Raw genomic sequence first — 115,343 nt, 5'->3', positions numbered from 1 at the left:
GCCGGCTGAGCAGTTCCGCGATGCGCTGCTGCATCCGCCGGTCTGGCAGGACGGGGGCAGCTGGAACTTTATTCTGGGCACCGATGATGTGGGCCGCGATGTGCTGTCGCGCCTGATGTACGGCGCGCGCCTGTCGCTGCTGGTGGGCTGCCTGGTGGTGGTGCTGTCGCTGATTTTCGGCGTGATATTCGGCCTGCTGGCCGGTTATCTTGGCGGCCTGGTCGACGTCATCATCATGCGTGTCGTTGATATCATGCTGGCGCTGCCCAGCCTGCTGCTGGCGCTGGTGCTGGTCGCCATCTTTGGCCCCTCGATCGTCAACGCCTCTATCGCGCTGACCTTTGTCGCCCTGCCGCACTACATCCGTCTCACCCGTGCGGCGGTGCTGGTGGAGGTGAACCGCGACTATGTCACCGCCTCCGGCGTGGCCGGTGCCGGTATGCTGCGTCAGATGTTCGTCAATATTCTGCCTAACTGTCTTGCCCCGCTGATCGTGCAGGCGTCATTAGGCTTCTCCAACGCCATCCTGGATATGGCGGCGTTGGGCTTTCTCGGTATGGGTGCGCAACCGCCAACGCCGGAGTGGGGCACCATGCTCTCCGACGTGCTGCAGTATGCGCAAAGTGCCTGGTGGGTGGTGACCTTCCCTGGATTGGTCATCCTGCTTACCGTGCTGGCATTTAACCTGATGGGCGATGGTTTGCGTGATGCACTCGACCCGAAACTCAAGCAGTAAAGAGGCACCGAGATGGCGTTATTAAATGTAGACAAACTGTCGGTGCATTTCGGCGACGACAAAGCACCGTTTCGTGCGGTTGACCGCATCAGTTATCAGGTTGAACAGGGTCAGGTGGTCGGCATTGTCGGCGAGTCCGGCTCCGGCAAGTCGGTAAGTTCACTGGCGATCATGGGGCTGATCGATTTCCCCGGCAAAGTGATGGCGGAAAAGCTGGAGTTTAACCAGCGCGATCTGAAGCGCATCTCCGAAAAAGAGGGCCGCCAGCTGGTCGGCGCAGAAGTGGCGATGATCTTTCAGGACCCGATGACCAGCCTTAACCCCTGCTTCACCGTAGGTTTCCAGATTATGGAAGCGATCAAGGTGCATCAGGGCGGCAACAAACGCACCCGGCGTCAGCGGGCAATCGACCTGCTGACCCAGGTGGGAATTCCCGATCCCGCATCGCGGCTTGATGTCTATCCTCACCAGCTGTCGGGCGGCATGAGCCAGCGTGTGATGATCGCGATGGCGATCGCCTGCCGGCCTAAGCTGCTGATTGCGGATGAGCCGACCACGGCGCTCGACGTGACCATTCAGGCTCAAATCATCGAACTGCTGCTGGAGTTACAGCGTCAGGAGAACATGGCGCTGATCCTGATTACGCACGATCTGGCGTTAGTGGCGGAAGCCGCACACCACATCATCGTGATGTATGCCGGTCAGGTGGTGGAGAGCGGTAAAGCGAGCGATATCTTTAAAGCGCCGCGTCATCCTTACACGCAGGCGCTGCTGCGTGCGCTGCCGGAGTTTGCGGCGGATAAAGCGCGTCTGGCCTCGCTGCCTGGCGTGGTGCCGGGCAAATATGACCGCCCGACGGGCTGTCTGCTTAACCCACGCTGCCCCTATGCGACCGATCATTGTCGTCAGGTGGAACCTGAATTGCGCACCATTCCAGGACGCCAGTCCAAGTGTCACTATCCGCTGGACGATGCCGGGAGACCAACGTATGAGTCATGAAACAACCAGAGATCAGTTCCTGTTGCAGGCGATTGATCTGAAGAAGCACTACCCGGTGAAAAAGGGTCTGTTTGGTCAGGAGCGTCTGGTTAAGGCGCTGGATGGCGTCTCCTTTAATCTGGAGCGGGGCAAGACCCTGGCGGTCGTGGGCGAGTCAGGCTGTGGTAAATCCACCCTTGGCCGTCTGCTGACGATGATTGAAACCCCGACCGAAGGGCAGCTCTACTGGCACGGTCAGGATCTGCTGAAACACGATCCCCAGGCGCAGAAGCTGCGCCGTCAGAAAATCCAGATAGTGTTCCAGAACCCCTATGGCTCGCTCAACCCGCGTAAAAAGGTGAGTCAGATTCTGGAAGAGCCGCTGGTGATCAATACTCAGCTGACTAAAGCGGAACGCCGTGAGAAGACGCTGGAGATGATGGCGAAAGTCGGCCTGAAAACCGAGCACTACGATCGCTATCCGCATATGTTCTCTGGCGGACAGCGTCAGCGTATTGCGATTGCGCGCGGGCTGATGCTCGATCCGGACGTCCTGATCGCCGATGAGCCGGTTTCGGCCCTCGACGTCTCGGTGCGCGCCCAGGTGCTTAACCTGATGATGGATCTGCAGCAGGATATGGGGCTCTCCTACGTCTTTATCTCGCACGATCTGTCGGTGGTGGAGCACATCGCCGATGAGGTGATGGTGATGTACCTCGGCCGTTGCGTTGAGAAGGGCAGCAAAGAGGCGATTTTCAGTAATCCGCGTCACCCTTACACCCAGGCGCTGCTCTCCGCGACACCGCGACTGAATCCTGACGATCGGCGTGAGCGGATTAAGCTGACTGGCGAGCTGCCCAGCCCGCTCAATCCGCCGCCGGGCTGCGCCTTTAATGCGCGCTGTCACCGTCGTTTTGGCACCTGTGTGCAGCTGCAACCGAAGCTGAAAAACTACGGCGGACAGGAGATTGCCTGTTTTGCGGTGGATCAGGATGAGAATCAGCCGGTCGGTGTGGCAGAAAAGGTCAGTTAAGGATCGGCAGGCCCCGTCGGGGGCCTGCGTTTCCTGATATCGCACGGGCTCAGCCCTCTTCAGCCTGAAACGGCAGAGTCATGGCCTGACGATCGGTCCCCCCGCTTTATTTTCCCCCTCCCTTATCACAGCCCGTCGCTGTTATTCGCCAGCAGCGCTGCATTATCCCTCAGCGGTGCCATCCTGATATGAGTGCGGCTGGCTGTACCAGGCAATGTCTGAGCCCTATCTGCTGAAACATTATTCAGACAGGAATAGTCAGTTTAACTTAAGTTTAATTTATTAATTTTAAGTGCCGGTTGGCTATGGAAGGCGTCTTTTGAAGATTAGCGATTCTGTATGATTAAAATCGTTAATTAAATATGCTTTTTTTATAATCAGGTTTTCCTGACTGCGAATAAAAGGATGTGGTATATTCCAGGAAAATTCCCCCCTTGTGGCAGGCCACCTCAAATGAAGAATTATGATGATTTGCAGCGTTTTAAAGAAAAAACACAAACGCTCGACATCGCCTTTAAAGATATGTCTGGCCAGACGCAGGAACCGGCGGAACAGAGTAAATGGGCACTGCTTCGTCAGCTGGCGAAGGAGGAGCATCACACGCCGTTCGGTGGTGGTCAGCGAATAGACCTGCCACAACCGCAGCCGCTGCGCGGTGATGAGTTTACGGCACCTGCGCCAGAGCCACCGCGCCCCGCAACGCTCTCTGCGTTGCCGGCAGAGGCACAGCCCCGTTACGCCGCGCTCAGTGCGCAACCGGCGGCGGCCCGCAGTTCGATTCTCGACAGCCTGGCAGGCAGCAGCGTCCCTGCGGCCACGCCAGCGTCTGAGCGGGGCCCGTCGTCCTTATTTCCGCCACCCCCGCCGCCACAAAAAGCCATCGTCGCGGAACCTGTCGCCGCGCCGGTCCGGCCCGCCAGCGTGGCCGAACTTCAGCCCGCGGTGGCACCGTCCGCGCCTCATGCTGAGCCGGGACGGTTTGGCGCGCTGTTCCGCTCACGCGAAGTCAGCCTGCCGAAAGAAACCTTACTGAAACCGTTACTGGAGAAGATTGCGCTATGCCGTTAGTTTGTGTGTGCTCGCCGAAGGGGGGCGTGGGGAAAACCACGCTGGCGGCGAATCTGGCCTGGAGCCTGGCGCGATCCGGTAGCAAAGTTCTGGCCATCGATTTTGATGTGCAGAACGCATTACGTCTGCATTTTGGCGTGCCGCTCCACGACGGCCGCGGATTTGTGGCGCGTTCAGAAGAGCAGGCGGACTGGAGTCAGTCGATTCTCACCACCGGCGGCAATATCTTTGTTCTGCCTTATGGCGACGTCACAGAGCCGCAGCGCGAACGGTTCGAAGAGAACCTGATGAAAGATCCCCACTTTATTCAGCGCGGTCTCGACACGGTGCTCAATTATCCCGGCCTGGTGATTGTGGCTGATTTTCCGCCCGGCCCCGGTCCGGCCCTTAAAGCCATGACGGCGCTGGCCGATATGCATTTAGTGGTGATGTTAGCGGATACCGCATCGGTCTCATTATTACCGCAGATAGAAGAGAACCGGATGATCGGTAAACCGCTTAATAATAAACAGGGGCACTATTTTATCCTGAACCAGTGCGATAACCGCCGCAATATTAATCGCGATGTGACGGCCTTTATGCAGCAGCGGCTGGGGGATAATTTACTGGGCGTGGTTCACCGTGATGAAAGTGTTGGCGAAGCCAACGCGTCTCAGCAGTCTGTTTACGATTTCAGCCCCGCTTCCGCCGCGGCATTTGATATTGAACTGATCGCGAAACGCGTCAGCAGCATTCTCAATATCACCGTGGGCAATGGCGAAGTTCAGGCACCTATCCGTACTCACCATTTTTAACCGGCTGGTTTCGCCAGACAGCTGATTTACACAGCGCTTCTCAGGGTGAATCATGAGTAAAATCGGGTTTTACCTGCTGCTGCTGGTGCTTGCACCCGTTGCGGCGGTGATCATCACTACGCCGATGGACAGCCAGAAACAGTATATTTTTGGTCTGATCAGCATCGGCATGATGTTTTTATTGGGTTTCAGCAAGAGCCGCAAAATTACCGTGGTGATGGTGATCCTCTCGGCATTAATGTCCAGCCGTTATATCTGGTGGCGGACGACAGAGACGCTGCATTTTAATTCCGAAGTCGAGGCTATCTTAGGGATTGGCTTATATCTGGCGGAGCTTTACGTCTGGCTGATTTTAATTCTGGGCTTCCTGCAAACCACCTGGCCTTTAAAGCGCACCATCGTTCCGATGCCGGACGATACCCGGTTGTGGCCGACGGTGGATATTTATATCCCCTCCTACAATGAAAGCCTGGAAGTGGTGCGCGACACCGTGCTGGCGGCGCAGTGTATTGATTACCCGCGCGACAAACTCAGGGTCTACCTGCTGGATGATGGCAAGCGCAGCGAATTTGCCCGTTTCGCGGCCGACGTGGGGGTAGGCTATATCACCCGCGACGACAACAGACACGCCAAGGCCGGTAACCTTAACCATGCGATGAAAATCACCAAAGGTGAGCTGATCTGCATTTTCGACTGCGACCACGTCGCAACCCGCACCTTCCTGCAGGCGACGGTCGGCCCTTTTCTGAACGATCCAAAACTGGCGCTGCTTCAGACGCCGCACTACTTCTACTCACCCGATCCCTTCGAGCGTAACCTGCGCGCCGCGCGCAGCATGCCAAACGAAGGGTCGCTGTTTTATGGCCCGGTGCAGCAGGGCAATGACAACTGGAACGCCACCTTCTTCTGCGGCTCCTGTGCGGTGATCCGCCGTTCCGCGCTGGAAGAGATTGGCGGCTTTGCCGTTGAAACCGTGACGGAAGATGCGCATACCGCCCTGAAAATGCAGCGGCTGGGCTGGGGTTCGGCCTTTCTGTCGATCCCGCTGGCGGCCGGTCTGGCCACGGAACGTCTGGGGCTGCACATCATTCAGCGCACCCGCTGGGCGCGCGGCATGACACAGATTTTCCGCGTCGATAACCCGCTGTTTGGCCGGGGTCTGAAGTGGCAGCAGCGTCTCTGCTATCTCAACGCCATGCTGCATTTTCAGTTTGGTCTGCCGCGCGTCGCCTTCCTGACCGCGCCGCTGGCTTACCTGCTGTTTAACCTCAACATTATTCACTCCTCGGCGTCGCTGATTTTCGCCTACGTGCTGCCGCATCTGGTGATGTCACTCTACGTCAACTCCCGCATGAATGGCCGTTTCCGCTACACCTTCTGGGGCGAGATTTATGAGACGGTGATGTGCTTCCACCTGGTGATCCCGACCATCCTGACCCTGCTGTCGCCTAAACATGGCAAATTTAACGTGACCGATAAAGGCGGCGTGCTGGATCAGGGCTTCTTCGACTTCCATATTGTGCGTCCGCACGTGATCGTGGCGCTGCTGCTGAGCATCGGCATTGTGGCTGGCGTGGTGCGGGCGGTGATGCATGACTACTTTGGCGTCGATCCCTACGTGATTGCCCTGAACGTCGGCTGGGCGATTTTCAGCCTGATCATTCTGATGGCCGCAATTGCCGTGGCGCGCGAAACCAAACAGGTGCGTAAAACCATCCGTATTGAGGTGCAGATCCCGACGATTATTCACTACGCCAGCGGCATTTCATCGCGCACGCTGACCAGTAACCTCTCCATGGGGGGCGCGCAACTCGACGCGCCCGACGGGCGTCACGAGTCTGATGAAATCGAAGAGATCGATCTGCTGCTGAAGTCAGGGGCGATTACGCTTCCGGTCACGAAGATTTCCGGCGATGCGGAGAGCATTCGTCTGCGCTTTGAAGCGATGCCGCTGGCGCGCCGTCGCGAACTGGTGCGCGTGGTGCTGGCGCGTGCCGATGCGTGGATTCAGCCGGAGTATAAACAGGACAACCCATTGATCTCGCTGGGCACCATTATCCGTACCGTGTTTGAGCTGTTCTGGCTGACCTGGAAGGGCCGCCACGATAAACGTAAAAATGTCGACCCGGTTGCCGCGGCGGCAAAAGAGGATGGCGCGGCATGAAGATCCTGACGCAGACATTGCTGGCCAGTTCACTGACGGCGGCATTGTGGCTGACGCCTGCCGGCGCGGAAACGCCAGCGGCGGTGGACAATAGCGGCGCGACCCCGTTAAACAGTTCAGCCCCGACGCCGCCCGGGGCGGCTCCGGTCACGCCGTCTGTCACAGAGGGTACGGCGTCTGCCACGCCGGGAACCGATTCGGCGCAGGCTCCGGCCAGTGAGACGCCGTCAGCCGCGCCAGCTGCGGCAGCCGGGAACAGCGCAGCCTCTGCCACGCCGGGAACCGATTCCGCGCAGGCTCCGGCCCGCGAAACGCCGTCAGCCGTGCCAGCTGCGGCAGCCGGGAACAGCGCAGCGTCTGCCACGCCGGAAACTGATTCCGCGCAGGTTCCGGCCAGCGAAACGCCATCAGCCGCGCCAGCTGCGGCAGCCGGGAACAGCGCAGCCTCTGCCACGCCGGGAACCGATTCTGCGCAGGCTCCGGTCAGCGAAACGCCGTCAGCCACGCCCTCTGTGGCACCAGCGACCGGCGCGGCCCAGCCATCCGCCAGCGATGCGCCCTCTGCCGCACCGGTGAACAGTGCGGCCCCGGCCAGCGGAGCGGTTTCCTCCGCGACGCCACCATCCGCCTCACCCGGTGACACGTCAGGTGAGGCGACAGCCGCTCCGCAGAATCCTGTCGCGACGGGCGACGCTGCGGCCCCGACGACGCACAGCGGAGCCGTCACGCAGGACAGCAGTGCGCTGTCAGCGGTGCCGTTGCCGCAGGGGCTGAGCAGTGCGGACCCGGCGCTGGAAGCGGCCGCCAGCGCGCTGCCCTATGCGCCAGGCCAGGCGACAGCACCGGCGGCAGACGCGCCGTTACCGGTCATGGCGGCCATCAATCAGCCGATCAGCAGCACCCTCTCCGTGGCGCAGATGGGCCAGACGCGCGGCATCACGCTGACCGGCGGCCAGTTGCAGTCAGGCATTACCTTTACCCTGCCCAGCGATGAGGTGATTACCAACGCGCGGCTCAATCTGTCGCTGCGCGTCTCAGCCGCACTGGCAGCGCGGAATACGTCGCTGCAGCTGATGCTGAACGGTCAGCCGCTCGGCACACTGCCGCTGGGCGCGACCGACAGCGATGTCAGCGACTATGAGCTGGAGATCCCGGCGGCGATGGTGGTCTCTGAAAACAACCTGAGTTTTAAAATCAACGATGCGGACAAATTGCTGTGTGAGAAAGAGAGCGCCCAGCAGTATCAGGTCACCATCCTGCCGCAGACCTCCCTGCACCTTGAGGGGCAGCAGCTGAATATCGGCACCCGCCTGCGCAATTTCCCGCGACCGTTCCTCGATCCTCAGCGGATGACCGCCGCCACCGTGACCATCGGCTTCGCCAGCAACCTCTCTCCCGATGCGGTGAGTGCGGCGGCGCTGGTGGCATCCTGGCTCGGCATCCAGAGTGATTATCGCGGGATTCGTTTCCCGGTGGTGCGCGGTGAGCTGCCGGAGAACAATGGCATCCTGTTTGGTCATCCCGGAGAGCGCATCGGCACGCTGACCTTCCCGGCCAGCAACGGCCCGATGCTGCAGCTGGTGGATAACCCCATCAATCCGGTCTACAAACTGCTGCTGGTTAGTGGCAACAACGCGGATCAGCTGCGTCAGGCGGCAAACCGGCTGACGCAGCCCCTGGCAACCGATGAGAGCCAGCTGCCGGTCTCTTCGCCGCTCCCTGACAGCCGTAAGCCTTACGATGCCCCGCGCTGGATCAACACGGACCGCCCGGTGCGCCTGAGCGAACTGCTGCGCAAAGATCAGAGCCTGACCAGCAGCGGCATCTGGCACGACGCCCTGCGCGTGAACTTCCGCGCCGCGCCTGACCTTTTCCTGTGGGATGGCGACACGGTGCCGGTCAATCTGCACTACCGCTTCCCGTCGGAAACCTGGATTGATGAGGAGAATTCGTTCCTTAACGTCATGCTTAACGGCACCTTCCTGCGCAACCTGACGGTGAACAAAGTCGGTCTGCTGGAGAATGCCTGGCACCGTTTAGGCGGGGATGCGCGGCAGGAGCAGTATCGGCTTAATCTCGAACCCTATCTGATCTACGGCGATAATCAGCTGGCGCTCTACTTCAATATTAAACCGCGCGCCGACGCGCCCTGCGGCGTGCTGCTGAATAACAACATCAAGAGCCGGATTGAAGAGGACTCGTGGATCGATCTGAGCCATACCCGCCACTTCAGTATGCTGCCGAACCTCTCTTACTTTGTCGGGGCCTCATTCCCGTTCTCGCGTCTGGCCGACTTCGGTCAGACCACGCTGCTGCTGCCGGAAACCCCCAGCAACGCCGAGCTGTCGACGCTGCTGGATCTGGCGGCGCGCGCCGGGAATGCTACCGGCGTGGCGCTGACGCAGAATCAGGTGATGTTTGGTCTGCCCGCTGGTGGCACCCATCTGGCACGTTTACAGCAGAGCGATCTGCTGGCGGTCAGCACCACCGGCAACAGCGCCTTTAATCAGGCGATGCTGGCGGCGTCACCGTACGACGCCAGCGGCAACACCTTTGGCGTGAAAGAGCCGGATACGCTGGAACAATTACGCGGCTGGCTGACCGGCGACTGGAGTCGGCAGCAGCTGGATGCCGATCGCTACTTCTCCTCCAACGAGGCGTGGCGCGGCTTCCTCAGCTATCGCTCGCCGTGGAACCCCGATCGACTGGTGGTGATGACGGTCGCAACCAGCGACGACCAGCTGCTGCGACTGCACAACGATTTAAGTTCGGCGCAGATCAACGCCGCCGTGCGCGGCGATACCGCGATCATTACCGATGAAAACGGCATTCGCAGTTTCCGCGTCGGCGCACAGTTCCCCAGCGGCGAGATGCCCTGGTACATGATGGTGGTGTGGTACGCCAACCAGCACTCGGTGCTGCTGGCACTGGCGGCGCTGCTGGTCTCTGCGCTGGTGGGCAGTGCGGCCTGGGTGATGCTGAAGCGCCATGCCTGGCGGCGTCTGCATCCAAAGCAGGACCGTGATTCCGGCAGGAAGTAAGGATAAAAAGAATGAAAACGACTCTGATAAGTGCCGGAATCCGCCATGCGCTGCTGCTGGGCAGCACGCTGATCTTCTCTTCGCCGCTGCTGGCGGCGGAAAGCAGCAACCCGGCGTTGCAGGCGCTGTTCGACCAGGCTTCTTACTGGCACCAGAAGGCGCATGACGATCTGGCGAAGGCTTCGCTGCAGAAGGTGCTGATGGTGGAACCCGGCAACACCCAGGCGCTCTACCTGCTGGCGCTCTATTCCCAGCAGGGCGGCGACACGGCGGCGGCGGCGCAGTATCGCGCCCGCCTGAGTCAGGTTGCCCCTGGCGATCCCCATCTGAGCGAGCTGGATAATGCGCGCCAGATGCAGACCATTCCGCAGGCGCAGCTTTCGCTGGCGCGTCAGCAGGCGCGCAGCGGCAATATACCGGCGGCGTTACAGACCTGGCGCAACACCTTCAGCGGCAATGAGCCGCCCGCCAGCGTGGCGGCGGAATATTATCTCACCATGGCCGGCGACCGTACGCTGCTGCCGCAGGCGGTCGAGGCGCTGCGGCAGTTTGCGGCGCAGCATCCGCAGGACACGGGTGCGCAGCTGGCGCTGGGAAAAGCGCTGACCTATCAGGAGTCGACCCGCCGTGAAGGCATTGAAGTGCTGAGCGCGCTGGCGAGCGGCAATCAGGATGCTGACCGTTCACTGCGTCAGGCGCTGCTGTGGCTCGGCCCGCAGCCCGCCGATGCGGCGCGTTATCAGACCTGGCAGCAGCGTCATCCGCAGGATACAGCGGTCATGGACTACTACCGTAAGAATGTGGGTGGCGCAGAAAAAGGGGCGGGCTTCAGCGCGCTCAACAGCGGGGATGTCGGCGGGGCGCAGGCCAGCTTTGAAAAAGTGCTGGGTGCCAATCCTCAGGATGCGGATGCGCTGGCGGGCATGGGCTACGTGGCCCAGCGTGACGGACGTTATCAGGAAGCGGCCGATTATCTGCAGCGGGCGGCGCAGCTTGGCGGCGATCAGAGTGCGTCGCGTCAGCAGCAGGCCGACGATGCCCGCTTCTATGCGCAGCTGGCCAGCGCGCAGCAGGCGCTGAAAAACGGCGACAGCGCACAGGCGCTGACATTAAGCGAACCGCTGATGCAGGCGCAGGGCGAAAAAGGGCTGGCCGCCAGGCTGTTCCGCGCCGACGTGCTGCGCCGCACGAATCAGCCCGTCCAGGCAGAGCAGATCTACCGCGAAATCCTGCAAAGCGATGCGGATAACCGCAGCGCCAAAGAGGGGCTGTTCTACGTGCTGCGCCAGCAGAATCGCACGGCTGAAGCTGGCAGTCTGCTGGGCTCCCTGCCGGAGAGCGTACGCCAGAGCGTCGCACCGCGGGCGAATGAAGCCGATGCGCTGCGCCAGCAGGCGAAGCGTCAGCTGGCCGCCGGTAACAGCGCCGCGGCGATGGCGACGCTGCAACAGGCTATTCAGCGCTATCCCACGGAGGGGTGGCTGCGGCTCGATCTGGCCCGGCTCTACCGCCAGCAGGGGGATACGCTGCTGGCCGCTAACGTGATGCAGCCGGTCATGCGCAGCGGTGCCAGCAGCAGCGAGCTGTATGCCGGCGCACTCAACGCCAGCGAAAGCGGCGGCTGGCAGCAGGCCAGCACCTTACTGTCACGCATTCCCGCCAGCGCACAGACCGCAGCGATGCGTGAACTGGCGCAGCGGGTCAATTTCAACCTGCAGATGAGCACCGCCGATCGCTATCTGGCGCAGGGGGCCACGGCCGCCGCTGCCAATACCCTGAAAGCGCTCACGGTCAATCCGCCCGCGAATCCGGTTGATGCCGGTAACCTGGCGCAGAAGCTGGCGCAGGCGGGCGATCTCCCCAGCGCCGTCTCGCTGGTGCGGGCGAACCTGCAGCGCGGCGTGCAGGGGAATGCGGGCGACTATGCAGCGCAGATGGCGGTGCTGAATCAGGCGGGCCTTGGCAGTGAGGCACAGCGCTTCCTCAGCAACCCTGAGCTGCAGGCGCGCAGTACCCCGACCCAGCTGGCCGGCATTCGCAACGGCTATCTGATTAATGAAGTGGATCGCCTGCGGCAGCAGCGGCAGTATGCGGTGGCCTATGACAAGCTGATTGGTGCCCTGCAACAGGATCCACAGAACCGCGATCTGATGTTCGCGATGGCCCGTCTTTACCAGGACGGTAAGATGAACCGGGATGCCGGTGTGGTGTATGACTACCTGATGACCCAGGATACCCCGACTCAGGATGCCCGTGTCGGGGCCATCAACGTGGCGCTGGCGCAGAACGATGTGCAGCGCGCCAGTGCGCTGAGTCGCGGCCTTAACCGCACCGCGCCGTCGGCCGATCGCCTGCTGCTGCTGGCGCGCGTCGCGGAAGCCAATGGCGACCATACGCAGGCGATGGGCTATCTGCGTTCCGCGCGTGGTCAGCTGATCGGCCTGCAGGGTGCGCAACCCGGCAGCGTGCCGACGATAGGCGGGCTGGCCATGGCGGATAACCCCTTTATCAATCGCCACACTTCGCCGGTAGGACGCACCGCGTCCAGCTACGGCACCGTGCTGCCGTGGCAGGCAGCGCCTGCCGGGGTGGCGGCACAGGGCGAACCGGCTGCGGGCAGCGAAACCGCGTCCCGACAGGCGCAGACGCTGCACGAGATCGACACCATGATGGATTCGCTGCAGGAGAAAACCGGCACCTGGAGTCAGAGTATGGTGCAGGTGCGCGGGCGTGATGGCGAGTCAGGCCTGAGCAAACTCACCGAAGCCAAAGCGCCGCTGACGTTCTCTACCGTGCCGTTTGAAAAGGCGCGCTTTGACTTTACCGCCACGCCGGTCTCGCTCACGGCGGGCAGCGGCGCGGCCGATGCGTGGCGTCGTTTCGGCACCAATGCGCTGAGCCAGGGCAATGTGGTCGCCGCAGGCGGTGCTACGGTCAATGATCTGCCGAACGCCACCACCGATTCGCAAACGGCGTCGGGCGTGGAGCTGAATCTGGCGCTGAAGGGCGACCGTTACAAGGTCGATCTCGGCAGTACGCCGCTGGGGCAGGATCTCAGTACCCTGGTGGGCGGCGTTCAGTGGTCACCGAAGCTGACCGACTTCCTGACGCTGATCCTGACCGGCGAGCGCCGCGCCATTACCGACAGCCTGCTCTCATACGTGGGCGCAGAGGATAAGGCCAGCGGCAAACGCTGGGGCCGCGTCACGAAGAACGGGGCTAACGCCCTGTTAAGCTATGACAATGGCGATGCGGGCTTCTATGCCGGGGCAGGCGCTTACAGCTATCTGGGCGAAAATGTTGCCAGCAACAACAGTCTCCAGGCGACGGCAGGCGCTTACGTTCGTCCGTTCCACAGCGATGACCGCGAGCTGAAAGTGGGGATGAGCCTGTCGTGGATGGACTTCTCGAAAAACCTCAGCTATTTCAGCTACGGGCAGGGCGGCTACTTCAGCCCGCAGAACTATGCGGCGGTCTCTTTCCCGGTTGAGTTCTCTCGCCGGTTTAACGATCTGAAAGTGAACATCGGCGGTTCCGCCGGTTATCAGAGCTACAGCCAGGATAAGAGTGCGTACTTCCCGGCCGATGCCCGGCTGCAGTCGCAGCTGGAGGCGCTTGCCGCCGGTGGCAGCGTGAAAGAGGCGTACTACTCGGGTGGCAGTAAAAATGGCGTCGGCTACAACCTGCACGCGGGGGCTGACTATAAACTCAATAAAGATGTGACGATCGGCGGCCAGCTGGGCTATGACACCTTTGGTGACTACAACGAAAGCAGTGCGCAGCTCTATGTCCGCTATCTGTTCGGAGAGAAGTAATGAGTGAGCATTCGGGCGGTTCGCATCCCTGGCAGCCGGGCTGGTTTGACCTGGTCAGCGTGCTGATTGAGGGGATGATCGCCAACGCCGGTCAGCAGGAGGCGGAAGCCTTCCTCTACCGCATGGGGGAGTCGCTGGCGACCCGCTATCCGTTGCCAGCGGCACGCACCGTGCAGGATCTGGAGCGCGAGTGTAATCTGCAGCTGGCGCGCTTTAACTGGGGATTTGTGCAGCTTCAGCCGGAAGAGGCGGCGCTGCGGATTACCTGTCACGCTATACCGGCAGGCGACAACATCCTTTCACCGGCTGAGTGGCAGTCGGCGTTTGGTGCGGTGCTGGCCGGTCTTTTTTCGGGCTGGCTGCAGGGGCAGGGCGGCAGCAACCGGGTGCCGGTGACGGCTGAACGCAGTGAAGGCAGTACGCTGTACTATCGATATCAATAGGATCAATTATGAAACGTAAGCCATTCTGGCTGGGCTGGATCTGCTCAGTGTTACTGCTGGCCTGCAGCGCGCAGGCCAGTGCCAGCGGCTGGGACACTTTTAAAAGCCGTTTTGTCACCGCTGAAGGGCGGATCATCGACACCGCCAATAACAATGTCAGTCACACCGAAGGTCAGGGATATGGCATGTTGCTGGCGGTCGCTAACGATGACCGCGCCACTTTTGATCGGCTGTGGCAGTGGACGCGCACCCAGTTGCGTAATCCGCAGACCGAGCTGTTCTACTGGCGCTATGTGCCGGGCAGTGACAACCCGGTTGCCGACAAAAACAACGCCTCGGATGGTGATGTGTTGCTCGCCTGGGCGCTGCAGCGTGCCGCGCAGAAGTGGCAGGCAGAGAGTTATCAGCAGGCCTCTGACCGTATCCAGCGTGCCATCATCCGGCTGGATGTGGCGAATTTTGGCGGGCACACCGTGCTGTTGCCGGGGGCGCAGGGCTTTAACAAAGGCAGCTTTGTAGTGCTGAACCCCTCCTACTTCCTGTTTCAGGCCTGGCATGAGTTTGGCGAGCGCAGCCATCTCCAGGTCTGGGATAAGCTGATCAATGACGGTTTCGATCTGCTGGGTAAGCTGAGCTTTGGGAAAACCGGCCTGCCGCTGGACTGGGTGGCGCTGAATGCTGACGGTACGGTTGCCCCGGCCGTCGGCTATTCCAGCCGCTTCAGCTACGACGCCATTCGCGTGCCGCTGAACATCTGGTGGTATGACCCGCACAGTCTGGCGCTGGTGCCGTTTCAGCGCGTCTGGCAGGGTTACAGCCGGATGCTGACGCCAGCCTGGTTTGACGTGCTGGCGAATACCCCGGCCCCTTACCATCTTGAGGGCGGTCTGCTGGCAGTTCGTGACCTGACGCTGAATGAGACGGGCTATCTGAGCGATACGCTGGCGGCGGATCAGAACTACTTTTCGGCCAGCCTGCAGTTACTGACCTGGCAGGCCTTTCAGGAGAAGCGCTGATTGCTCAGCGCCCTGTTGCGGATAGCAGCGGGTTCATTCCGGTTCAGGCGCGCCGACGCGCCTGAACCCCCTTCATCGCTGCGCTACTGCGGGTAGGCGACCCAGTCGCCGCCGTTAAGCCGGATCCAGGGTTTGCCCTGATACATCATCACCACCGCACCATCATTCTCCGACACGACAGGCGTCTGAGGCAGCTTATCCGTCAGCACTGACATGTTCACATTCGGCGCATTAAACACCTGACCATCGACCACGCGCGAGACAAGCTCTGAGACAGCCAGCAGGCTGGTTGGCGCATCGATATTCAGGGGCTGCCCCTGATGCGGTGCCTTCATGCCGACAAACTTAATTCCCACCGGCACGTGCGTGATGTCGGGGCTGGGGATATCGCGCAGGCCGGACATCTGCATTTTATCGCCCTGCAGCGCGGCACCATGCTCCGGCACCACCAGAACCATCACCCGGCGGCCCGATTTCTCCAGCTGCGTCAGGAAGGCGTCGATCTGGTCAAACAGCAGCTGAGCGCGCGGCTTCCACGGGGCCGTTTTCGTGCTGCCCAGGTCGCGCGTGCCGTCGTGCAGCGGGATCAGATTGTAGAAGGTGGCGCTGCGGGCATCGCTGCTCTTGCTGCGGTCATCCAGCCAGCGCTGCATCACCTGGGCATCGTTAAGCACCGGCGAGCCGTCGAATGAGGTCAGTTCCGGCGCAATACCCGCCTGGGACATCAATGGAGCCTGAATATCGCCCGACTCGCGTAACTCCTTGAGATAGTTACCGAACACACCGGTATGATCCATCATCAGCTGTTCTTTAAAGCCCAGTTTCGCCAGATTATCGAACAGATAGCAGCGTGAATCGGTGGGCTTATAGAGGTCACTGTGCGAGGTCTGACCGCAGCTGGCGCGCAGCAGGCGAATCCCCGCCGGGCCGCTGTAGCTGGTGGCCGAGTTGAAGTTGGTCAGCATGATGTCGAAATGCTGCCACAGCGGGTGATTACGCAGCTGGGACGCATCCATATCAGACCAGGCGAGCGAACAGATATTGATCACCAGAATGTCGAACGGCTGCGAATCGGCTGGCAGGCTGTCAGGGAAGTGGGTGACGCGCTTGCGTTCACTCTCATAAAAGCGGCTGAGCCAGGCGGTCAGGCTGGCGCTGGTGGGGGCAGCCGACTGATCGAGCCCCTCCGGTGCCGCCGCGGGCTGGCTGGCGGCGGCTGGCGTCTGGTTCAGAACCACCTGCGGCGTGGCGGCGCGCGTGGGCAGCAGCGACATCGCCGGGCCGGCGATAGTCAGCACGTTGAGCCAGATCATCATCAGCGACACCAGCACGGTGATGCGGATCCAGGGCGAAACAAACAGGTAGATCACCAGCAGCACAAACAGCGCACCTAACATCTGCCAGTTAATAAAACGGTCAGCCAGATCGAGCAGGTAAGCGGCGGAGAAGCCCGCCAGCTGGTCGCCCTGGCTGAGCAGGCTGCTGAGCCCGGGCAGCCAGGTGTCATGCCAGAACAGCCCGATCCCGATGGGGAGGGAGATCCAGTGACGGAGGCGATGCAGGCGCAGCGACGGCAGCGGGAAGAGGAGCCAGGCGAGAAACACCAGATTGCTCAGGGCGTGAAAATTAAGATAGCCGTACCACAGCAGGGCAAACTTCACTAAGAAATAGAAATTCCAGCCGCCCAGGCCGCGCCAGCAGGACCACAAACGGGAAGCGTGGGCCGCAGCGGGTTGATCATTTTTCATTAATGTTGGCATCCGTTTTTGAAGATTGACGCTGCCAGTGCCCCTCAGACTTCAGCGCACGTGCAGGTAACAGGCGATTCAGCAGACCGTTCCAGCGGCGCGGCAGCCACTGCTGCCACACGGGTCTGGCGATCAGCAGAATGAACAGCAGCAGCAGCGCAATCTGCACCCAATCCATCAGGTTCATCAGGACTCTCTCTCCGGCAGTAATGTAATGGGCTGCGGAACCGGGCGCTCCGGCGCGGCCACTGGCGGGGTCTCCGCGGTGCGCACCGAATCGGAAACCGGCGTCAGCACCTGCAGCGCCATCGGCGTCATTTTTTTAATGTTGCCGATCTCGGCGAGGATCTGGTTGTCCTCAAACCAGATAATCCGGTTGGCAAACAGCTCATCGTGCGGCAGTGAAAAGATAAATTTCAGCGCTTTATCCAGGTCGTTGTAGCGGCAGGAGGAGAGGAACAGAATCACCCGATCCTCCAGCACCGTGACCAGATCGCCAAAGCGGCGCGGTTTGCAAAGCGTCAGAACCTGCTGAGGGGTGAGCTGCGGCACCGGGCGCAGGGCGACCAGCAGGCCTTTGTCATTTTCCGGCAGCAGGGTGTTGCTGATTAACTGGCTGACCGCCTCACAGAACGCATCCAGGCGCAGATAGCCCTTTTCATGCAGCGGCTGCAGGGAGGCGATCAGCGCATCCAGGCTGGCGGGCACGCGACGACTGAACCGCTGCCCCTGAATCCCTTCAAGCATGGTGAGAAAGCGCGACATCGCCGCCGTGGTAGGCACAATGGTGTTCACGCCGCAGGCCTGCAGCAGGCGCTCATCGCTGTAACGCAGGCTGACGCCCATCTCACGCACCACAATTTTCAGCCCGTTGCCGCGCGCGCGGCGCAGGCTGTGCACCATTTTTGCCAGTTCACCGATCTGTTCACTGTGATTCAGGCTGAAGATCACGGTGGCCGCATGGGCCTGCTGCGCCTGTAACCAGACCTGCTGATTATCATCAAACAGCTGCCACTGGCGGGAAAGCGGCGGCGCGCCTTCAAGCACGCTTTTATCGGCCAGATAGTGTTGCTCATCATTCAGGCTCAGCGGTTCCTGCGTTTCTTTTAACGCAAAGAAATGCGCATCTTCATAGCCCAGACGAAGCGTGCGATCGGCAAACAGTCTTTCGCCGGTATACCACCAGCTTATTTGATACAGCCAGCTATCCTGCTCAACGGTTAAATAAGCCAGTCCGTCTATCTGACGATAATAACGCTGAAGCGAGCTGGTCTGATTAAAAAGAGTAATACCGGTGGTGACGATGAGAAGTGTAATATTTCGTTTGCGCAACATTCTGCGCATGCGTGTTATCCAGTCACGCAACTCCGCTTCGTTTAATTTATCCCATTGCGCCGTACTGCTGCTGAAGATCACCAGCCCACTTTTATGACTGAGCGTGCGGGATAAATCCCTTTCCAGCTGCAGCAGACTTTTTTTATTTGCCGGCAGAGAAAAGAGCGGGATACGGCCGGGGCCGCCCGTCAGGTCGGGCGTCAGCAGCTCGCGGGGCGGCAGCCCGGCGCTGATGAGCGTGGCGGCATGCTGCTGGGAAATAACCTGTCGAATAAAGGCACGCATATCCTGCTGGCGTGCGCAGGTGACCCAATAAAAACCGGGATTTTGCAACGTTATGACTTCAGGCTGAACCTGTCGCAGCCCCAGTGAAAAAGAATTTTTCATAATGAATTCGATATTGTTCCAGCCCAGGCTAGTTTATTATAGTCAGCACAGGTTGTAACCTGACGAATTAAAAATTACTGCGACAGGCCAATTACGCTTTTCTGATAGCGTCCTTATTCTGGAAACCCCTTTTCAGAAAAAAGGCGAAGAGGCCACTGTCCTCAATCCGACACTGTTTATTCGTGGCGAAAAATAATGACAAACCCGAATGTTTATACGCCGGTCGCCGTTGAGGGTGGACCTCAGGATGATATCAGCGCACTGCGTGACGCCTTTTCTCTGCACGCGTTCCGTTATATCGATATTGCCCGCGAAGAACGGCTGGCAGAGATCGTATCGCGCTGGCCATTATTAACCGAAACCGTTGCCGCACAGCCGGAGCCGCATCGCTGATGGCGCTGATGGCACTTCAGGGCATCCGGGGCGGTGTCGGCACCTCCTCTCTCTGCGCGGGCCTCGGCTGGGCGCTGTCGGCACTGGGTGAACAGGTTCTGCTGATTGACGGCTCGCCGGTCAGCCAGCTCGGCATGCATTTTAATCTGCCGGTGCAGGCGGAGCAGGGCTGGATGCAGGCGCTGTGTCACGGCGGCGACTGGCTGCAGAGCGCCCAACGCTATCCGCAGGGGCCGGATCTGCTCCCCTACGGTCAGCTCTCCGCTTCCGCTTCCGCTGCGGTTCAGGACAGCACGATTGCTGCCCCGCTGCTGGCGGCGCTACCGGCGCTGCGGGCGCGCTACGGCTGGATAATTTTTGATCTGCCCGCCGAAAGCGCGCCGTGGCATACGGCGCTCTATGCGCAGCTGGATGGCCTGCTCGGCGTCATTACGCCCGATGCGAACTGCCATTTGCGCCTGAGTCAGCAACGCTTTCCTGCGGCGACCCGTTTTCTGATCAACCAGTTCAACGCCAACAGCCGCCTGCAGCAGGATCTGCATCAGCTCTGGATGGCGTCGCTGAATCCGCTGATCCCGCTGCTGATCCACCGGGATGAAGCGCTGTCAGAAGCGCTGATGATGAAGCAGCCGGTCGGAGAATACCGGCCCCACGCGCTGGTCAGCGAAGAGCTCACCACCCTGGCGAACTGGCTGCTGCTTCATCTGAAAGGCGATCGCGTATGAACCCGCTGCGCTGGCTGCTGACCCGACCCGCCTGGCTGGCGTTGCAGCGTCGCTACAGCACCGCCCGGAACAACGGAGCATCCCGCTTCGCCAGCGCGCTGCATCTCTTCTGGTGCGGGCTGGCGGTGACGCTGTTGCGCCTGGAGGCACCGGGCTGGCAGCAGATTATTCAGCAGCGCCGCCGCCTCTATCCGCATATTTCGCCCGAACGCCCGCAGCCGCTTGATCCTGTGCGCTATCTGATCCAGACGCTCTGGCTGGTGTTTATCCTGCCGGGTGATGGCCGCCGCCGCGTGAACGGCTTCGCCACGCTGGCTGGCTGGCGGCAGCGGGTCTATCGCTGGCTTGACAGGCGTGGCAGGCAGGCAGAGGCGCAGGGGCTGGGCGCGCGGGCGGAAAGACGGCTGAAGAGACTGCCGCCCCTGCTGCGTTACACCCTCCTGGCCGGGATGGGCGTGATCGCGTCGGTACTGGCGCTGCTCTGTATCAGCCAGCCCTTTGACCTGCTGACGCAGTTTATCTTTGTGCTGCTGCTCTGGAGTCTGGCGATGGTGGTGCGGCGCGTGCCGGGCCGCTTACCGACCATGATGCTGATCGTCCTGTCGCTGACCGTATCCTGCCGCTATCTCTGGTGGCGTTACACCTCGACACTCAACTGGGATGACCCGCTCAGCCTGGTGCTGGGTCTGCTGCTGATCGCCGCCGAAACCTATGCCTGGGTGGTGCTGGTGCTGGGCTATTTCCAGACGCTATGGCCGCTCAACCGTCAGCCGGTTTCGATGCCTGCCGATCGTGCGCTGTGGCCGTCGGTGGATCTGCTGGTTCCGACCTATAACGAACCGCTCAGTGTGGTCAGGCCGACGCTTTACGCCGCGCTGGGTATCGACTGGCCGAAAGATCGGCTTAACATCTATCTGCTGGACGATGGCAACCGGCCCGAATTTCGCGCGTTCGCCGCCAGCATTGGCGTTAACTATGTGGTGCGTCCCTCGAATGAACACGCCAAAGCGGGCAACATCAACCATGCGCTGAAAAAGCACTGCCGCAGCGACTTCGTGTCGATCTTTGACTGCGACCATGTGCCGACGCGCGCCTTTTTGCAGATGACCATGGGCTGGTTTATCAAAGATCCCCGGCTGGCCATGCTGCAGACGCCGCACCACTTCTTTTCGCCCGATCCGTTTGAGCGCAATCTGGGCCGTTTTCGCCGCACGCCGAATGAGGGATCACTCTTTTACGGCCTGGTTCAGGATGGCAACGATACCTGGGATGCGACCTTCTTCTGCGGCTCGTGCGCCATTCTGCGCCGCACCGCGCTGGAGGAGATTGGCGGCATCGCGGTCGAAACCGTAACGGAAGATGCGCATACCTCGCTGCGCCTGCACCGGCTGGGTTACACCTCGGCCTATATCCGTATTCCTCAGGCCGCCGGACTGGCGACCGAGAGCCTGTCAGCGCATATCGGACAGCGAATCCGCTGGGCACGCGGCATGGTGCAGATCTTCCGTCTGGATAACCCCCTGTTCGGTAAAGGGCTTAAGTGGGTGCAGCGACTCTGTTATGCCAACGCCATGCTGCACTTTCTCTCCGGCATTCCGCGGCTGATCTTCCTGCTGGCTCCGCTGGCGTTTCTGCTCTGCCACGCCTACATCATCTACGCGCCCGCGCTGGCCATCGCGGTCTATGTACTGCCCCACATGCTGCACACCAGCCTGACCAACTCGCGTATTCAGGGGCGCTGGCGACACTCGTTCTGGAGTGAAGTCTACGAAACGGTGCTGGCATGGTATATCGCCCTGCCCACGACCGTTGCGCTGATCAATCCCCACAAAGGCAAGTTTAACGTCACCGCCAAAGGCGGGCTGGTTGAGAAGCGGCATCTGGACTGGGTCATCACCCGGCCTTATATGCTGCTGGTGTTGCTTAACCTGGCGGGGGTAGGGATGGCGTTCTGGCGCATGCAGCACGGCCCGGCCAACGAAGTGTTAACGGTGTGGGTCAGCCTGGTGTGGGTCATCTATAACATGGTGATTCTGGGGGGCGCGGTGGCGGTCTCGGTTGAAGCCCGGCAGATCCGCGAGGCCCATCGCGTGGAGATTGCGATGCCTGCCGCCATTGCGCGCGAAAACGGCCACATGCTGCCCTGTACGCTGCGGGACTACTCCGATGGCGGGGTGGGTCTGGAGCTGCGCGAGCCGGATGCGTTGCGGGAGGATGAAAAGGTCTGGCTGCTGCTGCGTCGCGGTCAGCAGGAGTTCAGCTTCCCCTGCACGGTGCAGCGCGTCTTTGGCCGTCGGGCGGGCGTTCGCCTTGAGTCCCTGACCACCCGGCAGCACATCGATTTTATCCAGTGTACCTTCGCCCGAGCCGATACCTGGGCGTTGTGGCAGGACGGTTTCCCGGAAGATAAACCGGTGCAGAGCCTCACCGATATCATGATCCTCGGCTTCAAAGGTTATCTGCGCCTGGCGGAATATGGTCCGCCGCAGTTACGTCGGTTGTTTAACCTGCTTACCGCTGGGGTAAGCTGGCTGGCTTCGCTGTTGCCGCAAGGCATCGGACGCGTGCCCGCCTCAAAAAATCTGCATTGAGTTGATGATATGACGACAACGAGAATAAACAGGTGGGTCGCTGCGCTGTTGCTGGGTTCCGCAACGTTAAGCTGCGCTGCAGCAGAGGAAAATGCACCGGTCAGCGCGGCCGGAGAGACGGCGCAGCAGGCCGTGCCGCAGCCGTCGGCTGCGCCGCTGCGAAACAGCCAGCTGAGCTTTGCTAAGCTGGCACCGCCGCCAGGCAGCATGACGCTGCGCGGAACGCGCACCACCGGGCAGATTGAGTTTGGGGTGCGCAGCGACGAAGTCGTCACGAGTGCTATGCTGAACCTCAGCTATCGGCCATCGCCTGCGCTGCTGCCGACCCTGTCGCAGCTGAAGATCTATCTCAACGATGAACTGGTGAGCCTGATTACCCTGACGCCGGAGCAGATCGGCAAAGAAAATCAGACGCAGCTGGCGCTGGACCCCCGGTTTATCGCCGATTTTAACCGCGTCCGCTTTGAGCTGGTCGGTCACTACGCCAACATCTGTGAAAACCCGGCCAACAGCACCATCTGGCTCGATATCGGTAAAGCCAGCAGCCTGGATCTGACGCTGCAAAAGCTGCCGCTGAAAAATGACCTGTCACACTTCCCGGAGCCTTTCTTTGATGCGCGCGACACGCGGCCGCTGACCCTGCCGATGGTGTTTGCCGCCCAGCCCGATGTCGCGCAGCAGCGGGCCGCCGCCATCCTCGCCTCCTGGTTTGGCAGCAAAGCCGCCTGGCGCGGCCAGCGCTTCCCTGTCCTCTACAACCAGCTGCCGCAGCAACAGCACGCGGTGGTGTTTGCCACCAACGATGCGCGCCCGGCATTCCTGAAAGATCTGCCGCCGGTGAGCAAACCGACCGTAGAGATCGTCAGTCAGCCTGACAATCCCTATGAGAAAATGCTGCTGATTCTGGGCCGCAACGACGACGACCTGCTGACGGCCGTGCAGGGCATTGCGCAGGGCGAGTTACTGCTGCGGGGCGATACCTCCACCATTGATCGCGTCACGCTGCTGGCCCCGCGCCAGCCTTATGATGCGCCAAACTGGGTACGCACCGATCGCCGCACGACCTTTGCCGAGCTGACGCAATATGAAAATCAGTTACAGTCTGACGGTCTGCAGCCTAATCCGATCAGCCTGACGCTGAATCTGCCACCCGATCTCTTCCTGGTGCGGGCGCGCGGTATCGATATGGATCTGAACTATCGTTACACCTCGCCCACCCAGCCGGACGGCTCCAGGCTGGCGGTCAACCTGAACAATCAGTTCATTCAGGACTACCCGCTGCAGCCGAAAAACACGGCCGGACAGCAGCTGCTGCACCTTCCCCTGCTGCAGGGAACGACAGACAAGAGTCATGAGCTGAAAATCCCGGCGCTCCGTCTGGGCGTGATGAATCAGCTGCGTTTCGATTTCGACTATGCCACGACCTTTATGGGCGGCACGGCGGACGGACGCTGCGAAACCGTCACCCCGGTGAGCAATCATGTGGTGGTGGACGACAACTCCAGCATCGACTTCTCCGGTTATCGCCACTACATCGAAATGCCGTCGCTGCAGACCTGGGCGAATGCCGGCTTCCCGTTCAGCCGCTACGCCGATCTCTCCCAGACGCTGGTGCTGGTTCAGCCGGATCCGGATGCGCAGCAGGTCGCTACCCTGCTGAATGCGGTGGGCAATATCGGCGCGCAGACCGGGTATCCGGCGCTGCGCGTGCAGCTTACCGACGACTGGCGCTCGGCGCAGAAGCAGGACGCGGATCTGCTGCTGATCGGCGACATCCCCAAAGATCTTCAGGACGACCGCCGGATCAGCGCGCTGGTTGACGCCACCGCCAGCTGGCTGAAAACCCCGGCGCGACGGGCATCTTTGCCGGCTCAGACTCTCAGCGAGGCGGAACGCAGCGCAGAAAGCACCACCGCCATCGGCTCCCGGGGTCCGCTGGCCACCGTGATTGGTTTCCAGTCGCCGTTCTACGATCAGCGCAGTGTGGTTGCGCTGCTCGCCGATGGCAGTCCGCGCAGCTGGCAGCTGCTTGATGAGGCGCTGGCTGACAGCGGCAAACGTGCGGCCATCTCAGGCTCTACGGCAATTGTCCGTGAGTCGGGTGTGAACAGTCTGCGTGTCGGCGAGACCTACTATGTGGGCCACCTCCCCTGGTGGGAGCGGCTCTGGGCCGCGCTGGCTACCCATCCTTTCTGGCTGGCGCTCTGCTCGGTGGGTGTCGTGGTGCTGTTTGCCATGCTGGTCTGGCGTCTGATGCGCCTTATCTCGCGCCGCCGTCTGCTTGATGATGAAGATGAATAAGTCGCTTCTGCTGCGGGCAGGTGTACTGCTCGGCCTGCTGGGTGCGCTGCCGGGGCAGGCTGCGCCTGTCGCCGGTCCGCAGGTTTCACCGGTTGACTGGCTGCTGACCCAGGTGCGCATCGGCGAATCGACCAACAAGTATGAGCTGGTGCAGCAGTCGCTCTACCGGCTGGAGAAGATTGACCCGGAGAATCCCCAGGTGCTGGCGGCGCGTCTGCGACTGGCGCTGCATCAGGGCGATCTCACCACCGCACAGACCCTGCTGGATCAGCTCAACCGGCTGGCGCCTGACTCCGCTGCGGCGCGGGAATCTGCCGCCGGCCTGCGCATGATGTCGTCTGACGGACGGCAGCAACTGCAGCAGGCGCGGCTGCTTGCCACCTCAGGACGACTGGCGGAGGCGAAAAGCGCCTACGATGCCCTGTTTAACGGCGTCTTCCCCGATCCCAATATTGCCCTGGAGTACTGGCGGCTGGTGGCGCGCCTTCCCGGCCAGGAGGATCTGGCCTGGCAACAGCTTCAGGTGCTGGAGCAGCGCTATCCTGGCAACGTCGGGGTCGGATTACAGATCGCCCGCATGGCCTTTGCGCGTCAGCAGCCGGAGCAGGCAATTACACAGCTGAAGCGGCTGGCGGAGCGCGGCGGCGGGCGTGAGGCCGCCGCTGACCTCTGGCTGCAGCAGATCACTGACCAGCCGGTCAGCGACAGCAGCGTGGCGCAGCTGAAAGCCTATCTGGCGGTATTTACCGACGGCGAGCCTCATCAGCAGGGTGTGGACGCGTTATCGAAGCAGCAGAGTCAGCTGGCCGATCCCGCCTATCGTGACCGGATGCAGGCGCTGGCGCGGGTCGATGCCGGTAACGCTGACAGCGCCATGCGCGCCCTCGAACGGGCGCTGAAGAGCAATCCCGGGGATGCCGAACTGATGGGCGCAATGGGGCAGATTCAGGCCCGCGCGGGCCATCGTGAGGTGGCCATTCGCTGGCTGGAGCGCGCGATTCAGGCGGGTCAGCAGAGCACGCTGATAGGCAAATGGCAGTCGCTGCTGCAGACCAGTCATTACTGGCTGGCGATAGAGCAGGGCGATAAAGCGCTGGCGCAGCACGATATCGACGGGGCTGAAAAGGCCTACCGCGCGGCGCAAGCCTATGACAGCAGTGACAGCTACGCCCTGATTGGTCTGGGTGATGTGGCGATGGCGCGCAACGATGCCCCCGGCGCTGAACGGTTCTGGCAAAAAGCGCGCCGGCTGGATGGCACCAATATCACCGCGGTGCGGCGGCTGGCAGGGCTTTACCGGACGGTATCGCCCGCCCGCGAGATGGCGTTTATCGATACGCTGCCCGCCGACCAGCAGCGCGCACTGGCCGACACGATTCGCACGCTGCGCAGCGACAGCCTGCGTGCGGAGGCCGATGCGCTGGCGCAGCAGGCGCGCTGGCCCCAGGCCGCCGATCGCTATCGCCAGGCACTGGCGCTGACGCCGGATGACGTCTGGCTCAGCTACCGGCTGGCGGGAGCGCTGCGTAACAGCGGTCGTGCGCAGCAGGCGGAGGCGGTGATGCGCGGCGTAGCGCAGCAGCACCCGCAGGATAGCACCGCGCTCTACGCCGCCGCCCTCTGGTTCTCGGGCAACGATAACGCCGCTGAGGCCAGCGCCACGCTGCATCGTCTGCCGGAAGCACAATGGAGCAGCGATATGCGTCAGCTGGCTGACCGCCTGACGCAGGATCAGCGCTTTGCCGAGGCCGATGCCCTGCGCGAGGCGGGCGATGAGCCTGCCGCAATCGCGCTGCTTCGGCAGCAGCCGGATTCCAGCCGCCGCGATCTGACCCTGGCGGACTGGGCGCTGGCGCGGGGGGACGCGCAGCAGGCGCTGCAGGGGTATCAGCAGGTGCTGTCGCGCCAGGCGGACAACCGCGATGCGGCGCTGGGACGGATTGAGGCGCTGGTTGCGCTGCAGCGCAACGGCGAAGCCCGTCAGTCGCTGGAGACGCTGCCGCCGCAGCAGAGCACGCTGAATGCGGATCGCCGCGCGGCGCTGGCGTGGCAGGCGGTCGGTGAAACCACGCGGGCCGCGGCGCTGTTGACCGATCTGAAACAGCGTGCCGCCTCGCTGCCCCCTTCGCAGGATAAAGCGCTGGTCTATCGTGATGCGGCACGGCTGGAAGGGGCGCAGCAGCAGCCTGAACAGGCACTGGCAGACTATCGTCAGGCGATGACGGCCAGCGGCATCGCGAGCAGTGGCAATATCAGCCGCGCAACCCGCAACGATCCCCAGGATGACTGGCTGAAGCGCAGCCTGCGCAGCGACACGGCCGATCTCTACCGTCAGCAGCAGACCACGCTCACGGTGCAGCAGGACTATTCACGCAACAGCGGCACCGGCGGCATCTCCGATTTTACGGCGCACACCACCATGCTGCAGGCGGAACATCCGTTTGCCGCTGGCCGGGGCTTTTTCCGTCTTGATCGGGTCGATGTCTCCGCAGGCACCTTTGCAACCCGGAACGGCAGCATCGACGCCCTGTTTGGCAGCTGCGACGATGCCAATTCTGGCGGCTGTAATCGTGACAACCGCCAGCGCGATAGCGGGACGGCGCTGGCCGCGGGCTGGCATAACGCGACCTGGTCCGCTGACCTCGGAACCACGCCGCTGGGTTTTGAAGTCACGAACTGGACCGGCGGCCTGAGCTGGAAAACTGATGTGAAACAGCTCGGCGTCACACTGACGGCCTCACGCAGGCCGATCGCCAGTTCGCTGCTCTCCTATGCCGGGACGCGCGATCCGGCAGCCAGCGGCGGCAAAAGCTGGGGCGGCGTGGTGGCCACCGGCGGCAGCATCGGGCTGAGTTACGATCAGGGCGGCGCGCATGGCGTCTGGGGCGACATCAGTGCGCATCAGATCACCGGCAAAAATGTCGCCGATAACAGCCGCGAGCGCCTGATGGGCGGCTATTACTATAAGCTCATCAACAGTGACAACCGCCGGGCGACCGTCGGGCTGAACAGCATGCTCTGGCACTATCAGAAGGATCTCAGCGATTACACCTTCGGCCAGGGCGGCTACTACAGCCCGCAGCAGTATCTCTCTTTTTCCGTGCCGGTCACCTGGCGGCAGCGGACAGAGAACTGGTCGTTTGATCTGGGCGGCTCTGTCTCCTGGTCCCATTCACAAACCCATGCCCAGCAGCGCTATCCGGTTAATCCGGGCTATACCCTTGCCAGTAACCCCTCTTCTGCCAGCAGTTCCGGCGGCGGTACCGGCTATACGCTGCAGGCAGTGATTGAGCGACGGCTGACGTCGAACTGGTTTATCGGTGCCGGTGTGGATATCCAGCAGGCGAAGGATTACACCCCGAGTCATGGTCTGCTTTATGTGCGCTATGCTGCCGGTGGCTGGGAAGGGGACCTGGATATGCCGCCACAGCCGCTGACCCCTTACGCGGATTTTAAATAATCCTGACCGGGAAAAAGCCGGACTTTTCAGACGGTAAAAAAGTCAGTTTATGGGATATACTGGCTGGCATTGTACTGTCTGCTATCTGGGCTTTTTTCATCGTCAGGAGAGAATTTTTTGCGCGTAAGCCGGTCACTTACGATAAAGCAGATGGCGACGGTTTCGCTGGTTGCGGTTATCACCATCAGTATTTTTATCGTCATCCAACTGTTTCATTTTGTGCAGCAGCGCAGGATTGACTACGCCCAGCAGATGGAGAATATCGCCCACACCGTTCGTCAGCCGCTGTCGGAAGCGGTGTTGCGGGCCGATATCCCCCGGGCCGAACACATTCTTCACTCTCTGAAACCGGCCGGTATTCTGTCGCGCGCCGATGTGGTGCTGCCCAATGCGTTTCAGGCGCTGCATGCTGACTTTGAGACGGAAAAACCGGTGCCGCGTCTGGTGGCCCGCCTGTTTGAGCTGCCGGTGCAGATTACGCTGCCGCTCTACTCGATAGAAAATACCAGAATGCCAAAACCGCTGGCCTATCTGGTGCTGCAGGCGAACTCAACGCGCGTCTACCAGTTTATCCTCAGCACGCTCTCGACCATGATCATCACCTATCTGCTGCTGGCGCTGATCCTCTCCGTGGCGATCAGCTGGTGCATCAACCGGCTGGTGGTGCATCCGCTGCGTCATCTCTCGCGCGAGCTGCAGGAGCTGCCGCCGCAGGCGATTCTGACCCATAAACTCTCCCTGCCGCACAGCCATCATGATGACGAGATCGGCATGCTGGTGCGCAGCTACAACCGCAATCAGCAGGTGCTGGAGTCGATTCATGATGAGATGAGCCGGCTGACCACCCACTTCCCGGTCACCGACCTGCCCAACCGCACCCTGTTCCTGGCGCTGGTCGAACAGTTTATGTGCAATCCTGACCGGTCGCTGGGTCTGATGGTGATCCGCATTGAAACCCTGCAGGAAGCCAACGGCATACTCAGCGATGAGCAGCGCGACACGCTGATGCTGACGCTGGTGGAGAAGATCCGCCATACGCTGGATGACCACACCCTGCTGGCGCAGACCGGCGTCAGCGATTTTGTCCTGCTGATGAAGCGCGCCAGTAATCCGTTCCGCGCCCTGCGTCTGGCGCGCAATCTGATGATTCGCCTTAATCAGCCGGTCAGCCTGCACCAGCTTCAGCTGCGCCCTAACGTCAGCATCGGTCTGGCGCTGCGCGACGATCAGCCGCTGAGCGCCAGTGAACTGCTGGACAGGGCGATCTCGGCGATGATGTCGGCCCGTCATCAGGGCAAAAATCAGATCCTCTTCTTTGACGCCGCGCTGACCGAGCGCGCACAGAAACGCCTGACCCAGGAGCATGACATTCTGCAGGGTCTGCACGATGAGCAGTTTGCTCTCTACCTCCAACCGCAGGTTGATATGCGCACCGGGGCACTGGCGGGCGCGGAAGCGCTGCTGCGTATGCGCCAGCCGGATGGCAGTTACGGCCTGACAGAAGAGTTTATCGCCAGCGCCGAAGAGATAGGCGTGATTAGCGCAGTGGGACGCTGGGTGTTTGAAGAGGCGTGCCGCATTCTGGCTGGCTGGCAGCGGCAGGGCATGATGCTGCCGCTGAGCGTGAATATTTCTGCGGTACAGTTGCGCGATACGGGCGTGGTCTCCCATCTGCAGTCTCTGCTGACCCGTCACCGCATCGCCCCTGGCACTTTTGTGCTGGAAGTGACCGAGACGGCGCATCTGGATGATGCAGAACAGGCGATAGCGATGCTGCGACTGTTGCAGCAGGCCGGGGTGGCGGTGGCGCTGGATGATTTCGGCATGGGCTACTCCAATCTCAACTATCTGCATCAGCTGAAAGCGTTGCCGGTCAACAAGCTGAAGATGGACCGCAGCTTTGTGGCGGCGCTGCCGGATGACGACACCATGGTCTGCATCGTGGCGGCGATCGCCGAGATTATCCACCTTGAGGTGATTGCCGAGGGCGTGGAAACCGCGGAGCAGCGTGACTGGCTGCTGGCGCGCGGCATTCACATCGGGCAGGGCTACCTCTACGCGGAAGCGCTGCCTCTGACCCGATTCAATCAGGCCTGGATAGAAAATTCCTCACTGCCGCAATAATTGCCTGATTCATTGATTTTGCGAGAATTTTAGTTACAAAACCCCTTGCTGAAGCGTTTCAGTTCAGAATTACGATCCTGACATTTCCTGGGGGTTTGTCGCCCTGTATTAATCACGTAAACACAGTGTTATTTTCGGGTTACTGTCAGGCGCCACCTCTGTTGCCCGCCAGTCACAATAACGAATCCGACAACATCACCTCACGGCGTTAGTGGACACCTGTTTATGAAAACCTCACTTTTTAAAAGCCTTTATTTCCAGGTGCTGATGGCGATTGGCATCGGCGTTTTGTTAGGCCATTTTTACCCGGAGCTGGGGACCCAGATGAAGCCGCTGGGCGATGGCTTTGTTAAGTTAATCAAGATGATTATCGCCCCGGTCATCTTCTGTACCGTGGTGACCGGCATCGCCGGTATGGAAAGCATGAAAGCCGTCGGGCGCACCGGCGCTGTCGCGCTGCTCTATTTTGAAATTGTCAGTACCATCGCGCTGATCATTGGTCTGATCGTGGTTAACGTGGTGCAGCCAGGCGCAGGAATGAACGTTGATCCCGCCACCCTGGATGCCAAAGCGGTGGCGGTCTATGCGCAGCAGGCGGAACAGCAGGGCATTGTCGCCTTCCTGCTGGATGTCATTCCTAACAGCGTGATTGGCGCCTTTGCCAGCGGCAACATCCTGCAGGTGCTGCTGTTTGCCATTCTGTTTGGTTTTGCCCTGCATCGTCTGGGTAACACCGGCACGCTGATCTTCAACGTGATTGAGAGCTTCTCGAAAGTCATTTTCGGCATCATCAACATGATCATGCGTCTGGCACCGATAGGCGCCTTCGGCGCGATGGCGTTCACGATCGGTAAATATGGCGTGGGGTCACTGGTGCAGCTCGGCCAGCTGATCGTCTGCTTCTATATCACCTGTGTGCTGTTTGTGGTGATTGTGCTGGGGCTGATTGCGCGTCTGTTTGCCGGATTCAGCATCTTTAAGTTCATCGCCTATATCAAAGAGGAGCTGCTGATTGTGCTGGGCACCTCCTCGTCCGAGTCGGCGCTGCCGCGCATGCTGGATAAGATGGAGAAGCTGGGCTGTAAGAAGTCTGTGGTCGGGCTGGTGATCCCCACCGGTTACTCCTTTAACCTCGACGGCACCTCGATTTATCTGACCATGGCGGCGGTGTTTATCGCCCAGGCGACCAATGCCCATATGGATATTTTCCATCAGATCACGCTGCTGGTGGTACTGCTGCTCTCCTCAAAGGGCGCGGCAGGGGTGACCGGCAGTGGATTTATCGTGCTGGCGGCGACGCTCTCGGCGGTCGGCCATCTGCCGGTGGCGGGTCTGGCGCTGATTCTGGGTATCGACCGCTTTATGTCCGAAGCGCGTGCGCTGACTAACCTGATCGGAAACGGTGTGGCGACCGTGGTAGTGGCGAAATGGGTCGACCAGCTGGATCACAAACAGCTCAATGACACGCTCGCCGGCCGGAATAAAGAGAATAAAGCGTCCGAATCTTCAGTTTAATCATTGAATTTCACTTAAATCCCCTCAAATGCCCGCTGTCGCTTGCCCTGACAGCGGGCATTTGCATAATAAACCCCACTTGTTTTTTTTGACGTTTTTCACTTCGTTGCGCGACATCCTGAACTTCCTGTGGTCAAACACGTTGTTGTTGGATAACAGCGCGATTCGGCGCCAGCCGATTCGTTAATAACAGCGGCACGTCGCGCCAGTGATAACGATATTTGAATTATTTGAGTAGGGGTTCACATGCAGGGCACCAGAATTCGGCTTTTGGTTGGTGGATTAGTGCTGGCAGCAAGCAGCTATGGTCTCCAGGCAGAAACGCTGCAACCGGATCCGGCCTGGCAGGAAGGCAAGCTGGATAACGGATTTAACTGGCAGTTACTGGCCACACCGCAACGCCCCAGTGACCGCATCGAACTGCGGCTGGTGGTCAACACCGGCTCACTGGTGGAGAGTGCGCAACAGACCGGCTTCAGCCATCTGCTGTCGCGCCTGGCCATGGTGCACAATACCGCGCTCGACACCCAGCAGCAGCGCGCGCTATGGCAGCAGGCGATGGATCCTCAGCGCCCCCTGCCGCCCGTCATCGCCTCTTATGATTCCACCCAATATAATCTGAGTCTGCCGAACAACCGCCCTGAGCTGTTGAAAGAAGCGCTGAACTGGCTGGCGGCCACGGCGGGCAATATGGCGATTACCGAACAGGTGGTGAGCACCGCGCTGACGGCCTCCGATCCGGTCGCCACCTGGCCGAAAGATACGCAGGATGTCTGGTGGCGCTACCGCCTGAAAGGCTCGGCGCTGCTGGCGCACGATCCTGCGGCGCAGCCACGCGCCCCGGTTGATTTAACCCAGCTCAACGACTTTTATCATCAGTGGTACACCCCGGATGCGATGACGCTCTACGTGGTCGGCAATGTCGACAGCCGCAACCTCTCTGAGCAGATCAACAAAACCTTCTCGGCACTGACCGGCAAACGTGAAACGCCTGCGCCACTGCCCACCCTCTCCCCGCTGCCGCACGAGCCGGTGAATCTGGTCAGCAGCAACATGACGCAGGATCGCCTGTCACTGGTGTGGGATACGCCGTGGCAGCCGATTCGTGACTCGCAGAATCTGCAGCGTTACTGGCAGGGCGATCTGGCCCGTGAAGCGCTGTTCTGGCACGTTCAGCGCGCGCTCAGTGACAGCAAAGCGCAGGGCATACAGGTGGGATTTGACTGCCGCGTGCTCTATCAGCGTGCGCAGTGCTCGATCAATCTGGATGGACGCAACGACAGTCTGGCGCAGAATATGAATCTGGTGGCTCGCGAGCTGGCTAACGTGCGCGATAAAGGCTTACCGCAGGAGGAGTTTGATGCGCTGATGGCGCAGAAGCTGCTGGAGCTGAATAAGCTGTTCACCACCTATGCCCGCACCGACACCGATGTGCTGATGAGCCAGCGGCTGCGCTCCCAGCAGAACGCCGTGGTCGATATTGCGCCTGAGCAGTATCAGAAGCTGCGGCAGGCCTTCCTGGCGGGTCTGACCCGCGAGCAGTTAAACCAGGAGCTGCGTCAGCAGCTGACCCAGGAACTGATGATGGTTCTGATCCAGCCGGAAGGCGAAGCGGAAACCAACGTGAAAAGCCTGCAAAACAGCTGGGACAAAGTGATGGCACCGTCAGCGGCACCGGCGGCCAGCAATGAAGCCACGCCGCCGGACAGCAACGGCAAAGACGTGCCGCCTGCGGCTTAAGATCAGGTCTTTGCCCTGAGCCACTCGGTCACTAACATCGGCCAGCTGGCGAGGGGCAAATCTGCCACACCGCGGATACCGAATCCGTGCCCGCCTTTCTGATAGAAATGCACCTCTGCCGGGACCTTATGCTCCCGCAACGCACTGAAAAACGCCATGCTGTGATTCACCGAGACGGCTTCGTCGTCGGCGGCGTGGATCAACAGCGTTGGCGGCACCAGCGGGTGAACCCGGGTTTCCAGGGAGTAGGCCTCAATCGTTTTCTGATCGGGCCAGGCACCCAGCAGGCGGGTTCGGGCACCTTCATGGGCAATGCCATCACGCATGCTGATCAGCGGATAGACCAGGATCATCGCATCCGGGCGAGGGGAGAAGTTTTCTGCGCCATCCTGCACCGGATAGAGTTTTTCCGCGAAGCGTGTGCCCAGGCTGGCCGCGACGTGGCCACCCGCCGAAAAGCCCATCATCACAATGTACTTTCCATTCAGGCCGCGCTGCGCCCGTTCACGCAGCACCCGCACGGCGCGCTGTGCATCGGCCAGCGGCGCATCGGGGCCTTCATGATGACCATCATAGGGCAGACGGTAAGTCATGACCGCCAGGGTGTAGCCCATTGAGGTGAAGAAGGTCGCCAGGGCGCTGCCTTCACGGTCGATCATCACACGCTGATAACCTCCGCCTGGCGCGACCAGCAGGGTGATCCCGTTGGATTCGACCGGATGCCAGATCGCCATCTCCGGGCAACGTACGCCGGTGGCGGCGCGATCGTAAGGCTCATACTCTTTTGCCATATCGACGATCTGCGGCTGTGCCCGCGAATCGCTGGCACCTGGCGCATCACCGTGTGGCCAGATGTTAATGATTTCTGTGTGCATAAATAGGTCCTGATGCGGAGAATATTTTAGTTGTTTTGTTCACGGCCGGAGAGCACAGCGTCCTGCTGTTGTTGATTAAAAGATGGTCTTTTTTACGGCGAACGTCCATCCGAAAAGGGCCGAATCGGGCAGATTCGGACTATGCCTGGTGGCGCTCGGGTGGTTATAACTGGCTAATTTTATTCGAAAAATTATAAGTCTGATTGAAGGAGATGGCCGGGTCGCCTGTGCGATTAACCACAATTTTTCAGCATAAGGGAAATGAGCGGCATGGCCCGCTTTACTAGCCGCAATTTACCGGATATCACACTGCGGGCGCTTAAGAGGCGATAATGATTTTATCCCCGCGTGATCCGGGCCTGAAGGCAGGGGAGAAGTACCAGTCTCATTTGAGACTGTTTATGATTCATGGCGAAAGGGCAGTTTCCGGTTGGTTGATACGGTTTAACATATCATCATCCGTTTCTACACAACGGTAAGATGCATGCCATGTCTGAACCCACACTCTCTGCCAGACAGACGTTTACGCGACTGTGGCCCACCATTTCACCCTTCAGGCTGGGCCTGGTAGTCGCCGGGATAGCCCTCATCGTCAACGCCGCCATAGACCCGTTTATGCTGACATTGCTGAAAAGCCTGCTGGACGATGTGATGGGCAGGCGGCATGCGGGGATGCTGCTGTGGATGCCGCTGGTGATTATCGGGCTGATCCTGATCCGCGGCGTCAGCGGCTATATCTCCGGTTACTGTATCTCCTGGGTCTCCGGTAAAGTGGTAATGAGCCTGCGCCGTCGCCTCTTCAGCCACATGATGGGGATGCCGGTGGCGTTCTTTGATCAGCAATCAACCGGCACGCTGCTCTCCCGCATCAGCTACGATTGCGAGCAGGTCGCCTCCGCCTCTTCCGGCTCGCTGGTCACGGTGGTGCGTGAAGGTGCCTCTATCCTTGGCCTGTTTGTCATGATGTTTTACTACAGCTGGCAGCTTTCCCTGATCCTGCTGGTGCTGGCGCCCGTGGTGTCGCTGGCGATCCGCCTCGTCTCCCGGCGCTTTCGCCGCATCAGCAGGAACATGCAGGACACCATGGGGCAGGTCACCTCCCATGCTGAGCAGATGCTGAAAGGGCATAAAGAGGTGCTGATGTTCGGCGGTCAGCGGGTGGAGACAGAGCGGTTTGGGCAGGTCAGCAACAGGATGCGTCGCCAGGGGATGAAAATGGTGTCGGCCACCGCGTTGTCCGATCCGCTTATCCAGCTGATCGCCTCTTTCGCACTGGCTTTTGTGCTCTATGCGGCCAGTTTTCCGTCGGTAATGACGACGCTGACGGCGGGCACCCTCAGCGCGGTTTTTTCCGCCATGCTGATGCTGATGCGTCCGTTAAAGTCCCTGACCAGCGTCAATGCGCAGTTCCAGCGCGGCATGGCCGCCTGCCAGACACTGTTTGCGATTCTGGATACTGAGCAGGAAAAAGATGAGGGCACCCGCGTTATCGGACGCGCCGCCGGTCATGTTGCGTTCCGCAACGTCAGCTTCACCTATCCCGGTTCGGAAACGCCGGCCCTGAACGCAATCAATATTGATATCCCGGCCGGGAAAACGGTCGCCCTGGTAGGCCGTTCCGGCTCAGGTAAATCGACCCTCGCCAGCCTGCTCACGCGTTTTTACGATATCGACAGCGGCGAAATTTTGCTGGATGGGCACGATCTGCGTGACTACACCCTGGCCTCGCTGCGCGAGCAGATGGCGCTGGTCTCTCAGCATGTTCATCTGTTCAATGACACCATCGCCAACAATATCGCCTATGCCCGTCGTGATCTCTTCAGCCGCGCCGCGGTCGAACAGGCGGCGCAGATGGCTCATGCCATGGAATTCATCAATAAGATGGAGAACGGGCTGGATACGATGATTGGGGAGAATGGGGTGCTGCTGTCGGGTGGACAGCGCCAGCGCATTGCCATTGCCCGCGCCCTGTTGCGCGACAGTCCCGTTCTGATCCTCGACGAAGCGACCTCGGCCCTCGATACCGGCTCAGAACGGGCGATTCAGTCTGCGCTGGAGACGCTGCAGCAGAACCGCACCACGCTGATTATTGCGCACCGGCTCTCAACCATTGAGAAAGCCGATGAGATCCTGCTTATCGAAGAGGGCCGGATCGCTGAGCGCGGCTCGCATCAGCAGCTGCTGCAGCAGAACGGCGCTTATGCCCGGCTTTATCAGATGCAGTTCAGTCAGGCATCGCCTCTGCCGGAATAATCGCGCCACGATGCTGAATCACCGTGCTGGCGATCAGATGCCCGCGCTGTGCGGCGGCTTCAGCCGATGCGCCGGTCAGGCGGCGCGCCAGATATCCGGCGCTGAACGAATCGCCCGCGGCCGTCGTATCCACCACCTTCTCCTTCGCCAGCCGGACCGCAGGCACCTCAATCAGCGGCGCATCACCCGTGGCGACCAGGCAGGCCTCCGCACCCCGTTTAATCACAATTTCACTGGCACCTGCTTCGCGGGTTCGCGCGATAACCTCCTCCAGCGGCTGCTCGCCCCACAGCAGATGTTCATCATCCAGGGTGAGAAAGGCGATATCGGTACAGCTGAGCATGGCGCGATACGCGCTCTGCGCACTGGCCCGATCGGCCCATAAACGCGGACGATAGTTATTATCGAAAATCACCCTGCCGCCCTCTGCCCGGCAGCGGGCCAGAAGCTGCATCAGTTTCTCCCGGCTGGCAGCGGGCAGAATCGCCAGACTGATGCCGCTGAGGTAAAGATAGTCATAGTGCGCCAGCTGGTCGGCGATCGCCTCTGACTGCGGGCTGTCGAGCCAGTAGCGGGCCGCGGCGTCGCTGCGCCAGTACCAGAAGGTGCGCTCGCCCTCCGCATCGGTTTCAATCACATACAGGCCTGGCATTTTATTATCGAGACGCTGAATCAGGCCGGTGTTGACCTTCTCCTGCTGCCAGGCGGTTATCATCTGATCGCTGAACGAATCCGTCCCCAGCGCCGTGACGTAATCGACCCGTAACTGCTGCTCATCCACCTGGCGGGCGAGATAAACCGCCGTATTCAGCGTATCGCCGCCAAAACCCCGTTTGATGTTCTCACCCTTTTCCGACAGCTCAATCATGCATTCGCCGATAATGGCAATTTTCTTCTGCGTCATGGTTTGCAACCCGTAGTGAAAGAGTGCTCAGTCTCGCGTCTGGTATGGCAGTCGTCAACTTTTTAAAACGCTGTTTTGATTTAGCTTAAGGTGCAGGAGAGGGCTAATCTGGCGGATAAGAGGCGCTAATTTCGGCTTTTTTTACCGATTATGCGGGCGACGCAGCTGATAGACTTTCCCTTTTTGTGGCCGGGTCGTTCATCTCTTTACCACAGACACTCACGATAATCGCAGCTGCGTCACCCGTTTTGGGGACATATTATCAACCAGGAAAATACCATGGTGATGGAGAGTATTAGTCAATGGCTGCCGTCTTCAATTGACCCTGATTATCAAACGGAAACCCCGCTCTTCTGGCAACAGTGCCAGCGGCGCTATCGGTTCCAGCCTATCTATCGGGTAACCGGTCGGTTACTCGCCATTGAACTGCTGACCGCCGTTTCTCATCCTGCCCAGCCGGAACGGAATCTGTCACCCGAGGCCTGGTTTGCCGGGCTCGATATCGCCCAGCGCCTCAATGTGATCTATGAGCAGCTGGAACTGCTGACGCAGTGGTCCGCCTTCTTCGAGCGCAACGGTGTGGTCGCGTCGGTCAACATCGATGGCCCCTCGCTGCTCTCTATTCAGCACCGGCCCGCCATTCGTCGCCTGATCGCCCGCCTGCCCTGGATCCGCTTTGAGCTGACAGAGCATCATGCGCTGCCACAGGCGGAGAGAGTCGCAAAGATCCCGGAACTGGGCCCGCTGTGGCTGGATGATTTTGGCTCTGGCATGGCCAATTTCTCGGCGCTGACCGAACTGAAATATGACTACATCAAGCTGTCGCGCGACCTGTTTATTCTGCTGGGCAGTTCTGATGAAGGGCGCAGCCTCTTTTCGATGCTGCTGGCGCTCATCAATCGCTACTGCAACGGCGTGATTGTCGAGGGCGTGGAAACGGAAGAGCAGTGGCAGCAGGTCAGGCAATCCCCGGCCATCGCGGCTCAGGGCTACTACTTTTCGCGGCCTGTCCCATTTTCTGAACTGAATCATCTGACTCTCCAGCTTCCCTGATGCCGTTGCCCGCCGTCTCGACTATCTTTAACGCAGGCCGTGAAAGAGCAAGGAGAAAGCGACATGTCGCGTACCGGGAAAATCGTCAGTTGGGTTGCAGGCATTCTGGTGTTGTTGATTGTGGTGATTATTGTGGTGATCGCGACATTTGACTGGAACCGCCTGAAGCCCACCATCAATCAGAAAGTCTCAACCGAACTCAATCGTCCTTTTGCCATCCGCGGGGATCTGGGGATCGACTGGGTTCGCCATCGCGACGAGTCGGGCTGGCGGCGCTGGGTGCCGTGGCCGCAGATACACGCCGAAGATATCATGCTGGGTAACCCGCCCGGCATTCCTGATGTCACCATGGTCCATCTGCAACGGGCCGACGCGACGCTGGCACCGCTGTCGCTGCTGCACAAAGAGCTTTTCATCCCGTGGATTAAGCTGCAGCGACCCGATGCGCGCCTGATTCAGACGGCGGATAAAAAGAATAACTGGACGTTCGATATCGCCGGTAGTGACAAGGATGACAAGGACAGCGCGCCTTCGGCCTGGTCCTTCCGGCTGGATAATATCCTGTTTGATCAGGGGCAAATCCGCTATCGCGATGCGGTTAACCGCGCTGATGTCACGGTACAGGTGAATCCGCTGGGCAAACCGGTGCCCTATGCGCAGATTGCCGGCGGTGACGACCAGCAGAAGGGCGCGGGAGACTTCGTCTTTGGCTGGCAGGCCAGTGGCACCTACAACAATGAAAAGCTCAGCGGTGAAGGCAAGATTGGCGGCATGCTCTCGCTGCGCAGCCAGAACACCCCTTTCCCGGTGCAGGCCGATGTGCGAAACGGCACCACGCGGGTTCAGGTAACCGGGGGCGTGCAGGACCCGATGAACCTGGGCGGACTGAATGTGCGTCTGCGTTTCTCCGGCGATACGCTGGCGAACCTCTATGGCCTGACCGGCGTTCTGCTGCCTGATACCCCGCCTTATGAAACGGACGGCCATCTGATCGCGAAATTCAGCGGCGAAAAGGGCGCGGTCTACCGCTATGAGAAATTTAACGGTCATATCGGCGACAGCGATATTCATGGCTCGCTGATCTACACCCAGGGCAAACCTCGTCCTACTCTCACCGGGGAACTCACCTCTGAGCAACTGCGCATGGCCGATCTGGGGCCGCTGATTGGTGTGAACTCCGGCAAAGGGAGTGAGAAGACCGCCCAGGCCAAAGCCCGGCGCGGTGAGAAATCGAATCAGCCTGCTGACCGTGTACTGCCGCACGACAGGTTTGAAACCAAAAGCTGGGATGTCATGGATGCCGACGTGAAGTTCAGCGGCAAACGTATCGAACACAGCAACTCACTGCCGCTGAGCGATCTCTATACCCACTTACAGCTCAAAAACGGCGATCTGCTGCTGGATCCGCTGCGCTTTGGTATCGCGGGCGGCAATCTCAACAGCACTATCCGGCTGGAGGGCGATCGTTCACCGATGCGTGGCCGGGTTGACCTGCATGCACGCAAGCTGCGTTTGCGTCAGCTGTTCCCGGATGTGCAGGCGATGAAGAACAGCCTGGGTCAGCTCAACGGTGATGCCAGCTTTACCGGCACCGGCAACTCGGTCGCCGACCTGCTGGCGACCAGCAACGGTCAGCTGAAGCTGCTGATGAATGACGGGCTGATCAGCCGCAATCTGATGGAGATCGCCGGACTTAACGTGGGTAACTACGTAGTCGGCAAACTCTTTGGCGACGATCAGGTGCGCATCAACTGCGCGGCCACCGATATCAGACTGCAGAACGGTCTGGCGACGCCGAATCTGTTTGTGTTTGATACCGAGAACGCGATTATCAATGTGTCAGGGAACGCCAACTTCGCCAGTGAACGTCTGGACCTGTCGATCAATCCGGAGAGTAAAGGTGTTCGCATCGTCACGCTGCGCTCCCCGCTCTACGTGCGCGGCACCTTTAAGAATCCGGATGCGGGCGTGAAAGCGGGGCCACTGCTGGCCCGTGGGGCCGCTGCCGTGGCGCTGGGTGCGGTCGTAGGGCCGGCAGCGGCGCTGCTGGCACTGATCTCCCCCAGCGACAACGAAGACAACCAGTGCAGCAACGTTCTGCAGCAGATGAAGCAGAAGAAGTAACTAGTTGCGGTAGAGCACTTTGATAATGTGATAACCAAAGCCGGTCTTTACCGGCCCGTAAGGCGTCAGCAACGGGCAGGTAAAGACCGCTTTATCAAAGGCCGGTACCATCTGTCCCTGCCGAAACTCGCCCAGATCGCCCCCCTTACGGCCGGAAGGACAGGTCGAATGCTTCTTCGCCAGCTGCTGGAAATTGCCGCCCTTCGCCAGTTTCGCCAGAATCTCTTTTGCCAGCGCTTCCTCTTTGACCAGGATGTGTAAAGCCGCCGCGGTTTTCGCCATGTTGGTATCTCGGTTGTGTATAATTGCCGCCCAGTATAAACCCCTTTCTTTTGATTCAATCAGGCGATTTCTTCTATGCGTTTAAACCCCAGCCAACAACGTGCCGTCGAATTTGTTACCGGTCCCTGTCTGGTACTGGCGGGCGCGGGATCGGGCAAAACCCGCGTAATTACCAATAAAATCGCCCATCTGATTCGTGAGTGCGGCTATCAGGCGCGACACATCGCTGCGGTGACCTTCACCAATAAAGCCTCGCGCGAAATGAAAGAGCGTGTGGCGCAGACGCTGGGTCGCAAAGAGGCGCGCGGGCTGCTGATCTCCACCTTCCACACGCTGGGCCTGGAGATCATCAAGCGTGAAACGGCGGCGCTGGGCATGAAGTCTAACTTCTCGCTGTTCGACGATCAGGATCAGCTCGCCCTGCTGAAAGAGCTGACCAGAGAGTGGCTGGAGGAGGATAAGACGCTGTTGCAGCAGCTCATCTCCACCATCTCAAACTGGAAAAATGACCTGATCGATCCGCAGGGCGCGGCCGCGCAGGCGCGTTCACAGCAGGAGAATATTTTTGCCCACTGCTATGGCCTCTACAGTCAGCATCTCAAATCGTGCAACGTCCTCGATTTTGACGATTTGATCCTGCTGCCGACGCTGCTGCTGCAGCGTAATCAGGAGGTGCGCGAACGCTGGCAGCAGCGTATCCGCTATCTGCTGGTGGATGAGTACCAGGATACCAACACCAGCCAGTATGAGCTGGTTAAACTGCTGGTTGGCGCGCGGGCGCGCTTCACGGTGGTGGGTGATGATGACCAGTCGATCTACTCCTGGCGCGGCGCGCGGCCTCAGAATCTGGTGCTGCTGAGTCAGGACTTTCCGGCGCTGGAGGTGGTGAAGCTGGAGCAGAACTACCGCTCCTCGCAACGCATCCTGAAAGCGGCGAACATCCTGATTGCCAACAACCCGCACGTGTTTGAAAAGCGGCTCTTCTCCGAACTGGGGCAGGGCAGCGAACTCAAAGTGGTGACCGCCAACAGCGAAGAGCATGAAGCGGAGCGGGTCACCGGCGAACTGATTGCTCATCACTTTATCAACAAAACGCAGTACAAAGATTACGCGATCCTCTACCGTGGTAACCATCAGTCACGCACCTTTGAAAAGTTTCTGATGCAGAACCGCATTCCCTATCGCATCTCTGGCGGCACCTCGTTCTTCTCACGGCCGGAGATTAAAGATCTGCTCGCCTATCTGCGCGTGCTGACTAACCCTGAGGATGACAGCGCGTTCCTGCGCATCGTCAATACACCACGTCGCGAGATTGGTCCGGCGACGCTGCAGAAGCTCGGTGAATGGGCGAATCTGCGCAGTAAGAGCCTGTTTCATGCCAGTTTTGATGTCGGGCTGGGTCAGACGCTCAACGGACGTGGCCTGGAGCATCTGCAGCGCTTTACTCACTGGCTGAATGAGATCATCCAGCTGACCGAACGCGAGCCGGTCAACGCCGTCCGCGATCTGATTCGCGGCATCGATTACGAAAGCTGGCTGTTCGAAACCTCCGGCAGTCCGAAAGCCGCAGAAATGCGGATGAAGAACGTCAACACGCTGTTTCAGTGGATGACCGAAATGCTGGAGGGCAGCGATATCGACGAGCCGATGACGCTGGCCCAGGTGGTCACGCGCTTTACCCTGCGCGACATGATGGAGCGCGGTGAAAGCGATGAAGAGCTGGATCAGGTGCAGCTGATGACGCTGCACGCCTCCAAAGGGCTGGAGTTCCCCTATGTGTTCCTGGTGGGCATGGAAGAGGGGCTGTTGCCGCACCAGAGCAGCATCGATGAGAACAATATCGAAGAGGAGCGTCGTCTGGCCTACGTCGGCATCACGCGGGCACAGAAAGAGCTGACCTTTACCCTCTGCCGTGAACGGCGGCAATATGGCGAGCTGGTGCGACCGGAGCCGAGCCGTTTTCTGCTGGAGCTGCCGCAGGACGATCTGCAGTGGGAGACGGAGCGCAAAGTGGTCAGTGCCGAGGAGCGGATGAAAACCGGGCAGAGCCGGGTTGCCGGTCTGCGGGCGATGCTGGATAAAGCCAGAAAAGGGTAAGCACGTCAGGCGGAGAGGCGAAGGCGATTCGCCTCAGACGCAGGTATTACGACAGGGTTAACAACCAGTGGACATAGGACTGATAGTGGCTCTCCTGCTCCAGCAGTTCGCTGCGCAGCGGATGCGCCTCCAGCCAGCCAGCGGGCAGGGTCAGATGCAGGGCATCATCGTCCGCCTGGAGCCGCACCGCAGGCAGGGTGTCATCGCGGCGGCGGGTCGAGAAAATAATCGCCAGCCGCAGCAGACGGCACATCCGTTCCGCCAGACGCGGCGGCAGGGCGTTTTGCTGGGTCAGCAGCGCCAGATCGATGCTGCCGCTCTGGTTTTGCAGCAGGCAGGCCAGCAGCTTCTTCTGCGCCGGTGTGAAGCCAGGCAGGTCCAGATGACGCACCAGGTAAGCCGCATGCTGTGGCGCATGCCGGAAGTCGACGCTGAGGCCGATTTCGTGGATCGCACAGGCGCTGAGCAGCAGCTCACGACAGCGCTGATCCAGCTTCCACGAGGTGGAAACCTGACGGAAGAAGCTCTCCGCCAGCTGACGCACACGATCCGCCTGTTCAACATCAATGCTGAACCGGCGCTGGACGTTGTGAAGCGTGCGGGTGCGGATGTCGCGGTCAACGGGCAGATGCAGCATGCCGTAGACCAGCCCTTCACGCAGCGCGCCGCCCGCCAGGGTCATGCTATCGATATTGAGCGTCTGGAAAATGGCGATCAGGATCGACAGGCCGCTGGGAAACACCAGCGCCCGTTCCAGTGTCAGCCCTTCGATTTCAAGCTCTTCCAGTTTGCCGCACTGGATTGCGCGCTGTTTAAGCTGCTGCAGCTTGCTCAGCGTGATGCGCTCATCCATGCCCTGCGCCACCATAATCTCCTGCAGCGCCTGCACCGTGCCGGACGCACCGACACAGGCCTGCCAGCCCTGCTGACGCAGCTGCGCGGCGACAGGCTGGATCATCTCACGGGCAGCCTGCTCCGCCTGGTCAAAATTCTCTTTTGCCAGATGACGATCGCTGAAGAAGCGCTCCAGCCAGGTGACACAGCCCATCGACAGACTGAACAACACCGACGCGTGCGAACCATCGCCGGTTGCCAGCTCGGTACTGCCGCCACCGATATCGACCACCAGACGCTGGTCGGAGCCGCCCGTGGTGTGAGCCACGCCCTGATAAATCAGGCGCGCCTCTTCTTCACCGCTGATGACGTTGATGGTGCAGCCAAGAATCTGCTGGGCGGTATCGAGGAAGGTCTGCGCATTCGCGGCCAGACGCAGCGTGGCGGTCGCCACCACGCGGATCTGATCGGGGGGAATATCCTGCAGTTGCTCAGAGAAGAGCCGGAGGCATTGCCAGCCACGCGCCATGGCTTCGGCTGACAACTGATTACTGGCATCCAGACCGGCGGCAAGGCGAACCTTGCGCTTAATTTTTGCCACGGTCTGAATACTGCCAGAGACCTCGCGCACCACCAACATATGAAAGCTGTTAGACCCTAAATCAATCGCTGCATAAAGTGACGACGCGCTGAGCATGGTGGCCTAACCTGAACGTTTACGGTTGTTGTTGCGTGGCGCACCGCGACGATTAGCGTTATTGCCTCCACGGCGTGGGCCATTGCCGGAACGGCTGCGCTGCAGACGCTTAGGCGGCGGTAAATCGGTTAACAGGGCTTCGCTGCTGTACTTGCTGACCGGGATGCTGTGGCCAATGTACTCTTCAATCGACGGCAGATTCAGCGCGTACTCTTCACAGGCCAGGCTGATAGAGTGTCCGCTGGCACCTGCACGACCGGTACGGCCAATGCGGTGAACGTAATCTTCACAGTCATCAGGCAGATCGTAGTTAAAGACGTGGGTGACCGCCGGGATGTGCAGACCACGGGCAGCAACGTCAGTCGCGACCAGAATATCCACGTCCCCTTTGGTGAAGTCATCAAGAATGCGCAGGCGCTTCTTCTGTGCCACATCGCCGGTCAGCAGGCCAACGCGGTGACCATCAGCGGCCAGGTGGCCCCAGATATCTTCACAGCGGTGCTTGGTGTTTGCGAAGACAATGGCGCGATCCGGCCACTCTTCTTCCAGCAGGGTCTGCAGCAGGCGCATTTTCTCTTCGTTAGACGGATAGAAAAGCTCTTCCTGAATGCGATGGCCGGTTTTCTGTTCCGGTTCCACTTCAACATATTCCGCGCTGTTCATGTGCTCGAACGCCAGTTCACGAACGCGATAAGAGAGCGTTGCTGAGAAGAGCATGCTCAGGCGCTGCGTGGCAGGCGGCATACGGCGGAACAGCCAGCGAATATCTTTAATAAAGCCGAGATCGAACATGCGATCGGCTTCGTCCAGCACCATGACCTGGATGGCACCGAGGTTAACGTGATTCTGCTTCGCGTAGTCGATCAGGCGACCGGTGGTGGCCACCAGAATATCTACGCCCTGCTCCAGCACTTTCAGCTGTTTATCATAACCGTCTCCGCCATAGGCGAGACCCAGTTTCAGGCCGGTTGAGGCGGTAAGGGGTTCGGCATCTGCATGAATCTGCACAGCAAGTTCACGCGTTGGCGCAAGAATAAGTGCCCGTGGCTGATTAACCTGACGACCTTCCGCCGCAGGATAAGAGAGAAGATGATGAAACGTTGACGTCAGAAACGCCATCGTTTTGCCGGTACCGGTTTGCGCCTGGCCTGCAACATCACGCCCTGAAAGCGTAAAAGGCAGAGCTAACGCCTGAATCGGCGTGCAGTATTGAAAGCCTTTACTATCAAGGGCTTCAACCACTTTAGGGTGCAGGGCGAAGTCGGAAAACTTCTGTTCAGTTAAGTGTGTTTTGCTCATAGTGTGGTAGAATATCAGCTTACTATCGCTTTACGAAAGCGTATCCGATGAAATAAAGTCAACCAACATTGGTATATATTACGCCAATTCGCCAGGCATAATCTTGTGGAGTAAAACATGAGCAGCGATAAAATCGTTCATCTGACTGATGACAGTTTCGACACCGACGTGCTGAAAGCCGACGGCGTTACACTGGTAGATTTCTGGGCTGAATGGTGTGGTCCTTGCAAAATGATCGCGCCAATCCTTGATGAAGTTGCAGAAGAGTATGATGGCAAGCTGACCATCGCTAAGCTGAATATTGACGATAACCCAGGCACGGCACCGAAGTATGGCATTCGTGGTATCCCGACGCTGCTGCTGTTCAAAAATGGCGAAGTCGCCGCGACCAAAGTGGGCGCGCTGTCTAAAGGCCAGCTGAAAGAGTTCCTGAACGCCAACCTGGCGTAATGCAGGACTGAATGTCTGGCAGTGGTGAATTTATCTCCTGCTGCTGGACGTTCGCTTTCAGGCGTGCTAATTTACTCACACTGCATTACGAACTTACCTTGTAGTTAGCATCTAAAGTTTTCCCTTGTTGAACCCATTCGCCCTGTACCTTATAAAGATAGAACGGTTCAGCAATCTTACGGTTAGCTCCAACTCTGGCATTACATTCGGACATCTCCCTGCATACCGATCGCCATTCCATTCGATGATCGTCGGGAAGAGCCGAAAAGAGCCATTAACGGCATGGATTAGTTGCCATACCATTCACGACAAACATTCCGAGTATTACCCCGAGTTTAAGAACCCATCACTATGAATCTTACCGAATTAAAGAATACGCCGGTTGCTGAGCTGATTACTCTCGGCGAAAATATGGGGCTGGAAAATCAGGCTCGCATGCGCAAGCAGGACATTATCTTTTCAATCCTGAAGCAGCACGCGAAGAGCGGCGAAGACATCTTCGGTGATGGCGTGCTGGAGATTCTTCAGGATGGATTTGGATTCCTCCGTTCCGGAGACAGCTCCTACCTCGCCGGCCCTGATGATATCTACGTTTCCCCCAGCCAAATCCGCCGCTTCAACCTCCGCACTGGTGACACCATCTCTGGCAAAATCCGTCCACCGAAAGAAGGTGAACGCTATTTTGCGCTGCTGAAAGTTAACGAAGTTAACTACGACAAGCCGGAAAACGCGCGTAATAAGATTCTGTTCGAAAACCTCACGCCGCTGCACGCCAACAAGCGTCTGCGTATGGAACGGGGTAATGGTTCAACGGAAGATTTAACGGCCCGCGTTCTGGATCTGGCGTCACCGATCGGTCGTGGTCAGCGTGGTCTGATCGTTGCACCGCCGAAAGCCGGTAAAACCATGCTGCTGCAGAACATCGCGCAGAGCCTGGCGTATAACTACCCGGACTGCGTGCTGATGGTCCTGCTGATCGATGAGCGTCCGGAAGAAGTGACCGAGATGCAGCGTCTGGTCAAAGGTGAAGTCATTGCCTCAACCTTCGATGAGCCGGCGTCACGCCACGTTCAGGTTGCGGAAATGGTCATCGAGAAAGCCAAGCGCCTGGTTGAGCACAAGAAAGATGTCATCATCCTGCTCGACTCCATCACCCGTCTGGCGCGTGCTTACAACACCGTGGTGCCGGCGTCAGGTAAAGTCCTGACCGGTGGTGTGGATGCCAACGCCCTGCATCGTCCAAAGCGTTTCTTTGGTGCTGCACGTAACGTGGAAGAGGGCGGCAGCCTGACCATCATCGCTACCGCGCTGGTTGATACCGGTTCGAAGATGGACGAAGTGATTTACGAAGAGTTCAAGGGCACCGGTAACATGGAACTGCATCTCGCCCGTAAAATCGCTGAAAAACGTGTCTTCCCGGCGATCGACTACAACCGCTCCGGTACACGTAAAGAAGAGCTGCTTACCTCTCAGGAAGAGCTGCAGAAGATGTGGATCCTGCGTAAGATCATTCACCCGATGGGCGAAATCGACGCCATGGAGTTCCTCATCAACAAACTGGCGATGACGAAAACCAACGATGAATTCTTCGACATGATGAAGCGTTCATAATCTGATACGGCCAGGCCGGACCACTGATTCGGCTTTTTTAATCCAGATTCGCAGAAAATCGCCCTTACGCCACGTCCCGACGTGGCGTTTTTCATTTGTGAGCTATAGGATTGAACACTGGCAGGAGCATTTATAATGACTGTGGTAGTGATGGCGAATTTTTGACCGTTCGTCTGTCTCTTGATGCAGAATTCGGAATCCGACACAGCCATAAACGCGCTTTTTCGCGTATTGTTGTGCGGGATGTTAGCTGAGAGCGTTTAACGTGAATTTACTCACTATGAGTACTGAGCTTGGTTTAATTTTTCTCTTTTCACTGGCTTTCCTCTTTTTTGCTCGAAAAGCAGCTAAAAAAATTGGTTTAGTTGATAAGCCTAACTCACGTAAACGCCATCATGGCGCGATTCCGTTGGTGGGCGGCATTTCCGTGTTCGCAGGGATCTGCTTCACGTTCGCGATTACCAACTACTATCTGCCACACGCGCTGCTCTATCTGGGCTGTGCCGGTGTGCTGGTGCTGGTCGGGGCGCTCGACGATCGCTTTGATATCAGCGTTAAAATCCGCGCCGTGGTGCAGGCGCTGGTCGCTGTCGTCATGATGGTGGGGGCAAAACTCTATCTGCTGAGTCTGGGCTTTATCGTCGGTCCGTTCGAGCTGATCGTGGGACCCTTTGGCTATGTGCTGACGCTGTTCGCCGTCTGGGCCGCGATTAACGCCTTTAATATGGTGGATGGCATCGACGGTCTGCTGGGCGGCCTCTCCTCAGTGACCTTTGCTGCTATGGGCATTATCCTCTACTTCGACGGCCAGACCAGCCTGGCAATGTGGTGCTTTGCGATGATCGCCGCCACGCTGCCCTATATTCTGCTCAACCTGGGCTTTCTTGGCCGCCGCTTTAAAGTCTTTATGGGTGACGCCGGCAGCACCATGATCGGCTTCACCATCATCTGGATTCTGCTGGAAACCACCCAGGGTCTGAGTCACCCCATCACGCCGGTGACCGCCCTCTGGCTCATCGCCATTCCCCTGATGGATATGGTGGCGATCATGTATCGCCGTCTGCGCAAAGGCATGAGCCCGTTCTCGGCTGACCGTCAGCACATCCACCATCTAATTATGCGCGCCGGCTTCAGCTCGCGTCAGGCCTTTGTGCTGATTACCGTGGCGGCCGCGATTCTCGCCGGTATCGGGGTGCTGGGTGAGTATCTGGCGTTTATCCCTGAGTGGGTGATGCTGCTGCTTTTCCTGGGCGCGTTCATGGTTTATGGCTACTGCCTGAAACATGCATGGCGCGTGGCGCGGCGTATCCGTCGCATCAAGCGCCGTCTGAGCCATCATCGCGAAGCAAAAAATAAATGAACCCGATGCTGATTAAAGGATATCTCTGCCATGCCTTCTGACGTTGTAGACAACGAACTGGATCTTCGCGGCTTAGGCTGCCGGTTATGGCGTGGCAAGCGCTGGATTGTGGGGCTGGCCCTGCTGTTTGCCCTGGTCGCCTGGCTGGCGACGCTGCTGCTGAAACAGGTCTGGAGCACCACGGCGATCACCGATCGTCCGACAGTAAATATGCTGGGCTCCTACTATGCACAGCAGCAGTTTCTGACCAACCTGGATGTGCGGAATAACGCGTTAACCCTGGCGGCGCCCTCGCCAACGGTGATGGATGAGGTCTATCAGGAGTTCATCATGCAGCTCGCCTCGTGGGATACGCGTCGCGAGTTCTGGCAGCAAACCGACTACTACAAGAGTCGTAAAACCGGCAACGCGCACAACGATGCCGCGCTGCTTGACGACATGATCGGCAACATTCTCTTCACCCCGGCGGACGCGGCACATAACCTGCCGGACAACGTCAGACTCAAAGCGGAAACCGCAGGCGACGCCAACAACCTGCTGCGTCAGTATATTGCCTACGCCAGCGAGCGTGCCGCACGTCATCTGAATGATGAGTTAAAAGGGGCCTGGCAGGCGCGCACCGATCAGTTGCAGGCGCAGGTAAAACGTCAGGAAGATGTGGCGAACGCCGTATTCCAGCGCCAGCAGCACCGTCTGGAGCAGGCGCTGAAGATCGCCAGTCAGCAGGGTATCAATGAGAAACAGACGCGCGAAGCGGGTGAAAATCTGGCGGACAGCGATCTCTTCCTGCTGGGCCAGCCCGTGCTGCAGGGACAGCTTGAAACCCTGCGTGCCACCGGTCCCAGCTTCGATATCAGCTATGATCAAAACAGAGCTATGCTGGCCACGCTGCAGACCGGACCCAGACTGAACAGCCAGTTCCAGACCTACCGTTATCTGCGTACGCCGGAAGAGCCGGTATCACGTGACAGCCCGCGACGTCTGTTCATGATGATTATGTGGGGTGCCGTTGGGGCATTAACCGGCGCGGGTGTGGCGCTGGCACGTCGTCCGCGTCTGATGTCAGACACGCATGATTGAGAGAAACAGTGTGAAAGTTCTGACCGTATTTGGTACTCGCCCCGAAGCGATAAAAATGGCCCCGCTGGTTCAGGCGCTGGCGCAGGATCCCGCGTTTGAATCACGGCTGTGCGTTACCGCCCAGCATCGCGAAATGCTCGATCAGGTGCTGCGTCTGTTCAGACTGCAGCCGGACTACGATCTCAACATCATGCGGCCTGAGCAGGGGCTGACGGAGATCACCTGTCGCATCCTGGAGGGCATGAAAACCGTTCTGCTCGACTTCCGGCCCGACATCGTGCTGGTGCACGGCGACACGACCACCACGCTGGCGGCGAGTCTGGCCGCCTTTTATCATCAGATTCCGGTTGGCCATGTGGAAGCCGGGCTGCGCACCGGCGATCTCGCGTCGCCGTGGCCGGAAGAGGGCAACCGTAAGCTGACCGGCCATCTCGCCCGCCTGCATTTCACCCCGACCTCGCGCTCGCGACAGAATCTGCTGCAGGAAAATCTCGCCGACTCACGCATTATCGTGACCGGCAATACGGTTATTGACGCGCTGCTGTGGGTACGTGATCGGGTGCTGGATGACACCAATCTGAATGCGCAGCTGGCCGCGCGCTATCCGTTTCTCGATCCGGAGAAGAAACTGGTGCTGGTCACCGGTCATCGTCGCGAAAGCTTTGGCGGCGGGTTTGAACGGATCTGCAGCGCGCTGGCGCAGATTGCCCGCCAGCATCCGGAAGCGCAGATTGTCTATCCGGTGCACCTCAATCCCAATGTCAGCGAACCGGTTAACCGGATACTCAGCGGCATTGAAAATATTATTCTGATCGAACCGCAGGAGTATCTGCCTTTTGTCTGGCTGATGAACCGCGCCTGGTTAATCCTCACCGACTCCGGCGGCATTCAGGAAGAGGCGCCGTCGCTGGGTAAACCGGTGCTGGTGATGCGCGACACCACCGAGCGGCCGGAAGCGGTCGATGCCGGCACCGTGAAACTGGTGGGAACCGATGTCGCCACTATCGTGGCCAGCGTGAGCGAACTGCTGAGCGACGATGAGGCCTGGCAGGCGATGAGCCATGCCCATAATCCTTATGGCGATGGCAAAGCCTGCGGTCGTATTTTACAAGCCTTAAAAGATAACCGAGCCGAATTATGAGTTTTGAAACCATCTCCGTGATTGGACTGGGATACATTGGGCTGCCGACGGCAGCCGTTTTTGCCTCAAAGGGAAAAAAAGTGGTGGGCGTGGATATCAACGCGTGCGCCGTGGAAACCATCAACCGTGGCGCGATCCACATCGTGGAGCCCGATTTAGATCAGGTGGTACATGCTGCCGTCACGCGTGGCGACATGCGTGCCACCACCCAGCCTGAGCCTGCGGACGCCTTTCTTATTGCCGTGCCGACCCCGTTCAAAGATGACCATCAGCCCGACCTGCGCTTTGTGAAAGCCGCCGCAGAGTCGATAGCCCCCGTGCTGAAGAAGGGCGACCTGGTGATTCTGGAGTCGACGTCGCCGGTTGGCAGCACGGAACAGATGGCCGACTGGCTGGCGGCGGCGCGTCCCGATCTGCGTTTCCCGCAGCACGGTGAGACGCCCGATGTCTTCGTCGCCTACTGCCCGGAGCGCGTACTGCCGGGTCAGGTGATGGTCGAACTGATCAATAATGACAGGGTCATCGGCGGCATGACACCCGCCTGTTCCGCCCGCGCCAGCGAGCTTTATCGCATTTTCCTGAAAGGCGAGTGTGTGGAAACCAACGCCCGCACCGCCGAGATGTGCAAGCTGACTGAGAACAGCTTCCGCGATGTGAATATCGCCTTTGCCAATGAGCTGTCGCTGATTTGCGCCGATCAGGGGATCAACGTCTGGGAGTTGATTGCGCTGGCGAATCGCCATCCGCGCGTCAACATTCTGCAGCCGGGGCCGGGCGTCGGGGGACACTGTATCGCCGTCGATCCCTGGTTCATCGTGGCGCAGAATCCCGAACTAGCCCGTCTGATCCGCACCGCGCGCGAGGTCAATGATGCCAAGCCGCAGTGGGTGCTGGACCAGGTAAAAACCGCGCTGGCGGAGTGCCTGACCCAGACCGGCAAGCGCGCCAGCGATATCACCATCGCCTGCTTCGGACTGGCTTTTAAACCCAATATTGACGATCTGCGCGAAAGCCCGGCGGTGGGCGTGGCGCAGAAGATTGCGGAGTGGCACCGCGGCACAACCTGGGTGGTTGAGCCTCACATTGCGCAGATCGCTGACGCGCTGGCAGGCAAAGCTGAGCTGGTCCCGGGCGAGCAGGCGCTGGCCCAGGCCGATATTCTGGTGATGCTGGTGGATCATCGCGCCTTCCGCGCCATCGATGCCGCTCAGGTACAGCAGCAATGGATTGTCGACACCAAAGGTGTGTGGCGATGAGGCGTTTTCTGATCACCGGTGGTGCCGGGTTTATCGGTTCGGCACTGGTGCGCTTTCTGATCGCAGAAACCGATCATCAGGTAGTGGTGGTTGATAAACTCAGTTACGCCGGAAATCTGGCCTCACTCGCCAGTGTTGCCGACTCGCCGCGCTTTCATTTTGAGCAGGTGGATATCTGCGATCGTCCGGCGCTCGATCAGGTTTTTGCCCGTTATCAGCCAGACTGCGTGATGCATCTTGCGGCTGAGAGCCACGTTGATCGTTCAATAGATGGCCCGGTGGCCTTTATCGAAACCAATATTGTCGGGACCTATCAGTTGCTGGAAGCGGCACGTTTCTACTGGCAGAAGCTGGATGATGCGCGCAAAAACGCCTTTCTGTTCCACCATATCTCGACCGATGAAGTCTTTGGCGACCTGCATGACAGCCAGGCTTACTTCACCGAAACCACGCCTTATGCTCCCAGCAGTCCTTACGCCGCCAGTAAAGCCAGCAGCGACCATTTAGTGCGGGCCTGGCTGCGAACCTACGGGTTACCTGCGCTGGTCACGAACTGTTCAAATAATTACGGTCCCTGCCATTTCCCGGAAAAACTGATTCCGCTGACCATCATCAATGCACTGGCCGGAAAACCATTGCCGGTTTACGGCAACGGACAGCAGATTCGTGACTGGCTCTACGTCGAAGATCACGCCCGCGCACTCTATCAGGTGGTGAGTCAGGGCAAACCTGGCGAAACCTACAATATCGGCGGCCATAACGAGCGTCGTAATATTGAGGTCGTTGAGACGATTTGCAGTCTGCTTGAAGAGCTGGCAGCAGAACGAAAACCTGCAGGGCTGGCGCATTTCCGCGATCTGATTACCTATGTCACTGATCGTCCGGGCCACGATCTGCGCTACGCCATTGATGCCAGTAAAATTGCGCATGAACTTGGCTGGAAGCCGCAGGAGACCTTTGAAAGCGGTATGCGTAAGACCGTGGCGTGGTATCTGGCCAATTCCAGCTGGTGGCAGGCTATTCTTGATGGCCGTTATCAGGGTGAACGTCTCGGCTTATCGCAATAAATCCGCGTAAGGAACAGCGATGAAAGGCATCATTTTAGCGGGCGGGTCGGGTACGCGGTTACACCCGATAACGCGTGCAGTCTCGAAGCAACTTCTGCCGGTTTACGACAAACCGATGATCTATTACCCGCTCTCTGTGCTGATGCTGGCGGGGATTCGCGACATCCTGCTCATTACGACACCGGACGATCGGATGCAGTTTGAACGTCTGCTGGGCGATGGCAGCGAATTCGGGATACGCCTCAGCTATGCGGTGCAGCCCAGTCCTGATGGGTTAGCGCAGGCGTTTATTATCGGCGAATCCTTTATCGGTGATGACAGTTGCTGTCTGGTTCTGGGTGATAACCTCTATTTTGGCCAGGGTTTCAGTCCCAAGCTACGGAAAGTCGTGGAACAGAATCAGGGCGCAACGGTGTTCGGGTATCAGGTCATGGACCCGGAGCGTTTCGGTGTGGTGGAGTTTGACGACAACTTCAAGGCGATCTCGATTGAAGAGAAGCCAGAAAAGCCGAAGTCGCGCTGGGCGGTAACCGGACTCTATTTTTACGACAATCAGGTGATTGAGTTTGCGAAACAGGTCAGGCCTTCAGCGCGGGGTGAGCTGGAAATCACCGCCATTAACCAGATGTACCTGGATCGGGGGGAGCTGACAGTCGAACTGCTGGGACGCGGCTTTGCCTGGCTGGACACCGGCACCCATGACAGTCTGGTAGAAGCCAGCATGTTTGTGCAGACCGTGGAGAAACGGCAGGGCTTTAAAATTGCCTGTCTGGAAGAGATCGCCTGGCGTAACGGCTGGCTGAGTGACGAGCAGCTGCGCGCCGCGGGTGACGCGTTGACGAAAACCGGCTACGGCCAATACCTGCTGGATTTATTACATGCCCGTCCACGTCAATATTAACCCCCTCAGCTGGGAGAGCGCATTCTTCGGTGTTGAGACGGTGCGGCTGGAGCTGCAAGGCGACACCCCACTGGAGCAGGCGCTGCGCCATCCCTGTGCACTGATGCAGATGAAAGTCGCTGCGGGTGAAACGGCGCTGATCGATACGCTGCAGCAGCATCAGTTCCAGCTGGTGGAGGGTGAGGCCGATCTGACGCTGGCGATTGACCAGACGGAACGGCAGGCGGGTATTCGCATTGCGCGTGAGGCACAGATCCCCTCTCTGCGTGACGCCGCGTCGCAGCTCTTCAGTCAGAGCCGCTTTCGTGCGCCCTGGTATGCGCCGGACGCCAGCGGTCGCTTTTATGCGCAGTGGATTGAAAATGCGGTGCGCGGGGCGTTTGACGATCAGTGCCTGGTCGCCTGCGATGCCGCGGGTGGAGTGCAGGGCTTTGTTTCGCTGCGTGCGGTGGAGGGCGATGCCCGCATCGGCCTGCTCGGTGTCCTGCCCGACGCACAGGGACAGGGGCTGGGTCAGCGACTGATGCTGGCGGCGGCGGACTGGGCGCGGGTCAGGCAGCTCGCGCAGCTTCGGGTGGCGACTCAGCTCAGCAATCTTACGGCGATGCGCCTCTATTTACGCAGCGGTGCCCGGCTCGACAGCACCGCCTACTGGTTTTACAGGAAAGGTCATGATTCCATTTAATGCGCCGCCCGTTGTGGGCACAGAAATTGAGTATATGCAGTCGGCGATGAGCAGCGGCAAGCTGTGCGGCGACGGCGGCTTTACACGCCGCTGCCAGCAGTGGATGGAGCAGCGTTTCGGCAGTAAAAAAGTGCTGCTGACCCCCTCCTGCACCGCTTCGCTGGAGATGGCGGCGCTGCTTATCGATCTGCAGCCTGGCGATGAAGTGATCATGCCGAGCTACACCTTCGTCTCTACCGCCAATGCCTTTGTGCTGCGCGGCGCGCGTATCGTCTTTGTCGATGTCCGCCCGGACACCATGAATATTGATGAGACCCTGATTGAAGCGGCCATCACAGAAAAAACCCGTGCCATTGTCCCGGTGCACTACGCAGGCGTCGCCTGTGAAATGGACACCATCATGGCGCTGGCGGCAAAACATAAGCTGTTTGTCATCGAAGATGCGGCGCAGGGTGTGATGTCACGCTACAAAGGCCGTGCGCTGGGTACCATCGGCCATATCGGCTGCTTCAGCTTTCATGAAACCAAGAACTACACGGCGGGTGGCGAAGGGGGGGCAACCCTGATTAACGACGCCAGTCTGGTCGAGCGCGCCGAAATCGTGCGGGAAAAGGGCACGAACCGCAGCCAGTTCTTCCGCGGTCAGGTCGATAAATACACCTGGCGCGATATGGGGTCGAGCTTCCTGATGGCCGATCTGCAGGCGGCCTACCTCTGGGCACAGCTGGAAGCGGCGGAACGCATTAACCAGCAGCGTTTACGTATCTGGCAGCGTTATTATGAGGCGCTTCAGCCACTGGCGGCACAGGGACGCATTAACCTGCCCGTGATCCCTGCCAGCTGCGAACATAATGCCCATATGTTTTACATCAAGCTGCGCGATCAGGATGATCGTCAGGCGTTGATTAACTGGATGAAGGAAGCCGAGATACTGACGGTCTTCCACTATATTCCGCTGCACAGTTCGCCCGCCGGTGAGCGCTTCTCGCAGTTTGTCGGGGAGGATCGCTTTACCACAGCGGAAAGCGAACGCCTGCTGCGCCTGCCGCTGTTTTATAACCTGTCAGATAATAATCAGAGCACGGTTATCAGCTCACTGCTGAGCTTCTTTTCCTGATGTCATTAGCCAGAGCCTCAGTGTGGACCGCGTCGTCCACGCTGGTAAAAATTGTGTCTGGTCTGCTGGTGGTGAAACTGCTGGCGGTCAGCTTCGGTCCTGAAGGTGTGGGGCAGGCGGGGAACTTTCGTCAGCTGATTACCGTGCTGGGTGTACTGGCCGGGGCGGGCATCTTCAACGGTGTCACCACGTATGTGGCGCAGTATCAGCAGCAGCCCGGCCAGCTACGGGCGCTGGTGGGCACGGCATCGGCCATGGTGCTGGGCTTTTCCGGCGCGCTGGCGCTGCTTTTTCTGCTGGCGGCGGCCCCGATCAGCACGGCGCTGTTTGGTCATGACCGCTATCAGGGCGTTATCCGCGTGGTCGCTTTCCTTCAGCTCGGCATCGCCTGGGCCAACTTTACGCTGGCGCTGCTGAAGGGGTATCGCGATGCGCGCGGCAATGCGCTGGCGCTGATCGCTGGCAGCCTGATTGGGGTTATGGGCTATCTGGTCTGCTGGTGGCTGGGTGGCTATCAGGGTGCACTGACCGGCCTGGCGCTGGTGCCGGCCCTGCTGCTGCTGCCGGCACTGGTGATGCTGAAACGCCGCGCGCCGCTGCCGCTGAGCTGGCTGCGTCCGCAATGGCATCCTGAGCTGGCGCGCAATCTGGCGAAATATACCCTGATGGCGCTGATCACGGCGGTAACCCTGCCGGTGGCCTGGGTGCTGATGCGTAACCTGCTGGCAGAGCAGCAGGGCTGGGCGCAGGTCGGGTTGTGGCAGGGCGTGACCAGCATTTCCGATGCCTATCTGCAGTTTATTACCGCCACCTTCAGCGTCTGGCTGTTGCCGACCCTGGCACGGCTCGATGACAAGCGCGACATCGCGCGGGAGATTGGCCGGGCACTGCGCTTTGTGCTGCCTGCCGTGGCCGTCGCCAGCCTGGCTGTCTGGGTGCTGCGCGATTTCGCTATCAGCCTGCTCTTCTCCGAAGCCTTTCGCGGGATGCGCGATCTCTTTGTCTGGCAACTGTGTGGCGATGTTTTTAAAGTTGGTGCCTATGTTTTCGGATATCTGGTTATCGCCAAAGCCTCGCTGCGCTTTTATGTTCTGACTGAGATCAGCCAGTTTCTGTTACTGACCCTGTTCTCACGCTGGCTGATCCCGTTACATGGCGCAACGGGGGCCGCACAGGCCTATATGCTGACCTACATGGCTTACTTTGCCCTGTGTTGTGGCGCTTTTATTGTTTACTGTCGGAAAAAATGAGTTTAATTCACGTTCTGGGATCGGATATTCCCCATCACAACCTCACGGTGCTGCGCTTTTTTAACGACGTTCTCAGCGTTGAGCAGCCTGCGGCTTTGCCACGCCATTTTATGGTGGTGACCGGGCAGCCCGAGAGTCTGGCCCCCTTCACAGCGTTACGGATCGAGTGCTTTACCAGCAAGAAAGCGCTGGCGCAGGCGGTAGTGCAGCGGGCAAAAAACCGTCAGCAGCGTTTCTTCTGTCACGGCCAGTTTAACCCGTGGATCTGGCTGGCACTGCTTAGCGGTAAGCTGCGCCGCTCACAGCTGTTCTGGCATGTCTGGGGAGCCGATCTTTATGAAGACTCACGCAGCCTGAAGTTTCGCCTGTTCTATCACATTCGCCGGTTAGCTCAGGGACGGGTGGCACAGGTTTTTGCCACTCGTGGAGACCTGCACCACTTTCAGCAGCGGCATCGCCGGGTGCCGGGTTCACTGCTCTATTTCCCGACCCGAATGCCTGCCGCCGCCATGAAGGCTGATCCGACGGAACCGTTCACGCTGCTGCTGGGCAACTCGGGCGATGCGAGTAACCGCCATATTGAAGGCTTAAAAGCGATTCACGCGCAGTTTGGTGAGCAGGTGCGTATTGAGGTGCCGCTGGGTTATCCGCCGGGCAATGAGGCTTATATCAGCCAGATTCAGGCCGCAGCGGATGCGCTGTTCCCGCAGGGGCAGGTGAACCTGATACGTGAAAATATGGCGTTTGAAGCCTATCTGGCGCTGCTGGCGCGCTGCCACGTCGGCTATTTTATGTTTGAACGTCAGCAGGGGGTGGGCACACTCTGCCTGCTGATTCAGGCGAACGTGCCGTTTGTGCTGACCCGCAAAAATCCATTCTGGCGCGATGTGGCAGAGCAGCAGTTGCCGGTCCTGTTCAGCGAAGATACGCTGTCGCCTGCTGTTATCGCCGAGGCGCGTCGCCAGCTCATGACCTGTGATAAAGAGGCGATCGCCTTTTTCGCTCCCGGTTATCTGGCAGGCTGGCGGGCAGCGTTACAGCTCAGCGAAGGGGAAAAGTCATGAGTCTTATGCAGTTTGGCGGCCTGCTGGTGGTCTATCTGCTGTCGCTGGGTTTCATTCTGACCCTGACCTGGCGGGAGTTTAAGCGTGTCCGTTTTAACTTCCACCTCTTTTTCACGCTGCTGTTTTTACTGACCTTCTACTTCGGCTTTCCGCTGACCTCCCTGCTGGTGTTCCGGTTTCATGTTGAGGTGGTGCCGGTCGAAAACCTGCTGGAGGCGCTGCTCTCGGCCACGGCGTTTTATGCCATCTATTACGTCAGTTATAAGGTGCGGCTGAAGCGGGCCAATGCACCGCCTGCAAAACCCTGGCTGCAGATGAACCGGGTCGAAACCCACCTGACCTGTGTGATTCTGGCGCTGGTGGCGCTGGGCACCGTTACGGTGTTCTTTATTCACAACGGTTTTCTGCTGTTCCGCCTGACGGCCTATAACCAGATCTTTTCCAGCGAAGTGTCGGGCGTGGCGCTGAAGCGCTTCTTCTATTTCTTTATTCCGGCGATGCTGATCCCCTATTTTCTGCGTCCGACGCGTCGCAACTGGCTGCTGTTTCTGGTGGTGACGGTGGCCTTTGGCCTGCTGACCTACGCGCTGGTGGGCGGGACTCGCGCCAATATCATCATTGCGTTTGCGCTGTTCCTGTTTATCGGTATCACGCGCGGCTGGATCACCCTGTGGATGCTGGCAACGGCGGGGGTGATGGCTATCGCGGGAATGTTCTGGCTGGCGCTGCGCCGCTATAACCTGGACGTTATGGGCGATGAAGCGTTTTACACCTTCCTTTATCTGACGCGGGATACGTTCTCGCCGTGGGAGAATCTGGCCCTGCTGCTGGATAACTACGCCAGAATAGAGTTTCAGGGGCTGGCACCGCTGTGGCGCGATTTCTACGTGTTTATTCCCACCTGGCTGTGGCCGGATCGGCCGCTGACCGTGCTGAACAGCGCGAACTACTTCACCTGGGAAGTGCTGGATAACCATTCGGGCCTGGCCATTTCCCCGACGCTGATCGGCTCGCTGGTGGTCATGGGCGGCGTCTGGGCGATTCCGCTCGGTGCCGTGGCGGTGGGGATGATTATTAAAGCCTTCGATGCGATCTACCAGCGTGGCTGCCGTGAGGCCAACCGCTACAGCGGTGCTATCCTGCAAAGCTTCTGTTTTGGTGCGGTCTTTAACATGATCGTGCTGGCACGCGAAGGGCTGGATGCCTTCGGTTCACGCGTAGTGTTTTTCTGCATCATTTTTGCTGCCTGTCTGGGCCTGGCTAAATTACTTTTCTGGTTACTGGATCGCGCAGGTTTAATTCGCGACCGCAGTGGACGGGTGCTACACAGCCCGCTCTGATTAACCTCTGGGATTAACGGAAGATATGACACAGTTAACGGATACGCCGCAGTACCGGATCCGCGGCGTTGACCTGTATGGCTTCGAAAATATGTCGTCGGCGGTGAGCTTTCTGATGCCGCCGCAGAGCGTACGCAGCGGCATTCTGGTGGCGATCAATGCGGAGAAGATCCTGACCGCCGAGCGGGATGAGGGATTGCGCACGCTGCTGGCGCAGGCGGAGTATGCCTATGCCGATGGCATCAGCATTGTGCGCTCGATCCGTAAAAAGTATCCGCAGGCGTCAGTGCAGCGTATTGCGGGCGCAGATTTGTGGGAGGCGCTGATGGAACGCGCCGGGCGGGAAGGGACGCCGGTGTTTCTGGTCGGCGGTCGCCAGCAGGTGCTGGATGAGACCTGTGCGAAGCTGCGTCGTCAGTGGAATGTGAATATTGTCGGGGCGCAGGATGGCTATTTTGCGCCAGCGGATCAGGATGCCCTGTTTGCCCGGATTGCCGCCAGCGGCGCGAAGCTGGTGACCGTGGCGCTGGGGTCGCCGCGTCAGGAGCTGCTGATGCTGGCGTGCCGCGCACACTGGCCGGATGCGCTTTATATGGGGGTAGGGGGAACCTACGACGTCTTCACCGGCCATGTGAAGCGCGCGCCCAGAATCTGGCAGCGGCTGGGGCTGGAGTGGCTCTACCGTCTGATTCGGCAGCCGAGCCGCCTGCGCAGGCAGTTAAAACTGCTTAAATATTTGCGCTATCACTGGCGCGGCGATCTCTGATATCGCTGATAAATGCCGCATTTTTACGCACGGCGAGCGCGGAAATGTACTATTTGTCGACGAAATGCACAAAGCGTAATCAAACGCGCCTTTTTATTTAAAAAGCACTAGACACGATGGGCGCTTATCTCTAGTATGCACATCCGCAACGGCGCTACGCGCCCGTAGCTCAGCTGGATAGAGCGCTGCCCTCCGGAGGCAGAGGTCTCAGGTTCGAATCCTGTCGGGCGCGCCATATCGTTTGTGCGCATGAGCTTCGGTGGTTGATTTACCGCGGTTGGCAGTAAAGATTTACATGCTGCAGGTCTTTGACTTGTAACATTAAGTACAGTGGTGGCTATAGCTCAGTTGGTAGAGCCCTGGATTGTGATTCCAGTTGTCGTGGGTTCGAGTCCCATTAGCCACCCCAGATTTTGCTGGGATACGCGAAGGTGGCGGAATTGGTAGACGCGCTAGCTTCAGGTGTTAGTGTCTTAACGGACGTGAGGGTTCAAGTCCCTCTCTTCGCACCAGGCAAAACAGTTAAAAAAATCGGCGAGTAGCGCAGCTTGGTAGCGCAACTGGTTTGGGACCAGTGGGTCGGAGGTTCGAATCCTCTCTCGCCGACCATTTTTAGAAACCTGTCTGAAAAGACAGGTTTTTTTTCGTCTGAAAAAAAGAGGATGAGAACCTCCGAAGGAGGTTTGAGCCGAGCGTAGCGAGACAACGTTGCTTCAGCAACGGCCCGGAGGGCGCTGCTCGCAGAGCAGTGTAATCCTCTCTCGCCGACCATTTTTAGAAACCTGTCTGAAAAGACAGGTTTTTTTTCGTCTGTAGAAAAGTGGGTGAGGACCTTTGCAGAAGGTTCAGGCAGGTACGGCGAGATAAGTTTGCTGTAAATCTGAGCCTGCGAAGGGAACACGTTCAGATCGGAAAGTCGCTTAAGCCATCCATGGACGCTTTCCTCCTCTGCCCGTGTTACCTGCACGTTGAGCTTCTTCATTGCTGTAAACCCTCTGAAGCTTATGTCAGTACTTAATGCGTCTGCCAGACTTAAAGCGAAGGGAGCATACGCCTGTAGCAAAGCATAGCGGGCCAGGGATGGCCCGCGCTGAGCCTGCCATGGATGGCGTCTTTTGCGTCTTTGCGAAAGGCGTATACTCCCTGAAGCCCGCACTGTGGTGAGAGCGGGCGGTGCGGTGGCAACCAAAGCTACTCTGCTTTTATATGGCCAACAGTCTGAGCAGCGTCGGGAATCGCAGACAAATAAATCATTGTTATTGTTACGTTAACAGAGAGATTGACCTTGTTGTCTCCATTCTGAGACAGAGAAAAGGTCAGCTGTCGCCGGATACCGACACTTACCCGCCATCTGCCCCGCTGGAGCACTCAGCATCTTCAATAACATTATGATTTAAAATAGTTTTTAAAATAACCTTCAAACTGGCACGGCTTGTGCAATACTCCTGCTGTAGATGCTCATTCCACCTCTTATGTCTGCTGATGCTGCATAAACCTGGGAATGATGCAGAGCCAATTTTAGGTACCTGTTGTCTGCCTGCCTGTATCGCGTAAGCCTTACAGGATTACCAGACACCACGTTGAGTCGGGTACCTCCCGGTTGTCTTACCGACCTGATCTTACACCTGCCACTGGCAGGTGTTTTTTTTTGCCTGAGGAGAAGGAGCGGCAGATTGCGGGCACAAAAAAGCCGGGCGAGCCCGGCTTAGTTAGCTTTGCGCCTGTCAGGCGCCAGGATTATTTTTCAGCGTCAGCAGTAAGCCTTCACGGCGCATCTTCGCGGCCTCTTCCGGACGATGCAGACGATCATAAACATCCGCCAGCCACGCATAATCGAATGCGTCAGGACGCTGTGCCAGCGCCTGCTGCAGAGCATCCGCTGCCTGCTGCCACTCTCCATGGCGCATCAGCAACTGCCCCAGCGTGCTGTGCAGCAGCGGCGTTGCGCCATGCTGTTTGATCTGCTGACGTAAGGCCTTCTCAAGTGCTTCCGGATTGCCGCTTTTAATGCGGGGCATCAGCAGCACCAGACGATCGTCATAATGACGCTTGAGGCCTTCCAGCACGATTGACTGCGCGGTGTCATGATCGTTGCACTCAATCAGGTGATCCGCCATGGCGACCTGCAGCGTGGTATCCTGACGGGTCTTACGGCTCAGCGTATTCCACCAGCGCTTCAGACCGTCACTGCCCTGATCGGCCATCGCCTGATTCATCAGGCCCAGCCAGGCCTGCTGCTGCAACGCGTCGCGATGGAGGTCGTCGCCGACCTGCGCTTTCTGCATCGCAGGCAGAATATCCAGCAGCGCACTCCAGGCGCCGGTACGGACATAGGCCTGTTCAGCCAGACGCAGCACTTCAGGATGACGCGGTGCCACTTCCAGCAAACGATCGATGCTGTGACGTGCAGCGTGATCTTCATTGCGCGCCAGCTGAATACGTGCGCGGGCAATTTCTACCGGAATAGTATTGTTTTCGGACAGCTCTGCCGCGCGTTCAAGATGCTGATTGGCACGCACTTCATCACCGCGCTGCTGCGCGGCTTCCGCAGCCAGCAGGTAGTTTGCTACCGGCACATCCGCGTGATCGGCATCTTTAGAGAGCAGTTTTTCCGCCTGACGGTGGTCACCTTCCGCCAGCTTCATCAGCGCAGTCTGCGTATGACGCTGGGCGCGGCGACGTTTACGTCCGGTAAACCAGCCCCGGGTGCGTGCGCCGGTTCGCAGCACGCGACGCAGCAGCCACTCCACGGCCAGAATCACCAGCAGGCTGAGAATAAGGATAATCACCAGCCCGGTGACGCTGGTCTCGATATTCCAGTTATCAGTCTGAATCAGCACATAGCCCTGATGACCGGCAATCATCGGTCCCAGTACCACGCCCGCAATCAGCAGGATAAAGAGGATAAATACCTTAAGCATGCTTAGCCTCCCTGCTGAGTGGCAGCGGCAGAGGGCTGTGCTAACAGGTTCCGCACACGGGTCTGCATCAGCTGTTCCAGCAACGGCTGGCTTTCCAGCGTGTCAGGCAGATCCATATTGATGTTCTGCTGGCTCAGCTCATCCAGCTGGGCAAGGAAGGCTTTCGTTGCCGCATCGTTAGTGTCATACCAGGCACGAACCCAGGCGGAGACGGTATCGATAGATTGTTTGTAAATCTCATCCTGATGACGCGGCACAGCCTGCGCTGCGATCAGCAGACGCGAGCGGATATTCTCCCGCAGATAGACATCCTGATTCGGGGCCAGCAGCGGCTGAGCGGTGTTATCGCGGCGGCGGATGGTAATAAAGTCATCCATAAAGTTGTGCCAGCTCTTCACCAGGTTCTGACGCCACTCGCGCACGGAACCCGACAGTTCGCCGCCATCGCTGTCCATCGGCGCATCATCGCTGTCGTTGTCTGCCAGACGCAGATTATCGACGTTGTTCGACAGCTGATTCAGCTTGAGGATCACGCCGTCATAATCGACCTGCGTGACGGAGGAGAGATTGCTAATATCCTGGGTCAGGGCGCGACGCACGTTCATTACGCTGGGATCGTTCATGTCGGCCAGGCTGGCATCGGCGCTTTTCAGCAGCGCAGCGGCGGTCGTGACATCCTGATCGCTCCAGAGCTTGCGGCCAGCCAGCTTCACCAGATAATCGGCCTGAGCCAGCAACCAGCTGCGCACGTCATTGCCGGAAATCACGGCCATTTTTTCACGCAGGGTTTCCAGCTCTTTGGCTGACGCGTTCTGCTGAGCCTGTGCCGTCTGCAGTGCGGTTTCAGCGCCGCTCAGCTGCTGGGTCAGCTGCTGTTTGTCGCTGCTGGCCTGCTGCTGCAGCGCACTCAGCTGCTCACTCAGCTTCTGATTGGTTTGTGCCTGTAAATCAGCCTGATGTTTCCCGTAAAGGTATAAACCTGCACCCATCGCCAGCGCAATGACGATCGCCACTGCCCCCAGCGCCATGCCACCTTTATTCGCATTGCGCGGAGGCGTGTCGTTGCTGGAGAGAGAGCGGTCGACCGCTGGGGTGGTTTCTTCAACCATGGCGGAGGAGTCTTTTTGTTCCGTCATATGTGGCACATCCCATTGTTAAGTTCATCGTAACGCGCGCAGCAGCGCATCGTTATCGGCACCATCGGCTACCTGAATATCCTGCCAACCCAATCCTGCGGCCAGGGTAGCCAAACGTTCACTGACGACAATCAGTCGGCAGTTGAGCAGCCATTCCTCGCGATCAACTGCGGGGAACAGCGAAAAGAGCTGTTGTAACATTTCACCGCTGGTGACCACCAGTACCGAGACGCCGCGATCGCGCCAGCGGCGGCCTTCGACCGGTCCGTCGTAATGCTTCTGACAGCGCTGGTAACAGGCAGCAAACGTCACCTCAGCACCACGCCGGGTTAATGTCTCTGCCAGCAATTCGCGTCCGGGGTCGCCGCGCAGGATCAGCGCACGTTTACCGGCAATCTGCTGCAGCGTATTCAGCTGAATCAATTCTTCACTGGTTTCATGAGCATGGGGCCATGTTACCTGCCGGCCGCTGGCGGTGTGAAACGCCAGCGCAGTGCTGCGACCAATTGCATAATAGTCCAGCTCGCCGGGCCATGCTTTGATCGCGTGCTGCGCGTAGTGAATAACCTGCTGAGAAAGAATGAAAACCAGGTCCCCCGGGCGGAGGGCGGCGAGCTTCTGAGGCAGAAAGGGGAGGTCCGCGCCCGGTGCGAACTCGATTAGCGGCAGGCTCCACGCCTGCCTGCCAAGGGCATGCAGGCGTGACACCAGCTCTGCCGCGGCGGGTTCCGGGCGCGTCACCAGAATGGTCATGCCGGTGGCTGCCCCTGGTAAACGTCCTGCAGAATCTCACGGGCGCCACCGTCCAGCAGCTCGTCGGCCAGTGAAATGCCCATCTCGCGGGCCTGATCCCGCGGACCACGACGCTCGCCGCTGACCATCACATGACCATCCGGTGCACCGACCATGCCGCGCAGCCAGAGTTCATCGCCTTCCAGCACGGCGAAACTGCCGATAGGCACCTGACACCCCCCTTCGAGACGGGTATTCATGGCGCGTTCCGCTCTGACACAGACTTCCGTGTCATCGTGATTCAGGGCCTGCAGCAGGCCGATCAGGGTGGTGTCATCCAGACGGCATTCAATACCGACTGCGCCCTGGCCCACGGCGGGTAAGGAGACTTCAGCAGGCAGCGCCTGACGAATACGATCTTCCAGTCCCAGACGTTTCAGCCCGGCAACGGCGAGAATAATCGCGTCATATTCACCTGCATCCAGTTTGCTCAGACGGGTGCCCACATTGCCCCGCAGCGAGCGGATCACCAGATCCGGGCGGCGCGCGCTAATCTGGCACTGACGACGCAGGCTGGAAGTACCGACAATAGCACCCTGAGGCAGCGCGTCCAGGCTGTCATAATGATGAGAAACGAACGCATCGCGCGGATCGTCGCGCTCGCAGATGGTTACGAGGCCCAGACCTTCAGGGAAATCGACCGGCACATCTTTCATTGAGTGCACCGCCATATCGGCCCGGCCATCCAGCATCGCCAGTTCCAGCTCTTTGACAAACAGCCCTTTACCGCCGACTTTCGCCAGCGGCGTATCAAGAATAATGTCACCCTTGGTGACCATTGGCACCAGTTCAACGCGCAGTCCCGGATGGGCGCTCATCAGGCGTTGCTGTACATAATGTGCCTGCCATAATGCGAGCGGGCTTTGTCTTGTAGCAATTCTGAAAATTTTGTCTAACATGCTGTTAACCATTTTTATCGTTCACTGAATATCCTATCATCTCTGGGTGAATACTGTCAGTTTCAACGGATTGAAAACGGCCTGTGAGCGGTTTCAGGCCCGGTTTATCAAGCCATCACGTGGGAACCAGTGCTGAAAAGGCGGGAAGCTGGTAAGAACGTGCTAAACTGTTAAGTAGCGCAACTTTCTTTACGGTCAATCTGCCGGGTGTTAGATTGATCACGTTTCCAGCAATTATCTGCCCACTTTTTTACTTTTATAAGCGGCAGAGCGGGGAAACAGGGTGCTTAAACACTGGGACAATCAGGCGAAACGTCTTGTACCTCTACATTGAGACACTGAAACAGAGACTGGATGCAATCAACCAGCTGCGCGTTGATCGTGCGCTGGCTGCCATGGGACCCGCTTTTCAGCGCGTCTACAGTCTGCTGCCAACCTTATTACATTATCAACATCCGCAGATGCCGGGTTACCTCGAAGGTAACGTTCCACATGGCATCAGCTTTTTCACGCCTGATGAAAACCAGCGTCAGCTGCTGGCCGATCTCACCGGTGACAGCGACCTGCGCCATGCCGATGCGCCGAAAGGCGAAATGCCGATCACGGCGATCTACTCTATGGGCAGCACCTCCTCTGTCGGGCAGAACAGCGTCTCGGATCTCGATATCTGGGTCTGCCATCAATCCTGGCTGGATAATGAAGAGCGCCTGAATCTGCAGCGTAAATGCACGCTGCTGCAGAAGTGGTGCGTCTCGATGGGCGTGGAAGTGAGCTTCTTCCTGATCGACGAGAACCGCTTCCGTCACAACGAAAGCGGCAGTCTGGGCGGGGAAGATTGCGGCTCAACGCAACACATTCTCCTGCTGGATGAGTTTTACCGCACCGCGGTGCGTATGGCGGGTAAACGCCTCCTGTGGAATATGGTGCCGGGCGAAGAGGAGCATCACTACGACGATTACGTGATGTCGCTCTATGCCAAAGGGGTGCTGACGCCTAACGAGTGGCTCGATCTGGGCGGCCTTGGCACCCTGTCGGCGGAAGAGTATTTCGGTGCCAGCCTGTGGCAGCTCTATAAGAGCATCGATTCGCCTTATAAAGCGGTGCTGAAGACCCTGCTGCTGGAAGCCTACAGCTGGGAATATCCGAACACCCAGCTGCTGGCGATGGACATTAAACAACGTCTGCACGATGGCGAAATCATCTGCTTCGGGCTGGACCCTTACTGCATGATGCTGGAGCGCGTGACACACTATCTGACCAGCATCGACGATCAGCCGCGTCTCGACCTGGTGCGGCGCTGTTTCTATCTTAAAGTGTGCGAAAAGCTCAGCACGGACGACCATCCGCAGCGCAGCGGCTGGCGTCGCGAAATTTTATCGCAGCTGGTGAAAGAGTGGGGCTGGAACGACGAGAAGCTCGCTATCCTGGATAACCGCGCCGGGTGGAAAATCGAGCGCGTGCGTGAAGCCCACAATGAACTGCTGGATGCGATGATGCAGAGCTATCGCAACCTGATCCGCTTTGCCCGCCGTAACAATTTAAGCGTGAGCGCCAGCCCGCAGGATATCGGCGTGCTGACCCGTAAATTGTATGCCGCCTTTGAGGCGCTGCCGGGCAAAGTGACGCTGGTGAACCCGCAGATTTCACCCGATCTCTCTGAGCCGAACCTGACCTTTATTCATGTGCCGCCTGGCCGTGCCAACCGCTCCGGCTGGTATCTCTATAATCAGGCGCCGGATATGGATTCGATCATCAGCCATCAGCCGCTGGAATATAACCGCTATCTGAACAAGCTGGTGGCGTGGGCGTGGTTCAATGGCCTGCTGACCCGCAAAACCCGGCTGCATATCAAAGGCAATGACACCTGCGATCTGGCGCGCCTGCAGGAGCTGGTTAACGACGTCTCCAGCCACTTCCCGCTGCGCCTGCCTGCGCCGACGCCCAAAGCGCTCTACAGCCCGTGCGAAATTCGTCACCTGGCGATTATCGTGAACCTTGAGCACGATCCGACGGCGGCCTTCCGCAATCAGGTGGTGCATTTTGACTTCCGCAAACTCGATGTCTTCAGCTTTGGTCAGCAGCAGCAGTGTCTGATTGGCAGCATTGACCTGCTCTACCGTAACTCATGGAATGAGGTGCGAACCCTGCACTTCAGCGGTGAACAGGCGATGATCGAGGGACTGAAAACCATTCTGGGCAAGATGCACCAGGATGCCGCACCGCCAGACACGGTAGAAGTCTTCTGCTACAGCCAGCATCTGCGCGGTCTGATTCGCACGCGCGTTCAGCAGCTGGTGTCCGAGTGCATTGAGCTGCGCCTCTCCAGCACGCGTCAGGAGCCTGGCCGCTTCAAGGCGCTGCGTATGGCTGGCCAGACCTGGGGACTCTTCTTTGAACGCATGAGCGTCTCCGTGCAGAAGCTGGAAAACGCGGTGGAGTTTTATGGCGCGATCTCCAATAACAAGCTGCACGGGCTGTCGATCAAAGTCGAAACCAACCAGACGCCGCTGCCGCCGGTGGTCAACGGCTATGCCAGCGAAGGCATTATTCAGTTCTTTTTCGAGAACACGACGGACGACCAGGGCTTCAACATCTACATCCTGGATGAGTCCAACCGGGTTGAGGTTTATCATCACTGCGAAGGCAGCAAAGAGGAGCTGGTGCGCGACGTCAGCCGGTTCTACTCCTCCTCGCACGATCGCTTTACCTACGGGTCGAGCTTCATCAACTTTAACCTGCCGCAGTTCTACCAGATAGTGAACACCGGCGAGCGTTTTCAGGTGATACCGTTCCGCAGTCAGACGCTGACCCAGCTCTGCACCAGCCAGCCTGACAACGACAACAGCGACTATCAGCCTCGCTATCAGGTGCACTGATGCCGACCGGCTGCCTGCGTTCAGCAGGTGGCCGCGCGCTTCCTGACCGCTTATCAGGTTCACGCTATTTGCGGGGATTTCCTGTTGCTTTTCCACCTTCAACTGCGATGATAAGCATCCAGGTAAAGGACATGAAGAGCATAAAGAATGAAGAAAGTGATAAGCCTGTTTGCCATGACACTGGCAGTAATCAGCCTTGCAGGTTGTGGTCTGAAAGGGCCGCTTTACTTCCCGCCGAAGGATCAGCCGAAGAAACAACAAGCGCCGACCGAACGCCAGAAAGCGGACGCCTCTAAAGCCGATGTGGGCGGGCTGGTAACCGGCAATTCAGGCGTAAAAGCGAACTAATCTGATGGCTTACCCGGCGGAGCAAAAAATGCAGTTCTCCAAAATGCACGGTCTCGGCAACGATTTTATGGTTGTGGATGCGGTGACGCAAAACGTCTTCTTTTCGCCGGAATTGATCCGCCGGCTGGCCGATCGTCATCTGGGGATCGGCTTCGATCAGCTGCTGATTGTTGAACCGCCCTACGATCCCGATCTCGATTTCCACTACCGCATTTTCAACGCCGACGGCAGCGAAGTGGCTCAGTGCGGTAACGGCGCACGCTGCTTTGCCCGCTTTGTGCAGCTGAAAGGGCTGACCAACAAAAGCGATATCCGGGTCAGTACCCAGAATGGCCGCATGGTGTTAACCGTGACGCCGGACGATCAGGTGCGCGTGAACATGGGCGAACCGAACTTTGAGCCGCAGCAGGTGCCGTTCCGTGCCAACAAAGCGGAAAACCTCTATCTGCTGCGCGTGGCCGAACAGACGGTGATGCTGGGCGCGGTGTCGATGGGCAATCCGCACTGCGTGATTCAGGTTGAAAGTGTGAAAACCGCACAGGTTGAACTGCTGGGCCCGATTCTGGAAAGCCATGAGCGCTTCCCGGAGCGGGTCAATGTGGGTTTCATGGAGATCGTCAATCCCGAACACATCCGCCTGCGCGTCTACGAACGCGGCGCGGGAGAAACGCAGGCGTGCGGCAGCGGCGCCTGTGCTGCCGTGGCATGCGGCATCCAGCAGGGCATTCTGGCACCCAAAGTGCGTGTCGATCTGCCCGGCGGAACCCTGCATATCACCTGGAAAGGGGCCGGACAGCCGCTCTACATGACCGGTCCTGCGACACACGTCTACGATGGGTTTATTCATCTATGAAAAATATCGAAGAGCAGGCTGACAGTTCGGTTCTGCTGGACGATCAGGCCGTCAGTGATTATCTGCGGCAGAATCCCGATTTCTTTATCCGTAACGCCCGCGAAGTGGAACAGATGGCCGTGCCGCATCCGGTTCGCGGCAGCGTCTCGCTGGTTGAGTGGCATATGGCGCGTCAGCGCAACCACATCCAGCGGCTGGAAGAGGAGATCACGCTGCTGATGGAGCAGGCCAGCGCCAACCATGAGCTGTTTGATCGTCTGCTGTCGCTGGAGAGCCATCTGGCCGCGGCTGACTCCCTGCAGGATATGCTCAACCGTCTGCATCGCTGGGCGCGAGAGCTGGGGCTGGCGGGCGCCAACGTGCGGCTGTTCAGCGATAAATGGCTGCTGGGTGCCCCCTCCGATTTCTTCCAGCTGAGCCTGTCGCGTCAGGCCTTCGAACCGCTGCGTATTCAGCGTTTCGGTCATCAGCACCACTATCTCGGCAACATCAACGGCCCGGAACTGCTGCTGCTGCTGCCGCAGGCTAAAGCGATCGGCTCGGTGGCGATGTCGCTGATGGGCGAAGCGGGCGACCTCGGCGTGCTGATTTTCAGCAGCCGCGACAGCCAGCACTATCAGTCAGGCATGGGAACGCTGCTGTTGCAGCACCTGTCACAGATGATGCCAGGTCTGCTGTCGCGCTGGGTTGAACGCGCATGAGCAGCGCGCTGCAGGAGGCCGTTGACGGATTTCTGCGCTTCCTGAAAGTGGAACGCCAGTTAAGTCCGCTGACCCAGAGCAGCTATGCGCGCCAGCTCGCTGCGCTGGTCGCGATTGCGGATGAGATGAAGCTCAGCAGCTGGGCCGCGCTGGAGCCCGCCCAGGTGCGCAGTATGGCGGCGCGCAGCCGCCGCGCCGGACTCTCGGCCAGCAGCCTTGCGCTGCGTCTCTCCGCCCTGCGCAGTTTCCTGGACTGGCAGGTCAGTCAGGGTATGCTCGCCGCTAACCCCGCCAAAGGGGTGATGACGCCGCGTAAAGCGCGCCATCTGCCGAAGAATATCGACGTTGACGAAGTGAATCAGCTGCTGGAGATCGATCTCAGCGATCCGCTGGCCGTTCGCGACCGGGCGATGCTGGAGGTGATGTATGGCGGCGGGTTGCGTCTCTCTGAACTGGTCAATATGGATTGCCGCCACGTTGACCTCGATTCCGGTGAGGTGTGGGTGGTGGGTAAGGGCAGTAAAGAGCGCCGGGTGCCGATTGGCCGCACGGCGGTGACCTGGATCGAACAGTGGCTGCCGCTGCGTGAGACCTTCGGCTGTCAGGATGATGCGCTGTTTCTTTCAACGCGCGGCAACCGCATCTCGCCGCGCAGCGTGCAGAAGCGCTTCGCCGAATGGGGCATTCGCCAGGGCGTCGCCAGTCATATCCATCCGCATAAGCTGCGTCACTCCTTTGCAACGCATCTGCTGGAATCCAGCGGCGATCTGCGCGCTGTGCAGGAGCTGCTGGGGCATGCGAACCTGTCGACGACCCAGATCTATACCCATCTCGACTTCCAGCATCTGGCTTCGGTGTATGACGCTGCGCATCCCCGCGCCAAACGAGGAAAGAACGAATGAAGTTTTATCGTCCGCTGTCGGCCATCAAAGCCATGACTTTCGACCTTGATGACACGCTTTACGATAACTACCCGGTGATCCGCCGCACCACGCTGGAGTCTCATGCCGCGTTACAGGCTTTTCATCCGGCGCTGCGCGACTTTACGCCGCAGGATTATCAGCAACTGCGTGATGAGCTGTTGCAGCGAGAGCCCGACATCTTTCACGACGTTTCGGAGTGGCGCCGCCGTTCGGTTGAGCTGGCGATGCTGAATATCGGCCTCTCTGCGGCGGAAGCCACGGCGGGCGCGGCAGAGGTGATGGCGGTCTTCCACCAGTGGCGGAGTCAGGTTGTGATGCCGGAGGAAACCCATCAGACGCTGAAAGCGCTGGCGGAGAAGGTGCCGCTGGTGGCGATCACCAACGGCAACGCCAGCCCGGAAAAAATGGGTATTGCCGGCTATTTTCAGTTCACTCTGCGCGCCGGGCCCGACGGGCGCGCCAAGCCGTGGCAGGATATGTATCAGCTGGCGGCGCAGCGGCTTGCCATCGCCCCCCACCATATCCTGCATGTGGGCGACGATCTCACCACTGACGTGGCGGGTTCGCTGCGCGGCGGGCTGCAGGCGTGCTGGATTAACCTGCGGCAGGGCAACCTGATGCATATCCCGGACGCGCGCCTGTTGCCGCATGTCGAAATTTCGCGGTTGGCATCACTCACCTCACTGCTATAATGGCTGTAAATTTATCCAGTCGTTGCCGCTTTCAGCTTTGCCGCCAGCCTTGTCTGTGGCAGGCGCACTACCGCGCGCGATGACGGCGTTTTCTCTTTGGTAACCGGTGCTTATGGACGTTTCTGAACTGCTCGATGGGTTAAATGACAATCAGCGTGAGGCCGTAGCAGCCCCGCGCAGTAACCTGCTGGTGCTGGCAGGCGCGGGCAGTGGCAAAACGCGGGTGCTGGTGCATCGCATCGCCTGGCTGATGTCGGTAGAGAACTGTTCACCCTATTCCATTATGGCGGTGACCTTTACCAACAAAGCGGCGGCGGAGATGCGTCACCGTATTGAGCAGCTGATTGGCACCAGCCAGGGCGGGATGTGGATCGGGACCTTCCACGGTCTGGCGCATCGCCTGCTGCGTGCTCATCATCTTGACGCCGGTCTGCCACAGGACTTTCAGATCCTCGACAGTGAAGATCAGCTGCGCCTGCTTAAGCGTCTGATTAAATCGATGAATCTGGATGAGAAGCAGTGGCCTGCGCGCCAGGGCATGTGGTACATCAACGGCAAAAAAGATGAAGGCCTGCGGCCAAAGCATATCGAAAGCTACGGCAATCCGATTGAGCAGACCTGGCTGCGCATCTATCAGGCCTATCAGGAAGCGTGCGACCGCGCCGGTCTGGTGGACTTTGCCGAGCTGCTGCTGCGCGCGCATGAGTTATGGCTCAACAAGCCGCACATTCTGAATCACTACCGCGAACGCTTTACCAACGTGCTGGTGGATGAGTTCCAGGATACCAATAACATTCAGTATGCCTGGATTCGGATGCTGGCGGGTGACAGCGGCCGGGTGATCATTGTGGGTGACGATGACCAGTCGATCTACGGCTGGCGTGGCGCGCAGGTCGAAAATATCCAGCGCTTCCTGCAGGATTTCCCCGGCGCGGAAACCATCCGTCTGGAGCAGAACTACCGCTCAACCAATAACATCCTGAAAGCCGCCAACGCCCTGATCGCCAATAACAATGGCCGGCTGGGTAAAGAGCTCTGGACCGATGGCAGCGATGGGGAACCGATCTCTATCTACTGCGCCTTCAATGAGCTGGATGAAGCGCGCTTCGTGGTTAACCGCATCAAGGTCTGGATGGAGAACGGCGGGGCACTCAATGACTGCGCCATTCTCTACCGCAGTAACGCCCAGTCGCGTGTGCTGGAAGAGGCGCTGCTGCAGAGCAGCATGCCCTACCGGATTTATGGCGGCATGCGCTTCTTTGAACGTCAGGAGATCAAAGATGCGCTCTCCTATCTGCGTCTGATCGCGAACCGCAATGACGACGCGGCGTTTGAGCGTGTGGTCAATACCCCGACGCGCGGCGTGGGCGATCGGACGCTCGACGTGGTGCGTCAGACTGCCCGCGAACGTCAGATGACACTGTGGCAGGCGACGCGCGAACTGCTGCAAACCCGTGCGCTGGCTGGCCGGGCCGCCTCGGCGCTGCAACGCTTCTGTGAGCTGGTCGATTCCCTGGCGACCGAAACCGCCGAATTACCGCTTCATGTTCAGACCGATCGGGTGATCAAAGACTCCGGTCTGTGGCTGATGTATGAGCAGGAGAAAGGCGAGAAGGGTCAGGCGCGAATCGAAAACCTTGAGGAGCTGGTGACGGCAACCCGCCAGTTCAGCTATCAGGACGAAGATGAAGATCTGATGCCATTGCAGGCGTTTTTATCTCATGCGGCGCTGGAAGCGGGCGAAGGTCAGGCGGACAAATGGCAGGATGCGGTTCAGCTGATGACGCTGCACTCGGCAAAAGGGCTGGAGTTCAGCCAGGTCTTCATCGTCGGCATGGAAGAGGGGATGTTCCCGAGCCAGATGTCGCTGGATGAGGGGGGCCGGCTGGAAGAGGAGCGTCGTCTCGCTTATGTCGGCGTCACCCGAGCGATGCTCAAGCTGACGCTGACCTACGCCGAAACCCGCCGACTCTATGGTAAGGAAGTGTATCACCGTCCTTCCCGTTTTATCGGTGAGCTGCCCGAAACGTGCATTGAAGAAGTGCGGCTGCGCGCCAGCGTCAGTCGTCCGGTCAGCCATCAGCGGATGGGGGCACCGGTGACCAAAAATGACAGCGGATTCTCGCTGGGCCAGCGTGTTCATCACGCCAAATTTGGTGAAGGCACCATCATTAACCTGGAAGGCAGCGGCGAGCACAGCCGCCTGCAGGTGGCGTTTCAGGGGCAGGGAATCAAGTGGCTGGTGGCGGCTTACGCGAAGCTGGAAACGCTTTAGCGTGCGGTTGACGGCTTTTTCGTCTCAGCGTAACATGCGCCCACTATTATCATGAGAGGACAACGCCTTGGACACGCCCAGTCGATGCTGGCTCAATGACCTGGATACCAGGCATAACATCTAAGGCTACCTCTTTACGCGGGTAGCCTTAGCGGTTATCAGCGACCTCCCTTTTTGATCCCGTCGCACGAGTCAGCACTGATTTACCTTTGAAACTCTGTTTCCGTGTTCAGGCCGCCCGTTCTGTGTCGAGGAACGGCGGATTGCCTTGTCCCATTTAGTCTGCAATGGGGAGTATTGCTATGCTGAGCGCATTTAAACTGGACCACAGCCGCCTGACGCGACTGGAGCTGGAAGACGAAAACGACAAGCTGACCACCTCCGTCTGGGTCGATCTGATCGAGCCGGAAGAGGGCGAGCGTGACCGGGTGCAGTGTGAGCTGGGCCAGAGCCTGGCAACCCGACCTGAGCTGGAAGATATCGAGGCGTCGGCGCGTTTCTTCGAAGATGAAGATGGTCTGCACATCCACTCCTTCTTCTTTTATGAAGATGCGGACGACCACGCCGGTAACTCCACGGTGGCGTTCACCATCCGTGAAGGCCGCCTCTATACCCTGCGCGAACGCGAACTGCCCGCTTTCCGTCTCTACCGCATGCGCGCCCGAAACCAGACCCTGATCGACGGCAACGCGTTTGAGCTGCTGCTCGACCTGTTCGAGACCAAAATCGAACAGCTGGCGGATGAGATCGAAAACATCTACAGCGCGCTGGAGAAACTCAGCCGGGTGATTATGGAAGGTCAGCAGGGCGAAGAGTACGATCAGGCGCTGTCCCGCCTGGCAGAGCTGGAAGATATCGGCTGGAAAGTGCGTCTCTGCCTGATGGATACCCAGCGCGCCCTGAACTTCCTGGTGCGCAAAGCGCGTCTGCCGGGCAACCAGCTGGAGCAGGCGCGTGAAATCCTGCGCGATATCGAGTCGCTGCTGCCGCACAACGAATCGCTGTTCCAGAAGGTCAACTTCCTGATGCAGGCCGCGATGGGCTTTATCAACATCGAGCAGAACCGCATCATCAAGATCTTCTCGGTGGTCTCCGTCGTCTTCCTGCCGCCGACGCTGGTGGCATCCAGCTACGGGATGAACTTCGAGTTTATGCCGGAACTGAAGTGGAGCTTTGGCTATCCGGCGGCGATTGGCCTGATGATCCTGGCGGGCCTGGCACCCTATCTCTACTTCAAACGTAAAAACTGGCTGTAAAAACGTTCCGGGCCATCGTCGATGGCCCGTTCTGCTGGCTCCCGTCGCCATTTCTGCGTACTCTGTTCCCCTTGTTTTTACAAATAATTAACTTTTATGGACGCTTTATCCTTACGCGCGCAGTGGGCGCTGCTGCTGCTGGTGTCGGTCCTGCTGGGGACGCTGCTGCACCACTTTCAGGTGCCCGCGGCGCTGCTGCTGGGCCCGATGGTGGTCGGCGTGGTGATGGGGTTATCAGGCGCAACGCTGCGCATCGACAGGCGGTTGTTCCTGCTGGCGCAGGCGGTACTGGGCTGCATGATTGCACAGAGCCTGTCGCTGTCGATTCTGACGCCGCTGATTCAGGAGTGGCCGGTGGTGCTGGCGGTGCTGCTGCTGACCCTGGCGGCCAGCGGCGTATCGGGTTTTCTGCTGGTGCGTTTCAGTCAGCTGCCTGGCCCGACCGGTGCCTGGGGATCGTCACCGGGTGGCGCATCCGCCATGGTGGCGATGGCGGGCGACTTTGGGGCCGACGTGCGGCTGGTGGCGTTCATGCAGTATCTGCGGGTGCTGTTTGTCGCCTCGGCGGCGGCGCTGGTGGCACGTATCGGCCTGGGGGATGAGGCACACAGCGTCTCGCTGCTCTGGTTTCCCGCCCTGAATCGCGGCTTTGTCATCACGCTGGCGGTGATGCTGGCGGGCGCGTGGCTGGGCACCCGGCTGCGCATCCCGTCGGGGGCGCTGTTGCTGCCCGCGCTGGCGGGGGCAGCACTGAACGGCAGCGGTGTTGCGGTACTCCAGGTGCCGGAGTGGCTGCTGGCTCTGGCCTACGCGCTGATCGGCTGGAGTGTCGGGCTCCGGTTCACCCGTCCGATTTTCCTGCTGGCGCTGCGCACGCTGCCGCAGATGCTCGCCTCCATCTTCGGGCTGATGCTGTTGTGTGGCGGGCTGGCGTGGATGCTGACGCAGATGCTGGATATCGATCTGATGACCGCCTATCTCGCCACCAGTCCGGGCGGGCTGGACACGGTGGCGATTATTGCCGCGGGCACCCAGGTCAACATGGCTTTTGTGATGGCGTTACAGACGCTGCGTCTGTTCACCATCCTGCTGACCGGTCCGGCGATGGCGCGCTTTATTTCACGCTACGCGCGCACGGGTGCGGAATGAAAACGCCACCGCATCGCAGACAAACACCAGCAGCGCCAGCCAGATGAAGCCAAAGGTGACCATCTTGTCTGGCGTAATGGTTTCCCCGTAGAAAACGACCGCCAGGATAAACATCAGGGTCGGGCCGAGATACTGAAAGAAGCCAACCGTGGAGAGACGCAGCCGGCTGCAGGCCGCCGCAAACAGCATCAGCGGAATGGTGGTGATAATCCCTGCCGCGACCAGCCTGAGGTTGAGACTCAGCGGGTTAGCGGAGAGATGGCTGGTAGGGCTGTCGGCAAAGCCGAACAGATAGATGGCCGCCAGGGGGAACAGCCACAGGGTCTCAATCAGCATGCCGCTCTGAGCATCGACCTGAATCTTTTTACGCACCAGACCATACAGGGCGAAGCTCAGCGCCAGCCCCAGCGCAATCACCGGCAGCGAACCGAACTGCCACAGCTGTACCAGCACGCCGAGGGTGGCCAGCAGCACCGCCAGCCACTGGAGACGACGGAAACGCTCGCGCAGAAACAGCATGCCGAACACCACATTAATCAGCGGATTAATAAAGTATCCCAGGCTGGCTTCCAGCATATGCTGATTATTCACCGCCCAGATAAACAGCAGCCAGTTGCCGCCAATGGTCAGCGCGGTCAGCGCCAGCATCAGCACTTTTGCTGGCTGAGATAACACGCTGCGTACGACGGGCCAGCTGCGGCTCAGCGTAATCAGCAGCAGCATAAACAGCGCAGACCAGATAACCCGGTGCGTCATGATTTCCGTGGCCGGAACCTGCTTCACCAGTTTGAAATATGCTGGCGCGATGCCCCAGATAAAGTAAGCCCCCAGGGCGAAACCCACGCCCTGGCGGGTTTGTTGCGTATTCATATGAGATTCAGATGGCGTGCTTAGCCGATAAGATAGGTGGCGGTTGCCGTGGCGATATAGTCGCCCTGTTGGTTGTGCAGCTCGACGCGCGCCACGGCGACTTTGTTACCGGCACGCAGCAGGCTGCTGGTGGCAGTAAAGCGCTCGCCGCGTCCGGGGCGCAGATAGTCAACGCGCATATCGATGGTGCCCATGCGGGAGAGACGCTGGCGAAGCTCGGCTTCGCTGATGCTCTCCTGGCGGGTCAGTGCGTTACTGACGCAGACCATGCCAGCCGCCACATCCAGAACCGACGCGATCACCCCGCCGTGCAGGATCTGTTGTGCCTGGTTGCCCACCAGCATGGTTTTGTTGGCAAAGCTGATTTCGGCGTAGTCCGCCTCCAGGCGCATCAGTTCCAGACCCAGCGCCTGATTGAAGGGCATGTGATAAACGAAAATTTCGCCGACCAGCTGGCGAGCGTCCTGCGGTGTCAGCACGGGTGATGACATGATGATGTGTCCTGAAAAAATCGGGCCAGAGGGGCGCGCAATCTGAATGAGTTGTGTATTCTATGCCGCCTGCGAGGGGGTTTCCAGTTTAAGAAATCAGCACTCTTGCTCACTGCCATTTGCGTGTAGAATGGCCTGCTTTTTACGACACCCTTTCAGTTGTTTTGATACGCAGCGCTCACCGGAGAATTTTATGCGTAAGCATCGCGCCTTGCTGGCGGCAATGTTGATAATTCCTGCGCTGGCGCAGGCAGATGAAGCTCAGATCAAAGAGGTTCATGACGCGCCACAGGTTCAGGGCAGCATCATTGCTAACCTGCTGGAGAAGCATGATAATCCGTTTGTTCTCTATCCTTACGAGAACAACTATCTGCTCTACACCTACACCAGCGACCTGAATAAAGAGGCGATCTCCTCCTATAACTGGGGAGAAAATGCCCGCAAAGATGAAGTGAAATTCCAGCTCAGCCTGGCGTTTCCGCTGTGGCGCGGTATTCTGGGTGATAACTCGGTGCTGGCCGCCTCTTACACCCAGCGCTCCTGGTGGCAGCTGTCGAATCGCGGTGAATCCTCGCCCTTCCGTGAGACCAATTATGAGCCGCAGATTTTCCTTGGCTGGGCCACGGATTTTTCGCTGGGTGGCTGGACACTGCGGGATGTCGAACTGGGTCTGAATCATGAGTCTAACGGGCGCAGCGATCCCACTTCGCGCAGCTGGAACCGCGTTTATGCGCGGCTGATGGCGGAGAACGGGAACTTCCTGGCGGAGATCAAACCCTGGTATCGCATCCCGGACGGGGCAAATAATGACGACAACCCCGATATCACCAAATATATGGGTTATTACCGCACCCGGCTGGGCTATAAGCTGGGCGACAGTATCTTCAGCGTTGAAGGCAACTATAACTGGAACAGCGGTTATGGCGGTGCGACGATGGCCTGGAGCTACCCAATCAGTGAGCATGTCCGCTTCTATACGCAGGTGTTCAGCGGCTACGGTGAATCACTGATCGATTACAACCATCGCCAGACGCGTCTGGGTGTGGGTGTAACGCTCAACGACTTGTTCTAATCCCTAACGTACGACAGGAATCGCGTGGCAACCTCGGCAGTTCTCAATCAGGAAGCGCTGGCGCAGCAGGTATTGCAGGATACCTTCGGCTACCAGCAGTTTCGTCCCGGTCAGCAGACGATCATCAATCAGGCGCTGAGCGGGCGCGATTGTCTGGTGGTCATGCCCACCGGCGGCGGTAAATCGCTCTGCTATCAGATCCCGGCGCTGGTGCGCGAAGGCCTGACGCTGGTGGTCTCGCCGCTGATCTCACTGATGAAAGATCAGGTCGATCAGCTGCTGGCAAACGGCGTGGCCGCGGCGTGTCTCAACTCCACTATGACGCGCGAACAGCAGCAGACGGTGATGGCTGACTGCCGCACCGGTCGGGTGAAGCTGCTCTACATCGCCCCTGAACGCCTGATGATGGATAACTTCCTCGACAATCTGGCACACTGGCAGCCCGTGATGCTGGCGGTGGATGAGGCGCACTGTATCTCGCAGTGGGGGCACGATTTCCGTCCGGAATATGGCGCGCTGGGCCGGTTGCGTGAACGCTTCCCGGAGGTGCCGGTGATGGCGCTGACCGCGACCGCCGATGAAACCACCCGTAACGACATCGTTAACCTGCTGCACATGCAGGACCCGCTGATCCAGATCAGCAGCTTCGACCGTCCCAATATCCGCTACACCCTGGTGGAAAAATTTAAGCCCACCGATCAGCTGCTGCGCTACGTGCAGGATCAGCGCGGCAAGTGCGGCATTATCTACTGCAACAGCCGGGCGAAGGTGGAAGACACCGCCGCGCGCCTGCAGAGCCGGGGGCTGAGCGTCGGGGCCTATCATGCCGGTATCGACAGCGAACAGCGCGCCAGAGTGCAGGAAGCGTTTCAGCGTGACGATCTGCAAATCGTGGTGGCGACGGTGGCCTTTGGGATGGGCATCAACAAGCCCAACGTCCGGTTTGTGGTTCACTTTGATATCCCGCGCAACATCGAATCCTATTACCAGGAAACCGGCCGTGCCGGCCGTGATGGCCTGCCCGCCGAGGCGATGATGCTTTACGACCCGGCAGATATGGCCTGGCTGCGTAAGTGTCTGGAAGAGAAAGTGCCGGGGCCGCTGCAGGATATTGAACGCCATAAGCTCAACGCCATGGGCGCGTTTGCGGAGGCGCAGACCTGCCGCCGCCTCGTGCTGCTCAACTACTTTGGTGAGGGGCGCCAGCAGCCGTGCGATAACTGCGATATCTGTCTCGATCCGCCTAAACGGTATGATGGTCTGGTCGAGGCGCAGAAGGCGCTTTCCGGCATCTACCGCGTGGGGCAGCGTTTCGGCATGGGCTATATCGTGGAGGTGCTGCGCGGCTCCAACAATCAGCGTATCCGGGAACAGGGCCATGACAAACTGCCGGTCTATGGACTTGGCAAAGATCAGAGCCACGAGCACTGGGTCAGCGTGTTACGTCAGTTGATCCATCTGGGGCTGGTCACGCAGAACATTGCCATGCATTCGGCGCTGCAGCTGACCGAAGCTGCCCGCCCGGTGCTGCGCGGTGAAGTCCCCCTGATGCTGGCGGTGCCGCGCCTGATTACCGCGAAGACGAAGAGCAGCAGTCCGGCGAAGTTTCACGGTGGCAACTACGATCGCAAGCTCTTTGCCAAGCTGCGTAAGCTGCGAAAAGCGATCGCCGATGAAGAGAATATTCCGCCTTACGTGGTGTTCAATGACGCCACACTGATTGAAATGGCAGAACAGATGCCGGTCAGCGCGTCAGAGATGCTCAGCGTCAATGGCGTGGGTCACCGCAAACTGGAGCGCTTTGGCAAACCTTTCCTGGTGATGATCAAAGAGCATCTCGATGAAGAGTAAAGGACACTGATTATGCTGATGTTATTTGCCACTGTGGCGCTGGTACACCTGGTGGCGCTGATGAGCCCCGGCCCGGATTTCTTTTTCGTCTCACAGACGGCTGCCAGCCGCTCACGCAAAGAGGCGATGATGGGCGTGCTGGGCATTACGCTTGGTATCGTTGTCTGGGCGGGAGTGGCGCTGATGGGGCTGCATCTGATTCTGGAGAAAATGGCCTGGCTGCACCAGATCATCATGGTCGGTGGCGGACTCTATCTGCTGTGGATGGGCTGGCAGCTGATGGGCTCGGCACGTCAGCGCCATAAACAGCCGCAGCAGGATGAGCCGGTGGTCGAGTTGCCAAAACGCGGCATGAGCTTTCTCAAGGGGCTGCTGACGAATCTCTCAAATCCCAAAGCGATTATCTACTTCGGCAGCGTCTTCTCGCTGTTTGTCGGGGATGATGTCGGCGCGACGGAGCGCTGGGGGCTGTTCCTGCTGATCATCGCAGAAACTTTTGCCTGGTTTGCGCTGGTGGCGGCAATCTTTGCCCTGCCGTGGATGCGTGCGAAATATCAGCGCCTGGCAAAATGGGTGGATGGTATGGCAGGGGTACTCTTTGCCGGTTTCGGCATCCATCTGATTATCTCCCGCTAAGCATCGCGGATGCCGGCGTGCACGAGGCGCGTCCGGCATGGCTCTCACCTCCCGTCGTCTCTTCCTCATGTGACAGCGATCACACTCTGCTCCACCGTTTATCCCGTTACCTTAACCGTCACTCAATCGTCACCCGGTGTTAATCCACCGAGGCATCACCTCTGGTAAGGTCGGTAACCGGGCATATTTTTGCAGGAACAGGATGATGAGAATGAAAGCGCTGCTGCTGCTGTTAATGAGTGCGGGCATCAGCGCCTGCATGTCGCCAGCGGCGACCCGTTATCCGGCATCGCAGCCGATCCGGACGGATAAGGTGACGTCGATGCTGGCGCAGCTTCCTGCGCCCGGCCTGCCGCAGGGTGACAGGATTAGCCGGATCTCTGCGGCTTTTCTCGGGACACCTTATCAGGCCCATACGCTGATCGGCTCGCCTGCGACGCCCGAAGCGCTGGTGATCAACCTCTACGGGGTGGACTGCTTTACGCTGCTGGATTATGTGCAGGCGCTGAGCCAAAGCCACGATCGCCCCAGCTTTGAAGCCAGCCTTATCCGCACCCGTTATCGGGATGGCGAGGTCAGCTACCTGAAACGGCGCCACTTTTTTTCCGACTGGGCTGCTGACAGCCCGCCGATTGCCGATGACGTCACCCGCACACTGAGCCCGGCGGCGGTGACGGTGATGAAGCCACTCAATCGTCAGGCCAGCGGAACAGAAAAAGTGCCGGGTCTGGGCGTGATGCCGCGTCCGATCACTTACATTCCGGCCCGCGCCCTTACGCCCCGGCTGCTTAACCAGATTCAGAATGGCGATTACGTCGGGGTTTACACGCCCGCGGCGGGGCTGGATGTCTCACATGTGGGGATTGCCGTCCGGCACGATGGCCGGTTGTGGTTCAGGAACGCCTCCTCGCGGGCTGAAAACCGCCGGGTTGTCGATGCGCCGTTCAGGGAATATATGCGGTCAGTGCCGGGCATCATCGTGCTGCGTGCCGTGCCGGCGGTGTGATGAAAGAGAAGCGATCGCGCCGGCCCTGACGCGCCGGCCCTGGCGGGCCGGCGCGTCAGGATCAGGCGATCTTCCTGGCGCTGGCCAGCAGGGCGCCGACCGCCATAAACAGTCCGCCGAAAATGCGGTTCATGAGCTTCATCTGTTTTGGCCCTTTAATCCAGCCCGCAATGCGGGTTGCCAGCGTGGCGTAGCCAATCATCACGATGATATCGACCACTACGGTCGTCACGCCCAGCACCAGATACTGCATAAAGAGCGGCTGATGCGGCTGAATAAATTGCGGGAAGAGCGCCGCCAGAAAGACGATGCTTTTGGGGTTGGTCAGGTTCACCAGCACGGCACGTTTGAACAGGCGACGGCGCGGCATCGCTTTAGCGACCGCGTCCAGGTCGATACCGCCCGCTGAGCGCCACTGCTGTATACCTAGCCAGACCAGATAGGCCGCACCGGCCCATTTCAGAATCTCAAAGGCGAGCAGCGACTGGGAAAACAGCGCGCCCAGCCCGATGCCTACCAGCACAATATGCAGTGCCAGCCCGACCTGCAGGCCGGAGATGGAGGCCACCGTGCCGCGATAGCCGTGGCTGATGCCGGTACTCATGGTGTTAATCGCGCCGGAGCCGGGCGACAGGCTGAGAATTGTGGTGGTGAGCAGATAGGTCAGCCACCATTCGATGGTCATGGGTTGCGCTCTCTTTAGGGGCGGAAGTGTGACACAATACGCCAGAAATAAGCGCGGCGCTACGGCCTGCGTACGGCAACAGGGACTCTTTATCCGGTCATCAGGAGGGCGAATGAATCCACACAAAGCCAGCTGGCTGCGACGCGAAAAAGCCTTTGCTGCCTTTGCAACCGGTCCGCTGCTCGACTTCTGGCACAGCCGTGAAGAGCGTGAGTTTACCGGCGTCGGCAATCTGACATTACGTTACGTCCGGTTCACGTCACCGAAACATACGCGTGTCATCCTGATTGTGCCCGGCCGCATTGAGAGTTACATCAAATACCCCGAGCTGGCCTACGATCTGTTTCACTGTGGCTTCGATGTGGTGATCCTCGATCATCGCGGCCAGGGGCGCTCCGATCGTCTGCTGGAGGACTCACACCGTGGCCACGTGGTGGAATTTACCCACTATGTCGACGATCTCGAAACCCTCTATCTGAAAGAGATCGTCAGCGGACACTATCAGCAGCGTTATGCGCTGGCTCACTCGATGGGGGGCGCAATATTAACGCTGTTTCTGGCGCGGCAGCCGCAGGCTTTTCATGCGGTTGCCCTGGTGGCCCCGATGTTTGGTATTGCGCTGCCGTTGCCCGCCTTCCTGACCCACCGGATACTCGACTGGGCGGAGAAACGCCCGGCGGTGCGCGATGGCTATGCGCTCGGCACCGGACGCTGGCGCGCGCATCCGTTTGGCATCAACCGGCTGACGCACAGTGCTGAGCGTTACCGGCGTAACCTGCGCTTTTATGCTGATGATCCGGCGATTCGCGTTGGCGGGCCGACCTATCACTGGGTGCGCGAAGGCATCCATGCCGGTCGTAACATCATCAGCCAGGTGGATAAGATCACCACGCCGCTGCTGGTGTTACAGGCCAGCGAGGATCGGGTGGTCGATAACCGTTCACAGGACCTGTTTTGTGCCGCGATGGCTGCGGCGGGTCATCCGTGTGAGGGCAACACGCCGCGGGTGATCAACGGCGCGCGTCATGAGATCCTGTTTGAAAAAGACGCGATGCGTGCCGAAGCGCTCAATGCAGTGGTCGACTTCTTTTCAGCGCATCACTGACGTTATTTATCCGACCGGCGAAAGCCGGCAGACTCCGATACCCGAGGTTTTCATGTACCACATCGTTGCATCCGACCTGGATGGCACGCTGCTTTCTCCCGAACATCGCCTGACCCCATTTGCACGCGAAACGCTGCAGCAGCTGGTCGCCAGAGATATTCACTTCGTTTTCGCGACCGGCCGTCATCATATCGATGTCGGACAGATGCGCGACAGCCTGGCGATTCCGGCTTATATGATCACTTCAAACGGCGCGCGCGTTCACAACGCGGCGGGCGAACTGGTCTTCAGTCACAATCTGGATGCCGACATCGCCAGCGATCTGTTTGGCCTGCAATATCACCACAACGAAATCCTGACTCACGTCTACCGGGATGATGAGTGGTTTGTCAGCCGCTCAAGTCCGGCGGAACAGGATTACTTCCGCGAGTCGGTATTCAATTATCAGGTCTATGAGCCAGGTCTGCTGCCAACCGATAACATCAGCAAAGTCTTCTTCACCTGCGAAAACCCTGAACATCTGATCCCGATGGAGCAGGCCATTGAAGCGCGCTGGGGTGACCGCGTTAACGTCAGCTTCTCATTACCTACCTGTCTGGAGGTCATGGCGGGCGGCGTGTCGAAGGGGCATGCGCTGGAAGCCGTGGCGAAGCAGTTGGGTCATTCGCTGCAAAGCTGTATCGCCTTTGGCGACGGCATGAACGATGTGGAGATGCTGAGCATGGCGGGTAAGGGCTGTATCATGCAGAACGCTCATCAGCGGCTGAAAGATACGCTGCCGGCGCTGGAAGTGATTGGATCAAATGCGGATGATGCGGTGCCGCAGACGCTGCGCGCACTCTACCTCGCATAAGCAGATGAATGAAAAGGGCCGGTTATCCGGCCCTTTTTTTATGCCGTCAGGCGATTTTCTGTTTGTGTCTGTGTTCGCTGACCATGGTCAGGAGCAGCAGAATAACGGCGAGCACGCAGCCTGCGATCATCACCAGGAAGCCGCCATTCCAGCCGAAGTAGTCGACGGTGTAACCGACAATGGCGCTGGCGGCCACCGACCCACCCAGGTAACCGAACAGGCCGGTAAAGCCCGCTGCCGTTCCTGCCGCTTTTTTCGGGGCCAGCTCCAGCGCGTGCAGACCAATCAGCATCACCGGACCGTAGATCAGGAAGCCAATCACGATCATACAGGCCATATCGACGCCGGGGTTACCCGCCGGATTGAGCCAGTAGATGACGGTCGCGACGGTGACCAGCGTCATAAAGAACACCCCGGTCGCCCCCCGATTGCCGCGGAACACTTTATCCGACATCCAGCCGCAGAGCAGCGTCCCCGGTATCCCCGCATATTCATACAGGAAGTAGGCCCAGGAGGATTTATCCAGCGTGAAGTGTTTCACCTCTTTGAGATAGGTCGGAGACCAGTCGAGGATGCCGTAGCGCAGCAGATAGACAAACACGTTGGCCAGCGCGATGTACCACAGCAGCTTGTTCGGCAGCACGTACTTCATGAAGATCTGCTTTGCCGTCAGCTCCTCTTCATGGCTGGCATCGTAGTCGGGCGGATAGTCGTTTTTATACGCTTCAATCGGCGGCAGGCCACAGGATTGCGGGGTATCGCGCATCAGCGCAAAGGCCAGAATCGCAATGGCAATCGCGCCAAAAGCGGGCATGTAGAGCGCCGCTTTCCAGTCGTTAAACCACGCCATGCCCAGCAGAAACAGCAGCGGGGGAATACCGCCGCCCACATTATGGGCACAGTTCCAGACCGAGACGATCCGGCCGCGCTCCTTCTGTGACCACCAGTGAACCATGGTGCGTCCGCACGGCGGCCAGCCCATCCCCTGAAACCAGCCGCAGATAAACAGCAGTACAAACATCACCATGATGCTGGAGGTCGCCCAGGGCACAAATCCCATGATCAGCATCACCGCCGCGGCCAGAATCAGGCCAGCCGGCAGGAAGACGCGCGGGTTTGAGCGGTCCGACACCGATCCCATGATGAATTTTGAAAAGCCGTAGGCGATGGAGATGCCCGACAGGGCAAACCCTAAATCGCCCCGCGAAAAACCCTGCTCGACCAGATAGGGCATCGCGAGCGCAAAGTTTTTTCTGACCAGATAGTAGGCGGCATAACCGAAGAAGATCCCGATGAAAATTTGCCAGCGCAGACGACGGTAGAGGGGATCGACACGATCCTCTGCCACCTGTGGCTGGCGTGGCGCAGGTTTAAAAATGCTCAGCATCAGTGAGGCCCTCCAGGGCACATTATGGTTTTTGAATTCCCGGCAGGTTGAAGCAGGAAAAGAGGAGAAAATGGCCATCCGATGTTCCATTTCGCGCAAAGAATAGTGTTAGTTGCGCAGCGTTACTGTGATGGATGACACATTTGTTACAGTTTTATTACAGTTGAGAGCGAAAGTGTTCACCTGATGGATCATTTCGCGCATTTTGTCTGGCGGAAAAGCGGTTCTGTCGACAGTTATGTCAGTCTGTGTAAACGGTCCGCTGCTTAAAGATTCTGATCGAATGTTTTATAGTCAGATGTCAACCAGATTTCACAGCCTGATGGCAGCACATTGTTTACACTGACGGCCTGTTAATTTCAGGGTCATGACCGTGTTCTTATTAATTATTACCACTATTCTGTGGGCCTTTTCGTTCAGTCTGATTGGCGAATACCTTGCCGGGCAGGTGGACAGCTGGTTTTCCGTTCTGATGCGTCTGGCGCTGGCTGCGCTGGTCTTCCTGCCTTTCCTGCGCTGGCGCGGCTACCGCCCTTCAACGCTGCTGCTTTATATGCTGGTGGGGATGCTGCAGCTCGGGGTGATGTATCTGCTGAGTTTTGAAGCCTATCTCTATCTGAGCGTTTCAGAATTCCTGCTGTTTACGGTGATGACGCCGCTGTACGTGACGCTGATTTACGATCTGATCAGCCGTCGTCCGCTGCGCATCGGTTATGTGTTCAGTGCGCTGCTGGCGGTGGCCGGTGCGGCGATTATCCGTTATGACAAAGTCAGCGATCATTTCTGGTTCGGGCTGCTGTTAGTGCAGCTGGCAAACATCTGTTTTGCGGCGGGAATGGTTGGGTATAAGCGTCTGCAGGAGACCCGTCCGATGCCGCAGCACACCGCCTTCTCCTGGTTCTATCTGGGTGCGGTCGTGATTGCCGTGATCGCGTGGTGCGCCTGGGGTAATCCGCAGAAGTTGCCGACCACCTCCCTGCAGTGGGGCATTCTGGTCTGGCTGGGCGTTGCGGCTTCCGGTCTGGGCTATTTTATGTGGAACTATGGTGCAACGCAGGTCGATGCCGGCACGCTGGGCATTATGAATAACATGCACGTTCCCGCCGGGCTGCTGGTGAATCTGGCAATCTGGCAGGAGAAACCGCACTGGCCGAGCTTTATTGCGGGTGCGCTGGTGATCCTCGCCTCGCTGTGGGTGCATAAGCGCTGGGTGGTGGGGCGCAGCAGCCGATCTTAAAGGAGAATCGCGCCTAATCAGTGGCTGTGGGTCAGGTGAGGCCTCCCGGGCTGGCGCGTCCGATCGCGAAGGAATCTCACCTCCCTGTGGATCGGCCGGGCCATCCCTGGCCCGGACGCTTCGCTCTTCTGACGCGCCAGCCCATGAGGCGTGACAGCCTCATCGCTGTTTAATACATGGCTCAGCGCGAGCATGAAGGAGTGATGCAAGGGTAGTAAAGCCTGGAGGCGCAACAGCCCCATCGCTGTTAAATGCGTGGCTCAGCGCGAGCATGAAGGAGGGAATGGCAGGCTGAGAAGTAAAGCGTCCGCCGCATGGCTGGCCCGGTGCTGCTCTTGTCAAAGCCCTGATGAAGCGGGAGGGAAGGGGTGGCGCAGCTGAGGAGCAAAGCGTCCGAGCCAGGGATGGCGAGGCCGCGCTGCATGGATGCAGGCTTTCTTTGCGATCAGATGCGCCACCTCTGACCACGCAGGGGCCAGAAGCGATCAGAGATTAAGCCGGCTTATCACTCTTCGGACGCTGGATCATCGCCAGCCCTTTCAGGAAGTTACGCAGAATCTGATCGCCACACTCGCGGTAGTTCTTATGGTCGGGCTTGCGGAAAATCGCTCCTACTTCCGCCTGCGACACGGTAAAGTTCGCGCGCTTCAGCACGTCAGGAATGTCGGTCGTTTTCAGATCGAACGCGATACGCAGTTTCTTCATGAAGATATTGTTATTCATTTTGCGCTCGATCGACGGGGCAGGCGCCTCTTCGCTTTTACCACGACGGTAAAAAATCAGGCCATTCAGAAAATACCCCATCAGCACATCAGGGCAGGGACGGAACGCGGCGTCGTCATCTTTTTTCAGCCACGCCTGAATATCCGTCTCGGGTACCTCACATTCCGCCAGCGCAAAAATCTTCACCATTCCGGCATCGCTCAGATTAAGCATGTAGCGCACGCTGCGCAGAATATCGTTATTAGTCATGGTGAGATCTTCTCATGGTCAGTCGACAGGCTGCGCATTATAGGGGATTTTGCCGGCGTCCGCGCAGGTTTGTGCCCGACCGGTTACCGCTGCAACACCGCACCGGGCAGCGCAGCATCACGCACAAACGGCAGATGCTCACAGGCGTGCTGACGGGCAAAACGGATAAAGGCTTCCAGCACCGGCTGCCGCTGTTCACCTTCGCGCACGGCGGCGTAAAGACGACTCCAGAGCCCCTCACCCAGCGTGCGGGTCACGACCAGACCCTGCTTCTCAAAACTCTCCACCACCCAGTGCGGCAGTGCCGCGATACCCATGCGCGCGGAAACCATCTGAATCATCAGCAGGGTGTTATCGACACTTTTCAGTGCCGGGCTGACGCCAGCAGGCTGCAGGAAGTGACGCCAGATATCCAGACGCTGACGCTGCACCGGATAGATCATCAACACCTCATCAGCCAGATCTTCCGGGGCAATCTGCTCCACCTGCGCCAGCGGATGATCCGTTGCCAGCACCAGCCGCACTTCATAATCAAACATCGGGGAGTAGAACAGGCCGGAGCGCGCCAGAATATCGGAGGTCAGCACCACATCCAGCTCACCCTGCTGCAGAGCGGGCTGAGGATCAAAGGTCACGCCCGATTTGAAATCCATCACCACCTGCGGCCAGCTCTGACGGAATTTATCCAGCGCGGGGGTCAGCCACTGAATACAGCTATGACACTCGATCGCCACCCGCAGCGTGGTCTGATGCGGCTCATGGCACGCCTGCAGGGCGTGCTGGATCTGCGGCAACACCTGCTCTGCCAGCTGCAGCAGAATATCGCCCTGCGGCGTAAACCGCAGCGGCTGACTTTTACGCACGAACAGGCGGAATCCCAGCCGCTGCTCCAGGTCGCTGAACTGATGAGAGAGCGCCGATTGCGTCTGGTGAAGCTGGGCCGCCGCCGCCGCCAGCGATCCCGTGTTGCGCAGAGCCTGAAGCGTCCGCAGGTGCTTGAGTTCGATCATGAGGGTCCTTCACATCGAAAATGAACATATTGCGCTTGAGCCACATACAGTACCCGCAGATTATAGCAGTGTAAACATCTGGACGGCTAAACCTCTCTGGCTGCCTGTAAAAGCCAGCGTGAAAGATTATCTGGAGAACAGCACATGACTATCCTGAACCACACCCTCGGCTTTCCCCGTATTGGCCTGCGCCGGGAACTGAAAAAAGCACTGGAGCAGTACTGGGCGGGCGATATTTCGCAGCAGGACTTACTGGCGGTGGGCCGTGAACTGCGCGCCCGCCACTGGCAACAGCAGAAAGCGGCGGGTGTCGATCTGCTGCCGGTCGGCGATTTCGCCTGGTACGATCATGTGCTGACCACCAGCCTGATGCTGGGCAACGTGCCCGCACGCCATCAGAACCCGGAGGGCAGCGTTGACCTGGACACCCTGTTCCGCCTGGGCCGCGGTCGAGCCCCCAGCGGTGAACCCGCCGCCGCGGCAGAGATGACCAAATGGTTTAACACCAACTATCACTACATGGTGCCGGAATTTACCCGGGGACAGCGGTTTAAACTGACCTGGACTCAGCTGCTGGACGAGGTCGATGAGGCGCTGGCGCTGGGTCACAACATCAAGCCGGTGCTGCTGGGGCCTGTAACCTATCTCTGGCTGGGTAAAGTGAAAGGTGAGCCGTTCGAGCGCCTGTCGCTGCTGGAGGCGATTCTGCCCGTCTACCAGCAGGTGCTGGCAGAACTGGCCAGACGGGGCATCGAATGGGTGCAGATTGATGAACCGGCCCTGGCCCTGGAACTGCCGCAGGCGTGGCGCGACGCCTTCAAACCGGCGTATGACGCGCTGCAGGGTCACAGCAGACTGCTGCTGACCACCTACTTTGACAGCATCGGACAGAACATTGAGGTGATTCGCGCACTGCCGGTGCAGGGCCTGCATGTCGATCTGGTTCATGGCCACGATGACCTCCAGCAGCTGAATCAGCAACTGCCCGCCAGCTGGCTGCTGTCACTCGGGGTGATCAACGGGCGTAACGTCTGGCGCGCCGATCTCAGCCGCTGGTTCAGCCGTCTGCAACCTGTGATTGCACAGCGGGAACAGGTCTGGATCGGCTCCTCCTGCTCGCTGCTGCACAGCCCGATCGATCTCAGCGTGGAAACCCGTCTGGATGATGAGGTCAAAAGCTGGTTCGCTTTCGCCCTGCAGAAGTGTGCTGAACTTTCGCTGCTCACTCACGCACTGAACCAGAACGATGCGGCGTCGCTGGAGGCCTGGAGTGCCCCGGTGCGCGCCCGTGCGCACTCGCGCCGCGTGCACAATGCCGCAGTGGGCCAGCGTCTGCAGGCCATCACGCCACAGCTCAGTCAGCGCCAGCGCGCCTATTCTGAGCGGGCTGCCCTGCAGCGTCAGCGTTTCAGACTGCCGGCCTGGCCCACCACCACCATCGGCTCTTTTCCACAGACCACCGAGATCCGTGGCCTGCGCCTCGACTTTAAGCAGGGCCGTCTCGACAGCAGCCACTATCGCACCGGCATCGCGGCACATATCAGGCAGGCCATTACCGAACAGGAGCGGCTGGGGCTGGATGTGCTGGTTCACGGTGAAGCGGAACGCAACGACATGGTGGAGTATTTTGGCGAGCATCTGGAGGGATTTGTCTTCACCCAGAACGGCTGGGTGCAGAGCTACGGTTCCCGCTGCGTGAAACCGCCGGTCATCATCGGGGATATCAGCCGGCCGGCGGCGATCACCGTGGAGTGGGCCAGCTATGCGCAGTCGCTGACCGACAAGCCGGTTAAAGGGATGCTGACTGGCCCGGTCACCATCCTCTGCTGGTCGTTCCCGCGTGAAGATGTGTCACGGGAAACCCTCGCAAAGCAGATCGCGCTGGCGCTGCGTGATGAAGTGAAAGATCTGGAGAAGGCGGGAATCGGGATTATTCAGATAGATGAACCGGCTCTGCGTGAAGGCCTGCCTTTGCACCAGTCGGAGTGGGCCGCCTACCTGACCTGGGCGGTAGAGGCGTTCCGGCTTACTGCGGCCGTGGCGCAGGATGACACCCAGATTCACACCCATATGTGTTACTGCGAGTTCAACGACATCATGGATGCCATTGCGGCGCTGGATGCCGATGTCATCACCATTGAAACCTCGCGCTCCGATATGGAGCTGCTGGAATCGTTTGAGCATTTCGACTATCCGAATGAAATCGGCCCCGGCGTCTATGACATTCACTCGCCTAACGTTCCCAGCGTTGAGTGGATAGAAGCCCTGCTGCAGAAGGCCGCAAAACGGATTCCGGCAGCGCGTCTGTGGGTAAACCCGGACTGCGGCCTGAAAACGCGCGGCTGGACGGAAACACGTCAGGCGCTGGCCAATATGGTGACGGCGGCGAAGAAACTGCGTGGTGAGACGGCGTAGGGGTGCGGGTCCGGGTGGCAAAAAAAGGGGCGCAGATGCGCCCCTTTTTCAGTTACTGCGAGGTCACACCATATTGTCTGAACCAGGTCAGCATCCGCTGCCAGCCATCCTGAGCCGATTCCGCATGGTAGCTCGGGCGGTAGTCTGCATTAAACGCATGACCCGCTTCGGGATAGACGATGATCTCGGCGGTGGCATTGGCGGCATGCAGCGCCTGTCGCATCTGCTCGACGCTCTCCAGCGGGATGCTCTCGTCCTGTCCGCCATAGAGTCCTAAAACCGGCGCGTTGAGCGCGACGGCAATATCAATCGGGTGCTTCTGCTGCTTCAGGGTGCGGTCGCCGGTCAGCCGTCCATACCAGGCCACGGCGGCGCGCAGCTGCGGATTGTGCGCGGCGTAGAGCCAGCTGATGCGGCCACCCCAGCAGAAACCGGTAATGCCCATGCGGCGGATATCGCCGCCGTTGCGTGCGGCCCAGTTGGCGGCATGGTCCAGGTCAGCCAGCACCTGAGTATCCGGCACTTTACTGACCAGCTCGCTGAACAGCGTCGGGATATCGTGATACTCAGAGGGATCGCCCTCGCGGAAATAGAGCTCCGGTGCAATCGCCAGATAGCCTTCCAGCGCCAGACGGCGGCAGATATCCCGGATGTGTTCGTGCACACCAAAGATCTCCTGCACCACCAGCACGACGGGTAAAGGACCTTCCGCTGACTGCGGTTTTGCAAAATAGGCCGGCATGTTTTCGCCCTGACTGGGCACGGAAGTCTCACCTGCGTGAATGGCCGGACTATCGGTAATAATGGTGGTGTCGGCGGTGGGCTGCACGGCTGGGGCAAAGCCGCCCGTCGCCGGTTTTTGTGGCAAAGTATCACTGGGTTTCATTATTCTCTCCGTGCAAGCATTGGCGCAATCACGTAACTATAGCCTGGCCCGAAAGCGTGCGTGCCAGGTGTCGGGTAACAGAATCAGCAGCGAACAAACGCATCCACCTCTTTAACATTGCCCTGACCCCGACACAGCCCCGCCGGACGTTATCCGGGCGAAGAAGATGTTAATGTGTGATTAATGTCGCATTTTTTCTTCCGGTAAATGTAACTTTCATTTTCTTAAGTGAATGCTGTCACATATTTATCGGGCGTGCTGGCGTAGAGTGGCGCGCTATCATCCCTTAACAGGAGTCTGCAAATGACACAGTCTGACGTTTTCCATCTTGGCCTGACGAAAGCCGATCTGCAGGGCGCCACCCTGGCGATTGTGCCGGGCGACCCGGAGCGCGTGAAGAAAATTGCCGGACTGATGGAGGATGCCACGCATCTCGCCTCACACCGTGAATTTACCTCCTGGCTGGCAAAACTGGATGGCAAGCCGGTGGTGGTCTGCTCAACCGGCATCGGCGGCCCTTCGACCTCGATTGCGGTAGAAGAGCTGGCTCAGCTTGGCGTGCGCACCTTCCTGCGCGTCGGCACCACGGGTGCCATTCAGCCACATATCAACGTCGGCGATGTGCTGGTCACGACCGCCTCCGTACGCCTGGATGGCGCCAGCCTGCATTTCGCGCCGATGGAGTTCCCGGCGGTGGCTGATTTCGGCTGTACCACTGCGCTGGTGGCGGCTGCAGAAGCCTGTGGCGCCACAACCCATATCGGCATTACCGCCTCCTCTGACACCTTCTATCCGGGCCAGGAGCGCTACGACACCGTCTCAGGCCGCGTCGTCAGCCGTTTCAAAGGATCGATGAAAGAGTGGCAGGAGATGGGTGTCCTCAACTATGAGATGGAATCCGCTACACTGTTAACCATGTGCGCCAGCCAGGGCCTCCGCGCCGGTATGGTGGCAGGCGTCATTGTGAACCGTACGCAGAAAGAGATCCCTGATGCGGTCACCATGAAACAGACAGAAAGCGACGCAGTGAAGATTGTGGTCGAAGCGGCGCGTCGCTTGCTGTAGGCCGCGTCAGGCCGCGGGCCCCTATCGGGCCTGCTGCTGTATAAGGCGCGTCATTTCAGTGAAACCTGAGAAGGCTTATGCGCAATACACTTCCTGTCCGACGACCAGCATTCAAAGCCGATCCCGCCGCTCTTAATGCCCGGCTGGAACGCGGTGCCGAACGCTTCCGTGCCGCCATGCAGCAGGGTGACTATGCCCAGGCCGCCCAGTGCTGCGAAGAGGCGCTGCGCTATCTGCCTCAGCAGATGCAGGTGCTGAGCGACTATGCACTCTGTCTGCTGCGTCTGGGTCAGTACCAGAAGTCCTATAAAATCTATCAGAAGATTGCACTCTCCCCGCCCGCGGTGCGCAGCACCGCCTCTGAAACCTGGCTGGATGGCCTGACGGAAGTCTGTGGCTGGCTGAATAAGCCGGATGAGGTGGCGCGCTATGGTCTGGCGTCGCTGATGCAGTCCGATGCGCGTTTCAGTCAGGGGCAGCGCGTGGCGTTTCCCGCTCCCCAGCCCGAACCTGCCGATCTCACACAGCCGCACCAGAATGTCATTGCCTTCAGCCTGTTTGGTGACCAGCCGCGCTACTGCGAAACCCTGATTAAAAACGTTGAAGTCGCACCTGAACTCTATCCCGGCTGGGTCTGCCGCATCTACCTTGACGACAGCGTGCCGCAGCATGTCTGGCAGCGACTGGACCAGCCGCATGTGCAACGGGTCGATATGTCGCATGAGAAAACCCTGTTTCCCACCCTGTGGCGTTTTCTGGTGATGAACGATCCTGGCGTGAAGCGCTTTATCGTCCGCGATGCCGACTCGCTGCTCTCAGAGCGCGAAGCGGCGGCGGTCAGCGCCTGGCTGGCTTCGCCTTACTGGTTCCACCATATGCGTGACTACTTTTCCCACACCGAACTGCTGCTGGCGGGGATGTGGGGCGGCTGTCATGGCGTCTTTCACAACGTGGAACAAGCGATGCGTGATTTTATTGCGCACTACCGGGGGAGCGAACGCTTCACCGATCAATATTTCCTCAAAGTGGCGTTGTGGCCGACAGTACGTGAAAGCGTGCTGAATCATGATGAACTGTTTCACTTTCATCAGGCCCGGCCGTGGCCTGCCCATGCGCCGGTGCGCTGGCAGACGCCGCAGTTCCACGTGGGCAGCAATGCCGGTTTTGCCAGTATGACCGGGAAAGCCAGTGTGGCCGACGGCAGCAGACAGCGCGTGGCGATCACCGCGGGCGAAACCACCTGGCACTATCTGGCGCAGGTTAAGCAGGGTGAGTGGCTGTTGCCGATGCCCTTTTTTCTGATTGAGGAGTGGCAGGCGGGAAGGGTGACGGTGACCGCGCTCTAAGTTGCTGAGCGCGAATAAATTTATCTGGACATTCATACAGTGCGACTCTACCTTTTTCCTCAGCAGTGTAAGTCGCGGGGAAATCATGGATCAGCACATCATCATCAGCATCTGTCTGGCGCTTGCCGGGGTCGGGATCGGCTGGATGCTGGCACAGCTTCGTGCCGGGCACCAGGCAGCCAGTTTCCAGACTGAGCGTCGTCTGCTGCAGGAGGCACAGCAGCGTCAGCAGCAGCAGACTGAACAGCTTCAGCAGCAGATCCGCGAGCGGGAACAGGAGCTGCGTCAGCTGCACGGTGCCCTGAGCGGAGCCACGGAGCGGCTGCAGCAGCTCGACTACTGGCGCAATGAAAGTGAGCAGCTCAATCGCGAGCTGCGCAATCAGCTGGAGGTCAACAGCGCGCAGGAAGCGGAGCTGCGTGAGGTGACCATCCGTCTGGAAGAGACCCGTTTTGCCGCCGAGGAGAAGCAGCGCCTGCTGACCAACAGCGAGCAGCGTCTCAGCGCCCAGTTTGAAAACCTCGCCAACCGCATTTTCGAAAACAGCGGCCGTCGTGTCGATGAGCAGAACCGTCAAAGCCTGGATAGCCTGATTGGCCCGTTACGTGAACAGCTGGATGGCTTTCGTCGTCAGGTGCATGAAAGCTTTGGCGCAGAGGCGCGTGAACGTCACACCCTGACCCACGAAATCCGTCAGCTTCAGCAGCTGAATGCGCAGATGGCGCAGGAGGCGCTCAACCTGACCAAAGCCCTGAAGGGCGATAATAAAATTCAGGGTAACTGGGGGGAAGTGGTCCTGAGCCGGGTGCTGGAAGCCTCCGGGCTGCGTGAAGGCTATGAATATGAAACGCAGGTCAGCATTCAGTCTGAACAGCAGGGCAGGATGCAGCCGGATGTGATTGTGCGGCTGCCACAGGGCAAAGATGTGGTGGTGGACGCCAAGATGACGCTGGTGGCCTATGAGCGCTACTTCAATGCGGATGATGAGATCGAACGTGAACAGGCGATTCAGGAGCATGTCAGCGCCATGCGGGCCCATATCCGCCTGCTGGGACGAAAAGATTATCAACAATTGCCCGGTTTACGCTCGCTGGATTATGTGTTGATGTTCATTCCGGTTGAACCGGCCTTTTTACTGGCGATCGACCGCCAGCCTGAGCTGATTAGTGAGGCGCTGCAGCAGAATATCATGCTGGTCAGCCCCACCACGCTGCTGGTGGCGTTACGGACCATCAATAATCTGTGGCGCTATGAGCACCAGAGCCGCAATGCACAGCGTATTGCCGATCGGGCCGCACGCCTCTATGACAAGATGCGGCTGTTTGTGGATGACATGAGCGGTATTGGTCACAGTCTGGACAAAGCGCAGAACAGCTATCGCGAGGCGATGAAAAAGCTGGCAGAGGGGCGCGGTAACCTGATTGCGCAGACGGAGGGCTTCCGTGCGCTGGGCGTTGAAATCAAACGGCCGATCAATCCTCAGCTGGCCGAACGGGCTATGCCGGAAAAGCGGATGGCAGATGACGACAGGGATGATGAGGATGCGGATGACAGTGACAGGCGTGTGAGACGCCTCCACGAATAGTATGGGCGCAGCGTGCCTGACTTCCGTGACTCTGATACACTTCGGAAAGTATTGTTTGTGGAGCAGGTAAAACCGATGGCAGATGAATCACAGCAGGAAACCACCCATTTTGGCTTTCAGACGGTCGCCAAAAGCGAAAAAGCTGACAAAGTCGCGGATGTGTTTCACTCCGTAGCGGCAAAATATGACCTGATGAACGATTTGATGTCCTTTGGCGTCCATCGTATCTGGAAGCGCTTTACCATCGACAGCAGCGGTGTTCGCCGCGGTCAGCGTGTGTTGGATCTGGCGGGAGGCACCGGCGATCTGACGGCAAAATTCTCTCGTCTGGTGGGTGACACCGGTCAGGTGGTACTGGCGGATATCAACAGTTCCATGCTGAAGATGGGCCGCGAAAAGCTGCGCAATCAGGGTGTGGTGGGCAACGTCAGTTACGTGCAGGCCAACGCAGAAGCTCTGCCTTTCCCTGATAACTACTTCGACTGCATCACCATCTCCTTTGGTCTGCGCAACGTCACGGAAAAAGAGAAGGCGCTGGCCTCCATGTTCCGGGTGCTTAAGCCGGGCGGACGCCTGCTGGTGCTGGAGTTCTCTAAGCCGGTGCTGGACCCGCTGAGCAAAGCGTATGACGCCTATTCGTTCCACATTCTGCCGCGTATCGGCCAGCTGGTGGCGCAGGATGCTGAGAGCTACCGCTATCTCGCCGAATCGATCCGTATGCATCCCGATCAGGAGACCCTGAAGGCGATGATGAACGACGTCGGCTTTGAAAATACCACTTACTCCAACATGACTGGCGGCATCGTGGCGCTGCATCGTGGATTTAAGTTCTGAGTGAGATGGTGATGAACCTGACTCCTTTGATTACGGCGGGCATGGAGACGGCGCTGAACCGTATTCTGTACCGCGATCGCGGCCTTAAGCCGGCGCGGCAACGTCTGAATGGCAAAGTCCTGACACTGCGCCTGAATGAGTTCTCGTCTCACCTGGTGCTGGTGTTCAGTGAACAGCAGCTGGACGTGTTAGCTGACTGGCAGGACCGCAGCGACTGCACGGTGATCACCTCGCTGAAAAGTCTGCCAAAGCTGCGCGATCGCCAGCAGCTGACGCCGCTGATTCGCAGCGGTGAACTGCAGGTAGAGGGCGATCTGCAGGTGGTGCAGCAGTTCTCGGCGCTGATGGATCTGGCTGAGCTGGATCCGGCGGAATATCTGGCTCCCTGGGTGGGCGACATCGCCGCGCAGGGCATCAGTCAGCGGGCACAGCAGGCTTTCCGCTTTTTCAAAGGTGAAGCAGCGCGTCGTCAGGGATATCTCGGACAGGCCATGACCGAAGAGTGGCGTGTTGCGCCTGGCTCACTGGAACTGGCCTGGTTTTCTGAGGAGGTCGACGCGATGGAACGTTCGCTTGAGGCGCTTGATGCGCGTCTGGCGCAGCTGGAGGCAAAATGAGTTTAGGAGAGATCCGCCGCTTATATCTGATCATGAAGGTGTTTCTGACCTATGGCCTTGATGAACTGATCCCGCAGACACGTCTCACTTTCCTGTTCCGCCTGTGGCGTCGCTCAATTTTCTGGATCCCCAATCTGCACCAGCATGAACCGACCGGTGCGCGTATGCGTATGGCGATGGAGCAGCTGGGGCCGGTCTGGATCAAGTTTGGTCAGATGCTGTCAACGCGCCGGGATCTCTTCCCGCCGCTGATCGCCGATCAGCTGGCGATCCTGCAGGACCGTGTGGCGCCCTTCGATGGCGTCAAAGCGAAAGCACAGATTGAAGCCTCAATGGGTGCACCCATTGAGACCTGGTTTGATGATTTTGACATTAAGCCGCTGGCGTCTGCGTCGATTGCGCAGGTTCACACCGCCACGCTGAAATCTAACGGCAAAAAAGTGGTGATCAAAGTGATCCGCCCCGACATTTTGCCGGTGATCAAAGCGGATATGAAGCTGATCTATCGCCTGGCGCGCTGGGTTCCGCGTCTGCTGCCGGATGGCCGTCGTCTGCGTCCGGTCGAAGTGGTGCGCGATTACGAGAAAACCCTGCTTGATGAGCTGAACCTGTTACGCGAAGCCGCCAACGCTATTCAGTTACGCCGCAATTTTGAAGAGAGCCGTATGCTCTATGTGCCGGAAGTCTATTCCGACTATTGCAGCGAAACCATGATGGTGATGGAGCGCATTTACGGTATCCCGATTTCCGACGTTGCAACGCTGGAGCGCCACGGCGTGAACATGAAGCTGCTGGCTGAACGGGGTGTCCAGGTCTTCTTTACCCAGGTCTTCCGCGACAGCTTCTTCCACGCAGATATGCATCCGGGCAATATTTTTGTCAGCTATGAACACCCGGAAGATCCGCAATATATCGGTATCGACTGCGGCATCGTGGGGTCGCTGAACAAAGAAGATAAGCGTTATCTGGCGGAAAACTTTATCGCGTTCTTCAACCGTGACTATCGCAAGGTTGCCGAGCTGCACGTTGATTCCGGCTGGGTACCGCCCGATACCAACGTTGAAGATTTCGAGTTTGCGATTCGCACGGTGTGTGAGCCGATTTTTGAAAAGCCGCTGGCTGAGATCTCGTTCGGGCATGTGCTGCTGAACCTGTTCAACACCGCGCGTCGCTTTAATATGGAAGTGCAGCCGCAGCTGGTGCTGCTGCAAAAAACGCTGCTTTATGTGGAAGGCATTGGCCGTCAGCTCTACCCACAGCTCGACCTGTGGAAAACGGCCAAACCCTTCCTGGAAGAGTGGATCAAGGATCAGGTGGGTATCCCCGCCATTATCCGTGCGGTCAAAGAGAAAGCGCCGTTCTGGGCTGAAAAGCTCCCGGAGCTGCCAGAACTCTTTTACGACAGCATGCGCCAGCACAAGCTTTTACGGCACAGCGTCGATAAATTAGTGGGCGACCTCAATGCGCAGCGCGTCCGTCATCATCAGGCGCGTTATCTGTTTGGCGTCGGTGCCACACTGCTGCTAAGCGGAACGGCAGTTCTGCTCACCCGACCGGACTGGGATCTCTTTCCGGCGGTTCTGATGGCGGCAGGAATCGTTTCGTGGCTGATCGGCTGGCGTAAGACAAACTGATTGTCACGTCTGTTTAAAAAAAGGTAATGTCGCTGGCTAAAGCCCGGCTAAAAAGGGCACTCTGTCCTGCATTACCTTATCGTTTTCACAGAATATTAGAGGCTATCTCATGGGCGGTATCAGTATCTGGCAACTGTTAATCATTGCCGTGATTGTTGTACTTCTGTTCGGTACCAATAAATTACGTAATCTGGGTTCGGATTTAGGTTCTTCGATTCGTGGCTTCAAAAAGGCCATGAGTGATGAGGACGACAAAAAGGATCAACCGAAAGAGCAGGACGCTGACTTCGCTGCCAAAACGCTGGCGGACAAACAGCAAACTTCGGCTAACAAAGAAGAAGCCAAGAACGACAAGCAGGTGTAAACCGTGTTCGATATTGGTTTTAGTGAACTGGTATTGGTGTTCGTTATCGGGCTGATTGTACTCGGCCCGCAACGATTACCGGTTGCGGTGAAAACCGTGGTCGGCTGGATCAGGGCGATTCGTTCGCTGGCAGCCAATGTACAACATGAACTGGCGCAGGAACTCAAACTGCAGGAGTTGCAGGAGAGCCTGAAAAAGGTGGAAGAGGCGGGCCGTGGCACGCTCTCCCCTGAGCTGAAGGAGTCGATGGAAGAGCTGCGTAAAACGGCAGATTCAATGAAGCGCTCGGTCAGTCAGAGCATCGACATTGAAAAAGAGGAAGACGAAGCGAACACCATCCACTCAGCACAGCACCGGTATGCCCCTGAGCCTGCTGCGACGGAAACCGCCGCGACGCCAGCCTCAGCAGAGCATCAGGCCAGCGCACCGGCACAGGCACCGTCTGCGGTAGCGGGTGCCGATGCCGCGGTGCAACCCGCACCGGCCGCGGCCGCACAGCGACCCTCTGCTGCGCCATCCGCTCCGGCTGCGCCATCCTCTGCTGCGCCTGCTGCTGTGGCCAGCGCACCGGCACCGGCACAGGCACCCGCTGGCGACGCCGCCAGGTCATCAGAGTCTGCGCGTCCTTCCGCGACCTCCTCTTCTGCAGGTGATGAACGATAATGGCCGTTGAAGATACCCAACCGCTCATCAGCCATCTGATTGAGCTGCGTAAGCGATTACTGAACTGCATCATCGCCGTACTGGTCATTTTCCTGGTACTGGTCTATTTCGCCAACGACATCTACCAGCTGGTCGCATCACCGCTGATCAGTCAGATGCCGGTGGGCTCCAGCATGATTGCAACCGATGTCGCCTCGCCGTTCTTTACCCCGATAAAGCTGACCATCATCGTGTCAGTGTTTCTCGCGGTGCCGGTGATCCTCTATCAGGTCTGGGCATTTGTCGCCCCGGCGCTCTACCGGCATGAGCGCAGGCTGGTGATGCCGCTGCTCTTTTCCAGCACCTTCCTGTTCTACTTCGGTGTGGCCTTTGCTTACTTCGTCGTTTTCCCGCTGGCATTTGGCTTTTTCACCAAGACCGCGCCCATCGGCGTGACGGTCGCAACGGATATCGCCAAATACCTCGATTTCGTCATGACTCTCTTCATGGCCTTTGGGGTGGCGTTTGAGGTGCCGGTGGCGATCGTGTTGCTCTGCTGGACCGGTATCACCAGCCCGGAAGATCTGAAAAAGAAACGTCCCTATATTCTGGTGGGCGCTTTCGTAGTCGGGATGCTGCTCACACCTCCGGACGTTTTTTCCCAAACTTTGCTCGCTATTCCGATGTACTGCCTGTTTGAAGTCGGCGTATTCTTTTCCCGTTACTATGTGGGTAAAGGCCGCTGGTCACAGGATGAGGATAAACATACCGACGCCTGACGCTGACCGTATGACCCGCACAGGCGGGAAGCGAGCCATCCAGACCGCCCCTCCGGGCGGTTTTTTTTTACAAACTGTGGGAAAAATTATGTTTGATATCGGTGTAAACCTGACCAGCACGCAATTCGCCTCCGACCGGCAAAAGGTGGTTAAACGCGCGCGTGATGCGGGCGTCACCGGCATGCTTATTACCGGCACCAACGCGCTGGAGAGCCAGCAGGCTCAGCGACTGGCTGAAGGCCAGCCCGGCTTTTGCTGGTCTACCGCGGGCGTTCACCCTCATCATGCCAGCGAATGGTCGCTGGAGATCGCCAGTACCCTGCGCCGGCTGGCGGAAAAACCCGAAGTGGTCGCCATTGGTGAGTGCGGACTCGATTTTAATCGCAACCTCTCGGCCCATGAGCAGCAGGAGTATGCATTTGACGCACAGCTGGCGCTGGCCGCAGAACTCAATATGCCGGTGTTCCTGCACTGCCGTGAAGCCCATGCGCGTTTCGCTGCGGTGCTTGCCCCCTGGCTGCCAAAACTGCCGGGTGCGGTGATCCACTGCTTTACCGGCACGCGCGACGAACTGGAAGCCTGTCTGGAAATGGGGTTATCTGTGGGCATTACGGGCTGGGTCTGCGATGAGCGTCGGGGTCTGGAACTGCGTGAGCTGCTGCCGCTGATCCCGGCCGAACGCCTGCTGCTGGAAACGGATGCGCCCTACCTGTTGCCGCGCGACATGCGTCCGCGTCCGCCTTCGCGCCGCAACGAACCCTGCTTTTTACCGCATATTGTCAATCAGGTGGCGACATGGCGAGGTGAGAGTGCGGAGGCACTGGCGGCCCGCATCGATCATAATGCGCGGACGCTGTTCAGACTGGCTTAAAGCTTGCGGAACTGCTTGTTATCGACGCTGCGCATCACCTGCTTGTTGAGGAGATTCAGCAACAGGATCGAGCGTGTTTCACCATCCGGCTCGGCAAAAATGGCGCGCAGCCCTTCAAACGTTCCTTCGGTGATGACCACCTCATCGCCGCTCTGTGGCGTTTCAGGATCGAGCAGGATTTGCGGGACGTCGGTTTCCAGCGCTTCAATGACCGCCGACGGCACGGTTGCCGGGGTGGAGCCGAAGCGGACAAAGTGACTGACACCGCGGGTGCTGCTGATGGTGGTGGTGTGAATCTCTTCAGGATCGAATTCGATAAACAGGTAGTTAGGGAACAGCGGCTCACTCACCGTGGTGCGTTTACCGCGCACGATCTTTTCCAGAGCGATCATCGGGCTGAGGCAATGCACCTCCTGCCGCTCGAGATGCTCCTTCGCGCGCAATAGCTGTCCACGTTTGCAATAGAGTAAGTACCAGGCTTCCATAACGGCTCCCATTGAATGGACGCTAAGAATAGCAAACCTGTTGCCAGAGTTATAGCGCAGGGGCAGGGTAAAGCGGCCCGCAGAGAAAATAAATTGAGACTTTTCTTAGCAGGCCGGAGGCGGGCAGAAACGGTAACGGGAAATTGACGTGCACCAGGGCTCTGTATCAGACTCGATAACCTTCACCCCTGCAAAAGGAACGTCTGATGGAACTCTTTCTGTTGAGCAATGGCAGGCTGGCGGACGATGCGCCGCTGCTGGGTTATGCGCAGCCGCAGCTGCACGCGATGATCGCCCGACGCGCTATCCGCTCGGCGGTCCTGATCCCCTACGCGATAATCCGGGGCGATCAGCAGCAGCGCGCCGCCGAACTCACGGCCTCTCTGGGCATCCCGGTCAGGCTGGTTCAATCCTTTGCCTCACCGGCTGAGGCGATTGCACAGGCAGAACTGATTCTGGTCAGCGGCGGCAACACCTGGTTTCTGAACCAGATGCTGCATGAGCAGGATCTCATCGTCCCGATCCAGCGTGCAGTACGTGAGCGACAGGTGCCTTATCTCGGCTGGAGCGCGGGCTGCAATGTGGCGACGCCCTCCATCCGCACCACCAACGATATGCCGGTGCGCAGCAGTGTAGTGCTGCCCGCGCTGGGACTCTTTCCGGTGCAGATCAATCCCCACTATCTTGATGCCAGCGTCAGCGGCCATATGGGCGAAACCCGCGATGAGCGTCTGGCGGAGTTCTGCGCGGTTAATCCGACGGAGTCGGTGATTGCCCTGCGTGAAGGCAGTTTTCTGCACCTGCATGACAACCAGCTGCGCTATCACAGCGTGCGAAACGAGGACTTTAAGCTGTTTCGCCACGGTGACCCGATTCAGGGAATGCACGATACCCGCGCACTGCAGCCGCTGGTTCCCTTTCAGTGCGTATGAGGCTGCGGTATAAACCTCAGCAACTCCGCGTAATCAGACCTATAATGGCCGATTCACTCTGGCCGGAATGTTAAAGCCGCATGAAATACCACGATTTGAGAGACTTCCTCGCGCTGCTTGAACAGCGCGGTGAGCTAAAGCGCATTACCCAGTCCATCGATCCCGAACTGGAAATGACAGAGATTGCCGATCGCACGCTGCGTGCCGGTGGCCCCGCCCTGCTGTTTGAAAACCCGAAAGGGTACGATATGCCGGTGCTGTGCAACCTGTTCGGCACGCCTAAGCGCGTGGCCATGGGCATGGGGCAGGAGGAGGTGAGCGCCCTGCGTGAAGTGGGTAAGCTGCTGGCCTTCCTGAAAGAGCCTGAGCCGCCAAAAGGCTTCCGCGACCTGTTCGATAAAATGCCGCAGTTTAAGCAGGTGCTGAACATGCCGACCAAACGGCTGCGTAATGCGCCCTGTCAGGAAGAGGTGTTCAGCGGTGATGAGGTCGATCTGACGCGTATTCCGGTCATGAAGTGCTGGCCAGGCGATGCCGCACCGCTGATTACCTGGGGGCTGACCGTCACGCGTGGCCCCCACAAAGAGCGCCAGAATCTCGGTATTTACCGTCAGCAGGTGATCGGTAAAAATCGGCTGATCATGCGCTGGCTGTCGCACCGTGGCGGCGCGCTTGATTTTCAGGAGTGGACGAAAGCGCATCCGGGTGAACGTTTTCCGGTTTCGGTCGCGCTGGGCGCCGATCCTGCCACCATCCTCGGCGCGGTGACACCGGTGCCTGACACGCTGTCAGAATATGCGTTTGCCGGTCTGCTGCGCGGCAACAAAACGGAAGTGGTGAAGTGCCTGTCGAACGATCTCGAAGTGCCGGCCAGTGCGGAAATCGTGCTGGAAGGGTATATCGAAGCGGGCGATATGGCGCCAGAAGGCCCCTACGGCGACCACACCGGCTACTACAATGAAGTGGATAGCTTCCCGGTATTTACCGTGACGCATATCACGCAGCGTCGTCAGCCGATCTATCACTCCACCTATACCGGGCGTCCGCCGGATGAACCCGCCGTACTGGGCGTGGCGCTGAATGAAGTTCTGGTACCGATTCTGATTAAGCAGTTCCCGGAGATCGTGGACTTCTACCTGCCGCCTGAAGGTTGCTCCTACCGGCTGGCGGTTGTGACGATTAAAAAGCAGTACGCAGGGCATGCCAAACGTGTCATGTTTGGCGTCTGGTCATTTTTGCGGCAGTTCATGTACACCAAATTTGTTATTGTGTGTGACGATGATGTTAATGCGCGCGACTGGAATGACGTGATCTGGGCGATCACCACGCGAATGGATCCGGCCCGTGATACGGTATTAGTCGAAAATACCCCTATCGACTATCTCGATTTCGCCTCGCCGGTTTCCGGGCTGGGGTCGAAGATGGGGCTTGATGCAACCAATAAGTGGCCGGGTGAAACGCAGCGTGAATGGGGTACGCCCATTGTTAAAGATCCTGCGGTCACGGCGCGCATTGATGCTATCTGGGATGAGCTAGGTATTCTTGATCAGCCGCCACAGCGTTGATGGCGAGCACAACCATAAAGACGACCCGACAGAGGGAACGCATGACAACGTTAAGCTGTAAAGTAACTTCGGTTGAGGCGATTACCGACACGGTCTATCGCGTTCGCCTGATCCCTGAAGCGGAATTCAGTTTTCGCGCGGGGCAGTATCTGATGGTCGTGATGGATGAGCGTGATAAGCGTCCGTTCTCACTGGCCTCAACGCCGATGGAAAAAGATATTATTGAGCTGCATATCGGCGCGTCCGATCTCAACCTCTATGCGATGGCGGTGATGGATCGGATCCGCAACGATCGCCAGATCACCGTCGATATGCCGCACGGTGACGCCTGGCTGCGCGAAGAGAGCAGTAAGCCGCTGATCCTGATTGCAGGTGGCACCGGCTTCTCCTACGCCCGTTCGATTCTGCTCACCGCGCTGGCGGAACAGCCGGAGCGCGATATCGCCATTTACTGGGGCGGACGTGAGCTTAAGCATCTGTACGATCTGGACGAGCTGAATGCGCTGGCGGTGAAGCATCCGAACCTGAAAGTGATCCCGGTTGTTGAACAGCCTGAAGCGGGCTGGCAGGGACGTTCCGGTACGGTACTGACCGCGGTGATGCAGGATTTCAGCACGCTTAGCGAACATGAAATCTACATCGCCGGACGCTTTGAGATGGCGAAGATTGCCCGCGACCGTTTCTGTGCCGAGCGTGGCGCAGTCGAGTCACAGATGTATGGCGATGCGTTTGCCTTTATCTGATCGCCGGCAGCAGACAGAAAAAACCCGCCGGTAACGGCGGGTAAATCTGACAAAATAAACGCAACGTATTACAGACGCTCGAATACGGTTGCGATCCCCTGGCCCAGCCCGATACACATGGTGGCAAGACCCAGGCTGGCATCGCGTCGTTCCATAATGTTCAGCAGCGTGGTACTGATGCGCGCGCCGGAACAGCCCAGCGGATGGCCTAACGCAATCGCGCCGCCATTCAGATTGACCTTTTCATCCAGCTGCTCCAGCAAGCCTAAATCTTTGATGCACGGCAGTGTCTGCGCAGCAAAGGCTTCGTTCAGCTCAAAGACGTCGATATCGCTGACGCTCAGTCCCGCCCGTTTTAACGCCAGCTTACTGGCCGGAACCGGCCCATAGCCCATGATTGAAGGATCGCAGCCCACCACGGCCATGCTGCGGATGCGGGCGCGCGGCGTCAGCCCCAGCTCGCGGGCGCGTGATTCACTCATCACCAGCATGGCGGCTGCGCCATCTGACAACGCTGACGAGGAGCCCGCCGTCACGGTGCCATTCACCGGATCGAAAGCCGGTTTCAGCGCCGCCAGGCCTTCGGCGCTGGTCTCTTCACGGATCACTTCATCGAAATCATAACGTTTGAGGATGCCGTCGCTGTCATGACCATAGGTGGCGACAATCTCTGTCGCAAAATCGCCGCGCCGGGTGGCCTGCCAGGCCCGCTGGTGCGAACGCAGGGCAAATGCATCCTGCTGCTCACGGCTGATATGATGCATCCGCGCCAGCATTTCTGCCGTCAGGCCCATCATCCCTGCGGCTTTGGCAACCGTCCGGCTAAGCCCGGGATGAAAGTCGACGCCGTGGTTCATCGGCACATGCCCCATATGCTCCACGCCACCGATCAGACAGCTCCGGGCATCACCGACCATAATGGCGCGGGCGGCATCGTGCAGCGCCTGCATGGAAGAGCCACACAGCCGGTTGACGGTGCTGGCTGGCACCGTGTGGGGAATTTCGGCCAGCAGGGCAGCGTTACGTGCGATATTAAATCCCTGCTCAAGCGTCTGCTGCACGCAGCCCCAGAGAATGTCATCCAGCTCTGCCGGGTTCACCGTCGGGTTACGGCTCAGCAGTTCACGCATCAGATGCGCAGAGAGATCTTCGGCGCGCACATGACGGAAGGCGCCGCCTTTTGACCGGCCCATTGGCGTGCGCACGGCATCAATAATCACCACATTTTCCATCTTCTTGCCCTCAGGCGCTTTTCAGCGCGGCTTCATCAATCGGTTTGGCGGCGGGATACCAGCTTTCATGCTGATGGGCTTTCTGCAGCAGCATTGCAGGCAGGGCATACAGGCCACCGAGGCCGCTATAACGCCGGGCCTGATCCACCACGTTGCTGTTGCCCAGAGTATCGAGATAGCGGAAAGCCCCGCCACGGAAAGGCGGGAAGCCGAGGCCATATACCAGCGCCATATCGGCTTCAGCCGGTGAGGCGATAATCTTCTCTTCCAGGCAGCGCACCACTTCGTTCAGCATCGGCAGCATCATGCGGTTCAGAATCTCCTCATCGCTGAAGATTCGCGCGGGCTGACAGGCCTGCTGCAGCAGCGTATCGACATCGGCATCGGCCACTTTTTTTGGCTTGCCCTTTTTATCTTCTTCCCAGCGCCAGAAGCCTTTGCCATTTTTCTGGCCAAAGCGACCAGCCTCAAACAGCAGATCGATTGCGTCGCGATAGTCATGCTTCATGCGGTCCGGGAACCCGTCAGCCATCACGCTTTGCGCGTGGTGCGCCGTATCGATGCCCACGACATCCAGCAGCCATGACGGCCCCATCGGCCAGCCAAACTGTTTTTCCATGACCTTATCTATCTGGCGGAAATCTGCGCCATCGCGCAGGAGCAGGCTGAAAGCGGCGAAGTAGGGGAACAGCACCCGGTTAACAAAGAAGCCGGGGCAGTCGTTGACCACGATAGGGGTTTTGCCCATTTTGCTGGCCCAGGCCACCACTTTGCCGAGCGTCGCTTCACTGGTTTTCTCGCCCCGGATCACTTCGACCAGCGGCATACGCGGCACCGGGTTAAAGAAGTGCATGCCACAGAAGTTTTCCGGGCGCTGCAACGCCTGCGCCAGCTGGCTGATAGGAATGGTCGAGGTATTCGAGGCCAGAACGGCATCGTCACGCAGATGCCGCTCTGTTTCAGCCAGCACTTTAGCCTTGATCTGCGGGTTCTCGACCACCGCTTCCACCACCACGTCGGCCAGTTCAAAACCGGCGTAATCCAGCGTGGGCTGGATGGTGGCGATGACGCTGGCCAGCCTGTTACCGTCAATTTTTCCGCGCGCCAGCTGGGCGTTGAGCAGCTTGCTGGCTTCATTCATCCCCAGCGTCAGCGCCTGTGGATTGATATCTTTCATTCTGACCGGCACGCCTTTCCAGGCAGACTGGTAGCTGATGCCACCGCCCATGATGCCTGCGCCCAGCACTGCCGCCTGAGCAGGCGCGCCGCTTTCGCTGGCGCGTTTTTTTGCCAGCCCTTTAACGTACTGATCGTTGAGGAAGATGCCGACCAGTGCGCGCGCTTCGTCAGACTGCGCCAGCGGCACAAATGCAGCCGTTTCAAGCTTCAGCGCATCATCGCGACCGAGACTGGCCGCGGCCTCAATGGTTTTTACCGCCATCAGCGGAGCGGGGTAATGTTTTCCTGCGGTCTGCATCACCATGCCCTTCGCAATGGTAAAACTCATCGCCGCCTCGATCGGACTGAGCTTCAGCGGGGCCAGTTTAGGCGCACGGCGCGCCTGCCAGCTGCCCTCTTCGGCGGCCGCTCTGAGCATGGTGATGCCCGCTTCGCGCAGTTTGTCACGGGCAACCACCGCATCGACCAGGCCCAGTTTCAGCGCGGCATTGCCATCCACATCTTTACCGGCGGCAATAATTTCCAGCGCGCTGTCGGCTCCCAGCAGGCGGGGCAACCTTACGCTGCCGCCAAAGCCTGGCATGATGCCGAGTCTGGTTTCCGGCAGGCCGATGCGGGCATCCGCAGTGGCGATGCGCAGGTCGGTCGCCAGGACGCACTCACATCCGCCACCCAGCGCATAACCATCAATGGCTGCCAGGGTGGGCACGGGCAAATCTTCCAGACGGTTGAAGATGCTGTTGGCGTAACTCAGCCACTGGCTCAGCTTTTCGGTGGGGGCATTAAACAGGGAAAGAAACTCGGTAATGTCCGCACCCACGATAAAGGCGGGTTTAGCGGAGCTCAGCAGCAGGCCGCGCAGTGCTGGCTGCTGTTCCAGGACCGCAATGGCCTCGCCCAGACTGGCGACCGTTTGCGTATCCAGCTTGTTGACTGAGCCTTTGGCATCAAAAACCAGCTCGGCGATGCCATCGTCCAGCCAGTGAAGGGTAAGGTTAGCGCCTTGGTAGAGCATGTGCGTCTCCTGAAACCGCGAAAGGTGATCTGGTCATACCAGATGATCGTGAGTGTGGGAGTGATGTTAATTTTTTGCAAACCGCTCTTTGCTTATTTGCTAACAAGATCACAGCCACGCCGGCTTCGGCATCTGAGCAAGGGGTATGCTAAACTGCGGCCATTTCGCGACACGGGAGAGACGGCTATGGATTCACTGAAGACCTTGTATCACGCGCACATCGCCACGTTGCAGCAACGGGCGCAGCAGGTGCTGGCACACAATAAACTGGATGCGATGCTGATCCATTCCGGTGAGTTGCTGACGGTGTTTCTGGATGACCACACCTATCCGTTTAAGGTGAATCCGCAGTTCAAAGCCTGGGTGCCGGTCACGCAGGTGCCTAACTGCTGGCTCTGGATCGATGGCGTGAACAAACCGAAACTGTGGTTCTACTCTCCGGTGGATTACTGGCATAACGTTGAACCGCTGCCGGACAGTTTCTGGACCGGAGATGTCGAGGTTATCGGCCTGAAAAACGCCGATGAGATTGCGCAGCTGCTGCCTGTACAGCGTGATAATGTCGCCTATATCGGGCCGGTTAATGCGCGCGCGGCGCAGCTCGGAATCTCCTCAGACAACATCAACCCTAAAGCGGTCATCGACTTTCTGCACTACCATCGCAGCATCAAAACCGACTATGAACTGGCCTGTCTGCGCCAGGCGCAGAAGCTGGCGGTTGCGGGGCATCGCGCGGCCAAAGAGGCGTTCTCTTCGGGCCTGAGCGAATTTGACATCAATCAGGCTTACCTGACCGCGACCGGCCATCGTGATACCGATGTGCCGTACGGCAATATCATTGCGCTGAATGAACACGCGGCGGTGCTGCACTACACCCACCTGGATCATCAGCCACCGGCGAAACGTCACAGCTTCCTGATTGATGCGGGGGCCGAATATCTGGGCTACGCCGCCGATCTGACCCGCAGCTATGCGGCGCAGAGCAGCTCGCTCTATGCCAGAATGGTGGAGGCGATGAACGCCGAGGAGCTGGCGTTAATCGCCACGCTGAAACCGGGTGTGCGCTACACCGATTATCATCTTCAGATGCACCAGCGTATTGCCAAGATGTTGCTGAAGTTTGAGCTGGTGCAGGGAATCAGCGAAGAGGCGCTGGTGGCTGAAGATCTGACCGGGCCATTTATGCCACACGGTCTGGGGCATCCGCTGGGCTTGCAGGTGCATGACGTTGCCGGGTTTATGCAGGATGAGCAGGGCACCCATCTCGCCGCGCCTGCGCAGTATCCTTACCTTCGCTGCACCCGCGTGCTGCAACCCGGCATGGTCTTAACCATCGAGCCGGGCTTCTATATTATCGACTCGTTACTGGCGCCGCTGCGTCAGGGCCGTTTCAGTCAGCACTTTAACTGGCAGGCGATTGATGCGCTTCGGCCTTATGGCGGCATTCGCATCGAAGATAACGTGGTGATCCATCCAAACCGCGTTGAAAACATGACCCGCGATCTGCATCTGGCCTGATGGACGCTTTTGATATTCCCGCGCTGGCCGTGAGCATCAGCGAGGAAACCATCAAAAAGAGTCGCTTTATTACGCTGCTGGCGCACACCGAGGGGACAGAGGCCGCGCGCGCCTTTGTTCAGCAGGTGAAAAGCGAGCATCCTGCTGCCCGGCATCACTGCTGGGCCTGGGTGGCGGGCGCGCCGGATGACTCTCAGCAGCTCGGTTTTTCGGATGATGGTGAGCCGTCGGGCACCGCCGGGAAACCGATGCTGGCGCAGCTGATGGGTGCCGGTATTGGCGAGGTGACCGCTGTGGTGGTGCGTTATTACGGCGGCATCATGCTGGGCACCGGTGGCCTGGTGAAGGCGTATGGCGGTGGCGTCCAGCAGGGACTGAAGCAGTTACCGCGACAGCGCAAAGTACCGATGATGGTTTTCACGCTGCAATGCGACTATGCACAGCACAGCGATATCGAACGGCTGGTGCAGCGTTTTGAAGGTAAGGTGACCGACAGCCACTATCAGGATCGTATTGCGCTGACGCTGGCATTGCCTTATGGACAGATAGAGGGGTTCAAAAAAAATCTGTCAGACTTTAGCCGGGGCGCGTTGTCGCTGATCCCGCTCACACCATGATGTTCATCTCTCTTATTTAAAGGAACGGCTGAATGCACTTTCGCGCCATTACCCGCATCGTCGGTCTGCTGGTAATTCTTTTTTCAGTGACAATGATTCTGCCCGGCCTCGTCGCATTAATTTATCGCGACGGCGCGGGACGGGCGTTCAGCCAGACATTTATGATGGCGCTGGTGATCGGCTCGCTGCTGTGGTGGCCGAACCGTAAAAAGAAAACCGAACTCAAACCCCGCGAAGGGTTCCTGATCGTCGTTCTGTTCTGGACGGTGCTGGGCAGCGTAGGGGCCATGCCCTTTATCTTTGCGGAGCAGCCGCATCTTTCCGTCACGGATGCGTTCTTTGAATCTTTCTCGGGCCTGACAACCACCGGAGCCACCACGCTGGTGGGGCTGGACTCGCTGCCTAAGGCAATCCTCTTCTACCGGCAGATGCTGCAGTGGCTGGGCGGGATGGGGATCATCGTGTTAGCGGTAGCCATCCTGCCGATTCTGGGCGTCGGGGGCATGCAGCTCTATCGCGCTGAAATGCCGGGACCCCTGAAAGACAATAAAATGCGCCCGCGCATCGCCGAGACGGCCAAGACACTCTGGCTGATCTATGTTCTGCTGACCGTAGCCTGTGCGCTGGCACTCTGGCTGGCGGGCATGCCGGCGTTCGATGCTATCGGCCACAGCTTTTCGACCATCGCCATTGGCGGCTTCTCAACTCATGATGCCAGCATCGGCTACTTTAACAGCAGCACCATCAATACTATCGTGGCGGTGTTCCTGCTGATTTCCGGCTGTAACTACGGCCTGCACTTTTCCATGCTAAGCGGACGTAACCTGCGCGTGTACTGGCGGGACCCGGAGTTCCGCATGTTTATCGGCGTTCAGCTGACGCTGGTTCTGATCTGTACGGTGGTGCTCTGGTTCCACAATGTCTATGCCAGCGGCTGGCAGACCCTGAACCAGGCCTTTTTCCAGGTGGTGTCCATGGCGACGACGGCGGGTTTCACGACCGACAGTATCGCTCGCTGGCCGCTGTTCCTGCCGGTTCTGCTGTTGTGCTCAGCTTTCATTGGTGGCTGTGCCGGTTCGACCGGGGGTGGCCTGAAGGTGATCCGCATTCTGCTGTTGTGCAAACAGGGTAACCGCGAGCTTAAGCGTCTGGTTCACCCGAATGCGGTGTACACCATCAAGCTGGGCAATCGTGCGCTGCCGGAGCGTATCCTGGAAGCCGTCTGGGGATTCTTCTCGGCCTATGCGCTGGTGTTCCTGGTGAGCATGCTGGCGATCATCGCCACGGGCGTCGATGACTTCTCCGCTTTTGCTGCCGTTGCCGCGACGCTGAATAACCTCGGGCCGGGCTTAGGCGTCGTGGCAGACAACTTCACGTCGATGAATGATGTGGCGAAATGGATACTTATCTCTACCATGTTGTTCGGGCGTCTCGAGGTTTTCACCTTGCTGGTGCTGTTCACGCCTACTTTCTGGCGTGAATAATTAATAAGGATGCTGACATGAAAGCGCTGATTCTCTATTCCACCCGCGACGGGCAAACGCAGAAGATTGCTTCCGCTCTTGCGGAGACCATCCGGCAGCAGCAGCCGTGTGATGTGCTGAACATCCAGGATGCCGCTGTGCCTGACTGGACACAGTATGATCGCGTACTGATTGGCGCTTCGATCCGCTATGGCCATTTTCAGCCGGTCGTCGAGACCTTCGTTAAGCAACATCTCCCTGCGCTGCAGCAGCGTACCAGCGGTTTCTTTTCGGTAAACCTCACGGCACGCAAACCTGAGAAGCGTTCTCCTGAAACGAATGCCTATACCCGGAAGTTCTTATTGCAGTCTCCATGGCAGCCTGACTGCTGTGCCGTATTCGCAGGGGCGCTCTATTATCCCCGCTATCGCTGGTTTGACCGCGTGATGATTCAGCTGATTATGCGTATGACCGGCGGTGAAACCGATGCAACGAAAGAAGTGGAATACACGGACTGGCAACAGGTGAGCCGTTTTGCCCATGAATTTGCACAGTTACCAGGCAAATCGTAGCGAAATAGCGCGATTTGGTGAAAATTACTTCGAACAGTAATCTTTTCGCAATAAACGCTTGTCAGCCCGCGCGAA

At 58.8% G+C, this 115,343-nt stretch carries 92 protein-coding genes, 4 tRNA genes and 1 other RNA gene (1 of these 97 running past the window's edge); 75 read left to right on the top strand and 22 right to left on the bottom strand.

Translation table 11 applies throughout. The features are described from left to right. The 10 genes from dppC to OXR04_RS18365 form a co-directional block, all read left to right on the top strand. A protein-coding gene (gene dppC, locus OXR04_RS18410) for a dipeptide ABC transporter permease DppC (protein WP_009088366.1) crosses the window boundary here: on the top strand, positions 1 to 736 show its 3' portion. It extends 167 nt beyond the left edge of the window; the window shows 736 of its 903 coding nt (coding positions 168–903); its start codon lies off the left edge, out of view; its stop codon occupies positions 734 to 736. Between the two features lie 12 nt (positions 737 to 748). Next, complete coding sequence (gene dppD / locus OXR04_RS18405) at positions 749 to 1,735, top strand: dipeptide ABC transporter ATP-binding protein (protein WP_267372574.1); 987 nt, start codon at positions 749 to 751, stop codon at positions 1,733 to 1,735. Beyond that, positions 1,725 to 2,747, top strand: a complete 1,023-nt coding sequence (gene dppF / locus OXR04_RS18400; protein ID WP_009088370.1) for a dipeptide ABC transporter ATP-binding subunit DppF — start codon at positions 1,725 to 1,727, stop codon at positions 2,745 to 2,747. The genes dppD and dppF overlap by 11 nt, the downstream gene beginning before the upstream one ends. A 453-nt stretch (positions 2,748 to 3,200) precedes the next feature. Further along, positions 3,201 to 3,815 carry a cellulose biosynthesis protein BcsO gene (bcsO, locus tag OXR04_RS18395; protein WP_154929024.1) on the top strand — a complete coding sequence of 205 codons (615 nt, stop codon included), beginning with the start codon at positions 3,201 to 3,203 and terminating at the stop codon, positions 3,813 to 3,815. After that, positions 3,806 to 4,609: a cellulose biosynthesis protein BcsQ gene (bcsQ, locus tag OXR04_RS18390; protein ID WP_009088374.1), complete on the top strand. Its 804-nt coding sequence runs from the start codon at positions 3,806 to 3,808 to the stop codon at positions 4,607 to 4,609. Before bcsO ends, bcsQ (OXR04_RS18390) begins: the two co-directional genes overlap by 10 nt. A gap of 52 nt (positions 4,610 to 4,661) precedes the next feature. Then, entirely contained in the window at positions 4,662 to 6,773 is a 2,112-nt protein-coding gene (gene bcsA / locus OXR04_RS18385; protein ID WP_009088376.1) for a UDP-forming cellulose synthase catalytic subunit, read from the top strand. Further along, on the top strand, positions 6,770 to 9,814 hold the full coding sequence (gene bcsB / locus OXR04_RS18380; RefSeq protein ID WP_267372575.1) for a cellulose biosynthesis cyclic di-GMP-binding regulatory protein BcsB: 3,045 nt from the start codon (positions 6,770 to 6,772) through the stop codon (positions 9,812 to 9,814). The genes bcsA (OXR04_RS18385) and bcsB (OXR04_RS18380) overlap by 4 nt, the downstream gene beginning before the upstream one ends. An 11-nt stretch (positions 9,815 to 9,825) precedes the next feature. Next, a complete protein-coding gene (locus OXR04_RS18375) occupies positions 9,826 to 13,629 on the top strand; it encodes a cellulose biosynthesis protein BcsC (protein WP_267372576.1) in 3,804 nt (1,267 codons plus the stop codon). Next, complete coding sequence (gene bcsD / locus OXR04_RS18370) at positions 13,629 to 14,072, top strand: cellulose biosynthesis protein BcsD (RefSeq protein WP_009088381.1); 444 nt, start codon at positions 13,629 to 13,631, stop codon at positions 14,070 to 14,072. Before OXR04_RS18375 ends, bcsD begins: the two co-directional genes overlap by 1 nt. A gap of 8 nt (positions 14,073 to 14,080) precedes the next feature. Beyond that, on the top strand, positions 14,081 to 15,088 hold the full coding sequence (locus OXR04_RS18365; RefSeq protein ID WP_111208632.1) for a glycosyl hydrolase family 8: 1,008 nt from the start codon (positions 14,081 to 14,083) through the stop codon (positions 15,086 to 15,088). 83 nt (positions 15,089 to 15,171) lie between these two features. Here OXR04_RS18365 and bcsG read toward each other — a convergent pair whose 3' ends face one another. Genes bcsG through bcsE form a run of 3 tightly spaced genes read right to left on the bottom strand, consistent with a single transcriptional unit; the run spans position 15,172 to position 18,558 of the window. Next, a complete protein-coding gene (gene bcsG, locus OXR04_RS18360; protein ID WP_111208633.1) occupies positions 15,172 to 16,836 on the bottom strand; it encodes a cellulose biosynthesis protein BcsG in 1,665 nt (554 codons plus the stop codon). Then, positions 16,826 to 17,023 carry a cellulose biosynthesis protein BcsF gene (locus OXR04_RS18355; RefSeq protein WP_009088386.1) on the bottom strand — a complete coding sequence of 66 codons (198 nt, stop codon included), beginning with the start codon at positions 17,021 to 17,023 and terminating at the stop codon, positions 16,826 to 16,828. The genes bcsG and OXR04_RS18355 overlap by 11 nt, the downstream gene beginning before the upstream one ends. After that, on the bottom strand, positions 17,023 to 18,558 hold the full coding sequence (gene bcsE, locus OXR04_RS18350) for a cellulose biosynthesis protein BcsE (protein ID WP_267372577.1): 1,536 nt from the start codon (positions 18,556 to 18,558) through the stop codon (positions 17,023 to 17,025). The genes OXR04_RS18355 and bcsE overlap by 1 nt, the downstream gene beginning before the upstream one ends. A gap of 195 nt (positions 18,559 to 18,753) precedes the next feature. Between bcsE and bcsR the strand changes: the two genes are divergently transcribed. The 8 genes from bcsR (at position 18,754) to OXR04_RS18310 (ending at position 33,407) form a co-directional block, all read left to right on the top strand. Then, on the top strand, positions 18,754 to 18,951 hold the full coding sequence (bcsR, locus tag OXR04_RS18345) for a cellulose biosynthesis protein BcsR (protein ID WP_009088390.1): 198 nt from the start codon (positions 18,754 to 18,756) through the stop codon (positions 18,949 to 18,951). Next, positions 18,951 to 19,676, top strand: coding sequence for a cellulose biosynthesis protein BcsQ (gene bcsQ, locus OXR04_RS18340; protein ID WP_267372578.1), 726 nt, complete (start codon positions 18,951 to 18,953; stop codon positions 19,674 to 19,676). The genes bcsR and bcsQ (OXR04_RS18340) overlap by 1 nt, the downstream gene beginning before the upstream one ends. Then, positions 19,673 to 22,267, top strand: coding sequence for a UDP-forming cellulose synthase catalytic subunit (gene bcsA / locus OXR04_RS18335; protein ID WP_267372579.1), 2,595 nt, complete (start codon positions 19,673 to 19,675; stop codon positions 22,265 to 22,267). The genes bcsQ (OXR04_RS18340) and bcsA (OXR04_RS18335) overlap by 4 nt, the downstream gene beginning before the upstream one ends. Before the next feature lie 9 nt (positions 22,268 to 22,276). Then, positions 22,277 to 24,568: a cellulose biosynthesis cyclic di-GMP-binding regulatory protein BcsB gene (bcsB, locus tag OXR04_RS18330; RefSeq protein ID WP_267372580.1), complete on the top strand. Its 2,292-nt coding sequence runs from the start codon at positions 22,277 to 22,279 to the stop codon at positions 24,566 to 24,568. Beyond that, entirely contained in the window at positions 24,561 to 28,028 is a 3,468-nt protein-coding gene (gene bcsC / locus OXR04_RS18325) for a cellulose synthase complex outer membrane protein BcsC (protein ID WP_267372581.1), read from the top strand. Before bcsB (OXR04_RS18330) ends, bcsC begins: the two co-directional genes overlap by 8 nt. 117 nt (positions 28,029 to 28,145) lie before the next feature. After that, complete coding sequence (gene hmsP, locus OXR04_RS18320) at positions 28,146 to 30,152, top strand: biofilm formation regulator HmsP (protein WP_033736127.1); 2,007 nt, start codon at positions 28,146 to 28,148, stop codon at positions 30,150 to 30,152. Between the two features lie 225 nt (positions 30,153 to 30,377). After that, complete coding sequence (locus OXR04_RS18315; RefSeq protein ID WP_009088401.1) at positions 30,378 to 31,667, top strand: C4-dicarboxylate transporter DctA; 1,290 nt, start codon at positions 30,378 to 30,380, stop codon at positions 31,665 to 31,667. 246 nt (positions 31,668 to 31,913) lie between these two features. After that, positions 31,914 to 33,407, top strand: a complete 1,494-nt coding sequence (locus OXR04_RS18310) for a pitrilysin family protein (protein ID WP_154929017.1) — start codon at positions 31,914 to 31,916, stop codon at positions 33,405 to 33,407. A gap of 2 nt (positions 33,408 to 33,409) precedes the next feature. Here OXR04_RS18310 and OXR04_RS18305 read toward each other — a convergent pair whose 3' ends face one another. After that, complete coding sequence (locus OXR04_RS18305) at positions 33,410 to 34,282, bottom strand: alpha/beta hydrolase (RefSeq protein ID WP_009088404.1); 873 nt, start codon at positions 34,280 to 34,282, stop codon at positions 33,410 to 33,412. 480 nt (positions 34,283 to 34,762) lie between these two features. Between OXR04_RS18305 and msbA the strand changes: the two genes are divergently transcribed. Further along, positions 34,763 to 36,535, top strand: a complete 1,773-nt coding sequence (msbA, locus tag OXR04_RS18300; protein ID WP_267372582.1) for a lipid A ABC transporter ATP-binding protein/permease MsbA — start codon at positions 34,763 to 34,765, stop codon at positions 36,533 to 36,535. Here msbA and OXR04_RS18295 read toward each other — a convergent pair. Beyond that, positions 36,507 to 37,439: a sugar kinase gene (locus OXR04_RS18295; protein ID WP_009088407.1), complete on the bottom strand. Its 933-nt coding sequence runs from the start codon at positions 37,437 to 37,439 to the stop codon at positions 36,507 to 36,509. The two genes, msbA and OXR04_RS18295, sit on opposite strands and share 29 nt — an antisense overlap. Positions 37,440 to 37,718: 279 nt before the next feature. Between OXR04_RS18295 and pdeH the strand changes: the two genes are divergently transcribed. After that, positions 37,719 to 38,492, top strand: coding sequence for a cyclic-guanylate-specific phosphodiesterase (gene pdeH, locus OXR04_RS18290; RefSeq protein ID WP_267372583.1), 774 nt, complete (start codon positions 37,719 to 37,721; stop codon positions 38,490 to 38,492). Between the two features lie 63 nt (positions 38,493 to 38,555). After that, positions 38,556 to 40,616, top strand: a complete 2,061-nt coding sequence (locus OXR04_RS18285; protein WP_267372584.1) for an AsmA family protein — start codon at positions 38,556 to 38,558, stop codon at positions 40,614 to 40,616. On the opposite strand, the gene ppiC is transcribed toward OXR04_RS18285, so the two are convergent. Then, positions 40,617 to 40,898, bottom strand: a complete 282-nt coding sequence (ppiC, locus tag OXR04_RS18280; RefSeq protein ID WP_009088412.1) for a peptidylprolyl isomerase PpiC — start codon at positions 40,896 to 40,898, stop codon at positions 40,617 to 40,619. It abuts the gene before it with no gap. Between the two features lie 75 nt (positions 40,899 to 40,973). On the opposite strand from ppiC, the gene rep reads away from it, so the two are divergent. Continuing rightward, entirely contained in the window at positions 40,974 to 42,995 is a 2,022-nt protein-coding gene (gene rep, locus OXR04_RS18275) for a DNA helicase Rep (RefSeq protein ID WP_058958107.1), read from the top strand. 46 nt (positions 42,996 to 43,041) lie between these two features. Here rep and gppA read toward each other — a convergent pair whose 3' ends face one another. Continuing rightward, positions 43,042 to 44,526 (bottom strand): guanosine-5'-triphosphate,3'-diphosphate diphosphatase, encoded by a 1,485-nt coding sequence (gppA, locus tag OXR04_RS18270; protein WP_046100947.1) that lies wholly within the window; start codon positions 44,524 to 44,526, stop codon positions 43,042 to 43,044. A gap of 6 nt (positions 44,527 to 44,532) precedes the next feature. Then, a complete protein-coding gene (gene rhlB / locus OXR04_RS18265) occupies positions 44,533 to 45,825 on the bottom strand; it encodes an ATP-dependent RNA helicase RhlB (RefSeq protein WP_009088417.1) in 1,293 nt (430 codons plus the stop codon). Between the two features lie 117 nt (positions 45,826 to 45,942). Here rhlB and trxA point away from each other — a divergent pair, with 117 nt between their 5' ends. The 19 genes from trxA (at position 45,943) to OXR04_RS18170 (ending at position 61,684) form a co-directional block, all read left to right on the top strand. Next, positions 45,943 to 46,275 carry a thioredoxin TrxA gene (gene trxA, locus OXR04_RS18260; protein ID WP_003851963.1) on the top strand — a complete coding sequence of 111 codons (333 nt, stop codon included), beginning with the start codon at positions 45,943 to 45,945 and terminating at the stop codon, positions 46,273 to 46,275. A 351-nt stretch (positions 46,276 to 46,626) separates the two neighbouring features. Next, positions 46,627 to 47,886 carry a transcription termination factor Rho gene (gene rho, locus OXR04_RS18255; protein WP_003851960.1) on the top strand — a complete coding sequence of 420 codons (1,260 nt, stop codon included), beginning with the start codon at positions 46,627 to 46,629 and terminating at the stop codon, positions 47,884 to 47,886. Between the two features lie 280 nt (positions 47,887 to 48,166). Continuing rightward, entirely contained in the window at positions 48,167 to 49,246 is a 1,080-nt protein-coding gene (gene wecA, locus OXR04_RS18250) for a UDP-N-acetylglucosamine--undecaprenyl-phosphate N-acetylglucosaminephosphotransferase (RefSeq protein ID WP_033736131.1), read from the top strand. A 30-nt stretch (positions 49,247 to 49,276) separates the two neighbouring features. Continuing rightward, positions 49,277 to 50,326: an ECA polysaccharide chain length modulation protein gene (wzzE, locus tag OXR04_RS18245; protein ID WP_009088421.1), complete on the top strand. Its 1,050-nt coding sequence runs from the start codon at positions 49,277 to 49,279 to the stop codon at positions 50,324 to 50,326. A gap of 10 nt (positions 50,327 to 50,336) precedes the next feature. Continuing rightward, the gene (wecB, locus tag OXR04_RS18240; RefSeq protein ID WP_009088424.1) at positions 50,337 to 51,467 is read left to right on the top strand and encodes a UDP-N-acetylglucosamine 2-epimerase (non-hydrolyzing); all 1,131 of its coding nucleotides are present in this window, start codon (positions 50,337 to 50,339) and stop codon (positions 51,465 to 51,467) included. Further along, the gene (wecC, locus tag OXR04_RS18235; protein ID WP_154929012.1) at positions 51,464 to 52,723 is read left to right on the top strand and encodes a UDP-N-acetyl-D-mannosamine dehydrogenase; all 1,260 of its coding nucleotides are present in this window, start codon (positions 51,464 to 51,466) and stop codon (positions 52,721 to 52,723) included. Before wecB ends, wecC begins: the two co-directional genes overlap by 4 nt. Beyond that, positions 52,720 to 53,790: a dTDP-glucose 4,6-dehydratase gene (rffG, locus tag OXR04_RS18230; RefSeq protein WP_154929011.1), complete on the top strand. Its 1,071-nt coding sequence runs from the start codon at positions 52,720 to 52,722 to the stop codon at positions 53,788 to 53,790. Before wecC ends, rffG begins: the two co-directional genes overlap by 4 nt. 19 nt (positions 53,791 to 53,809) lie before the next feature. Then, the gene (gene rfbA / locus OXR04_RS18225; RefSeq protein WP_140029652.1) at positions 53,810 to 54,691 is read left to right on the top strand and encodes a glucose-1-phosphate thymidylyltransferase RfbA; all 882 of its coding nucleotides are present in this window, start codon (positions 53,810 to 53,812) and stop codon (positions 54,689 to 54,691) included. Then, complete coding sequence (gene rffC, locus OXR04_RS18220) at positions 54,669 to 55,376, top strand: dTDP-4-amino-4,6-dideoxy-D-galactose acyltransferase (protein WP_009088428.1); 708 nt, start codon at positions 54,669 to 54,671, stop codon at positions 55,374 to 55,376. The genes rfbA and rffC overlap by 23 nt, the downstream gene beginning before the upstream one ends. After that, positions 55,363 to 56,493, top strand: coding sequence for a dTDP-4-amino-4,6-dideoxygalactose transaminase (gene rffA, locus OXR04_RS18215; protein ID WP_154929010.1), 1,131 nt, complete (start codon positions 55,363 to 55,365; stop codon positions 56,491 to 56,493). The genes rffC and rffA overlap by 14 nt, the downstream gene beginning before the upstream one ends. Next, positions 56,493 to 57,743, top strand: a complete 1,251-nt coding sequence (gene wzxE, locus OXR04_RS18210) for a lipid III flippase WzxE (protein WP_058958103.1) — start codon at positions 56,493 to 56,495, stop codon at positions 57,741 to 57,743. The genes rffA and wzxE overlap by 1 nt, the downstream gene beginning before the upstream one ends. Next, entirely contained in the window at positions 57,740 to 58,807 is a 1,068-nt protein-coding gene (locus OXR04_RS18205; RefSeq protein WP_267372585.1) for a TDP-N-acetylfucosamine:lipid II N-acetylfucosaminyltransferase, read from the top strand. The genes wzxE and OXR04_RS18205 overlap by 4 nt, the downstream gene beginning before the upstream one ends. Further along, positions 58,804 to 60,147 carry an ECA oligosaccharide polymerase gene (gene wzyE, locus OXR04_RS18200; protein WP_267372586.1) on the top strand — a complete coding sequence of 448 codons (1,344 nt, stop codon included), beginning with the start codon at positions 58,804 to 58,806 and terminating at the stop codon, positions 60,145 to 60,147. Before OXR04_RS18205 ends, wzyE begins: the two co-directional genes overlap by 4 nt. 25 nt (positions 60,148 to 60,172) lie before the next feature. Then, complete coding sequence (gene wecG / locus OXR04_RS18195; protein WP_111208480.1) at positions 60,173 to 60,913, top strand: lipopolysaccharide N-acetylmannosaminouronosyltransferase; 741 nt, start codon at positions 60,173 to 60,175, stop codon at positions 60,911 to 60,913. Positions 60,914 to 61,071: 158 nt separating this feature from the next. Then, positions 61,072 to 61,148 (top strand) — tRNA-Arg (locus tag OXR04_RS18190). A gap of 98 nt (positions 61,149 to 61,246) precedes the next feature. Beyond that, positions 61,247 to 61,322, top strand: a tRNA-His gene (locus tag OXR04_RS18185). A gap of 16 nt (positions 61,323 to 61,338) precedes the next feature. Next, a tRNA-Leu gene (locus OXR04_RS18180) sits at positions 61,339 to 61,425 on the top strand. A gap of 20 nt (positions 61,426 to 61,445) precedes the next feature. Next, positions 61,446 to 61,522: transfer RNA gene (locus tag OXR04_RS18175), tRNA-Pro, on the top strand. A 32-nt stretch (positions 61,523 to 61,554) separates the two neighbouring features. Then, a non-coding RNA gene (locus OXR04_RS18170) (RtT sRNA) lies at positions 61,555 to 61,684 on the top strand. A 953-nt stretch (positions 61,685 to 62,637) separates the two neighbouring features. On the opposite strand, the gene hemY is transcribed toward OXR04_RS18170, so the two are convergent. From hemY to hemC, 4 genes are read right to left on the bottom strand one after another with little or no spacing between them, the layout of a single operon-like run. After that, positions 62,638 to 63,834, bottom strand: coding sequence for a protoheme IX biogenesis protein HemY (gene hemY, locus OXR04_RS18165; protein ID WP_009088436.1), 1,197 nt, complete (start codon positions 63,832 to 63,834; stop codon positions 62,638 to 62,640). Positions 63,835 to 63,836: 2 nt separating this feature from the next. Beyond that, the gene (hemX, locus tag OXR04_RS18160; protein ID WP_267372587.1) at positions 63,837 to 64,970 is read right to left on the bottom strand and encodes a uroporphyrinogen-III C-methyltransferase; all 1,134 of its coding nucleotides are present in this window, start codon (positions 64,968 to 64,970) and stop codon (positions 63,837 to 63,839) included. A gap of 24 nt (positions 64,971 to 64,994) precedes the next feature. Then, positions 64,995 to 65,723: a uroporphyrinogen-III synthase gene (gene hemD / locus OXR04_RS18155; protein ID WP_046100954.1), complete on the bottom strand. Its 729-nt coding sequence runs from the start codon at positions 65,721 to 65,723 to the stop codon at positions 64,995 to 64,997. Next, entirely contained in the window at positions 65,720 to 66,661 is a 942-nt protein-coding gene (hemC, locus tag OXR04_RS18150; protein ID WP_111208493.1) for a hydroxymethylbilane synthase, read from the bottom strand. Before hemC ends, hemD begins: the two co-directional genes overlap by 4 nt. Positions 66,662 to 66,978: 317 nt before the next feature. On the opposite strand from hemC, the gene OXR04_RS18145 reads away from it, so the two are divergent. The 9 genes from OXR04_RS18145 to OXR04_RS18105 all read left to right on the top strand — a co-directional run bounded on the left by OXR04_RS18145 (position 66,979) and on the right by OXR04_RS18105 (position 77,734). Next, positions 66,979 to 69,537 carry a class I adenylate cyclase gene (locus OXR04_RS18145; RefSeq protein ID WP_009088443.1) on the top strand — a complete coding sequence of 853 codons (2,559 nt, stop codon included), beginning with the start codon at positions 66,979 to 66,981 and terminating at the stop codon, positions 69,535 to 69,537. 147 nt (positions 69,538 to 69,684) lie between these two features. Next, positions 69,685 to 69,885 (top strand): lipoprotein, encoded by a 201-nt coding sequence (locus OXR04_RS18140; RefSeq protein WP_009088446.1) that lies wholly within the window; start codon positions 69,685 to 69,687, stop codon positions 69,883 to 69,885. Positions 69,886 to 69,913: 28 nt separating this feature from the next. Then, entirely contained in the window at positions 69,914 to 70,738 is an 825-nt protein-coding gene (dapF, locus tag OXR04_RS18135) for a diaminopimelate epimerase (protein ID WP_009088448.1), read from the top strand. Then, entirely contained in the window at positions 70,735 to 71,439 is a 705-nt protein-coding gene (locus tag OXR04_RS18130; protein ID WP_009088449.1) for a DUF484 domain-containing protein, read from the top strand. Before dapF ends, OXR04_RS18130 begins: the two co-directional genes overlap by 4 nt. Further along, on the top strand, positions 71,436 to 72,341 hold the full coding sequence (gene xerC / locus OXR04_RS18125; RefSeq protein WP_058958097.1) for a tyrosine recombinase XerC: 906 nt from the start codon (positions 71,436 to 71,438) through the stop codon (positions 72,339 to 72,341). Before OXR04_RS18130 ends, xerC begins: the two co-directional genes overlap by 4 nt. Next, positions 72,338 to 73,054 (top strand): 5-amino-6-(5-phospho-D-ribitylamino)uracil phosphatase YigB, encoded by a 717-nt coding sequence (gene yigB, locus OXR04_RS18120; protein WP_009088454.1) that lies wholly within the window; start codon positions 72,338 to 72,340, stop codon positions 73,052 to 73,054. The genes xerC and yigB overlap by 4 nt, the downstream gene beginning before the upstream one ends. 112 nt (positions 73,055 to 73,166) lie before the next feature. After that, entirely contained in the window at positions 73,167 to 75,329 is a 2,163-nt protein-coding gene (gene uvrD / locus OXR04_RS18115) for a DNA helicase II (protein ID WP_009088456.1), read from the top strand. 302 nt (positions 75,330 to 75,631) lie between these two features. Continuing rightward, the gene (gene corA / locus OXR04_RS18110) at positions 75,632 to 76,585 is read left to right on the top strand and encodes a magnesium/cobalt transporter CorA (RefSeq protein ID WP_009088458.1); all 954 of its coding nucleotides are present in this window, start codon (positions 75,632 to 75,634) and stop codon (positions 76,583 to 76,585) included. Positions 76,586 to 76,681: 96 nt separating this feature from the next. Next, positions 76,682 to 77,734, top strand: coding sequence for an AbrB family transcriptional regulator (locus OXR04_RS18105; RefSeq protein WP_111208478.1), 1,053 nt, complete (start codon positions 76,682 to 76,684; stop codon positions 77,732 to 77,734). Here OXR04_RS18105 and rarD read toward each other — a convergent pair. Continuing rightward, positions 77,705 to 78,604 carry an EamA family transporter RarD gene (gene rarD / locus OXR04_RS18100; RefSeq protein WP_267372588.1) on the bottom strand — a complete coding sequence of 300 codons (900 nt, stop codon included), beginning with the start codon at positions 78,602 to 78,604 and terminating at the stop codon, positions 77,705 to 77,707. The genes OXR04_RS18105 and rarD overlap by 30 nt on opposite strands. A gap of 20 nt (positions 78,605 to 78,624) precedes the next feature. Then, positions 78,625 to 79,095 (bottom strand): thioesterase family protein, encoded by a 471-nt coding sequence (locus tag OXR04_RS18095; RefSeq protein ID WP_009088464.1) that lies wholly within the window; start codon positions 79,093 to 79,095, stop codon positions 78,625 to 78,627. Positions 79,096 to 79,288: 193 nt separating this feature from the next. Here OXR04_RS18095 and pldA point away from each other — a divergent pair, with 193 nt between their 5' ends. From pldA to OXR04_RS18075, 4 genes are all read left to right on the top strand, one after another. Further along, entirely contained in the window at positions 79,289 to 80,167 is an 879-nt protein-coding gene (gene pldA / locus OXR04_RS18090; protein ID WP_267372589.1) for a phospholipase A, read from the top strand. Positions 80,168 to 80,191: 24 nt separating this feature from the next. Then, positions 80,192 to 82,018, top strand: coding sequence for an ATP-dependent DNA helicase RecQ (gene recQ, locus OXR04_RS18085; RefSeq protein ID WP_009088468.1), 1,827 nt, complete (start codon positions 80,192 to 80,194; stop codon positions 82,016 to 82,018). A gap of 12 nt (positions 82,019 to 82,030) precedes the next feature. Continuing rightward, positions 82,031 to 82,654: a threonine export protein RhtC gene (gene rhtC, locus OXR04_RS18080; RefSeq protein WP_009088470.1), complete on the top strand. Its 624-nt coding sequence runs from the start codon at positions 82,031 to 82,033 to the stop codon at positions 82,652 to 82,654. Positions 82,655 to 82,859: 205 nt separating this feature from the next. Next, the gene (locus OXR04_RS18075) at positions 82,860 to 83,660 is read left to right on the top strand and encodes a DUF1460 domain-containing protein (RefSeq protein WP_267372597.1); all 801 of its coding nucleotides are present in this window, start codon (positions 82,860 to 82,862) and stop codon (positions 83,658 to 83,660) included. A 61-nt stretch (positions 83,661 to 83,721) separates the two neighbouring features. On the opposite strand, the gene rhtB is transcribed toward OXR04_RS18075, so the two are convergent. Further along, the gene (rhtB, locus tag OXR04_RS18070; RefSeq protein ID WP_003854387.1) at positions 83,722 to 84,345 is read right to left on the bottom strand and encodes a homoserine/homoserine lactone efflux protein; all 624 of its coding nucleotides are present in this window, start codon (positions 84,343 to 84,345) and stop codon (positions 83,722 to 83,724) included. A 112-nt stretch (positions 84,346 to 84,457) separates the two neighbouring features. On the opposite strand from rhtB, the gene pldB reads away from it, so the two are divergent. Both pldB and yigL read left to right on the top strand, forming a co-directional pair. After that, positions 84,458 to 85,450, top strand: a complete 993-nt coding sequence (gene pldB / locus OXR04_RS18065; RefSeq protein WP_267372590.1) for a lysophospholipase L2 — start codon at positions 84,458 to 84,460, stop codon at positions 85,448 to 85,450. A 52-nt stretch (positions 85,451 to 85,502) separates the two neighbouring features. Next, positions 85,503 to 86,303, top strand: coding sequence for a sugar/pyridoxal phosphate phosphatase YigL (gene yigL, locus OXR04_RS18060; protein WP_009088476.1), 801 nt, complete (start codon positions 85,503 to 85,505; stop codon positions 86,301 to 86,303). A gap of 46 nt (positions 86,304 to 86,349) precedes the next feature. Here yigL and glpT read toward each other — a convergent pair whose 3' ends face one another. Continuing rightward, a complete protein-coding gene (glpT, locus tag OXR04_RS18055) occupies positions 86,350 to 87,690 on the bottom strand; it encodes a glycerol-3-phosphate transporter (protein WP_267372591.1) in 1,341 nt (446 codons plus the stop codon). A 373-nt stretch (positions 87,691 to 88,063) separates the two neighbouring features. Here glpT and OXR04_RS18050 point away from each other — a divergent pair, with 373 nt between their 5' ends. Then, on the top strand, positions 88,064 to 88,927 hold the full coding sequence (locus OXR04_RS18050) for a carboxylate/amino acid/amine transporter (protein ID WP_033736487.1): 864 nt from the start codon (positions 88,064 to 88,066) through the stop codon (positions 88,925 to 88,927). Positions 88,928 to 89,419: 492 nt separating this feature from the next. On the opposite strand, the gene OXR04_RS18045 is transcribed toward OXR04_RS18050, so the two are convergent. Continuing rightward, the gene (locus tag OXR04_RS18045; protein WP_140923906.1) at positions 89,420 to 89,899 is read right to left on the bottom strand and encodes a DUF1456 family protein; all 480 of its coding nucleotides are present in this window, start codon (positions 89,897 to 89,899) and stop codon (positions 89,420 to 89,422) included. 83 nt (positions 89,900 to 89,982) lie between these two features. Then, the gene (gene metR / locus OXR04_RS18040; RefSeq protein WP_009088486.1) at positions 89,983 to 90,909 is read right to left on the bottom strand and encodes an HTH-type transcriptional regulator MetR; all 927 of its coding nucleotides are present in this window, start codon (positions 90,907 to 90,909) and stop codon (positions 89,983 to 89,985) included. A 144-nt stretch (positions 90,910 to 91,053) separates the two neighbouring features. On the opposite strand from metR, the gene metE reads away from it, so the two are divergent. Then, on the top strand, positions 91,054 to 93,324 hold the full coding sequence (gene metE / locus OXR04_RS18035) for a 5-methyltetrahydropteroyltriglutamate--homocysteine S-methyltransferase (protein ID WP_058958183.1): 2,271 nt from the start codon (positions 91,054 to 91,056) through the stop codon (positions 93,322 to 93,324). A 52-nt stretch (positions 93,325 to 93,376) separates the two neighbouring features. Here the strand turns inward: metE and OXR04_RS18030 are convergent, their stop codons facing one another. Next, positions 93,377 to 94,210 (bottom strand): dienelactone hydrolase family protein, encoded by an 834-nt coding sequence (locus OXR04_RS18030; RefSeq protein WP_009088490.1) that lies wholly within the window; start codon positions 94,208 to 94,210, stop codon positions 93,377 to 93,379. Between the two features lie 303 nt (positions 94,211 to 94,513). Here OXR04_RS18030 and udp point away from each other — a divergent pair, with 303 nt between their 5' ends. The 10 genes from udp (at position 94,514) to tatD (ending at position 103,947) form a co-directional block, all read left to right on the top strand. Then, positions 94,514 to 95,275, top strand: a complete 762-nt coding sequence (udp, locus tag OXR04_RS18025; protein WP_009088492.1) for a uridine phosphorylase — start codon at positions 94,514 to 94,516, stop codon at positions 95,273 to 95,275. 77 nt (positions 95,276 to 95,352) lie between these two features. Further along, the gene (locus OXR04_RS18020; protein ID WP_267372592.1) at positions 95,353 to 96,621 is read left to right on the top strand and encodes a tetratricopeptide repeat protein; all 1,269 of its coding nucleotides are present in this window, start codon (positions 95,353 to 95,355) and stop codon (positions 96,619 to 96,621) included. An 85-nt stretch (positions 96,622 to 96,706) separates the two neighbouring features. Then, positions 96,707 to 98,206 (top strand): DNA recombination protein RmuC, encoded by a 1,500-nt coding sequence (gene rmuC / locus OXR04_RS18015; RefSeq protein WP_150029894.1) that lies wholly within the window; start codon positions 96,707 to 96,709, stop codon positions 98,204 to 98,206. Between the two features lie 75 nt (positions 98,207 to 98,281). Continuing rightward, entirely contained in the window at positions 98,282 to 99,040 is a 759-nt protein-coding gene (gene ubiE / locus OXR04_RS18010; RefSeq protein ID WP_009088499.1) for a bifunctional demethylmenaquinone methyltransferase/2-methoxy-6-polyprenyl-1,4-benzoquinol methylase UbiE, read from the top strand. Positions 99,041 to 99,051: 11 nt separating this feature from the next. After that, the gene (locus tag OXR04_RS18005; protein ID WP_267372593.1) at positions 99,052 to 99,657 is read left to right on the top strand and encodes an SCP2 domain-containing protein; all 606 of its coding nucleotides are present in this window, start codon (positions 99,052 to 99,054) and stop codon (positions 99,655 to 99,657) included. After that, positions 99,654 to 101,291: a ubiquinone biosynthesis regulatory protein kinase UbiB gene (gene ubiB, locus OXR04_RS18000; RefSeq protein ID WP_009088503.1), complete on the top strand. Its 1,638-nt coding sequence runs from the start codon at positions 99,654 to 99,656 to the stop codon at positions 101,289 to 101,291. Before OXR04_RS18005 ends, ubiB begins: the two co-directional genes overlap by 4 nt. Positions 101,292 to 101,400: 109 nt before the next feature. Next, positions 101,401 to 101,655, top strand: a complete 255-nt coding sequence (gene tatA, locus OXR04_RS17995) for a Sec-independent protein translocase subunit TatA (protein ID WP_009088506.1) — start codon at positions 101,401 to 101,403, stop codon at positions 101,653 to 101,655. Between the two features lie 3 nt (positions 101,656 to 101,658). Then, positions 101,659 to 102,318, top strand: coding sequence for a Sec-independent protein translocase protein TatB (gene tatB, locus OXR04_RS17990; RefSeq protein ID WP_267372594.1), 660 nt, complete (start codon positions 101,659 to 101,661; stop codon positions 102,316 to 102,318). Continuing rightward, on the top strand, positions 102,318 to 103,076 hold the full coding sequence (gene tatC / locus OXR04_RS17985) for a Sec-independent protein translocase subunit TatC (RefSeq protein WP_009088508.1): 759 nt from the start codon (positions 102,318 to 102,320) through the stop codon (positions 103,074 to 103,076). The genes tatB and tatC overlap by 1 nt, the downstream gene beginning before the upstream one ends. A gap of 88 nt (positions 103,077 to 103,164) precedes the next feature. Further along, positions 103,165 to 103,947 carry a 3'-5' ssDNA/RNA exonuclease TatD gene (tatD, locus tag OXR04_RS17980; RefSeq protein ID WP_140029661.1) on the top strand — a complete coding sequence of 261 codons (783 nt, stop codon included), beginning with the start codon at positions 103,165 to 103,167 and terminating at the stop codon, positions 103,945 to 103,947. Here tatD and rfaH read toward each other — a convergent pair. Further along, a complete protein-coding gene (gene rfaH / locus OXR04_RS17975) occupies positions 103,944 to 104,432 on the bottom strand; it encodes a transcription/translation regulatory transformer protein RfaH (protein ID WP_009088512.1) in 489 nt (162 codons plus the stop codon). The genes tatD and rfaH overlap by 4 nt on opposite strands. A gap of 206 nt (positions 104,433 to 104,638) precedes the next feature. Here rfaH and pepE point away from each other — a divergent pair, with 206 nt between their 5' ends. The 3 genes from pepE (at position 104,639) to fre (ending at position 107,672) form a co-directional block, all read left to right on the top strand. Beyond that, positions 104,639 to 105,364 carry a dipeptidase PepE gene (gene pepE, locus OXR04_RS17970; RefSeq protein WP_058958179.1) on the top strand — a complete coding sequence of 242 codons (726 nt, stop codon included), beginning with the start codon at positions 104,639 to 104,641 and terminating at the stop codon, positions 105,362 to 105,364. Positions 105,365 to 105,444: 80 nt separating this feature from the next. Continuing rightward, positions 105,445 to 106,929, top strand: a complete 1,485-nt coding sequence (ubiD, locus tag OXR04_RS17965; protein ID WP_009088516.1) for a 4-hydroxy-3-polyprenylbenzoate decarboxylase — start codon at positions 105,445 to 105,447, stop codon at positions 106,927 to 106,929. Between the two features lie 41 nt (positions 106,930 to 106,970). After that, a complete protein-coding gene (fre, locus tag OXR04_RS17960; protein WP_009088519.1) occupies positions 106,971 to 107,672 on the top strand; it encodes an NAD(P)H-flavin reductase in 702 nt (233 codons plus the stop codon). Positions 107,673 to 107,740: 68 nt separating this feature from the next. On the opposite strand, the gene fadA is transcribed toward fre, so the two are convergent. Further along, positions 107,741 to 108,904: an acetyl-CoA C-acyltransferase FadA gene (gene fadA / locus OXR04_RS17955; protein ID WP_046100969.1), complete on the bottom strand. Its 1,164-nt coding sequence runs from the start codon at positions 108,902 to 108,904 to the stop codon at positions 107,741 to 107,743. 10 nt (positions 108,905 to 108,914) lie between these two features. Then, positions 108,915 to 111,098 carry a fatty acid oxidation complex subunit alpha FadB gene (gene fadB / locus OXR04_RS17950; protein WP_267372595.1) on the bottom strand — a complete coding sequence of 728 codons (2,184 nt, stop codon included), beginning with the start codon at positions 111,096 to 111,098 and terminating at the stop codon, positions 108,915 to 108,917. Between the two features lie 186 nt (positions 111,099 to 111,284). On the opposite strand from fadB, the gene pepQ reads away from it, so the two are divergent. The 4 genes from pepQ to hemG are packed head-to-tail and all read left to right on the top strand — an operon-like array spanning position 111,285 to position 115,268. After that, a complete protein-coding gene (gene pepQ, locus OXR04_RS17945; protein ID WP_267372596.1) occupies positions 111,285 to 112,616 on the top strand; it encodes a Xaa-Pro dipeptidase in 1,332 nt (443 codons plus the stop codon). Continuing rightward, positions 112,616 to 113,233, top strand: a complete 618-nt coding sequence (locus OXR04_RS17940) for an IMPACT family protein (RefSeq protein WP_046100972.1) — start codon at positions 112,616 to 112,618, stop codon at positions 113,231 to 113,233. The genes pepQ and OXR04_RS17940 overlap by 1 nt, the downstream gene beginning before the upstream one ends. Before the next feature lie 32 nt (positions 113,234 to 113,265). Beyond that, positions 113,266 to 114,717, top strand: coding sequence for a Trk system potassium transporter TrkH (trkH, locus tag OXR04_RS17935; RefSeq protein ID WP_009088529.1), 1,452 nt, complete (start codon positions 113,266 to 113,268; stop codon positions 114,715 to 114,717). A gap of 17 nt (positions 114,718 to 114,734) precedes the next feature. After that, a complete protein-coding gene (gene hemG, locus OXR04_RS17930) occupies positions 114,735 to 115,268 on the top strand; it encodes a menaquinone-dependent protoporphyrinogen IX dehydrogenase (protein ID WP_009088532.1) in 534 nt (177 codons plus the stop codon). Positions 115,269 to 115,343 lie beyond the last annotated feature (75 nt).

Origin of the sequence: Pantoea sp. GM_Pan_3, from assembly GCF_026541045.1 — a bacterium.
Lineage (GTDB): Bacteria > Pseudomonadota > Gammaproteobacteria > Enterobacterales > Enterobacteriaceae > Pantoea > Pantoea anthophila.
The sequence above is the reverse complement of the archived record's forward strand: the minus strand, read 5'-3'. Positions and strand labels throughout refer to the sequence as shown.

What these genes read in the sequence shown, in the direction of transcription:
- dppD (WP_267372574.1), top strand. Translation starts at nt 749, where the DNA reads ATGGCGTTATTAAATGTAGACAAACTGTCGGTGCATTTCGGCGACGAC.
- dppF (WP_009088370.1), top strand. Translation starts at nt 1,725, where the DNA reads ATGAGTCATGAAACAACCAGAGATCAGTTCCTGTTGCAGGCGATTGAT.
- bcsO (WP_154929024.1), top strand. Translation starts at nt 3,201, where the DNA reads ATGAAGAATTATGATGATTTGCAGCGTTTTAAAGAAAAAACACAAACG.
- bcsQ (WP_009088374.1), top strand. Translation starts at nt 3,806, where the DNA reads ATGCCGTTAGTTTGTGTGTGCTCGCCGAAGGGGGGCGTGGGGAAAACC.
- bcsA (WP_009088376.1), top strand. Translation starts at nt 4,662, where the DNA reads ATGAGTAAAATCGGGTTTTACCTGCTGCTGCTGGTGCTTGCACCCGTT.
- bcsB (WP_267372575.1), top strand. Translation starts at nt 6,770, where the DNA reads ATGAAGATCCTGACGCAGACATTGCTGGCCAGTTCACTGACGGCGGCA.
- OXR04_RS18375 (WP_267372576.1), top strand. Translation starts at nt 9,826, where the DNA reads ATGAAAACGACTCTGATAAGTGCCGGAATCCGCCATGCGCTGCTGCTG.
- bcsD (WP_009088381.1), top strand. Translation starts at nt 13,629, where the DNA reads ATGAGTGAGCATTCGGGCGGTTCGCATCCCTGGCAGCCGGGCTGGTTT.
- OXR04_RS18365 (WP_111208632.1), top strand. Translation starts at nt 14,081, where the DNA reads ATGAAACGTAAGCCATTCTGGCTGGGCTGGATCTGCTCAGTGTTACTG.
- bcsG (WP_111208633.1), bottom strand. Translation starts at nt 16,836, where the DNA reads ATGAAAAATGATCAACCCGCTGCGGCCCACGCTTCCCGTTTGTGGTCC.
- OXR04_RS18355 (WP_009088386.1), bottom strand. Translation starts at nt 17,023, where the DNA reads ATGAACCTGATGGATTGGGTGCAGATTGCGCTGCTGCTGCTGTTCATT.
- bcsE (WP_267372577.1), bottom strand. Translation starts at nt 18,558, where the DNA reads ATGAAAAATTCTTTTTCACTGGGGCTGCGACAGGTTCAGCCTGAAGTC.
- bcsR (WP_009088390.1), top strand. Translation starts at nt 18,754, where the DNA reads ATGACAAACCCGAATGTTTATACGCCGGTCGCCGTTGAGGGTGGACCT.
- bcsQ (WP_267372578.1), top strand. Translation starts at nt 18,951, where the DNA reads ATGGCGCTGATGGCACTTCAGGGCATCCGGGGCGGTGTCGGCACCTCC.
- bcsA (WP_267372579.1), top strand. Translation starts at nt 19,673, where the DNA reads ATGAACCCGCTGCGCTGGCTGCTGACCCGACCCGCCTGGCTGGCGTTG.
- bcsB (WP_267372580.1), top strand. Translation starts at nt 22,277, where the DNA reads ATGACGACAACGAGAATAAACAGGTGGGTCGCTGCGCTGTTGCTGGGT.
- bcsC (WP_267372581.1), top strand. Translation starts at nt 24,561, where the DNA reads ATGAATAAGTCGCTTCTGCTGCGGGCAGGTGTACTGCTCGGCCTGCTG.
- OXR04_RS18315 (WP_009088401.1), top strand. Translation starts at nt 30,378, where the DNA reads ATGAAAACCTCACTTTTTAAAAGCCTTTATTTCCAGGTGCTGATGGCG.
- OXR04_RS18310 (WP_154929017.1), top strand. Translation starts at nt 31,914, where the DNA reads ATGCAGGGCACCAGAATTCGGCTTTTGGTTGGTGGATTAGTGCTGGCA.
- OXR04_RS18305 (WP_009088404.1), bottom strand. Translation starts at nt 34,282, where the DNA reads ATGCACACAGAAATCATTAACATCTGGCCACACGGTGATGCGCCAGGT.
- msbA (WP_267372582.1), top strand. Translation starts at nt 34,763, where the DNA reads ATGCATGCCATGTCTGAACCCACACTCTCTGCCAGACAGACGTTTACG.
- OXR04_RS18295 (WP_009088407.1), bottom strand. Translation starts at nt 37,439, where the DNA reads ATGACGCAGAAGAAAATTGCCATTATCGGCGAATGCATGATTGAGCTG.
- pdeH (WP_267372583.1), top strand. Translation starts at nt 37,719, where the DNA reads ATGGTGATGGAGAGTATTAGTCAATGGCTGCCGTCTTCAATTGACCCT.
- OXR04_RS18285 (WP_267372584.1), top strand. Translation starts at nt 38,556, where the DNA reads ATGTCGCGTACCGGGAAAATCGTCAGTTGGGTTGCAGGCATTCTGGTG.
- ppiC (WP_009088412.1), bottom strand. Translation starts at nt 40,898, where the DNA reads ATGGCGAAAACCGCGGCGGCTTTACACATCCTGGTCAAAGAGGAAGCG.
- rep (WP_058958107.1), top strand. Translation starts at nt 40,974, where the DNA reads ATGCGTTTAAACCCCAGCCAACAACGTGCCGTCGAATTTGTTACCGGT.
- gppA (WP_046100947.1), bottom strand. Translation starts at nt 44,526, where the DNA reads ATGCTCAGCGCGTCGTCACTTTATGCAGCGATTGATTTAGGGTCTAAC.
- rhlB (WP_009088417.1), bottom strand. Translation starts at nt 45,825, where the DNA reads ATGAGCAAAACACACTTAACTGAACAGAAGTTTTCCGACTTCGCCCTG.
- trxA (WP_003851963.1), top strand. Translation starts at nt 45,943, where the DNA reads ATGAGCAGCGATAAAATCGTTCATCTGACTGATGACAGTTTCGACACC.
- rho (WP_003851960.1), top strand. Translation starts at nt 46,627, where the DNA reads ATGAATCTTACCGAATTAAAGAATACGCCGGTTGCTGAGCTGATTACT.
- wecA (WP_033736131.1), top strand. Translation starts at nt 48,167, where the DNA reads ATGAGTACTGAGCTTGGTTTAATTTTTCTCTTTTCACTGGCTTTCCTC.
- wzzE (WP_009088421.1), top strand. Translation starts at nt 49,277, where the DNA reads ATGCCTTCTGACGTTGTAGACAACGAACTGGATCTTCGCGGCTTAGGC.
- wecC (WP_154929012.1), top strand. Translation starts at nt 51,464, where the DNA reads ATGAGTTTTGAAACCATCTCCGTGATTGGACTGGGATACATTGGGCTG.
- rffG (WP_154929011.1), top strand. Translation starts at nt 52,720, where the DNA reads ATGAGGCGTTTTCTGATCACCGGTGGTGCCGGGTTTATCGGTTCGGCA.
- rfbA (WP_140029652.1), top strand. Translation starts at nt 53,810, where the DNA reads ATGAAAGGCATCATTTTAGCGGGCGGGTCGGGTACGCGGTTACACCCG.
- rffC (WP_009088428.1), top strand. Translation starts at nt 54,669, where the DNA reads ATGCCCGTCCACGTCAATATTAACCCCCTCAGCTGGGAGAGCGCATTC.
- rffA (WP_154929010.1), top strand. Translation starts at nt 55,363, where the DNA reads ATGATTCCATTTAATGCGCCGCCCGTTGTGGGCACAGAAATTGAGTAT.
- wzxE (WP_058958103.1), top strand. Translation starts at nt 56,493, where the DNA reads ATGTCATTAGCCAGAGCCTCAGTGTGGACCGCGTCGTCCACGCTGGTA.
- OXR04_RS18205 (WP_267372585.1), top strand. Translation starts at nt 57,740, where the DNA reads ATGAGTTTAATTCACGTTCTGGGATCGGATATTCCCCATCACAACCTC.
- wzyE (WP_267372586.1), top strand. Translation starts at nt 58,804, where the DNA reads ATGAGTCTTATGCAGTTTGGCGGCCTGCTGGTGGTCTATCTGCTGTCG.
- wecG (WP_111208480.1), top strand. Translation starts at nt 60,173, where the DNA reads ATGACACAGTTAACGGATACGCCGCAGTACCGGATCCGCGGCGTTGAC.
- hemY (WP_009088436.1), bottom strand. Translation starts at nt 63,834, where the DNA reads ATGCTTAAGGTATTTATCCTCTTTATCCTGCTGATTGCGGGCGTGGTA.
- hemX (WP_267372587.1), bottom strand. Translation starts at nt 64,970, where the DNA reads ATGACGGAACAAAAAGACTCCTCCGCCATGGTTGAAGAAACCACCCCA.
- hemD (WP_046100954.1), bottom strand. Translation starts at nt 65,723, where the DNA reads ATGACCATTCTGGTGACGCGCCCGGAACCCGCCGCGGCAGAGCTGGTG.
- hemC (WP_111208493.1), bottom strand. Translation starts at nt 66,661, where the DNA reads ATGTTAGACAAAATTTTCAGAATTGCTACAAGACAAAGCCCGCTCGCA.
- OXR04_RS18140 (WP_009088446.1), top strand. Translation starts at nt 69,685, where the DNA reads ATGAAGAAAGTGATAAGCCTGTTTGCCATGACACTGGCAGTAATCAGC.
- dapF (WP_009088448.1), top strand. Translation starts at nt 69,914, where the DNA reads ATGCAGTTCTCCAAAATGCACGGTCTCGGCAACGATTTTATGGTTGTG.
- OXR04_RS18130 (WP_009088449.1), top strand. Translation starts at nt 70,735, where the DNA reads ATGAAAAATATCGAAGAGCAGGCTGACAGTTCGGTTCTGCTGGACGAT.
- xerC (WP_058958097.1), top strand. Translation starts at nt 71,436, where the DNA reads ATGAGCAGCGCGCTGCAGGAGGCCGTTGACGGATTTCTGCGCTTCCTG.
- yigB (WP_009088454.1), top strand. Translation starts at nt 72,338, where the DNA reads ATGAAGTTTTATCGTCCGCTGTCGGCCATCAAAGCCATGACTTTCGAC.
- uvrD (WP_009088456.1), top strand. Translation starts at nt 73,167, where the DNA reads ATGGACGTTTCTGAACTGCTCGATGGGTTAAATGACAATCAGCGTGAG.
- corA (WP_009088458.1), top strand. Translation starts at nt 75,632, where the DNA reads ATGCTGAGCGCATTTAAACTGGACCACAGCCGCCTGACGCGACTGGAG.
- OXR04_RS18105 (WP_111208478.1), top strand. Translation starts at nt 76,682, where the DNA reads ATGGACGCTTTATCCTTACGCGCGCAGTGGGCGCTGCTGCTGCTGGTG.
- rarD (WP_267372588.1), bottom strand. Translation starts at nt 78,604, where the DNA reads ATGAATACGCAACAAACCCGCCAGGGCGTGGGTTTCGCCCTGGGGGCT.
- OXR04_RS18095 (WP_009088464.1), bottom strand. Translation starts at nt 79,095, where the DNA reads ATGTCATCACCCGTGCTGACACCGCAGGACGCTCGCCAGCTGGTCGGC.
- pldA (WP_267372589.1), top strand. Translation starts at nt 79,289, where the DNA reads ATGCGTAAGCATCGCGCCTTGCTGGCGGCAATGTTGATAATTCCTGCG.
- rhtC (WP_009088470.1), top strand. Translation starts at nt 82,031, where the DNA reads ATGCTGATGTTATTTGCCACTGTGGCGCTGGTACACCTGGTGGCGCTG.
- OXR04_RS18075 (WP_267372597.1), top strand. Translation starts at nt 82,860, where the DNA reads ATGAGAATGAAAGCGCTGCTGCTGCTGTTAATGAGTGCGGGCATCAGC.
- rhtB (WP_003854387.1), bottom strand. Translation starts at nt 84,345, where the DNA reads ATGACCATCGAATGGTGGCTGACCTATCTGCTCACCACCACAATTCTC.
- pldB (WP_267372590.1), top strand. Translation starts at nt 84,458, where the DNA reads ATGAATCCACACAAAGCCAGCTGGCTGCGACGCGAAAAAGCCTTTGCT.
- yigL (WP_009088476.1), top strand. Translation starts at nt 85,503, where the DNA reads ATGTACCACATCGTTGCATCCGACCTGGATGGCACGCTGCTTTCTCCC.
- glpT (WP_267372591.1), bottom strand. Translation starts at nt 87,690, where the DNA reads ATGCTGAGCATTTTTAAACCTGCGCCACGCCAGCCACAGGTGGCAGAG.
- OXR04_RS18045 (WP_140923906.1), bottom strand. Translation starts at nt 89,899, where the DNA reads ATGACTAATAACGATATTCTGCGCAGCGTGCGCTACATGCTTAATCTG.
- metR (WP_009088486.1), bottom strand. Translation starts at nt 90,909, where the DNA reads ATGATCGAACTCAAGCACCTGCGGACGCTTCAGGCTCTGCGCAACACG.
- metE (WP_058958183.1), top strand. Translation starts at nt 91,054, where the DNA reads ATGACTATCCTGAACCACACCCTCGGCTTTCCCCGTATTGGCCTGCGC.
- OXR04_RS18030 (WP_009088490.1), bottom strand. Translation starts at nt 94,210, where the DNA reads ATGAAACCCAGTGATACTTTGCCACAAAAACCGGCGACGGGCGGCTTT.
- udp (WP_009088492.1), top strand. Translation starts at nt 94,514, where the DNA reads ATGACACAGTCTGACGTTTTCCATCTTGGCCTGACGAAAGCCGATCTG.
- OXR04_RS18020 (WP_267372592.1), top strand. Translation starts at nt 95,353, where the DNA reads ATGCGCAATACACTTCCTGTCCGACGACCAGCATTCAAAGCCGATCCC.
- rmuC (WP_150029894.1), top strand. Translation starts at nt 96,707, where the DNA reads ATGGATCAGCACATCATCATCAGCATCTGTCTGGCGCTTGCCGGGGTC.
- ubiE (WP_009088499.1), top strand. Translation starts at nt 98,282, where the DNA reads ATGGCAGATGAATCACAGCAGGAAACCACCCATTTTGGCTTTCAGACG.
- OXR04_RS18005 (WP_267372593.1), top strand. Translation starts at nt 99,052, where the DNA reads ATGAACCTGACTCCTTTGATTACGGCGGGCATGGAGACGGCGCTGAAC.
- ubiB (WP_009088503.1), top strand. Translation starts at nt 99,654, where the DNA reads ATGAGTTTAGGAGAGATCCGCCGCTTATATCTGATCATGAAGGTGTTT.
- tatA (WP_009088506.1), top strand. Translation starts at nt 101,401, where the DNA reads ATGGGCGGTATCAGTATCTGGCAACTGTTAATCATTGCCGTGATTGTT.
- tatC (WP_009088508.1), top strand. Translation starts at nt 102,318, where the DNA reads ATGGCCGTTGAAGATACCCAACCGCTCATCAGCCATCTGATTGAGCTG.
- tatD (WP_140029661.1), top strand. Translation starts at nt 103,165, where the DNA reads ATGTTTGATATCGGTGTAAACCTGACCAGCACGCAATTCGCCTCCGAC.
- rfaH (WP_009088512.1), bottom strand. Translation starts at nt 104,432, where the DNA reads ATGGAAGCCTGGTACTTACTCTATTGCAAACGTGGACAGCTATTGCGC.
- pepE (WP_058958179.1), top strand. Translation starts at nt 104,639, where the DNA reads ATGGAACTCTTTCTGTTGAGCAATGGCAGGCTGGCGGACGATGCGCCG.
- ubiD (WP_009088516.1), top strand. Translation starts at nt 105,445, where the DNA reads ATGAAATACCACGATTTGAGAGACTTCCTCGCGCTGCTTGAACAGCGC.
- fre (WP_009088519.1), top strand. Translation starts at nt 106,971, where the DNA reads ATGACAACGTTAAGCTGTAAAGTAACTTCGGTTGAGGCGATTACCGAC.
- fadA (WP_046100969.1), bottom strand. Translation starts at nt 108,904, where the DNA reads ATGGAAAATGTGGTGATTATTGATGCCGTGCGCACGCCAATGGGCCGG.
- fadB (WP_267372595.1), bottom strand. Translation starts at nt 111,098, where the DNA reads ATGCTCTACCAAGGCGCTAACCTTACCCTTCACTGGCTGGACGATGGC.
- pepQ (WP_267372596.1), top strand. Translation starts at nt 111,285, where the DNA reads ATGGATTCACTGAAGACCTTGTATCACGCGCACATCGCCACGTTGCAG.
- OXR04_RS17940 (WP_046100972.1), top strand. Translation starts at nt 112,616, where the DNA reads ATGGACGCTTTTGATATTCCCGCGCTGGCCGTGAGCATCAGCGAGGAA.
- trkH (WP_009088529.1), top strand. Translation starts at nt 113,266, where the DNA reads ATGCACTTTCGCGCCATTACCCGCATCGTCGGTCTGCTGGTAATTCTT.
- hemG (WP_009088532.1), top strand. Translation starts at nt 114,735, where the DNA reads ATGAAAGCGCTGATTCTCTATTCCACCCGCGACGGGCAAACGCAGAAG.